Raw genomic sequence first — 102,406 nt, forward strand, 5'->3', positions numbered from 1 at the left:
GGCAGCCGGGCAGCCGGGCAGCCGGGCAGCCGGGCAGCCGGGCAGCCGGGCAGCCGGGCAGCCGGGCAGCCGGGCAGCCGGGCAGCTGGCCGCGCGAGCGGGTGGGAGCGGGGGTGGTGAGGCGCGGGTCAGCCGGCGGTGGCGGTGGCCAGCTTGAGGCTGAAGGCCAGGAACAGGGCTGCCACGGCGGTGGTGCCGCCGGCCGCCAGGCGGCGGCGTTGGCGGAACTGGGCGGCCAGGAAGGTGCCCGCGAAGATCAATGCGGTCAGGTAGAGGACGCTGGTCACCTGCGCGATCAGCCCGAGCAGCAGGAACGACAGCGCCGGCCACGCGTAACCGGGGTCGACGAACTGGATGAAGAACGAGATGAAGAAGAGGATCGCCTTCGGGTTCAGCAGGCTGATCACCAGCGCCTTGCGGAACGGGCTGCGCATCGCCGCCGGCTCCGCGGCGTCGATGAGCCGCGGCGTGCTCGGGTCGTTGCGGTCGCGCCAGCGCCGCACGGCGCCGAGCAGCATGGTCACCCCGACATAACCGAGGTACGCGGCACCTGCGTACTTGATCACCAGGAACAGCGGCGGGTACGCCTTGAGCAGCGACGCCACCCCGGCGGCGGAGAGGAACATCAGCACCCCGTCGCCGACGAACACGCCCGCGGCGGCCCGGTAGCCGACCGCGACGCCTCGTTTGGCGGCGGTGGAGAGCACGAAGAGTGAGTTCGGCCCGGGCAGCAGGATGATGGCCACGGTGCCCAGCACGTACGTCCAGATGTCGGTGATCCCCAGCACGCCCGCCATCATCACGCCACCGGTGCCGTCCGCAGAAGTCTTTCCCGCAGCCTGGCCTGTGCGTTCGGCCACTCGTCGACGGTCATCGCGTACTGCACGGTGTCCCGCCAGGAGCCGTCCAGGCGTTGTCGGTGCATCCGCAGCACCCCTTCCCGGGTCGCCCCGAGCCGTTCGATGGCCGCCTGGGAGCGAACGTTGCGGATGTCGGTGTGCCAGGTGACCCGTACCGCGCCCAGGTCGTCGAAGGCCCGGCCGAGCAGCAGCAGTTTCGCCTCGGTGTTGATCCCGGTACGCCACCAGGGTCGGCCGAGGAAGGTGTACCCGATCGCCACCGCCCGCCGCTCCGGGTCGATCTCGTAGTAGGACGTGCTGCCCACCACCGCCCCGGTCGCCGCGCACCGCTGCACCCAGGCCACCCGCTCGCCCCGGTGCTGGGCGGCCAGGGCGGTGCCGATCACCTCGGCGGTTTCGGCGGGCGCGGAGGGCGGCGCGACGTTGAGGTGTCGCCACACTTCAGGGTCCGTGGTGGCGGCGTGCAACTCGTCGGTGTGGGTCAGGTCCAGCGGCTCCAGCCGAACGTGCTCGCCGTGCAGCGGCACCGGGTCGTGCCAGGGCGTGCGGGGCGTCCGCAGGTACGCCGGCAGCGGCGCGGTGACTCCGGCGTCCGGCTCGGGTGCCCCGGCGGTCAGTCGCAGCGGCAGCACGCCGGCCCAGTGCGGCAGGTCCAGGTCGGCCTCGTCCTCGCGGACCCCGCCGGTGCGGGCCCGGACGGACACCTCGCGCAGTGGCAGCGCCAGTACGGCGGTTTCGGCCAACTCGCGACGGCTGGGCGGACGAGTGGCGGTGCTGCGTCCCGCGCCGACCTTCTCGACCAGCGCGGTGAGCATGGCGAGCTTTTCCCGCTCGTCGGTGACCAGTCGGGCGGTGCCGTGCGCGACGACCGAGCGGTAGTTGGCGCTGTGGTGGAACTGGGAGCGGGCGTAGACCAGCCCGTCGAGAATCGTCACCGCGACGCAGACCGGCAACCCGTCGTCGCCCCGGGCGGCGAGCAGCGGCCGACTGCCGGTGGAGCCGTGCAGGTAGAGCGTGTCGCCGATGCGGACGTGCAGGGTGGGCAGCACCCGTGGCTGGCCGTCGACGGTGAAGCTGAGCGCGCAGTCGTACGCCTCGTCGAGCACGGCGTGGGCGGCGGCCTGGTCGTAGCTCATCTTGTCGCGGGAGCGGTGGGGTGTGGTCCGGGCGGTGGGTGGATGCATGCGCTCGCCCCTTTGTTCTAGTACAATCTCTTATTTGTGTCAGCACAGTATCAGCTCACCGGTACGACAGCCGTCGAGATTTCGGCCAGCATCGAGTCGGGCATCCGTACCGGCGCCCTGTCACCGGGAGCCGCCCTGCCGCCCGTGCGGGCGCTCGCCACCGAGTTGGGGGTCAGCCCCGCCACCGTCGCCCGTGCCTACCAGGAGCTACGCCAGCGCGGCCTGCTCGCCACCGCTGGTCGGCACGGGACCCGGGTGCGCCCCCGCCCGCCGGTGGCCGCCCGTCGCTCCGCACTGCGTCCCCCACCGTTGCCCGGCGCCCGGGACCTGTCCCGCGGTGAACCCGACCCCCGTCTGCTGCCCCCGCTGGGCCCGCACCTGGCGGCGCTCGCCAGCGAGAACGGCCCTTCGGTCGGCTACTCCGATGCCGGAGTCCTGCCCGAACTGGCCGAGACGGCCCGCGCCCGGCTGCGCGCCGACGGCGTACCGGCCGGGGAGTTGACCCTCACTGGCGGTGCGCTGGACGGCATCGAGCGGTTGCTCGGCGCCCACCTGCGCCCCGGCGACGCGGTGGCGGTCGAGGACCCGGGCTGGGCCAACCTGCTCGACCTCGTCGCCGCGCTGGGCCTGCGCCCGATCGGCGTACCAGTGGACGACGAAGGGCCGCTGGTAGCCGGGGTGGCCGCGGCGCTCGCCGCCGGAGCGCGGGCGCTGATCGTCACCAGCCGGGCACAGAATCCGACCGGCGCCGCCGTCTCCGCGGATCGCGCCGAGGCGCTGCGGACGCTACTCGCCGGTCGACGGGACCTGCTGTTGATCGAGGACGACCACGCTGCCGAACTGGCCCTCGTACCCCTGCATCCGCTCGCCGGTGCGACAGCGAGCTGGGCCTTCCTCCGCTCGGTGAGCAAGCCCTTCGGCCCGGACCTGCGGCTGGCGGTGCTGGTCGGCGACGAAACGACAGTGGCCCGGGTGAGCGGCCGTACCCGGGTCGGGGCCGGCTGGGTCTCCACAGTGCTGCAACGTCTGGTGCTCGCCCTCTGGCGGGACCCGGCGGTCACCGAGTTGGTGCAGCGGGCGGCGCAGAGCTACGAGCAGCGCCGCGAGGGGCTACTCGCCGCGCTGGCCGAACGCGGCCTGACCGCACACGGTCGCAGCGGCATCAACGTCTGGCTGCCGGTCGCGGACGAGACCAGCACTGTGACAGCGCTGCGCGACGCCGGCTGGGCGGTGGCCCCCGGCGCGCTCTACCGCATCGCCGCCCCGCCGGCCCTGCGCATCACCGTCAGCTCCCTGGACACCGCCGACCTGGCCCCACTGGCCGCCGCCCTAACCCACGCCGAAAACCCACCCCCCACCAAAGGCTTCCCCACCTGACCCCCGCCCTCGCCCCCGCGCGCCCCGCCCCGCCCCGCCCCCGCGATCTTGCAGTTTCGGTTGGCGAAATGTCGGGGCCTGTGGCGGTTGGTCTGCGCAGGAAGTGCAAGATCGCGGGGATTCGGGACGGCGGGGACGGGTATGCGGGCGCCCGGAGGTGGGGGACATGGCTTCAGGTGGGGCTCGTAAGGGGATCTGGATCGCCATTGCGGTGGCGATCATCATCATCGTCATCGTGCTGATCGCGATCGCGTCCGGCGGCGACGGCGGCGGAAACGGGTACTGACGCGTCGCGGCCGGGGCGTATCCGGCGGTGAGCATCGAACGGGTATATAACAGTCGGCATGGCCGAGCAGACCGGGAGCGCTCCGGGCGCCCAGCGGTTCATCCCGCCTGACGCCGACACCATCGACGACCTGCGCACCGCCGCGGGCGGCTGCCGGGGCTGCGAGCTGTACCGGGACGCCTCGCAGACGGTCTTCGGCCGGGGCGACGAGAGCGCACGCGTGGTGCTCGTCGGCGAGCAGCCCGGCGACATGGAGGACCAGAAGGGGCTGCCCTTCGTCGGCCCGGCCGGCCGCCTGCTGCGCCGAGCGGTCGACGACGCCGGGCTGGACCCGGGCCACCTGTACCTGACAAATGCCGTAAAGCACTTCCGTTTTGAGCTGCGCGGCAAGCGGCGGATCCACCAGACCCCGGACCAGGCGCACATCACCGCCTGCCGCCCCTGGTTGGTCGCCGAGTTCGCCCGGCTGCGTCCGGAGGTCGTGGTGGTGCTCGGCGCGACCGCCGCCAAGGCGCTGCTCGGCCCGTCCTTCCGGGTGACCCGGCAGCGGGGCGAGCTGCTGCCCTGGCCGGAGTCGGCCCAGCATCCCGCGGACTTCGAGCAGGTGCCGGTGGACAACGCCGGAAAGCGGGCCGACGCGCCGCAGGCTCGGCTGTTGGCCACCATCCACCCGTCCGCCGTCCTGCGCGCCGACGACCAGGACAAGGCGTACGAGGGGCTGGTCGCCGACCTCACCGTCGTCACCCGCGCCCTGCCCGCCTAGCCAGCGACCAGGGCCCACCGCGGCCCGAGCCGGCGGAAATTGCCGCCCGGGTCGCGCGCCGAGGCGATACCCGCCGGAAACGGCGATGCGTGAACCGCGTAACAGATCCTCTGCAGACTCATGCGAGTCGATCTTGTAGGGGAGGCCGTTATGAGCGATCAGACGCAGTCGATGGTCAGCCGGCGTGGGTTCCTGCGTACGGTCGGAATCAGCGGTGGTGCCGGGGCGATGCTCGCCACGATGGGTGCCATGGGGCTGGCCCCCAGCGCGGCGGCCTCGGTCACCCCGGCATTCCGGCCGCCGGAACCCTCCGACTTCACTCTCAGCGGGCGGTCGGGCGCCAGCGTGGTCGTGCTCGGCGGCGGCATCGCCGGGCTCACCACGGCGTACGAGTTGGGCAAGGCCGGCTATCACTGCACCGTCCTGGAGGCGCGGCACCGCGTCGGTGGGCGGAACCTGACCATTCGGGGCGGCGACGTCGAGACCGACCTCGACGGACGCACCCAGCGGGCCGGCTTCTCCGACGGGGTCTACTTCAACGCCGGGCCGGGCCGCATCGCACAGTGGATGGTCACGATGGACTACTGCCGGGAACTCGGCGTACCCATCGAGGTCTTCACCAACCAGAACGCCGACGCCTGGATCTACAACGAGTCCGCCGGGATGACCGAGCCGGTCCGGTACCGCACCGCCAAGGCCGACGTGTACGGCTACGTCTCGGAGCTGCTCGCCAAGGCCACCGACCAGGGCGCGCTGGACGCCCGGCTCACCACCGAGGACCGTGACCGGCTGCTGTCGTTCCTGCAGAGCTTCGGTGCGATCGGCGGACGGACCAGCGACTGGGCGTACACCGGGACCAACCGTCGCGGCTTCTCCGCGTATCCCGGTGCGGGTAACGACGTGGGGAGTCCGCTCGGTGCGCCGCCGGCGCTCGCCGACGTGTTCGCCAGCAACATCGGCCGGTACTTCTCCTTTGAGTTCGGCTACGACCAGGCCATGCTGATGTTCCAGCCGGTCGGCGGGATGGACCAGATCCCCCGAGCCCTGGCCCGCGCGGTGGGCCCGCACCGGATCCGACTGAACGCCGAGGTCACCGGGGTGACCGACCGGGGCAGCCGGGTCGAGGTGACCTATCGGCAGGGCGGCCGGCAGTCGCAGGTCACCGCCGACTACTGCGTGGCGGCCCTACCGCCGCACCTGATGGCCCGGGTGCCGCACAATCTCGGCACGGCGGTGACCGCGGCCCTGGCCGATTTTCCGGTCACCGCCTCCGGGAAGATCGGCCTGGAATACCGCAGCCGCTGGTGGGAGACCGATCAGCGGATCTACGGCGGCATCACCGAGACCGACCTGGACCTGTCGCACATCTGGTATCCGTCCTACGGCTTCCACGGGAAGCGCGGCCTGGTGGTCGGGTACTACAACACCGGGGCGAACGCCAGGGCGTACAGCGGGCTCACGCCGGAGCAGCGCAGCGAGCGCGCGATCAGCCAGGGTGTGAAGATCCACGGTGACAAGTACCGCAGTGAGCTGGTCACCTCGTACTCCCACGCCTGGGACCGGACCCGCTACATCGAGGGCGCCTGGACGTCGCCCCGGTACGGCACGGCCGGCTACAACCTGCTGCTCCAGCCGGCCGGGCGGGTCTACTTCGCCGGGGACTGGCTCAGCCACGAGGTGGCCTGGCAGCACGGCGCTTTCGTGGCGGCGCGTTCGGCGGTCTCCGCGCTGCACCAGCGGGTGATGGCCGGCTGACCCTGAGCTGTGCAGATCTTGGACAGTTTCCGTCAGCGGATGACGGAAACTGTCCAAGATTGACGGTGCGTCGCGGATCGAGTGGCTGGGTAACCGGTGTCGATGGACATTGACAACGGGGAGCGTCGGGTGGGTGTGGCCGCCGGGCGGCGCGGGAGATGGAAGCGGTTCTTCGAGCGGGCGCCCGGCTTGCAGCTCATGGCCGTCTACTGGGTGCCGATGACGGTGCTCATCGGGCTGCCGGTGCGCTGGCTCCTCGACCGGCAGGAGCCGCTGGTCGAGGCGGCGCTGAACGGTGCGCTGAACCTCGTCTGGGTCGGCCCCGCCGTGTACTTCAGTCGGTGGAGCGCGGGCGAGCAGGCCGCCCGGCGCGATCCGGAGGGGTACGCGCTGCGCCAGGCAGTGCACACCAGCGCAGTGCCCGCGGACGAGGCCACGCGGGCCGCACTGCCCCGCTATCTGGCCGAGCAGCGGCGAGCCACCTGGGCAGCGCTGCTGGCCATCCTGGGCATCTGCCTCGGGCTGGTCCTGCTCGCTCTGCTCGCCGTCGACAACGAGGGCTTCGCGGTGATCTTCGGTGTGGTCGCCGCCGTCAGTGTGGTCGTCGCCGTACGCACACTGACCCGGATCCGTCGGCTGGCATCCCTGCTGGCCGCGCCCCACCCACCACAACCGCGCGGGTAGGACGATTTCCCGCCCGCCGCCCGCCGCCCGCCGCCCGCCGCCCGCCGCCCGCCGCCCGCCGCCCGCCGCCCGCCGCCCGCCGCCCGCCGGGAACCGGCTGTCGGTTCGGCTGTCGGCAAAACCCACTGCCGCTGGTAGGTGTGGGTGCGCGAGGATGAGCCACCCCTTCCGACAGGAGCGCCGATGGCGACCGACCTGACCGCGCCGCGTACCGTCGCCCGACCCGACGTCGCGTCGATCCAGCGGCGTACCCTGCGGCTGCTCTTCACCACGCAGATCATCGGCGGGATCGGCGTGACCATCGGCATCGCCGTGGGCGCGCTGCTCGCGGCACGGATCGCCGGGACCGCGGTGGCCGGTGTCGCGCAGAGCGCCGGGGTGGTCGGTGCTGCGCTGCTCGCCGTCCCGGTCACCCGGATCATGGCGCGGCACGGCCGCCGGCCGGGCCTGGTGCTGGCGTACGCGATCGGCGCCGTCGGTGGTCTGCTGGTGGTGCTGGCCGCGGCCACCCGCTGGGTGCCGCTGCTCTTCCTCGGCATGCTGCTCTTCGGCGGGGGCACCGCGGCGAACCTCCAGGCCCGCTACACGGCCGTGGACCTCGCCGAGCCGGTCCGCCGAGGGCGGCAGCTCTCCCTGATCGTCTGGGCCACCACCATCGGTGCGGTGGCCGCGCCGAACTTCGCCGCGCTGGCCGACCGCGTCACCACCGGCTGGGGGTTGCCCCCGTTGGCCGGCCCGTTCGCGTTCAGCGCGGCCGCGTTCGTGTTGGCTGCCGTCGTACTCCTCGGGTTGCTCCGGCCCGACCCGCTGCTCACGGCGCGGCGGCTCGCGGCGGCCGACGCACCGGCCGCCGATCTGCCGCCGGCCGCCGACGCGACGGCGACCGCTGTGGCGGCCGAGGCGCCGGCGGCGGGTGGCGGCGCGACGCCGGCCGCCGCGCCGGTCAAGGTGCGCGTGCCGCGCGGCGCCGGGATGCGCGCGGCCTGGTCGGTGGTACGCGGACAGCCCGCCGCCCGACTCGGCATCGCCGCCGTGGCGGTGGGTCACCTGGTGATGGTGGCGGTGATGGCGATGACTCCGGTCCGGCTCGGTGAGTCGCACGCCGACGCCGACGTGTTGCGGCTGGTCGGCATCGTGCTGAGCCTGCACATCGCCGGCATGTACGCGTTCTCCCCGGTGGTGGGTTGGCTCACCGACCGGCTCGGTCGACGGGCGGTGATCCTCGGTGGGGTCGGCCTGCTGCTGGCCGCCTGCGCGGTCGCCGGCACCGCCGGGCACCACACGCCTCGGCTCTCGGTCGGTCTGGTTCTGCTCGGGTTGGGCTGGTCGGGGACGATGGTGGCCGGCTCGACCCTGCTGTCCGAGTCGGTGGCGGCTGCCGTGCGGCCGAGCGTTCAGGGGCTGTCCGACCTGATCATGGGGTTGGCCGGGGCCGGGGCTGCCGTGGTCAGCGGGTTTGTCATGCAGTTCGCCGGTTATCCCGTGCTCACCCTGCTCGCGGCGGTCGCGGCGGCGCCCCTGGTGGCGCTAGCGTTGCGCCCGGTGCCGACCGGGGCACCGGACGAGGAGGGCTGATCACTGTGCGGCTGACCGACTTCTGGACGCGGCTGGACGAGGCGTTCGGGCCCGGCTACGCGGCCAGCATCGCCCGCGATCAGGTGCTGTCCCAGCTCGGCGGGCGGACCATCGAGCAGGCCCTGGCATCGGGGGAGCAGACGCACGTGGTGTGGCGGGCGGTTTGTGCCGCGTACCCCGACCGCGTGCCCGCGCGACTACGCTGAGCAGCCTTTTTGCCGGTTCCGCGTGTCGCTTGTCGAGTCGTACACCTGTTCGGCTATTGTCCACAGCGGGGTGCTCGTCCACAGCTCGCGGCCCGTCGGCTGGTTTTCTGTCGGACCTAGCGCCTAGCGTGTCCGCGTGACGCGAAGCTCAGCAAAGACGCCGGCGAAGGCAGGGGTGGCAACCATGGCAGCAGGGCCTGACCGGGAGAAGGCACTCGACCTTGCTCTCGCTCAGATTGACAAGCAATTTGGCAAGGGCTCGGTGATGCGGTTGGGTGATCGGCCGGTCATCCAGACCGCGATCATTCCGACCGGCTCCATCGCGCTCGACGTGGCCCTCGGCATTGGCGGCCTGCCCCGTGGCCGGGTGGTCGAGATCTACGGTCCCGAGTCCAGCGGTAAGACCACTGTGGCACTGCACGCGGTGGCCAACGCCCAGCGCAACGGCGGCATCGCCGCCTTCATCGACGCCGAGCACGCGCTCGACCCGGAGTACGCGAAGGCCCTCGGCGTCGACACCGACGCGATGCTGGTCTCCCAGCCGGACACCGGCGAGCAGGCGCTGGAGATCGCGGACATGCTGATCCGCTCCGGCGCTCTGGACATCATCGTGATCGACTCGGTGGCGGCCCTGGTGCCACGCGCCGAGATCGAGGGCGAGATGGGCGACAGCCACGTGGGCCTCCAGGCCCGGCTGATGAGCCAGGCGCTCCGGAAGATCACCGGTGTTCTCAGCAACACCGGCACCACGGCGATCTTCATCAACCAGCTGCGGGAAAAGATCGGTGTCATGTTCGGCAGCCCGGAGACCACCACCGGTGGTCGGGCGCTGAAGTTCTACGCCTCGGTCCGGCTCGACGTGCGACGCATCGAGAGCCTCAAGGACGGCACCGACGTGGTCGGTAACCGCACCCGGGTCAAGGTCGTGAAGAACAAGGTCGCCGCGCCGTTCAAGCAGGCCGAGTTCGACATCATGTACGGCAAGGGCATCTCGCGTGAGGGCTCGCTGATCGACGTCGGCGTGGAGCAGGCGATCATCCGCAAGTCCGGAGCGTGGTACACGTACGACGGCGACCAGCTCGGCCAGGGCAAGGAGAAGGCCCGGGAGTTCCTGAAGGAAAACCCGGACGTGGCCGCCGAGATCGAGAAGAAGATCCTGGAGAAGCTCGGCGTCGGGGTCGGCGCGGGTGACGCCGCCGGTGGCCCGGAGCTGCCGCCGGTCGACTTCTGACCGGTCGCTGACCCATGGCAGGACGACGCGCTCGTACGGGGCGGGGCTGGGATGCCAGTCCGCCTCGTACGGGCGACGCCACCGATGCACCCCGCCCTCGCCGAGGCCGCCGGGGTCGGTCCGAGGAGGCCGACTCCGTCGAGTCTCCGGCCCCTCCCCGCGACGAGTCCGAGGTGGCCCGCGAGATCTGTCTGCGCCAGCTTGCCGTCCGGCCCCGCACCCGGGCCGAGCTGGCCGGGGCGTTGGCGAAGCGGGGCATCTCCGAGGAGGTCTCGGCCGAGGTGCTCGACCGGTATGACGAGGTCGGCATCATCGACGACGCCGCGTTCGCCCGGGCCTGGGTGTCCAGCCGGCACAACGGCCGCGGCCTCGCTCGCCGGGCACTCGCCAACGAGCTGCGCCGCAAGGGCGTGGACGGCGAGGTGGCCACCGAGGCGCTGGGTGAGCTGGACGAGGAGACCGAGGCGGACACCGCCCGTGGTCTGGTGGAGCGCAAGCTGCGCACCGCCCGAGGCGAGCCGGACGCGGTCTTCCGCCGGCTGGTGGGCATGCTGGCCCGCAAGGGTTACCCACCCGGTGTGGCCATCCGGGCGGTGAAGGACGCGCTCGCCGCGCAGAGCGCCGAGGCGGCCGAGTTCGCCGAGCAGATCGACGCCGACGCTCTCGCCGACGCCGAGGGTGAGTTGGAGCGCGACAACCGTCTGGTCGAGTGAGCGGTCCGCTGCGACTCACGATGGAGGTGCGGGCCCGATGTTGAAGGCATGTCTGAACGGCGGGCACGGCCGGGAGGCCCATCCGGCCGTGCCGCTGACGGCGGCGGAGCTGGCCGCCGACGCGGCCCGTTGCGCGGCGCTCGGCGTGGCGGCCGTCCATGTCCATCCCCGGGACGAGGCCGGTGCCGAGTCGCTGCGGCCGGCGGTGATCGCCGACGCGCTGACCGCGATCCGTGCCGCTCGGCCGGGGCTGCCGGTCGGGGTGAGCACCGGCGCCTGGATCTCGCCGGATCCGGCTGCCCGCGTGGCCGCCGTCCGGGCCTGGCCGGTGCTGCCCGACTTCGCCTCGGTCAACGCCCACGAGCCCGGTGCCGAGGCGGTCGCGGCCGCCCTGCACGAGCGTGGTGTGCTCGTCGAGGCAGGGCTGTGGACGCTCGACGCGGTCGCGGCGTACCGGCGGTGGCGGGTGCCGGCCGGGCGGGTTCTGGTCGAGTGCATGGCCGAGGACGTGGCTGTCGCGTTGGCCGACGCCTCCCGGATTCTCGCCGCGCTGCCGGCGGGCACGCCGTCGGTGCTGCTGCACGGCGAGGGTCCGGCGACCTGGCCGGTCCTCGCCGAGGCGGTGCGCCGGGGTCTGGACACCCGAATCGGGCTCGAGGACACCCTGTGCCTGCCGGACGGCTCACCCGCCGGGGGCAACGCGGCACTGGTCGTCGCGGCGGTGGCGGTCGGAGCCGGCTGACGTCTGGTGAGACGGTTCCGTCACACCTCGCTTGTCGTCGGCCGCGTCTGACAGTCGGCTGGACGGCGCTGAGCAGGCTCGACACGTCAAAGCCTCGGCAGCCTCGCGGAGTTTGTCCCCTCCTGTCCGCCGAGATATCAGCGCGCGGTGACCGTTCAACTTCTCTCCGTTCGGGGGGTTTGATCATGAGTCCTTGACCAGAACACCCCCGGAGACCTAGCCTCGCCATACAGGCTCACATTGCCCGACCAGCGCAGGCTAAGCGCACAACATAGATCGCGTAACAGAACAGCATCACTTTGGCCGACTCCGCGGCCTTTGGCGGCAGTTCCGGACAGGCCGGTCCGGAACGCTGCGACAACTGCACCCGGCCGCCGACGCTGCCCCATGGGCACCGCCGGCGGAGAAAGCTACCCACGGCCAGCCGCTCCGGTCGGGCGTCCACAGCCGCAGGAGTGTGCCCCCGGCACGGTCGCTGCGGTCTCGACGTTAGGGGAGGCGGCCATGGCGGGGCGGCGGCACAGGTTCAGCGGTAGACCCGACGGGGTCCCGGCATGAACGCGTTCGACGTCGTGCTCCTCGCGGCCGTCCTCGTCCTCGCGGTGGTGGTGATCGGGGCCGTGCTGGTCGGCATCCGGACACTGCGCCGGATGGGCGCCGCGCCGGCACCGGAGGATCCCGCCTTCATCGCCGAGAAGGACCGCCAGGAGCAGTCCCTCGCTGCCCTACGGACCGCGGCCGACGAGGCGAACAGCACGATCGACGTGGCGAAGTCAGCGGCCGCAGCGGCCCGTACCGAGGCGGCGGCGGCGAAGGCCGAGGCGAAGGCGGCCCGCGCCGAGGCACGGCGGGTCCTCGACGACGCCCGGGCCGAGGCGGACACCGTTCTGGAACGCGCCCACAAGCAGGCCGAGGCGGACGCCGAACAGTTGCGGACGGCAGCCCGGCGCAGCGGCGAGCGGGAGGTCGCCGTACTCGCCGCCACCACCCGGGAACAGGCCGCCGAGGTGGAACGTCGGGCAGCTCGGATGGACGAGCGGGAGCGGATGCACACCGAGGAGGTGGAGCGGTTCGCCGAGCGGGAGCGGCAGCTCACCGCCGCGAAGGCCGCCCTCGCCGCCCGGGAGGCCGCGCTCGCCCAGCGCGAGGCCGAGCTGGCCGAGTCGGAGGAGCTGCGACGCCGGGAGCTGGAGCGGGTCGCCGGGCTCACCGCCGACTCCGCCCGTCTGGAGCTGGTCGACGCCATCGAGACGTCTGCCAAGCGGGAAGCGGCGCTGCTCGTGCGGGACATCGAGTCCGACGCGCGCAACACTGCCGAGCAGCGCGCCAGACACATCGTGGTGGACGCGATCCAGCGGGTCGCCAGCGAGCAGACCGCGGAGAGCGTGGTCAGCGTCCTGCACCTCCCCGGTGACGAGATGAAGGGGCGGATCATCGGCCGGGAAGGGCGCAACATCCGCGCCTTCGAGTCGGTGACCGGCGTCAACCTGATCATCGACGACACCCCCGAGGCGGTGCTGCTCTCCTGCTTCGACCCGGTTCGTCGCGAGGTGGGTCGGGTGACTCTGGAGAAGCTGGTCCTGGACGGGCGCATCCACCCGCACCGGATCGAGGAGGTCTACGACCTGGCCCGGCAGGAGGTGGAGCAGCTCTGCCTCCGTGCCGCCGAGGACGCCCTTGTCGAAGTCGGCATCACCGAGATCCACCCGGAGCTGGTGACGCTGCTCGGTCGGCTGCGTTACCGCACCTCGTACGGGCAGAACGTGCTCAAGCACCTGGTCGAGACCGCCCACATCGCCGGCATCATGGCCGCCGAGCTGCGGTTGGACGTGCCGATCATCAAACGGTCCGCGTTCCTGCACGACATCGGCAAGGCGCTCACCCACGAGGTGGAGGGCAGCCACGCCATCATCGGCGCGGACCTGGCCCGCAAGTACGGCGAGCACGAGGACGTGGTGCACGCCATCGAGGCGCACCACAACGAGGTGCCCCCGCAGACCATCGAGGCCGTGCTCACCCAGGCTTCCGACGCCTGCTCGGGTGGTCGGCCGGGCGCGCGCCGGGAAAGCCTGGAGGCGTACGTCAAGCGGCTGGAGCGGATCGAGGAGATCGCGGCCGGCAAGCTCGGCGTGGACAGGGTCTTCGCCATGCAGGCCGGCCGCGAGATCCGGGTGATGGTCAAGCCGGACGACGTGGACGACATCGGGGCGGCGGTGCTGGCCCGCGACGTGGCCAAGCAGATCGAGGAGGAGCTGACCTACCCGGGTCAGATCCGGGTCACAGTGGTCCGCGAGTCCCGGGTCACCGAGATCGCCCGCTGAGTCGGCCCGGCAGCTCGCCGAGCGGATACCGACAGACGACCGAAGGCCGCCCCGAACTGCTCGGGGCGGCCTTCGGGCCTTCTGGTCGGTGTGACGTGGCTCAGACGCCCCCGCCGCCTCCGCCCGCACCCTCGGCCTGGGACATCAGGGCCGCCGGCGGCGGGTTCTGCGCCGGGGTGCCCGCGGTCTTGCGGCCCCGGGCGAGCCGCCTTTGGACGTACTGAGCGAGCTTCGACAGCGAGTAGTTCACCACGATGAAGAGCGCGGCGATCACGACGTAGACCTGGATCGGGTTGCCCAGCACGCCGATGATCTGTTTGCCGATGTTCAGCGTCTCCTCGTAGCTGATGATGAACCCCAGCGAGGTGTCCTTGAGCACCACGACAAGCTGGCTGATCAGTGCCGGCAGCATGATCCGGAAGGCCTGCGGCAGCAGGATCATCCGGGTGGTCTGGGTCGGGGAGAGCCCGATGGCGGCAGCGGCCTCCGCCTGGCCGCCCGGCAGCCCCTCCATGCCGGAGCGGAGGATCTCGCCGATCACCACCGAGTTGTAGATGGTGAGGCCGATGACCAGGTACCAGAGGTTGTCGAAGTACAGGCCGAACTCGGGGAAGCCGCGGGCCACGAAGAAGATGGTGAGCACGACGGGCAGGCCGCGGAACACCTCGACGCAGACGCGGGTGATCGCCGACAGCACCGCGCTCAGCCCGCGCAGCAGGTACGCCAGCGGCGTCGCCGCGCCGACGAACCGCCGTCGGGTCAGGCTCTTGAGCTGGATCCGCAGGACGGCGAGCAGCGTTCCGACCACCAGCGAAGCCACGATGGCCAGCGCCGCCGCGAACAGGGTGTTCTTGAAGCCGAGGCCGATCCGATCCCAGACCTGGGAGAAGTTCTCGTTGGAGGGATCGACCAGCGGCCCCCACAACTCCAGCGAGAACTGGCCCTTGTCCTCCAGTGGCCGGTAGATCAGGAAGTACGCCCCGATCAGCAGGACCACGCTGGCGACCAGGCTGCTGATGAGGGTGATCCGCCGCTGGCGGGGGCCGGGAACGTCGTACAGGACGCTGGTCTGCCGGGTCATCGTGCCACCGCCTGTCGCTTCTCCAGCCGGTCCAGCAGGGCGCCGAGCGGCACTGTCATGATCAGATATCCGATCGAGATGCCGATGGCGACGGGGATGAAGGCGTAGCCCTCGGCCGAGGTGAGTTGATCGGCGCTCTGCGACAAATCACCGACCACCCCGAAGAAGCCGACCAGCGCCGAGTTCTTGATCATCGCAATGATCACGGAGCCGAGCGGCACCACGGAGGCCTTCCAGGACTGCGGCAGAACCACGTGCCGCAGGTTCTGGCCGAAGGTCAACCCGATTGAGCGGGCGGCTTCCGCCTGTCCGGGTGGGACCGCGTTCACCCCCGAGCGCAGCGCCTCGCAGACGAACGCGGCGGTGTACAGCACGAGGGCGATCAGCGCGAACCGAAAGTACGGAAGATCGGTGCCGAGGCGGGTGAACAGCGAGTCGAGCACCGGGACGCGGAGGAAGTCCGCGTTGGAGCCGAGCGCCGGCAGGCCGAACGCGGCGAAGAACATCACCACGGTCAGCGGCATGTTGCGGAAGACGTTCACGTAGCCGGTGCCGAGCGCGCGGAGAGGCGGCACCGGTGAGATGCGCAGCACCGCCACGATGGCGCCCAGGACGAGGGCGCCGATCGCGGCGAGGACGCAGATCTGGAGGGTGAGCCAGAAACCACCCGCAAAGACGTCGAACTTGTCGATGAGCACGTTCACGGGTCGGCGTTCCTCCCCACCCTCCAGATCGAAGGATCAGATCAGTAGCGGTTGATGGTCGGCGGCGTGCCCAGCGTGGCGCCGAACTTGCCGGCGGTCTCGTCCCAGGCGCTCTTCCAGCGACCGTCCGTGAAGATCTTCTCGAGCAGGTCGTTGATGAAGGTACGGAAGGCGGTGTCGTCCTTCTTGACACCGATGCCGTACGGCTCCTTGGTGAAGTTGTCGGTAGCCATCTTGAACGACGCCTCGTCCTTGGCGATGTAGCCGAGCAGGATCACGTTGTCAGTGGTGACCGCGTCTACCTGCTTGCCCTTGAGCGCGTCCCGGCACTTGTCGTACGTGTCGAAGAGCACCAGCTGGCTGCCGACGTCCTTGACGTGCTTCTTGATCTCCTCGGCCGGCGTGGAGCCAGTGACCGAGCAGACCTTCTTGCTGCCGTCCTTGAACGAGTCCGGCCCGGTGATCGCCGCGTCGTCCTTGCGGACCATGATGTTCTGGCCAGCCTCGTAGTACGGACCGGCGAAGGAGATCTTCTCCTTGCGCTCGTCCTTGATCGTGTAAGTGGCGGCGACCAGGTCGACAGTGCCGTTAACGATCACGTCTTCGCGCACCTTGGAGGGCGTCTCCACCCACTCGATCTTGTCCTCGGGGATGCCGAGCTCCTTGACGATGATCTTGGCGATCTCGACGTCGAAGCCCTCCGGCTTGCCCGACAGGCCCTTCTGACCGAAGCCCGGCTGGTCGAACTTGGTGCCGACCTTGATCTTCTGGGCCTTGTTCAGCTTCTCCATGGTGCTGCCGGCGGCGAAGGACTTGCTGCCAGCACCGGTGTCCCCGCCCTCGTCGCCACCACAGGCGGTGAGGCCGAGCGCCAGAGCGGCGACCGCGGCGACTGCCGCAACGCGCTTGATACGCATACTCTTCTCCTTCTTCAACGGAGCCCACCGAGTACGGCGCGCTCCACTACGGACGCCTAGTGCGTGAGGATCTTGGAGAGGAAGTCTCGGGCCCGCTCACTGCGCGGGTTCGCGAAGAACTCCGCCGGTGGGGCGTCCTCGACCAGTTGCCCGTCGGCCATGAAGATGACCCGGTTCGCCGCGTGCCGGGCGAAGCCCATCTCGTGGGTCACCACGACCATCGTCATGCCGTCGCTCGCCAGCGAGGTCATCACGTCGAGCACCTCGCCGACCATCTCCGGGTCCAAGGCGCTGGTCGGCTCGTCGAAGAGCATCGCCTTGGGCTGCATGGCCAGCGCTCGGGCGATTGCCGCCCGCTGCTGCTGGCCGCCGGAGAGTTGGGCCGGGAACTTGTCGGCCTGGTTGGCGATGCCGACCCGGTCGAGCAGAGCCAGGCCGCGCTCGCGGGCGGCGGCCGGCTTCTCCTTGCGGACCTTGATCGGGCCGAGGGTGACGTTCTCCAGGATGGTCTTGTGTGCGAAGAGGTTGAAGGACTGAAAGACCATGCCGACCTCGCTGCGTAGCTTGGCGAGGGGTTTGCCCTCAGCTGGCAGCGGCTGGCCGTCGAAGGTGATGGTGCCCGAGTTGATCGGTTCCAGTCGGTTGATCGTGCGGCACAGCGTCGACTTGCCAGAGCCGGACGGGCCGATCACCACGACCACCTCGCCCCGCCCCACCGACAGTGAGACGTCGTCCAGCACGTGCAGCGGCCCGAACCACTTGTTGACCGCGTCCAGCACGATGAGCGGTTCGCCCGTCGTCACGTCGTCCACCGTCCCCTGTCGTCTCCCGGATCGGGGTCGGTTGACCCCCGGTGCGGCCACTGTAGGCGGCCTGAAGTGGCGAAGTGCAACTCGGTTGGTCACGGAGCGGTAACACCACGCGTGGTCTGAGCGCAAGCTGTCGTGACGCATTTAGTTCGCAATGGCGATACCTATCGTTCGACGACAATGAGATTTCCCGGCTGGAGGTGCTGGCAATGCGGGAACGGCCGTCCCTTTTGCGGGCTTCGCCCCGAACCGGGCCGTGTTGTCTCGACCGGATCACAGGCGGCTTTAGGTGGTGATAGCGTCTTGCGGTAGATCCGGTAGTCAAGTATTTTATATCGACATCCACCTATCTATTGTTTTTGGAGGTTGTCGGGATGATTCGCATTGCGCCCGATGGGGCGCGGCTTGACATCGATCTTCCTCAAGAATTTGGCAAACCGGACTGGGTCTGTGTGACGCGTATTTCCGGTGTGCGCGTCCAGCGGGATTTCCACGTGACGGCAGTCGGCCAGTACCAGGTGATTCAGAAGAAGATGATGCCAGGCGCATCCAAGCGCGTCTTTGCCCGAAAGGGATACGACGTCCACCTGTACGAGGCGGCCGACCGCTCCGACAGCTGCCTGGTCTGGGTTGGCCCCTACCACGAGGCGACCACCTGGTTCGGAGCCGCCGCTCCGCGGTCCGAACTGCTCGCCTCCCTCATCAACTCGATCCATTTCGAGGACTCGGAGAACGGCGCCCAGGTCAGGCCCAGCGTCCCGCAGATGAGTCAGCAGCATGGGACGCTCGTCGCGGCCTGGAGCGAGTGGGCGTTCCTCTGCATCCGTCCCGCCGAGGAGGCCGCCGCGGTCCTGCCGGAGTGGCGAGGGCTGGTGCGCGACGATCAGGAGATCTGGCGCAGCGACCGTGGCCTTGAGGGTGCCGAGGGCGAGCGCTTGGCCGGCACGGCTTATCAGTGGCGGTATGTCGTCGCCGGCCCGCAGACGGTGACCGAGTTGACCTTCCATCCGCCGGGGAGCCCGCTTCGCCCCCAGGTGCTCTCCGACGATCCCGATCGTCGGGCGTCGGCTGTGCTCGACGGACTCCGTGCCACCTGGGCCGGGTAGTGGCTCTCTCGCTGCCAGCCGCGCTGGCCCTGCTCGCGATACTCGTCGCAGTGTTCGCCCTTGTCGCGGTCGCCGGGGTCTACTCCCGGCTCAGGCAGGTCGAACAAGTGATCGCCGATCTGACGGTCGGCGGAGGCCGGCGGGACACCCTGCCCGCATCGCTGCGGCCGCGGCCCGGGGAGTCCGCCACGGTCCTGTTGACCCTCGACGGGGAGTGCCCCATCTGTCACCGACTCGCCAAGGCGGTGGAGGAGGAGATGGCGACTGCCGCTTGGGCCGGGCTGCGTGTGGTGCGGGTCTTCAGCAGCATCGACGCCAGGGACCGGCATCCGGACGTGGTCGCCATGGAGACCGTGGCGGATCCGGACGTCTGGGCGGCGGTCTACGAGGGATACAACCCCACGCTCTCCGTCGTCAATGCCGCTGGCGAAGTGATCTTCAGGCGGTTTGTCTACGCCGACACGAACCTGACCGAACTTCTTGCCGAGGCGAGCGCCGTGGGCCTCGCGCAGGGCAAGGGTGCACCCTCCCGGGAGGCAGTATGAATCTCAGCGTCATTCCGTCCGCCGATGACATGCCTGCCGACGCCGTCTCGAGCGTCCTGGTCGCGCGTCTTCGACAGATCAAGCCGTCGCGACGGACGGTGTTCAAGGGCCTCATGGTCTCCGCGATGGCAAGCACCCTCGTGCCGTTGGACTGGGCCATCAACAAACGAGCCGCCTTCGCAGGCCCCACGAGCGAGCACACGTCCTGTCCCTGGGACTACACGCCCTCGTCGGCGAACTGGTGGAGCGGTACGGGGCAGTGCACGGGTGGCTGGCGTCGGGGTTCGTGGCCTTGCGCCAGTAAGTACCACTTCGAAGGCTTCCGTTCGTACAGCGACGAGGGCTACACCTCCAACCGCGTCACCACCTACTGCAGCAGCAAAAACGCGTGGCGGTGGAACGGTTACCGGTGCTCGGACGCGATGACCACCACCGTGTGGAACAGCGGAGAGCGTCACTACGACCTGACCATTGCGCAGTGCGCGGTGTAACAACGTGACACGTAACAAGTACGGGGATTCGGCGGAGCGTCCAGCGCTCCGCCGACACCTTCTGGACCCTCGGACCTTGGCAGCCTTGATCCTGCTGGCGGCGGCCGCGCCGCTGGCATTGAGTCAGATGCTGCCCGACCCTTCCCGCCTCCCCGCGCTCGCCGCGCTGGCTGTCGCCGGCGCGGCGGCCGGCTACGCCAACTCCGGCTCCACTTGAAGCCACAATTCAGCATTCTTGCTGACCGCGTCGGTCTGGCGCGGAAAGAGTCCGTTGTTGTATTTCGGAATCGGCCTGTTCGCCGGAGCTGTTGTTGTAGCGGTAATCGCCGCAGTCGTCGGTGGTATTGCGCAGTCTGTCATGCCGGGGATCCTTCGATGGACTCTGCTGGGGGCGATCGCAGCGGTGATACTTGCCCGTGAGTTCGGACTGGTGTCCTTCCGGATCCCGGAGAATCGACGCCTGGTGCCCGAGTCGGTGACCAGTCGGGGGCCCGAGGTGGGTGGATTCCAGTTTGGGTTCGAGATGGGCACGGGAATGCGGACCTACTCACCGTCCGCACTGCCGCACCTTTTGCTCATCGCGATCTTGCTCGTGGTTCCGTTCATTGGTGCGCTGTGCCTGGCGTTCGGATTTGCTGTCGGACGCTGGATCATGGCGGCGGGCAGCGTCGGATACGACGAAGACGGTACGTGGAGCCTGCTGTGGGCCCGGTACGCACGTCAGCTGGTTGCCGCGATGGCCGTCGTTGTCGTGATCATGGGCGTGATTGGATTGATGTGAGATTGGCAGCGTTCCCAGCTGGGTGGCGACGCATGGATCCACGGCGCATCTACCTGGTGTACGACAGCCGGTGCGGGGACTGCCGCGGTGTCGCGGGCCAGGCGGAGCACGTCATGGCACGGCCGGTTGCGTTGCGGTCGTGCCATGATCCGAACCCCGACTGGCGGACGCAGCAGGTGGCCGCCGACAGGCCCGACTGCCGCCGTCCACTGCTCGTGCTGGAGATGGAGGACGGTGACCTCGTCGAGGTTGCCGGCCTTCTCCTCTGGTGGCACGCTGCCCGGCTGGTCCATCCCGCACGGTGGTTCCCGGCGCTTCGGCTCGCGTTCCGGGTGGCCCGCCTGATGGCGACACGACAACGGCCGCCTCGCCGCCCAGGGCGCCCGGGTTGGATCAGCGGCACGTAGATTGATCACCGTTGGTGACGTCAGGTGGCGCCGTTCGGCTGCTCCCATCCGACGGGCCACCTGACGTTTCCTGAGGAGCGTGATGGAACCGGTACGGTTGACCAAGTACGCCCGCGGCGGTGGCTGCGCCTGCAAGATCCCGCCAGGCGAGCTGGAGATCATGGTGGCCGGTCTGGGCCCGGCGACCGGCACCGCCGAGTTGCTGGTCGGGTTGGACCACGGCGACGACGCGGCGGTGGTGCGCCTGGATGAGCGGACCGGCCTCGTCAGCACCGCCGACTTCTTCACCCCGGTGGTCGACGACGCGTACGACTGGGGCCGGATCGCCGCGGCCAACGCGCTCTCCGACGTGTACGCGATGGGCGGCACCCCGCTGGTGGCGCTCAACCTGCTCTGCTGGCCGCGCGACGTGCTGCCGCTGGAGTTGGCCCGTGAGGTGCTGCGCGGCGGCCAGGACGTGGCGCGGGAGGCCGGCTGTCACCTGGCCGGCGGGCACAGCGTGGACGACGACGGCCCGAAGTACGGTCTCGCGGTCACCGGCACGGTTCGCCCCGAGGAGCTGATCACTCTCGACGCCGGTCGGGCCGGGGTGCCGTTGTCACTGACCAAGCCGCTCGGGGTGGGTGTGCTGAACACCCGGCACAAGGCGACGGGGGAGAGCTTCCCGGAGGCGGTGGCCACGATGAGCGCGCTCAATCGGGAGGCCGCCCGCGCGGCGGTCGCCGCCGGCATCCGGTGCGGCACCGACGTGACCGGGTTCGGGCTGCTCGGGCACGCCTCGAAGCTGGCCCGGGCCAGCCAGGTCACGGTGGCCATCGACACCGCCCGGGTGCCCTATCTGGCCGGCGCTCGGGAGGCGCTGCGCGACGGGTTCGTCAGCGGCGGCAGCCGGCGCAACCTGGAGTGGGTGACCCAGTGGACCGACTTCGGCGTGGCGGACGAGGCGGAGCGGCTGCTGCTGGCCGACGCGCAGACCTCCGGTGGCCTGCTGGTCGCCGGCGAGGTGCCCGGCGCTCCGGTGGTGGGCGAGCTGCTGCCCCGCGGGGAACACCTGGTCGTCCTGCGCTGACCGGGGGCGGTCGACCCGCTGCGGGACACGCGGTGGCGGTGGTGCGAATGCCGCACGATACCCGATAAACTGTCACCTTCCCGCTACTCCGAGCAATGCCGCTCAGGGAAATTTTGCCCGGAATGGTCACAGACCGGTAACTTGCCCCCGGCTGGGGTCAAATGCCCCCCACCATCGTGTGTAAGGCCCGATCCGGAGGCCGGTGGGGACGAACGCAGCGAGGAGGCGGAATGACCGAGCTGTGGAACTGGAGAATCGACGGGGCTCAACCCGTGGAGGTCTACCCGGCGCTGGCAGAGGCGCTTGGTCGGGTGGTGATGCCGCTGGCGGTGGCCGACCCGGCGCGGCTGCCGGCGTACGCGGTGGTGTGTGACGTCTGGCAGGCGCCGGGCGAATTCGCGACGGTGGTCGACTGCTACGGAGTGCCCGAGCAGCTCTCCGAGCACGCGAGCATCGCCGCACTGGCCCGATTGCTGGGCCGCAACTGCCTGTTGCGCGACGACACGCTCGACGCGGGCCGGCACCTGCTCGTCGCTCCGGACGGCACGGTCCGTCCGGTGCACTTCGACGTGCGGGACACCGAGGACGGTGAGGTGCTCAGCAGGCTGCGGCTCTGCTCGCTGGGTGACCCGGGTTGTCGGGGCTGGTCGCAGTGTCACCGCTCGCGCTGGGCACCCGACACTGTCGCACCGGCGCTCGCCGCGGCCTGACCCTCCCCAGGGTCAGGCCCGGCCGGGTGCCGTGCCGGTCAGCGGCGATCAGCTGGCGGCGGTGGCCGACCGGTCGGTGGTGCCCCGCACCACCAGTTGGTCGAGCAGGACGCGCGTCGCTTCGGCCACGGCGGCCACCGCGGCGTCGAACGCGGCGGCGTTGTGCGCGGCGGGCGCCCGGAAGCCCGAGATCTTCCGGACGTACTGCAACGCTGCCGCCTCGACGTCCGCGTCGGTCACCTGCGGGGTGAACGGTTCACGCAGCGTCTTGATGCTCCGGCACATGTGAGTTCCTCCTCGGTTGGTGCGCTACTTGACCAACGATGACATCGTTGGGGCTGTTGCCTATTCTGGTGGCGCGTCAGGGCCCTCGGGCCGTCCATCACACCTCCCGTGGCGCGTCCGCGGGACCCGGAGAATCCTTGTGGACAACGCACCCACCCGCCCATCCCGTCCGGGCCTGGACGATTTCACCCATAGCCTGGACACTCCGCTGGACCTGCTCGCCGTCAAGCACGCTGATCTGGTCGAGGCGGTCCGGCGGCATGTCGTAGCGGATGAGCCAGTGCCCTCCGGCACGGTGCCCGTCGCCGCCTTCAACTCGGCCATCTGAATGGCGGCCTGTCGGTGTGGCCCCTCCGCAGCGGATGGATCATGCCGACGGATCAGCCAGTTCGTACTGAAGGTGCACAGTCGGTGCGATCTCAGCTGCGACCACTGCTATGTCTACCAGCACGCCGACCAGACCTGGCGTGGTCGACCGGTGCGGATGCCGCTGGCCACGGTTCGGGCCGTCGCGCAGCGGATCGCCGAGCACGCCCGCGAGCACGAGTTGCCGGTCGTACACGTGGTGCTGCACGGCGGTGAGCCGTTGCTGCTGGGGGCCGCGGGGTTGCGGGAGGTGCTGGCCGAACTGCGCGCGGCGATCACCCCCTGGACGCGACTCGACCTGCGCATGCAGACCAACGGCGTGCTGCTCGACGAGGAGCTGTGCCGGCTGTTCGTCGAGTACGACGTGCGGGTCGGGGTGTCCTTCGACGGCGACCGGGCCGCCAACGACCGCCACCGGGTCTTCGCCCACGGCGGCAGCAGCCACGAGCACGTCCGCCGGGCGCTGGCCCTGCTCCGTCGGCCGGAGCACCGCGTCAGCTACGCCGGCATCCTCTGCACGATCGACGTCCGCAACGATCCCGACCGGGTGTACGAGGCGCTGCTGGCTGAGAGCCCGCCCCGGGTCGACCTGTTGCTGCCCCACGCCACCTGGGACCATCCGCCGCAGCGCCCTGGCCCCGAGCCGACCCCGTACGCGGACTGGCTGGGGCGGATCCACCGCCGGTGGGTGGACGACGGACGGCCGGTGTCGATCCGGATGTTCGAGGCGTTGCGCCCGGGTGGCGGCGGCACCGAGGCGTTCGGCCTCGCACCAGCCGACGTGCTGGTCGTCGAGGCGGACGGGACCTGGGAGCAGGTCGACTCACTGAAGACCGCGTACCACGGCGCGGCCGGCACCGGTTTCGACGTGTTCGACCACTCGGTGGACGAGGTCACGCGGCATCCCGGAGTCGCGGTACGGCAGGACGGCGTCGCCGGGCTCTGCGCGACCTGCCGGGCCTGCCCGGTGGTCGACAGGTGTGGCGGTGGTCTGTACGCGCACCGCTGGCGGACCGGCTCCGGCTTCGACAACCCCTCCGTGTACTGCGCCGACCTGCTGCGCCTGATCGACACTGTGGACGCCTACCCGCCGCCCACCCCGCCCATCCCGGCCGACGGGTCGACCACCTCGCCCGTCGACGAGTTGCTGGACGACCTGGCGACCGGGCACGGGTCGGCGTCGACGCTCGCCCTGCTCGCCGCCACCCAGCTCTCCATCACCCGGGCGCTGCTGGCGGCCTCCCGGGACGGATCCGGCACCACGCCCGCCTGGGAACTGCTCGTCCACCTCGACCAGTCGGCGCCGGCGGCGGTCCGCGCTGTCCTGGCGCACCCCTTCGTCCGGCCGGGGCTGGTGCGTCGCCTTCACTCGTCGGCCCCGCCCGACCTCGGCGCGGCAGTCGACCCACTGCCGGCGCTGGCCATCGCCGCGGCGATGCGGGCCGGCGTCCCAGCCGCGTTGCACGTGCCGGTACGGGCCGACACGATCACGTTTCCCGCGCTCGGCAGCCTGGTGCTGCCCGGCCTGGGGGAGAGCGCCGAGGTAACCGTCCGACCCGGGGAGTTCCGGGTCAGGGGTGGGTCGGTCGAGCAGACGGTGCTCCTCGATCCGCTGGCGCCGCCGTCGACCGGATGGTTCCCGACCCGGGACGTGGCGGTGCCCGGTGGCCGGCTGCTCATCGAGGACGGCGATCCGTACCGCGACTGCTACGGCCAGCCGGTCCAGTCCCGCCTGGACGGTCCGGCGGCGCGGGCGTTGGGCCGTACCCTGGCCGAAGCCTGGCGGGTCGTGCACCGGGACGTGCCGGCGCACGCGGCGGCGCTCGACGGCGGCCTGCGTGCCGTCGTGCCGTTGGCGCCCGACCCGGCGCGACCCCTGCGAAGCGCCACCGCCCGGCACGCGTTCGGCGCGGTCGCCGTCACACCCCACCCCGACCCGGAGACGATGGCGGTGCTGCTCGTGCACGAGTGGCAGCACGCGAAGCTGGGCGCGGTGCTCGACCTGTACGACCTTGTCGAACCTGGCCAGAGCGCCCAGATCCGGGTGCCGTGGCGCCCCGACCCGCGGCCACCGGAGGGCGTCCTCCAGGGCGTCTACGCCCACCTCGCCATCACCCAGGTCTGGCAGTCCCGGGCGGTCACCGACGGCGGCGACGCGTCCGCGCACGCTGCCCACTTCCTGGCGTGGACCCGGGACGGTGCGGACGCACTGCTGGCCAGCCGGTCGCTCACCGCGGCGGGTGAGCGGTTCGTCGGCCGGCTGCGCCACGCCTTGGAGGAAACCCGTGCCGGGGCCGGCTGAGCGTCTGCCGTCCACACTGGGCCGTCTCCGCCTCGCCGACGACCTGCGGGCGCTGGGCGTCAACCCAGGTACCTGCCTGCTGGTGCACTGCGGCCTCCGTCGGGTGGGTCCGCTGGAACACGGCCCGGCGACCCTCGCCAGCGCGCTGCGCGAGGTCCTCGGCCCGGCCGGCACGCTCCTGGTGCCCACCCACACCGACGGCAACTCGACCACCTCCCGGGCCCACCTGGCGGCCGTCGCCGGGATGAACCGCGCGCAACGCGACCGGTACGAGGCGGCGCTACCGGGCTGGGACCGCCGGACCACCCCGTCGCAGCGGATGGGGGTGCTCGCCGAGTACGTCCGGCGTGCCCCCGGTGCCGTGCGCAGCGACCATCCGCAGACCTCATTCGCCGCGCTCGGCCCGCAGGCCCGGCAGCTCACCGACGGCCACGACCTCACCTGCCACCTCGGGGAGCGCTCACCAATGGGCGAGCTCTACGCGGCCGACGGGCAGATCCTGCTGCTCGGCCTCGGCTACGAGGCGTGCACCGCACTGCACCTGGCCGAGTACCGGCTGCCGGTGCCGCCACCCGAGCGCGACTACCACTGCTTCCGGCTTGTCGACGGGCGGCGGGTCCGCCTCGACTTCCGGGCTCTCGACCTGGACGACCGGGACTTCCCGGCGGTTGGTGCCGCGCTCGACGAGACGCCGTTGGTGCGGCATGGTCGGATCGGGCAGGCAAGCGCACGCCTGCTGTCAGTGCGTGCCGCCGTGGACTTCGCGATCGACTGGTTCAACGTGCACCGTCTGGCGGCGCGCCGGTGAACCGGGAGGGCGGCACCGCTGACCGCCGCGGAGCCTGACCTGAGCTCGTACCTGGGCGAGCAGCCGCCAATTGGTCGGATGTACGACACCGGCGGTCTCGTCTGATTTCTCGGGCTCGGCAAAGACCCGTGCGGCGCGCTGCCGATACCCGCCACAGTGGCCTTCGTCGTAGAGTGACGAGGCGGCAACCGGGTCTGTCCTCGGCATTGACGAACGCCTTAGGCTGAAACTCCGGTCGCTTTCCGGACGGCGGAGGAACGACGGTGAGCGAAGCGGTAGCAGTCGCTGATACGCGAACCCCGCTGTTCTTCGTGAGCTATTCACGTCCGCAGATCCGGCGCGCCGGTAACACGCCCCAGGAATACCTCTCGCGGTTCTTCGACGACCTCTCCACCCACGTCAGCGAGCTGGTCGGCCTGCCGACCGGGGTCGACCCCGGATTCATGGACAGCTCACTGGGCGGCGGTGAGCGTTGGACCCCCGAGTTGTTGCGCGCCGCCGGGACCTGCCAGGTGTTCATTCCGCTGGTGTCCAGCTCGTTCATCAGCAGCACGTGGTGCGCCATGGAATGGCACGCCTTCGCGCGGCGTCAGATCGAACCACGCGTCCCGGGCAGCTCAGCGCACGAGACGGCGATCGTGCCCGTCAACTGGTCGCCGACCACCGAGTCGTCGCTGCCGCCGAGCATTCGTGCCATCCAACGGTTCTCGCCGACCGCGTTACCTGATGACAACACCGTCGCGCGCCAGTACGAGCAGGAAGGGGTCTACGGCTTGCTGACCATGCAACGGGAGCAGGCGTACCGCGCGGTGGTGTGGCGTCTCGCCCAGCGGGTGGTGGCGATCCATCGGGCCTATCACGTCCATCCGCTGGTGCCCGCGGGCATCGATGAGCTGCGCACGCTCTTCACCGAGGAGGCAGCCGCATGACGCCGCTCACCGCCGAGGGGCGGGCGCCGACTCGCCAGACCTACTTCTTCCTGAGTTACGCGCATTCCGCGCCGCTGCTGGGTGCCCGCACCGACACCGACGTCTGGGTCGACCGGTTCTTCGCGGATCTGTCGGGTGAGGTGGGTCGGCTGGTGTCCCCGCGACCGGGCGTGGAGATCGGTTTCATCGACCAGTCCATCCCGCCGGGCGCCGACGTGAAGGCGGCCCTGGCGGACGCTCTCGGCGCGGCCCAGGTGTTCGTGCCGCTCTACTCGCCGGGCTACTTCAGCCGATCATGGGCGCTGGGCGAGCAGGAGTCCTTCCTCACCCGGCTGCTCCGCGCGGCCGGCGAGCCGGCGTCCCAGGTCGTGCCGGCCGACCACGTGGCGCCGGTCCTCTGGATCCCGGTGCCCAGCTGGGAGGAGCATCCCCAACTCGACGCGGCACTGGACCTGGGTCGGGACGTGCCCGAGTACGCCGAGAACGGCATGCGTGCGCTCTGCATGCTCGGCGCGTACCAGCAGCCGTACCAGATCCTGCTCGGGCGGCTGGCCCGGCGGATCGTGGAGCCCACCCAACGCATCTGGTTACGTCCGTCCCGGGCGCCCACTCTCGATGTGTCGCGGCGGATCGCGGCCAACCCGGACTTCGTGGTGACGGTGCTGGCACCCACCCGAGACCGGCCGCCCGAGGGGCGGGAGGCGTCCTGGTACGCGGAGAGCAGCCGGCTCTGGCGTCCCTTCGGGGCGCGGCAGGAGCTTCCGGTGGCCGAGTACGCCGCGAGCATCGCCGAGCGGCTCGGACTGTCGGTGCACACGAGTGACTTCGCCGACGCCGGGGACCTGCTCGAGATCCGCCCCGGCGCGCTTCTGATCGACCCGTGGTTCACCGAGCTTCCCGGCGGCGTACCCGCTCTGCGGGCCGCCGCGCGGGCGCTGCCGCCGTGGGTGGTCCCGCTCGTGGTGACCGACGCCGACGACCCGCGCGACGCGCACCGCGGCGCCGACCTGGCGCGGCTGGTCCTGGGCGTGCTGCAGGACGCGGGCGCGACGCGAGCGCGGTGGGTCGGTCGGACGGACGAGTTCGCCGGGCTGATGCCGACAGTGGTGACCGAGGCCCGGCGGCTCTACCTGAAGCACGGCGCGGTGTTCCCGGCACCGGGGCCTGTTACCCGGCCGCCCAGCCTTCGCAACCCGGCCCCGTCATCGTTCGAAGCCCCGGAGATGCCCGATGAGCACTGAGCGCGACGGTCAGATAGTCACCTTCTACTCGTTCAAGGGCGGAACGGGCCGGACGATGGCGCTGGCCAACGTCGCGTGGATCCTCGCTGCCAACGGCAAACGGGTGCTGGTCACCGACTGGGACCTGGAATCGCCCGGACTGCACCGCTTCTTCCACCCCTTCCTGGACGTGTCGACGATCGGCGGCACGGCCGGGGTCGTCGACCTGATCCGGGACTACGAGTCGGAGACCATCCGCGAGGCGGTACGGCCGGAGGGCTGGGTGGAGCAGTTCGCCCGGGTCAACCGGTACGCCTTCTCGCTGGCCTGGGAGTTTCCCGGCGGCGGTGGGTTGAACTTCCTCTCCGCCGGCCGGCAGAACAGCGATTACGCCGTTTCGGTGAACGGACTGGACTGGGACACCTTCTACCACCGGTTGGGCGGTGCGCAGTTCTTCGAGGCCCTCCGGGAGGACATGAAGCGCGAGTACGACTACACCTTGATCGACAGCCGGACGGGGCTCAGCGACGTCGCCGACATCTGCACCCTGCATCTGCCGGATACCCTTGTCGACTGCTTCACCCTCAGCGACCAGGGCATCGAGGGTGCCGCTCAGGTCGCCAGAACCGTCGCCGTGCACCCCTCGCGCCGGGGCATCCGGATCCTGCCCGTGCCGATGCGGGTCGACCAGGCGGAGAAGGAGAAAGCCGACGCCGGGCGTGCGCTCGCGATGCACCGCTTCGCCGGTCTGCCCACCGGGATGACGGAGGAGGATCGGCGCCGCTACTGGGCGGCGGTGGAGGTGCCGTACCGGCCCTTCTACGCGTACGAGGAGACGTTGGCGACCTTCGGCGACACGCCGGGCTCGCCCACGTCGCTGCTGGCGGCGTTCGAGACGCTGACCGCGCAGTTGACCAACGGCGAGGTGCACGCGATGCCGCCGATGGACGAGTCGGTGCGCGAGCGGGAGAAGGCCCGCTTCCGGCGTCGCCACAAGCTTCCCGGCGACGACCTCATGCTCCGCTACGCACCGGAGGACGCGGTCTGGGCGGAGTGGATCGAGCGGGTGCTCAGCTCGGCGCAGATTCGCGTCGTCGACGGAACCCAGCCGATCGAGAGCGGCGCCCGCCTGCCGGCCCGTACCCTGACCATTCTCTCCCCGGCCTACGTGGCCCTGCCCCCCGCCGCGTTGCCTCCGCGGGACCCGACCGTCGACACCACTCCGCTCGCGGTCTACGTGAGCGATTTGCGGCCACTCGCGGAGTTCGCGGTGGCCTCCTCCACCCAACTGGCCAACATCACCGCGGCGACCGCCGCCGAGCGGCTACTTCGGCTGGTGGGGGGCCCGTTGCCGCTCCGCCTCGATGGCCGGGCGGACGGCGGCCTGCGTTTCCCGGCCGCCGAGCCGGCCGTCTTCGAGGCCCCGAACCGCAACGCGCGGTTCACCGGACGGGAGAATGAGCTGGCCCTCCTGCGCCGACACCTGACCGGACCGGTTGCCGTGCCGGTCGCGTTGCAGGGGATGGGTGGGGTCGGCAAGACCGAACTCGCCCTGGAATACGCGCATCGGTTCAAGTCCGCCTACGACGCGGTGCTCTGGATTTCCGCCGGCGCGACGGAGTCGATCGGCGCCGACGTGGAGAAGTCGCTGGCGGCCTTCGCCGACCGACTCGGCGTCGGTGGCAACCCGGACCAGGCGGACAACGCACGCGCGGTGCTGGAGGCGCTGGGGCGGGGTGAGCCCGGGCGGTGGCTGTTGGTGATCGACAATGCCGAGGAGGTCGACCCGTTCAAGCGATTCCTGCCGCGCGGCGGGCACGTGTTGCTCACCTCGCGCAACCAGGGTTGGGGGGAGCGGGCCACGCTGATCCAGGTCGACGTCTTCGCCCGTAAGGAAAGCGTCGCCCACCTGCAACGTCGGGTGCCCACCCTCACCGAGCAGGAGGCGGACCGGATCGCCGACGCGCTCGGGGACCTGGCGGTCGCGGTGGCCACGGCCGGCGCCTACCTGGCCGACACCGGTACCTCGGTCGACGCGTACCTGGAGCAGATCGAGCGGCAAGGTCCCAGCGCCCTCTCCGTGGAAGCCACCTGGGATCTTTCGTTGGCGCGGCTGCGCGCCCAGTTCCCGGCGGCCTACCGGCTGTTGCAGCTCTGCTCGGTGCTGGCCCCCGAGATAGACCTGGGCCTGCTCTACAACGACGAGATGGTGAAGACGTTGGCGCCGTTCGATCCCGCGGTGTCGGAGCCCATGATGATCGGGCGGCTGGTCCAGCGGATCAACCGGTCGGCGCTCCTCACGATGAACATGTCCGAGCAACGGATCCTGGTGCACCGGTTGCTCCAGGCGGTGGTCCGGGGCGGAATGACCCCGGACGAGATCGCCGACACCCGACACCGGGCGCACCTGGTGCTGGGCAAGGCGTGGCCCGGCGGTGACGCCGACGATCCGCGTACCTGGGACAGGTTCCGCAGGCTCTGGCCGCACATCGAGGCCTCCGGCGCGATGGGCAGCAAGGACGAGTCGGTCCGGGAGCTGATGATCGACCGGGTGCGGTATCTCTGGCGTCAGGGAGAACTCGACGCGGCGAACGCGTTCGCCAAGGAGGTCGACGCGGTCTGGTCAAAGCGGCGGGACCGCCTCTACGGCACCGAGGAACTCGCCACGTTGCGTCGGCAGTTGCTGCACCTGCGCTTCAACCGTGCGAACGTGCTGCGGGCGCTTGCCCACTACGTCGAGGCCCACGACCTGGACCAGGAGACTCACGAAGCGCAACGGGCGCTGCTGGGTGACAGGCATTCGCACACCCTGATGACCGCCGGCAGCCTGGGTGCGGATCTGCGGGCACTCGGCCGCTACACCGACGCGATCGAGCGTGATCAGGAGACCTACGACGCGTGGAGTGAGGAGTTCGGCGAATACCATCCGCGCACGCTCTTCGCGGCCAACAACCTCGCACACTCCTATCGCCTGGTGGGCGACTTCCGCTCGGCGCGCAGTCGGGACGAGGCGGTGTTCCAGCTCCGCCGGCAGGTGCTCGGCCCGGAACATCCGTACACAGTGCACTCGGCCGCACAGCTGGCACGCGACCTGCGGGAGGCCGGTGAATACGCCAACTCGGCCAAGATGCTGCGCACTGTGCACGAACAACTCGCCAGCCTGAAGGAGATCGGCAGCGAGGCGGGGGACACGCTGAACGCTCAGGTCAGTCTCGCGGTGTCGCTGCGGAGCGCGGGCCAGTTGACGGAGGCAGCCGGACTGCTCGACGCGGCGTACCCGGTGCTCGAGGAGAAGTTCGGGCGGGACAATCCCGAAACGCTGATCTGCCAGGCGGCGCTGGTCGCGAATCTGCTGGCACTCGGCGAGACCGAACGCGCGGTGGCCGAGGCGACGCAGGTGGCGAGGATCTACGAGCAGCGGCTCGGGGCCACCCACCCGCACACCCTTGGCGCGCTCAGCAACCTCGCCGTGGCGCAGCGGGCCGTGGGCCGGGTTGCCGAGGCCCGCGCGACGGCCGGACGGGCGGCCGGTGCGCTGCGCGAGGCGCTCGGTCCGGACCACCCGCACACCCTCGCCGCTGAGGAGAACCTCGGCATCTGCCTCGCCGAGGAGGGGGACCGGGACGCCGCACTCGACCACCTCCGCGCAACCGCCGAGCGTTGGCTGGCCGCGTCCGGGTCGCGCCATCCGGACGCCCTGCGTTGCCAGGCGAACCTGGCACTCGTCGTGCGCGAGAACGTGGGCGACCGGCCGCCGACGGCCGCCCCGGTCGTCTCGTTGGGCGAGGTCGTCGGGGCCGACCACCCGGGCGTGCGGGCGCTGCGGGACGGGCGCCTGGTCGCACGGATCATCGACCCTCACCCGTTCTGAGTTCCAACGACACCAGACCGGGCCCACCGCGTCCCCACGGAGCATGCCGATGAACAACGATCGCGAAGGCCAGGTCGTCACCTTCTACTCGTTCAAGGGGGGAACGGGTCGGACGATGGCGTTGGCCAACGTGGCCTGGATCCTGGCCGCCAGCGGCCGGCGGGTGCTCGTCGCCGACTGGGACCTCGAGTCACCCGGTCTGCACCGCTTCTTCCACCCGTTCCTCGACGCCGAGGCGATCCAGGGCACCAGCGGTGTGATCGACATGATCCGTGACTACGAGTGGGAGACCACCCGGGTCGACAACCGACCGGACCGCTGGATGGAGCAGTACGCCCGGGTCGGGCGGCACGCGTTCTCACTGCGCTGGAACTTCCCCGGCGACGGTGGTCTCGACTTTCTCTCCGCCGGCCGGCAGAACAGCGACTACGCCGTCTCGGTGAGCGGGCTGGACTGGGAAAACTTCTACAACCGGCTGGGTGGGGCGCAGTTCTTCGAGGCACTGCGGGCGGACATGAAGCGCCACTACGACTTCACCCTGATTGACAGCCGGACGGGGCTCAGCGACGTCGCCGACATCTGCACCCTGCATCTGCCGGACACCCTTGTCGACTGCTTCACCCTCAGCGACCAGGGCATCGACGGCGCGGCCCGGGTGGCGCACTCGGTGCGGGACCGGTACCGGCGGCGCGAAATCCGGGTCCTGCCGGTGCCGATGCGGGTCGACCAGGCCGAGAAGGAGCGGGCCGAGGCGGGTCGCCTGCTGGCCATGCGCCGGTTCGCCGGCTTGCCGGCGGGGATGACCGAAGCGGAGCGGCGGCGTTACTGGGCCGCGGTGGAGGTGCCGTACCGGCCGTTCTACGCGTACGAGGAGAAGCTAGCGACTTTTTGTGATCCGCCCGGCTCGCCGACGTCACTGCTGGCCGCGTACGAGACGTTGACCGGGATCCTCACCGACGGCGCGGTGACCGCGCTGCCGGTGATGGACGAGTCGGTGCGGGAGCGGGGCACGGCCCGTTTCCGCCGCCGCACCGAGGCGATCGACGACCAGATCGTGCTCCGGTACGCACCGGAGGACGCCATCTGGGCCGAGTGGCTGGAGCGGGTGCTCAGCTCCGCCGGGCTGCGGGTGGTGGACCCGACAGCCGCCGTCGGATCCGCCGGCACGCTGGCCCCGCGCACGCTGACAGTGGTCTCAGCGGCCTACGTCGCGACGCCGTCCGGCAGTCTGCCCGACCGGGACCTGAGCACCGGCTCCACGGCCCTGGCCGTGTACGTCGCCGACCTGCGCCCGCTTGCGGAGTTCCAGTCGCAGAGCTCGACCAACCTCGTGAACGTGAGTGCCGCGACCGCTGTGGAACGGGTGTTGCGGCTGGTCGGCCGGCCGATGCCGTCGTCGGCGGACGGCCCGGCGGGCGGGACTGCCCGCTACCCCGGCACCGAGCCGTTGGTCTTCAACGCTCCCAACCGGAACGCCCGGTTCACCGGCCGGGAGGACGACCTTGCGCGGCTACGCACGCAGTTGCAGAGCGGGGGCAGCGCGGTGGTGCTGCCGGTCGCCCTGCAGGGCATGGGTGGCGTCGGCAAGACGCAGGTGGCTTTGGAGTACGTGCACCGGTTCAAGGCCGCGTACGACGTGGTCTGGTGGGTCGTGGCGGACCCGCCGCAGTTCGTCGACACCGCCCTCGCCGACCTCGCCGGCCGTCTCGGCATCCTCGGGCCCACCCTTCCCGACACGGTCCGGTCGGTGCTGCAGGTGCTCGGCCGTGGCGAGCCGTACGGGCGGTGGCTCGTCGTGTTCGACAACGCCGAAGAGCTCGACCAGATCGAGCCCTTCCTGCCGCAGGGCCCCGGGCACGTCCTGCTGACCTCCCGCAACCGCGCCTGGGGTGACCGGGCGAACCCGATCCAGGCGGACGTCTTCCACCGCACCGAGAGCGTGGCGCACCTCGCCCAGCGGGTGCCCACTATCAGCGCCGACGAGGCCGACCGGGTGGCCGAGGCGCTCGGCGACCTGCCGATCGCGGTGGCCGCTGCGGGCGCCTGGCTCGCCGACACCGGCACGTCGGTCGCCGACTACCTGCGGCAGATCGAGCGGCACGGCCCCAGCGCGCTCTCCGTGGAGGCGACCTGGGACCTGTCGCTGAACCGGCTGCTCGACCAGGCGCCGGCCGCGTACCGGCTGTTGCAGCTCTGCTCGGTGTTGGCCCCGGAGATCGCCCTCGAACTCATCTACAGCGACGAGATGGCCGCGGCCCTCGTGCCGTTCGACCCGTCGGTGTCGGAGCGGCTCATGCGCGGTGCCCTGGTCCAGCAGATCAACCGCCTGGCACTGCTGAAACTGGACGTTCAGGGCGGCCGGGTCCAGGTGCACCGGCTGTTGCAGGCGGTGGTCCGCGACCGGATGACCGACGACGAGATCGACGCCGCCCGACACCAGGTGCACCTGGTGCTGGCCGCGTCTCGACCCCGTGGCGACGTGGCCGACCCGACCACCTGGGCCCGGCTACGCATGCTCTGGCCGCACCTGGAGGTCTCCGAGGCGCTGACCTGCCCCGATGAGTCGGTGTGCCAGCTGCTGATCGACCGCGTCCGCTATCTGTGGCAGCGCGGTGGTCTGGACCAGGCCGACGGGTTGAGCCAGGAGCTGGACGACACCTGGAGTGCCAGGCTCGGGGACACGCACGACGAGGTCGAGGCGTCGGCGCTGGGCCGCCAACTGTTGCACCTGCGGTTCAACCGGGCGAACATTCTGCGCAGCCGGGGCCGGTTCAGCGAGGCCAGAGACCTGAACGAGGCGGTGCTGGCCGAGCAACGCCGACTCCTGGGCCCGCTGCACCCGCACAGCCTGATGACCGCTGGCAGCCTCGGCGGTGACCTGCGGGCGCTCGGCCGCTACGCCGAGGCCCTGGAACGGAACCGATCCACCTACGCTTCCTGGCTCCAGGTCTTCGGCGAGGACCACCCCGGGACGTTGAGCGCGGCAAGCGACCTCGCCGTCTCGTACCGGCTGGTCGGCGACTACCGGTCCGCCCGTCGCTGGGACGACGAGGTGCACCAGCGGCGGCGGATGGTGCTCGGCCCCACGCATCCCTACACCCTCGTCTCCGCCGTGCGGCTGGGCAGCGACCTGCGGGAAGCTGGGGAGTACGACAGGTCGGCGGCCCTGCTGCGCACCGTGTACGAGACGTACTGCGAGGTGCTCGGGCCGGATGACGGCCAGAGTCTCGCCGCTCAGGTCAACCTGGCGGTGTCCCTGCGCAGCTCCGGTCGGGGGACCGAGGCCGCTCCCATGTTCGAGACGGCCTACCGCGAGCTCGACGAACGCTTCGGCCCGGACAGTCCAGATACGGTGGCGTGTCGGTCGAGTCGCGCGGCTAACCTGTTGGCCGTCGGTGACGCGGCTCGGGCGCTGACCGAGATGACCGCGGTGCGGCAGGCGTACGAGGAACTGCTCCGGCTCGGCCCGGTGCACCCGCACACCCTGGCGACGCTGAGCAACATCTCGGCCGCGGAGCGCGCGCTCGGCCGGAGGTCGGACGCGCTCGCGTCGGCGGTCCGGGCGGTCGGCGAGTTGCGCAAGGTGCTCGGTCCGGACCACCCGCACACCCTCGCGGCGGAGGTCAACCAGGCGGTGTGCCTCGCCGAGGAGGGTGACTGGGAGTTGGCGCGGGACCGGCTGCGGGAGACCGCCGGCCGGATGGCCACGGTGATCGGCGCGGAGCACCCCGACACGCTGCGCTGCCTCGGCGATCTCGCCCTGGTGGCCAAGCGGCCCGGCGACGCCAGCGCCGAGGACGTCGGCGTCGTGGCGGACCGACTGGCCGAGGTGATCGGTCCGGAACATCCCACCGTGCAGACCCTGCGCGAACGGAGGTTCGTGGTTCGGGTGATCGACCCACACACCATCTGAGCGGGGCGTTCGGCGGGCGGCCGGCCGTCCGGGGTGACCCGCCGGTCCCGGTCGGATGCTCAGAGCCGTGGGCTGCTCGCGAGGTCCGGCGCGGCCAGCCAGTTCAGGGTCTGCGGGAGGATCTCCACCGCCCCGAAGTGCGCCGTGCCGGGCTGCACCTGCACCTCGGCGCGCGCGATCCGCGAGGCGAGCCAGTGCGAGTGCTCCACCGGGGAGAAGCGGTCCTGTTCGCCGTGCCAGAGCCGCACCTCCGCGCGGATGGCGCCGAGGTCGAACCCCCAGCTATGCCGGATCGCCAGCACGTCGTCGATCCAACCCTCGGGGCCGTGGCGCAGCGCCTCGGAGTACATGTCGGTGAGCAGCCGGCGGATCGCGAGGTCGTCGACCACCCGGATGTCCTCGTCGGGCAACTGGGGGCGGAGGAAGTCCAGCAGCGTCATCGGATCCCGCCGGGCCTCGTCCGCGCGAACCTTCAGGTTGAGGGTGAGCGCGGCCAGGTCGTCGTCGGCCTGCCCGTAGTCCTTTACGTTCGTCTCGGCCATCCCGGCGTACCAGTCCAGGTCAGGCGCGCCGGCCGGGGCGAGCCCCACCAGTACGGCGGCCCGGGTGACCCGGTCCGGAAGGAGCGCGGCGCAGGCCAGGGCGTGTGGCCCACCACCGGCGCGGCCCACCACCGAGAACCGCTCGATGCCGAGGTCGTCGGCGATCGCCGCCACGTCGGCCGCGGCGTCGGCCACCAGCCGCCCCTCGTGCCGGTCGGAGTCGCCGTACCCGGGTCGGTCGTAGCAGACGAGATGCACGCCGAGGCGGTAGACGACGATGCCGCGGGGACGGGGGCCACTGCGGCTGCCCGGGGTGCCGTGCAGCAGGAAGACCGGGAGACCGTCCGCTGTACCGGAGGTCTCCACGGCGAGGTGCCGCCCGTCCGGCGTCGTGACGAGGCGTTGTGTCGCATCTGGTCGCGTCACGTGTGGCCTCCCGCGGGTCGTTCTGCGCTGCCCGGCTGAGCGGAGCCACGCAGTGGACCTGAGTGCGAAGACCCCGAATCGCCCGGAGTCACGTTCTGTGCCGCAGCGTACTGTCCGCCGTAAACCCTCACCATGGGCCGCCGGGTCAACGCCGCAGGACCGGACAAAGCCGGTCGGAGGTCCCCCCGGAGCGGGCCGCTACCCTGGTAGCCCGAGGGGAAGGGGCACCAACAGGGTGGCTAGGACCTACAACGTCGTCACGTACGGCTGCCAGATGAACGTGCACGACTCCGAACGCATCTCCGGCCTGCTCGAGCAGGCGGGATACGAGCGTGCACCCGCTGGCGACGACACCCCGGACATCGTGGTCTTCAATACCTGCGCGGTGCGGGAGAACGCGGACAACCGGCTCTACGGCAACCTCGGTCGCCTGCGCCCGGTGAAGGACAAGCACCCCGGGATGCAGATCGCTGTCGGTGGCTGCCTCGCCCAGAAGGACCGGGGCGACATCGTCCGCAAGGCCCCCTGGGTGGACGTCGTCTTCGGCACCCACAACATCGGCGCGCTGCCGGTGCTGTTGGAGCGGGCCCGGCACAACGCCGCCGCCGAGGTGGAGATCCTGGAGTCCCTCGACGTCTTCCCATCGACGCTGCCCACCCGCCGCGAGTCCACGTACGCCGGCTGGGTGTCGATCTCGGTGGGGTGCAACAACACCTGCACGTTCTGCATCGTGCCGGCGCTGCGCGGCAAGGAGAAGGACCGGCGCCCCGGCGACATCCTCTCCGAGGTGCGCGCCCTTGTCGACGAGGGCGTGCTGGAGGTGACCCTGCTCGGGCAGAACGTCAACTCGTACGGCGTGGAGTTCGGCGACCGGTACGCGTTCGGCAAGCTGCTGCGGGCCTGCGGCGACATCGACGGGTTGGAGCGGGTGCGGTTCACCAGCCCGCACCCGAAGGATTTCACCGACGACGTGATCGCCGCGATGGCCGAGACGCCGAACGTCTGCCACTCACTGCACATGCCGTTGCAGTCCGGCTCCGACGACGTGCTCCGGGCGATGCGCCGGTCCTACCGCTCCGAGCGCTATCTGGGGATCATCGAGAAGGTCCGCGCGGCGATGCCGGACGCGGCGATCACCACCGACATCATCGTCGGCTTCCCCGGTGAGACCGAGGCCGACTTCCAGCGCACCCTGGACGTGGTCCGGGAGGCCCGGTTCTCCTCGGCCTTCACCTTCCAGTACTCGAAGCGGCCCGGCACGCCCGCCGCGACAATGGACGACCAGCTACCCAAGCAGGTGGTGCAGGAGCGTTACGAGCGGTTGATCGCATGCGTCGAGGAGATCACCTGGGCGGAGAACAAGCGCCTCGTCGGTGAGACCGTCGAGGTGCTGGTCGCGGTCGGCGAGGGCCGCAAGGACGAGCGGACCGGCCGCATGTCCGGTCGGGCCCGCGACGGTCGGCTTGTGCACTTCGCGACCGAGACCGCCGACGGGGAGTCCCTGGCCGGTCAGATCCGGCCGGGCGACATCGTGCACACCACTGTCACGTACGCCGCGCCGCACCACCTGAACGCCGACGGCGCGCCGGTGGCGCACCGTCGCACCCGGGCCGGTGACGCGGCCGAGGCGGGGCGCTCCCCGCGTACCCCTGGGGTGTTGCTCGGTCTGCCGACGATCGGCGCACCGCCGGTCGTGGTTGCCCCCGCCGCTGGCTGCGCCACCCACTGACCGCACGGAAGGGGCCCCTGGACGAGGGGCCCCTTCGTGGTCAGACGGTGATCTTGCCGGCGCCGGCACCCGCCGTCACGATGGACTTGACGTTGCTCGCGGTGTCCAGCTGGTACGAGTACGGGATGCCAGCCACGCTGCCGCCGGTCTGGCCGGTGGGCGAGTTGACGAAGTGGTTGTTGCGGGCGACCAGGCTGCCGGGCCCCGAGTCCCCCTCGCCGAGGTGGTACGGGTCGTCGACGTTCTCGAAGTAGTTGCCCTCGACGAGCACGCCGGCGTTCTCGGTGGACGCCACGCCGTAGCCGCCGTTGGCCCGGTAGTAGTTGTTGTAGACGTGCACCGGGTTGCCGAAGCGCACCCGGGGGTTGCGCTGGTTGCTGCCGTCGAACCAGTTGTGGTGGTAGCTCACCCGCAGGTGACCGACGTCCTGGCTGGCGTTGTCGTCGCTGTGACCGAGCAGCATGGTCTTGTCGTGGCTGAAGACCCGGTTCCACGAGACGGTGACGAAGTCCGAGCCGCGCTTGATGTCGACGGCGCCGTCGTACCCGTTGCTGAAGCTGTTGTGGTCGATCCAGATGTTGGTGGCCGACTCCTGCACGTTTATCGCGTCGTCGTTCCAGTTGCGGAAGGTCAGGTTGCGAATGATCACGTTGCGGTCACCGTTGATGTTGAGCCCGCAACCGACGATCGTCGCCCCGTAGTTGCCGATGATGGTCTTGTTGGACCGGACCCGCAGCATCCCCGAGCAGGTGATCGTCCCGGTTACCCGGATGACAGCGGCGCCTGTGGCGTTCAGCGCGCTGGTCAGGCCCGAGGCGTTGCTGACGGTGGTCGTGGCGGCGTTGCCGCCACCCGTGGTGCCGCCGTTCTGGGTGGCCCAGCCGACCAGCGCCGACGGCTGCTGGCCGGGCGGGGGAGTGCTCGACGGTGGCGGGGTGGTCGGTGGCGGTGTGGTCGGCGGCGGTGTGGTCGGTGTGGTGCTGCCGGTGCAGGCGACGTTGTTCAGGCTGAAGCTGCTCGGAGCCGGGTTGCTGGAGTTGTTCCAACTCGCGTTGAAGCCGAACGAGGCGCTGGCGTTCGTCGCCAGGTTGCCGTTGTAGTCGACGTTCGTCGCGGAGACCTGGCTGCCGCTCTGCGTGACTGTGGCGCCCCACGCCTGGCTGGTCTGCTGACCGGCCCCGTACGACCAGCGCAGCGTCCACCCGGAGACCGGGTCGCCGAGGTTGGTGACTGTGACGTTGCCGGTGAATCCGCCCGGCCACTGGCTGGCGACCGAGTAGGCCACCTGGCAGCCGGCGGCCGCCTGGGCCGACACGGAGGTCAAGAGCCCGGCGGTGACCAGGGTGGCGGTGGCTGCGGCAGTGGTGGCGATCAGCGTCATTCGACGCCGTCCTGTGCGCATGCTGCTTCCTTTCGGTGAGGCGGACGGAGGTGTCGCGACGCCCATGCCCGTGGGCGGCGAATCTCGGCCGGGACCAGTGGTCCTCGGGCCCGCCGGTGCAGGTTCGTGAAGGAGAGCGGCTCCCGCGCTCGCACCCACCAACGAAGAGGCAAGCGCTTTCCCGATAAGAACATAGAAGAATCTGAATGTAAATGGCCGGGACGGCCGATGCGCTGCGCACCGGCCGTCCCGGCAGCAATGCACCGGCCGCCCCGGCAGCAATGCACCGGCCGTCCCGGCAGTGGCGCACCGGCCGTCCTGGTGGATCAGCAGGCGGTGCCGTTGAGTTTCACAGTGCCCGGCGCGCTCGCCGTGCCGTTGGCGGTGAAGCCCACCGTGACCGACCCGCCCGCCGGCAGGGACGGAGCGTGGCTCGGAGCCGCCGCGGTCACCGTCGTACCGGACTGCGTGACGGTGGCGTTCCAACCACTGCCCAACGTCACCCCGGACGGCCAACTCCAGGTGACCGACCACGGGTTCACCGCGCCCGAGCCGGTGTTCTTCACCGTCAACTCGCCCTGGAAGCCGCCCTGCCAGGCGTTGACCTGCCGGTAGGTGGCCGTGCAGGCGCCGGTCGGCGGGTCCGTCGGCCCGCCGGTCGGCGGCCCGCTGGTGCCGCCACCGGACGGCGCGATCAGGTACGGCTGGAGGATCGCCTGCTTGGCGGTGTTGACATTGGTCCAGTCGTCCAACGCGATACCGCCGGTGTCACCCGAGTTGGGGTTCCACGACCAGTAGGTGAAGGACATCCCGGTCACCCCGGTCCCGGTGTACGCCATCAACTTCTCCAGCCACACCTTGTCCTTCGGGTCGACCAGGGTGCTGCCGAACTCGCCCATCATGATCGGCGCGATGTTCTGCTTGTAGAGGTAACCGAAGTACTTGTCCCAGATGGCCGGCATGTTCGCCGGGTAGTCCGGGGCGTCGAACCAGGTCTGCCGGTACACCGAGGTGGCGTACTCGTGCGGCGAGTAGACCAACCGGTTCGCCACACTCAGCCGGACCGGGAACTGACCCGCCTTCGACAGGTTGCCACCCCACCAACCGCAGTCCTCGTCGTTGCTGGTGTCGCCGTCCCAGACGTTGGAGAGGCCACCACTCGGGCAGCTCACACCCTCCACGAAGATCAACCAGTTGGGCTGGACACCGAGGACGGCGTTCCCGGCCCGCTCGGCGGCGAGCCGCCAGTCCCGGGTCGTGTCGCCACAGCCCCAGCACGCGCCGGTGGCCGCCGGGTTGGTGCCCTCCGCGTGCGGCTCGTTGTGCAGGTCGGCGCCGATCACCGTCGGGTTGCCCGCGTACCGCTGAGCGAGCATCTTCCAGTCGTTGATCCAGGTCGCCTCGGAAACAGTCGACGTGTACCAGAGCGGCGACTGCCCGGCCGCCGTCGGCCGGTGCCGGTCCAGGATGATGCGCATGCCCTTGCTGCCGGCGTAGTCGATCACCTTGTCCAGGATCTGCAACGGCGACAGCCCGATCAGGTCCGGGTTGACGAAGTCGTTGATCCCACTGGCGGTCGCACCCGGCTTCAGCGCGTCGTTCGAGTACGGCACCCGCAACGTGTTGTAACCCAACCGGGCCATCGTGTCGAGCTGCCCCCGCCACGGGTTGTTCGACCACAGCCCGTGGAAGGTCTTGTTGTCGGTCTCCATGCCGAACCAGTTGATGCCGGTCAACCGGACCGTCGCACCTGTGCTGTCCACGATCTGGTTGCCACTGGTATGCAGATAACCCGTACCGGTGCCGGCGGCGACGGCCGGGCTGGTGCTGACAGCGGTGGCGAGGAACACGCCAGCCGCGACGGTGACGAGCGCGGTGAGCGCGCCGCCGAGAGCCTTCGGACGGAACAATTCAAGCTCCACTTCGGAGATCCGGCGCCGTCCAGAAACGACGCCGGCGGGCGGCCGTCCGCACGTCACGGTCCCTCAGGGGTACGCGGACAGCACGCGACGGACCATGTCACGCGGACGTGGTCACTCGCGGAAGCTCACCGGCGACCCTCGACGGCGGATGCTCCGCCTTCGTCGCCCTCGTGCCGGTGGCCCTACCTGGCTCCGTCGCTCATTCTGATCAGCCCGCGTCAATGCGTCAACCTGCCATCGGCACCGCCCTGCCCTGCCCCGTCCCGCCCCGCCCGTCCCGTCCCGCCGCGCCGCGCCGCGCCGCGCCGCCCCGCCCGCGCCCCGGAGGCGTGGCGTGGCACTGCCCGCGTCGAGCGTCCGTCACGACGCACTCCCCAGCGCATGATCGTGCTCCAACATGGATGTGGTGGTCTCCCGGCGCTGGGTGGCCACTACATCCTGGATCGAGCATGACCTTGACGGGCGCGGATGCCCCAAACCCCGCTCCAGGTCTCCCAGGACCCTGTTGGTCGTCAAGATCCGCGCAACATCAGGGATGCTGCTGTCTCCGGCCTGTCCGAGGCAGCAACATCCGGGAAACTGCGCGGATCTTGAGCGGTAGCGGCGACGCGGGCCCGGGTGAGCGGGTGTTCGGAGCGCGGGGCGCGGGGGATGCGGGCCCGTGTGGGCGCGGATGCCGGAGGCCGGACACGCGGGAGCCCCCGGTCCCGTTAAGGGCCGGGGGCTCCGGACGTCGTCAGCTCAGCCGGCCTGCTCGGCGAGTTGGAGGAACTGCCGCTTGGAGGCGAGGGCCTGCTCGGCCTCCTTGATCCGGCGTGCGTCCCCGGCGCTCTGCGCCCGGGCCAGCCGATCCTCGGCCTCCGCAACCTGCGCCCGCATCTGGGCGAGCAGCGGGTTGTCTTCCTTGGTGGTGCGGCGCCACGCCGAGTCCATCACGTCACGGACCTTGTCGTCGATGACGCGCAGTCGACGCTCCAGCCCGGCGGCCGCCTCGCGGGGCACCCGGCCGGCCTCGTGCCACTGGGCCTGGATCTCCCGCAGCTTGGCCTGGGCACCCTTCGGGTCGGCGTCGATGTCCAACGCCTCGGCCTCGGCGAGCAGGGCCTGCTTGCGCTCCAGGTTGCCGCGCTGCTCGTTGTCCCGGGCGGAGAAGACCTCGCTACGCCGGCTGAAGAAGGCGTCCTGCGCACCCCGGAACCGTTCCCAGAGCTTCTGCTCGGCCTCCTTGGAGGCGCGCGGGGCGGCCTTCCACTGGGTCATCAGATCCTTGAGCTGGTTGGCGGTGGCGGCCCAGTCGGTGGAGTCCGCGAGCTTCTCCGCTTCGGCGACCAACTCTTCCTTGGCGGTCTGGGCCTGCTTGCGCTGCGAGTCGAGGGAGGCGAAGTGGGCGCCCCGGCGGCGGGTGAAGCCGTCCCGAGCGGCGGCGAACCGCTTCCACAGCTCACCGTCGGCCTTCTTGTCGACCCCGCGGATGGTCTTCCACTCGTCGAGGATCTCCTTGAGCCGGTCGCCGGCGGTCTTCCACCCGGTGGATTCGGCGGCCAGCTTTTCGGCTTCCTCGACCAGCGCGGTCTTGCGGGCCAGGGCTTCACCTCGAGCGGCGTCCCGGGCGGCGCGCGCTTCGCCGGCCTTCTCCTCGGCGAGGGTCGCCAGCTTGTCCAGGCGGGTGGCCAGCGCGTCGATGTCGCCGACCACGTTTGCCTCGGGCAGCGTGGTCCGGATCCGCCGGATCGTGCTCAACGAGTGCCCGGCGTCCGCCGCACCCGACTTGAGTCGCGCCTCGGTCAGGTCCACCTCGGTCACCAGGTCGGCGAAGCGTCGTGCGAAGTGTGCCAGGCCCTCCTCCGGTGCTCCCGCCTGCCAGGATCCGACCACCCGCTCTCCCTCGGTGGTCTTGACGTACACGGTGCCGTCCGCGTCCACCCGTCCGAAGGCAGTCCAGTCGCTCATGTGCCCATCCTCGTTCTCCCGGCGTCGAGGGATCGATCCCCCGTCGCCGCCACGGCGCAGCCAAGTTGCTTCCGGCATTGTCACAGGTCCGACCCGGTCCGCGTCGAGCGCCTATCGCCGACCGTGACCATACGGTGTCCTAGGGGCCGAATGACCGGATCGGCGCGGAGACGCACCGGGGATTCCCGCTACGGTGGACGGGTGCCACTGGTCGCCGCCGCCGTCTGCCCGCATCCGCCCCTGCTCGTGCCCGAGGTGGCCGGCTCCGCAGCCAGGGAGTTGGACGATCTGCGGGCGGCCTGTGACACCGCCGTACGCCGGCTGTTGACCACCGATCCGGACATTGTGGTCCTGGTAGGCACCGGTCCGGTGACCGGCCCGATCCGCACCCCGGCGACCGGTTCCCTTCAGCCGTGGGGTGTCGACCTGGACGTGCCGTTGGTGCCGGGCCAACCGGACCGGGGCGCGGTGCTGCCGTTGAGCCTGACCATCGGCGCGTGGTTGCTGGCCCGGCACGAAACCCGACCGCCGGTGACGGCCGTGCAGGTGGCCGCCGACGCCGGCCCGGCCGAGCTGGCCGTGCTCGCCGACGAGGTCGGTGCCGCCGGTGACCGGGTGGCGTCGCTGGTGCTCGGGGACGGGTCGGCCTGCCGCGGGGAGAAAGCACCCGGGTACGACGACGCGCGTGCCCTCCCGTACGACCAGAGGGTTGCCGAAGCGCTGGCCGACGCGGACCTGGACGCCCTGCTCGACCTCGACCCGGTGGTGTCGACGGAGCTGAAGGCCGCCGGTCGCGCCCCCTGGCAGGTGCTCGCGGGCGCGGCCCGCGCTGCCGGTGATGGGTGGCGCGGCGAGTTGCTGCACGACTCCGCTCCCTACGGGGTGGCGTACTTCGTGGCGTCCTGGGAGCGGGCGTGACAGGCCTGGTGGTCGCTGTGGTCGGCCCGACCGCGGCCGGCAAGTCCGCGCTGAGCATCGCGTTGGCGCATGCCCTGGACGGGGAGGTGGTCAACGCCGACTCGATGCAGCTCTACCGGGGCATGGACATCGGCACGGCGAAGCTGACCCTCGCCGAGCGGGACGGGGTGCCGCATCACCTGCTGGATGTCTGGGAGGTCACCGAGCCGGCGAGCGTCGCGGAGTACCAGCGGCTGGCCCGCGCGGCGGTGGACGACATCCTGTCGCGGGGGCGGGTGCCGCTGCTGGTCGGTGGCTCGGGGCTGTACGTGCGGGCGGTGCTGGAGCGCTTCGAGTTCCCCGGCACGGACGCGGCGCTGCGGGAGCGGCTGGAACGGGAGTTGGCCGAGGTCGGCCCGGCCCCTCTGTACGCGCGGCTGCGCGCCGCCGACCCGGTCGCCGCCGAGAGCATCCTGCCGGCCAACGGCCGGCGGATCGTCCGGGCCCTGGAGGTGATCGAGCTGACCGGCGCGCCGTTCGCCGCCTCGTTGCCACAGCCCACGCCGTACTACCCGTCGGTGCAGCTCGGCGTCGACCTGGACACCGGTCTGCTGGACGAGCGGATCGCGCTGCGGGTGGACCGGATGTGGGCCGACGGCCTGGTGCCGGAGACCCGTGAGCTGGTCGGGCGCGGGCTGCCCGAGGGGCGGACGGCGAGTCGGGCGCTCGGCTACCAGCAGGTGCTGCGCCTGCTCGCCGGTGAGCTGACCGAGGCGCAGGCGCACGACGAGACGGTCCGGGCGACCCGGCGGTTCGTCCGTCGGCAGCGGTCCTGGTTCCGCCGCGACCCGCGGATCAACTGGCTGGACTCGGCGACCCCGGACCTGATCGGGGCCGCCCTGCGTCTGGTGCCGGCGGCTGCGCGATGATGGGGGCGTGGAGTTCACCAAGGGCCACGGCACCGGCAACGACTTCGTCCTCCTTCCCGACCCGGACGGTCAGCTCGACCTGACCCCGGAGCTGGTCGCGGCGCTCTGCGACAGGCGTCGGGGCATCGGCGCGGACGGCGTCCTGCGGGTGGTCCGCGCGGCCAAGCATCCGGACGGCGCGGGTCTGGCCGGCGAGGCCGAGTGGTTCATGGACTACTGGAACGCCGACGGCTCGTTCGCCGAGATGTGCGGCAACGGCGCTCGGGTCTTCGTGCGCTACCTGCTCGACAGCGGGTTGGCCACGCCCGCCGGCGCGGCGTTGCCGGTGGCAACCCGGGCCGGCGTCGTGCGCGCGCTGGTCGAGGGCGACGCCGTGTCCGTCGAGATGCGCCGACCCCAGGTGTACGACAGTTCTGCCGCCACCCTCGGCGGGCTGACCCTGACCGGTGCGGTGGTGGACGTCGGCAACCCGCACCTGGTCTGCGTCCTGCCGGCCGGCGTGGAGCTGTCGGCGCTGGACCTGACCGTCGCGCCCGGGTTCGACCCGGCGGTCTTCCCGAGCGGGGTGAACGTCGAGTTCATCGTGGCGGGCGACCCGGTCGACGGCACCGACGAGCACAGCCTGATGCGGGTGTACGAGCGCGGCAGCGCCGAGACCTTGTCCTGCGGGACCGGCGCCTGCGCGGTGGGCGCGGTGGCACTGCGCGACGCCGGCCTGGACACCGGCGTGGTCGCCGTCGACGTGCCCGGCGGTCGCCTGACGGTGACCGTCACCGAGACCTCCTGCTGGCTCTCCGGCCCGGCCGTCCTGGTGGCCAACGGCGAGGTAACCCTCCCCGCCTAACCACCCCCGCCCGCCCCACCCAGCGCCGGCCCCCCAGGTCGCCCCGCCCCCGGGTCGCCCCGTCGATCATGAAGTTATTGCCACCCTGCTCGGCGTGTCGGGGCAATAACTTCATGATCAACGGACGGTTCGGGGCCGGGCGCGGGCAGGGCCGGGCGGGGTTGGGGTTACGGGGTGGCGCTGGCGGTGGCGGCGATCTCGGGGAGGTCGGCGGGGCCGGGGTCGGCGGCCGGGAGCGGGCTGGGGTTGTGCGCGGCGGCGCGGACGGCGGCGGCGACCGCCGGGGCGACCCGGGAGTCGAACACGCTCGGCACGATCACCGTCGGGTTGATCTTGTCTTCGCCGACCACGTCCGCGATGGCCCGGGCAGCCGCGATGGCCATCTCCTCGGTGAACTCCTCGGCGTGCGCGTCCAGCATGCCGCGGAACACCCCGGGGAATGCGAGCACGTTGTTGATCTGGTTCGGCTGGTCCGAACGGCCGGTGGCGACCACCGCGGCGTGCTTGCGCGCCTCCCGCGGGTCGACCTCCGGGTCGGGGTTGGCCAGCGCGAAAACGATCGAGTTCTTCGCCATCTGCGCGATGTCGTCGCCGGTGAGCAGGTTCGGCGCGCTGACCCCGATGAACACGTCGGCGCCCCGGATCGCTCCGGGCAGGTCGCCGGAGTAGTTCTCCTTGTTGGTGTTCTCCGCCAGCCACTGCCACGCCGAGTTGAGCCCGGTCAGCCCGCGGTGCAGGGCGCCCTCCCGGTCGTACGCGATGATGTCGCCGACGCCCTGGCGCAGCAGCAGCTTCATGATCGCGGTGCCGGCCGCGCCGGCTCCGGAGACGACCACCCGGACGTCCGCGAGCTGCTTGCCCACCACCCGCAGCGCGTTGGTGAGCGCGGCCAGCACGCAGATCGCGGTGCCGTGCTGATCGTCGTGGAAGACCGGAATGTCCAGTGCCTCGCGCAGCCGGGCCTCGATCTCGAAGCAGCGCGGCGCGGCGATGTCCTCCAGGTTGATGCCGCCGTAGGCCGGAGCGATCGCCTTGACGATCTGCACGATCTCGTCAGTGTCCTGGGTGTCCAGCACCACCGGCCAGGCGTCCACCCCGCCGAAGCGCTTGAACAGCGCGGCCTTGCCCTCCATCACCGGCAGCGACGCGGCCGGGCCGAGGTTGCCCAGCCCGAGCACCGCCGAGCCGTCGCTGACCACAGCGACGGTGTTGCGCTTGATGGTCAGTCGCCGGGCGTCGGCCGGGTTCTCGGCGATCGCCATGCAGACCCGGGCAACCCCGGGGGTGTACGCGCGGGACAGCTCGTCGCGGTTGCGCAGCGCGACCTTCGAGGTCACCTCGATCTTGCCGCCCAGGTGCAGCAGGAACGTCCGGTCCGACACCTTGCGCACGTCCACGCCGTCCAGCGCGGTCAGCGCGTCGACCACCTGGTCGGCGTGACCGGCGTCGGCGGTGTCGCAGGTCAGGTCGACGATCACGTTGGTCGGGTCCGAGTCCACCACGTCCAGCGCCGTGACGATCGCCCCCGCCTCGCCGACGGAGGTGGTGAGCCGGCCGATCGAGGAGGCGTCCGCGGTCACGGCGATCCGGATGGTGATCGAAAATCCGGCGCTGGGCAGTCGGGTGATGGCCACGGGATCCCTCCGTAACGGCTGTGCGGCCGTTCGGCCGCCGCCCGCATTTCTACCGGGTTGTCGCGGCCGACCAGCATTCGCCCCCACTTTTGGCGACCTTCACCATGGGCATATAGCAGGTGCGTTCGGCGTTGTGTCATGTCAGGATTACGTTCTACTTATCAAAACGGACAGGAGAACCGCTTGCGAGACCAGGAGAGCTTTGTCCCCGTCGAGGACGAGCTCGACGACGTCACCACCGGCGAGATGGATCTGTCGGAGCGGCAGTCCCTCCGACGCGTCCCGGGCCTGTCAACCGAGCTCACCGACGTCACCGAGGTGGAATACCGCCAGCTGCGGCTGGAGCGGGTCGTCCTGGTGGGCGTCTGGACCGAAGGCACTGTCACCGACGCGGAAAACTCGCTGACCGAGCTCGCCGCGCTGGCCGAAACCGCCGGTTCGCAGGTGCTCGAAGGGCTCATCCAACGTCGTACCCGACCTGACCCGGCCACGTACATCGGCCGTGGCAAGGTCGACGATCTTGGCGCGGTGGTGCTCTCCACCGGCGCCGACACGGTCATCTGTGACGGTGAGCTGTCCCCGTCGCAGCTGCGCAACCTGGAGCAGCGCACCAAGGTCAAGGTCGTCGACCGCACCGCGCTGATCCTCGACATCTTCGCCCAGCACGCCAAGAGCAAGGAAGGTAAGGCGCAGGTCGAGCTGGCCCAGCTCGAATACCTGCTGCCCCGACTGCGCGGTTGGGGCGAGACGCTCTCCCGGCAGACCGGTGGTTCCGGCCGGGGTGGCGGCGCCGGCGGCGGTGTGGGTGTCCGTGGTCCCGGTGAGACCAAGCTGGAGACCGACCGGCGGCGCATCCGCCACCGCATCTCCCGGCTGCGTCGCGAGATCAAGAGCATGAAGACGGTACGCGTGACGAAGCGTTCCCGCCGTTCCCGCAACTCCGTCCCCGCGGTGGCCATCGCCGGCTACACCAACGCCGGCAAGTCCAGCCTGCTCAACCGCCTGACCGGCGCGGGCGTGCTGGTGGAGAACGCGCTGTTCGCCACGCTGGACCCGACGACCCGCAAGGCCACCACCTCGGACGGGCGGCTCTACACCCTCTCCGACACCGTCGGCTTCGTCCGACACCTTCCGCACCAAATCGTCGAGGCGTTCCGCTCGACGCTGGAGGAGGTCGCGCAGGCGGATCTGGTGGTGCACGTCGTGGACGGCACCCACCCGGATCCGGAGGAGCAGGTCCGGGCGGTCCACACGGTGCTTGCCGAGGTCAGCGCGGACCGGCTCCCCGAGCTGTTGGTGGTCAACAAGACCGACGCCGCTGACGAGGACACTCTGCTGCGGCTCAAGCGGCTCTGGCCGGACGCGATCTTCGTGTCCGCGCACTCCGGGCGGGGCATGGACGAGCTGCGCGCGGCGATCGAGGAGCGGCTGCCGAGTCCGGCCGTCGAGGTCCGGGCCGTGCTGCCGTACGACCGGGGCGACCTGGTGGCTCGGGCGCACCGTACGGGTGAGGTGCTCAGCACGTCGCACCTGCCGGAGGGCACTCTGCTGCACGTCCGGGTCGGCGCGGAGCTGGCGGCGGAGCTGACGGCCTTCGACGTGGAACGGCAGGGGCAGGCGGCCGGCAGCCGATCCTGAGCGGCCACGGCGTCATCCCCCGGAAACGCGCGGCATGCGACACTGGCCGAATGCGCCGCGTTGTTTCCTCGGTCACGGTTGCCCTCGGCCTGCTCGGGGCAACCGTGGCGCTCGCCGGATCCGCCGCGGCGGCTCCCGCCCCTGGGGCGTCCGGGCCGCCCGCCGCGAACCCTGGCCAGAAGCGATGCACGATCACCGACGAGCGCCTACGGGAGCTGTCCGGGCTGGTCGCCACCAAGAGTGGCTACATCGTCATCAACGACGGCACCGACGTCGCCGAGCGCAAGCGGGTCTTCTTCCTCGACAGCAAGTGCAAGATCTCGAAGGAGCCGGTCCGCTACTCGGGGCAGGGTCCGTTCGACACCGAGGATCTCGCCCTGTCCAAGGACGGCCGCACCCTCTGGATCGCCGACACCGGTGACAACCCCGACTCGAAGGAGCGCCGCAGCCGCGTCGCGCTCTGGTCGATGCCGGTCACCGGCGCCAAGCAGCCGACGCTGCACCGGCTCTCCTACCCGGAGGCCAAACCGCACGACGCTGAGGCGCTGCTCATCGGCGACGACGGAAAACCGCTGATCATCACCAAGGTGACCAGCGGCAAGGCCGAGATCTACACGCCGTCGGCGGCCCTCAAGAGCGGCGACACCGAGCCGGTGCCGATGCGTAAGGCCGGCGAGCTCACGCTGCCGAAGACCCAGACGGAGAACACCCTCAACACGTTCGGCCGGATCGCCATCACCGGCGCGTCCCGGGCACCGGACGGCTCCCGGGTGGTTCTGCGCACGTACGCGGACGCCTTCGAGTTCGACGTGACCGGTGGCGACATCGTGGGTGCGCTCACCACCGGCAAGCCGCGGGTCACGCCGCTGGCCGACCCGTTCGGCGAGGCCATCAGCTACACCCCGGACGGAAAGTCGTTCCTCACCGTCTCCGACGCGGGCCGGTTCAGCGAGGACGAGCCGATCGACATCCTCGGCTACACCCCGTCCACGTCGACGGCCGCGCCATTGGCCGCCGAGGACGGTGCCAAACCGGCCGCCTCGAAGTCCTGGACCGACGGGCTGAGCCTCGACGACATCACGTACCTGGTGGGGGCCGTCGGGCTGATCGGCCTGCTGTTGGTCGCCGCCGGAATCTTCGGCATCGTTCGCGCCCGCCGTCGGCCGCCGACAGCTGACGCGTCCGACCCGTCGGAGCCGGACGATGAGCCGTTCGGCCCGCGTGCCGGCCGTGCCGTTGACGGGTTCCCTGCCGACGATGACCGCAGGGGTGGTGTGTACGGGGGCGGCGCACCGGCCGGCGGCGCTGTCTACGGCGGTGGTGCGGGTCGCGGTGGCCCGGCCCCGGCGGGTGGCGCGGGTCGCGGTGGCCCGGCCCCGGCGGGTGGCGCGGGTCGCGGTGGCCCGGCCCCGGCGGGCGGTGGGGTGTACGGCGGTGGCGGCCGGCCGGCCTCGGCTGACGGCGGCTACGGTGCGCCGCGACCGGACGGCGGCGGTGCCGGCGTTTACGGCGGCGGTGGTCGTCCCCCCGCTGGTGGCGGTGGTCGTCCCCCCGCTGGTGGCGGTGGTCGTCCCCCGGCCGGCGGTGGTGGTCGTCCCCCGGCCGGTGGCGGTGGTCGTCCCCAGGGTGGCGGCGGTGGCCGTCCGCAGGGCGGCGGTGGTCGTCCTGGCGGTGGCGTGTACGGCGGCGGTGACGGCGGTCAGCCCGGTCGCGCGGAGCCGCCCCGGCGCGGTGGGCAGGAGCCCGACCACCGGGGCCAGCGGCCCGGCCGGCGACGTGACGAGGACGCGCCCGTCGACCCGTACGGGCAGTATCCCGGGGGCGGTCGCGGCCCACGGGGCGACCGTTACTGATCGGACGCTGTAGCGCTCAACCGGTCTGACGAGCGGTGCGGGTGAGCGCTGGTGGCACTCACCCGCCGATCGGTCAGATCCGGCGTAGCACCGCCACGACCCGGCCCATGATGGTGGCGTCGTCGCCGGGGATCGGGTCGAAGGCCGGGTTCTGCGGCATCAGCCAGACGTGCCCGTCGCGCCGCCGGTAGGTCTTCACCGTCGCCTCGCCGTCGAGCATGGCGGCCACGATCTCGCCGGAGTCGGCGGTCGGCTGCTGCCGGACGACCACCCAGTCGCCGTCGCAGATCGCCGCGTCGAGCATCGAGTCGCCCTTGACCTGGAGCATGAAGACCTCGCCCTCACCCACCAGCTCGCGGGGGAGCGGGAAGATGTCCTCCACGGCCTGCTCGGCGAGGATCGGCCCACCGGCGGCGATCCGACCGAGCATCGGCACGTACGCCGGGGTGGGCCGCTGTGCCCTCGACAACTCGTCGTCGATCGCCTCGCTGGGGGCGCGTACGTCCACCGCGCGCGGCCGGTTCGGGTCGCGGCGCAGGAAGCCCTTCTTCTCCAGCTCCTTGAGCTGGTAGGCGACGCTGGACGGCGACACCAGGCCGACCGCCTCGCCGATCTCGCGGACGCTCGGCGGGTAGCCGTGGCGTTCCACCCAGGTGCGGATGAACTCCAGGATGCGCCGTTGGCGGGCGGTCAGGTCGACCGTCGCCGGGTCGGGGAAGGCGCTGACCACCGGGGTGACCGGACGCACGGCGGGCTGACCCGTCCGGCTGCGCGCGGCGCTGCGGCGTCGGGTGGCCGGCGGGCCCGCCTCGGTGATCTGCTGCGGGCTCTTCGGCCGGCTGGCCCGGTCCTCGGTCACGTCCGTCCTCCCTGGTCGGCGCTGGGTGCCTCGTCGGCTCGTGGTGCGTGCGGTGGTGCCACGTTGTTCATGACCGTATAGGTGAGATCAGTCATTTTCAAACATCTGTACGACCTCTCACCGGCGTGTCGGGGTGAAAAAGCGCTCCGCTCGTACGGATGTTCTGATAAATGGTACGTCAGGTAGCACTGGTGTTCGATCCTGCATCATTTTCCGGCTGGGTCCGGCCCGCTGGCCGGTAACCCGGGCGGCATCGTGACGTTGGGTCTTCGGGCGTTGTGCGGTGCGTTGATGACCGGATGGTCCGTGACGCGCCGGACACGCCGACCAACTTGACCCGGCTTCCGCAGCGACATACCGTCGACCCCTAGATGTAGTAGTGACACGGGCGTAAGTTGCCTACAGGTTGGGTCTGACTACCGACCGCACTCCCGTAAGGTTCACCACGGCGGGCGCTGTGAGCGCATCACATCGCCGTGGTGAGTCGTGCCCGGGTGTGCCCGGTACGGCGCGGTTGATCACGATTAGGAGGTAGGCGATGCGGTGTCCGTACTGCCGGCACGCTGACTCCCGGGTGGTCGACTCGCGGGAGGCCGACGACGGCCAGCTCATCCGACGGCGGCGATCCTGCCCGGAGTGCGGCAAGCGGTTCACCACCGTCGAGGAGGCGGTCCTCGCTGTCGTCAAGCGCAGCGGGGTGACCGAGCCGTTCAGTCGCACGAAGATCATCGGCGGGGTGCGTAAGGCGTGCCAGGGCCGGCCCGTGGACGACGACTCCCTCGCGCTGCTCGCGCAGCGGGTGGAGGAGTCGGTCCGGGCCAAGGGGGCCGCCGAGATCCCCAGCCACGACGTGGGCCTGGCGATCCTGGGTCCGCTACGCGACCTGGACGAGATCGCCTACCTGCGGTTCGCCAGCGTCTACCGCTCGTTCGACTCGCTCGCCGACTTCGAGCGCGAGATCGAGACGTTGCGGGCCGCGGCGCGAGCCCGGGAGCAGGGCCGGGCCGATGCGGTGGAAACCGCCGGCCGTACCAGCTGAGTCTTCACGGTTTTTCAAAGAGATTGGGACGCGCGGTGGGGCACCGCGCAGACGAGGGGGGCGACGGCGTGACAACTAGCCGTTCACGAAACAAGGCAGGCGCGGGGCTGAAGATCGAGCGGGTGTGGACGACGGAGGGGGTCCACCCGTACGACGAGCTCTCCTGGGAGCGCCGTGACGTCGTGATGACGAACTGGCGGGACGGCTCGATCAACTTCGAGCAGCGTGGGGTGGAGTTCCCGGAGTCGTGGAGCGTCAACGCCGCGAACATCGTCACCACCAAGTACTTCCGGGGAGCGGTGGGGACCCCGGAGCGCGAGTGGTCGCTCCGGCAGCTGATCGACCGGGTGGTCACCACCTACCGCACCGCTGGTGAGGAGTACGGCTACTTCGCGAGCCCGGCCGACGCCGAGGTCTTCGCGCACGAGCTGACCTGGATGCTGCTGAACCAGGTGTTCAGCTTCAACTCGCCGGTCTGGTTCAACGTCGGCACGCCGTCGCCGCAGCAGGTCAGCGCCTGCTTCATCCTGGCCGTCGACGACTCGATGGACTCGATCCTCGACTGGTACAAGGAGGAGGGGCTGATCTTCAAGGGCGGCTCCGGCTCCGGGGTCAACCTGTCGCGCATCCGTTCGTCCCGTGAGCTGCTCTCCTCCGGCGGCAACGCCTCCGGCCCGGTCAGCTTCATGCGCGGCGCGGACGCCTCCGCCGGCACCATCAAGTCCGGCGGCGCGACCCGCCGGGCGGCCAAGATGGTCATCATCGACGTGGACCACCCGGACATCCAGGAGTTCGTGGTCACGAAGGCGCGCGAGGAGGACAAGATCCGCGCCCTGCGTGACGCCGGGTTCGACATGGACCTCGGTGGCTCCGACATCGTCAGCGTGCAGTACCAGAACGCCAACAACTCGGTCCGGGTCTCCGACGAGTTCATGTCGGCGGTCGAGAACGGCAAGGGCTTCGACCTGCGCGGCCGGCTGGACGGCTCGGTGATCGAGACCGTCGACGCCAAGAACCTGTTCCGCTCCATCTCCCAGGCAGCCTGGGAGTGCGCCGACCCCGGTCTGCAGTACGACGACACGATCAACGACTGGCACACCTGCCCGGAGACCGGGCGGATCACCGCGTCGAACCCGTGCTCGGAGTACCTGCACCTGGACAACTCCTCGTGCAACCTGGCGTCGCTCAACCTGATGAAGTTCCTCCGCGCCGACGGTGGCTTCGAGGTGGAGAAGTTCGTCAAGTCCGTCGAGTTCGTCATCACCGCGATGGACATCTCGATCTGCTTCGCGGACTTCCCGACCGAGAAGATCGGCGAGACGTCCCGCGCCTACCGGCAGCTCGGCATCGGCTACGCCAACCTGGGTGCCCTGCTGATGGCCACCGGCCTGCCGTACGACTCGGAGCAGGGTCGCTCGGTCGCCGCGTCGATCACGTCGCTGATGACCGGCACCGCCTACCGCCGTTCCGCCGAGCTGGCCGGCGTCGTCGGCCCGTACGACGGCTACGCGCGCAACGCGGAGCCGCACAAGCGGGTCATGCGCAAGCACGCCGCGGCCAACGACGAGATCAAGCCGACCAGCCCGGTGGCCACCGCGATCGTCCGAGAGGCGACCAAGCAGTGGACCCAGGGCAACAAGATCGGCGATAAGAACGGTTGGCGTAACGCGCAGGCCAGCGTGCTCGCCCCGACCGGCACCATCGGCTTCATGATGGACTGCGACACGACCGGCGTGGAGCCGGACCTGGCGCTCGTCAAGTTCAAGAAGCTGGTCGGCGGCGGCTCGATGCAGATCGTCAACCAGACGGTGCCGCGCGCCCTGCGCAGCCTCGGCTACCCCGAGGAGCAGGTCGAGGCGATCGTCGAGCACATCGCCGACCACGGCCACGTGGTGGACGCCCCCGGCCTCAAGCCGGAGCACTACCCGGTCTTCGACTGCGCCATGGGGGAGCGGACGATCGCCCCGATGGGTCACGTGCGGATGATGGCGGCCATCCAGCCGTTCGTCTCCGGCGCGATCTCCAAGACGGTCAACATGCCGGAGGCGGCCACCGTCGAGGACGTCGAGAAGATCTACTTCGAGGGCTGGAAGCTCGGCCTCAAGGCGCTGGCGATCTACCGGGACAACTGCAAGGTCGGCCAGCCGCTGTCGGTGGCCAAGTCCAACAAGACCACCGAGCCGGCCGCCGTCGAGACCGCAACGGCCGCGCCGGCCGCGGTCGAGAAGGTCATCGAGTACCGGCCGGTGCGTAAGCGCCTGCCGAAGAAGCGCCCGTCCGAGACGGTCAGCTTCTCCGTCGGTGGCGCCGAGGGCTACCTGACCGCGTCGTCCTACCCGGACGACGGCCTCGGTGAGGTCTTCCTGAAGATGTCCAAGCAGGGCTCGACCCTGGCCGGGGTGATGGACGCCTTCTCGGTGGCCATCAGCATCGGCCTCCAGTACGGCGTGCCGCTGGAGACGTTCGTCAGCAAGTTCACCAACATGCGCTTCGAGCCGGCCGGCATGACCGACGACCCGGACGTGCGGATGGCAGCCTCGGTGATGGACTACATCTTCCGTCGCCTGGCACTGGACTTCCTGCCCTACGAGCGTCGCGCCGAGCTGGGCATCTTCACGGCGTCGGAGCGGGCCGCGCAGCTGCGGGCCGAGGCCGACGCGGAGGCCGCCGCCGTCACCGGTGCCGACCTCACCGCGATGGCGTCGTCCGCGCCGGTGGAGACCCCGGCCAAGCCGGAGGCTGTCGCCCAGCCGGCCCAGGAGATGGCCGACGTGGCCGCCGCCAAGCCGGCTCCGAGCGTGGGTTCCAGCACCGAACTGCTGGAGGCCGTGATCGGCAAGGCCGCCGACGCGCCGCTCTGCTTCACCTGCGGTACGAAGATGCGCCCCGCCGGTAGCTGCTACGTCTGCGAGGGCTGCGGCTCCACCAGCGGCTGCAGCTGACGCCGCATTTGCATTTGATGCGACGTCGAATTGCTCGATGGTGACGTGGGCTTGGGCTGGCGTTCTGCGATGTTTGGTCGTGGGACGCCGGCCGGGCCTGAAAGACAGCGACCGCCCGAGCCGGTAGGGGATCGGGCGGTCGCTGCGGCAGGGACGTGGTGTCCGCTGCGCCTAGGAACCAGCATGACACCACATCTCGGGCTGCAGAACAACTGCGGAGGAGGTGGAGGATATGGCTCGAAACACCCGGCAGACGGGTGCCAAGGCGGCTTCGGCTGCTGCCAAGGTGCTCGCAAACCCGAAGTCGTCGAAGGCGGATAAGACGGCTGCGGCCAGCGCCCTGTCGCAGACGCCCTCGAAGTCCAGCAAGCGCAAGTAGCTTGAGGTCTGCCCAGGCCCTACCGCCTGGGCAGTACAGCCCAGCCGTAACAAGCATCACCTGGAGAGGGAGCATGAAGTTCCAGCACTTCGACCTCGGTCAGCTCAAGCGCGGCGCCACCGTCGTCGTCCAGCTCCGCGGGAACGCTGCGAACGTGCGCTTGATGGACTCGAGCAACTTCTCCAGCTACAAGAACGGTCGTGCGCATCGCTACGCCGGAGGCCTCGTGACCAAGTCGCCCGTCCGGCTTTCTATCCCACGCAACGGCCGCTGGCACGTGACGATCGACATGGCGGGCCTGAGCGGATCAGTGCGGGCCACCGTGTCCGTCGAGCCGCCGCCGCTTCCGAGACTGCGCGGCAACAGCACGACCGCCCCCCTGAGTCAGATCCGCCACGAAGCACCACCCTCCCTCGAGACCGACGACGCCCGGGTCTGGGATGTCTTCATCTCGCACGCCAGCGAGGACAAACCAGCCGTCGTCACCCCACTCGCCGAGCACCTGCGAGAGCTGGGCGTGACCGTCTGGCTCGACGCGTTCGAACTGCGCATCGGCGACAGCCTCCGCCGCAAGATCGATGCCGGCTTGGCCCGCAGCCGATTCGGCGTCGTGGTGCTGTCTCGGTCCTTCTTCCGAAAAGGCTGGCCCCAGTACGAACTGGACGGTCTCATCACTATGCAGGTCTCCGGCAAACAGAGCCTGCTTCCCATCTGGCACGAGATCACCAAGGACGAAGTGATGAGCCAGAGCCCATCCCTCGCAGACAAGATCGCCCGCAGCACTGCTCAGTACACCATTGAGGAGATCGCCACCGAGATCGCCGACGTCGTCCGGCCTGACCTCGACGCGGGTGCGGCCTGAGATTACCGCACGTCACGAATAGGTGTTCTCCGCCAGTACGTACGTGTACCACCGCAGCACCCGCGAGCGCGGCAGGGGCGACCTGCCGCGCTCGCGGCGTTCCCGCTCGTGGCAGGGCCGATGGACCTACCCGCCCACCGCATGATCGACTCGACTTCCGTAAAACCAGCGCATGAATCTCCCAGGGGTACCCCAGCTTCATGCAACCCCAAGTCGATCGTGCAGAGAAAATCCGGGATGATCTCCGCTGGTACCGACGGGTCTCTGATGCGTCGCCTTCGATGTCCAGGTACTGACAGAACCAGTCCGGCGCGGCGTTCCGGACGGTGTTGCCGGATCGGCACCACCCCAAGTGCACGGCATGCCGCTGCCCCTGGGCATTGCGACCGGGGAGCTACCGGATGCTACGTACGAACCCTGTCCATGCGCCTCTCGTGAAGCGAAGGGTCGACCCGCTGGGGTCCTTGCTGTCGCGCACCGCGATGCTCGTATCCAGTTCGGCGACCTCGACGCAGGCACCGCCGTTGTTGTCGCTGTAGCTCGACTTGCGCCAGACCAGGCGATCCGAAGTCTCCATGATCACTCTCTCAGGTCTGTTGCCGCTCCACGTCGTCCGCCATCCTCAGGATGAGCTTGCGCGACTCTACCGGCCCGAGAGCGGCTGCCCGGAGTCGGTCCCACAGCCGAGTGTAGGCCCGTACGGCGTCCGGCCGGTCAAGGTAATCCGCGTCGGTGAAGGTCTCGACGTAGATCACGTCCGATGCAGCGTCGTCCCCGAAGCGCAGGATGATGAAGCTGAACGATGCTGTCTCATAGGTCTGCGCGTTGAACGGGAACACTTGAAGGGTGACGTTGGGCCGCTCGCTGACCTCTGCCAGGTGCAGGAGCTGATTGCGCATCGTCGTCGCGTCACCGATCCTTCGGCGCAGCGCCGACTCGCTGAGGATGAAGCTCAGGTCGGGCCCGTCGTTCTGCCGCAGAATCGACTGCCGTTCCAAGCGCACGGCAACCTGCCGGTCGACCTCATCGGTGGGCGGGCGTGGGTGGGCGATCGCGTTCATGGCGCGGATGTAGGGCTCGACCTGAAGGACTCCGGGGATGACCTCTGGCTGGTACCAGCGGATCTCCGACGCGTCACCTTCGAGGTCTAGGTACTGGCGGAACCATTCCGAAGCGGCGTTTCGATGTGTGCTGCCGAGTCAGCGGTCGTCGTCGCCCTCGGTCGGACGTGGTGGGCGGTTGTGTTTAGCCCACTCGTCTACCTCGTCCGCGTCCCAGATGGTTGTCCCGATGAGGCGAGCCATCGGCTCAGGAAAGCCGGGGCGGCGGGTGATCTGCAGTACCCGCTGCCGCGACACGTTGAACAGGGCGGCCAACTCGCCAGGCCCGTACAAGCGCGGTCGCTTCACGACCTGAAAGTAGGCGCGACTTTAGCTTGACTATCGTCACTTGCAGATTGACAAGACAGCACCGTGTGGTGTGTGGTGGAGTGGTCACGCCAGGCGACGGCGGGATAACTCGCCGGGAGGTTGGGTGCCAAAGCACGTGCCGTACGACGACTACCTGCTGGCGGTGGCGCTGACCTTGGCTCGGCGGCATCGGCCGGTCTGGTCGTGGCGGCGGTGGCGGCGGATCTGCCGGTGTGGAGCTGATCTGCCGTGTCGGGCCAGGCACCGCATCCCGATCCGTCGGGGCCACTGGCCAGGGGAGGAGCAGGAGTGACCGAGGATGAGGTCGGACGAGTCTTGTTCATGCACCTTCCCGGCGTTGAGGGGCTCTGCGCCGGCTGTCGCTGGTGGTGGGCATGGCTGTCCCCGTACCCCTGCTATCAAGCGGAGTGGGCCACTCGCTGGCACGCCCGGCTCGCGACCCGGCGCTTCCTGGATGGCCTGCGGTGACCACCCACGGCCCGGTCCTTCCGGTGTGGACCTGCGGCGGCTGCGCCGCGCCCTGGCCCTGCCGGACTCGGCGAACGGAGCTGCATGCCGAGTTCGAGGGTGCACCCGTGTCATTGGCCCTCTACATGGGCTCTTACCTGGTCTGGGCGGCCGAGGACCTGACCTGGGTGCCCGCCGGGCTGCTGCACCGGCGTTTCCTGGGCTGGGTCCGGTGAGTCTGATCCGGCGGGGCGATGAGCGGTTCCACTACAGCGACAACTCGCACAAGTGGATCCCGCCGAACCCGGACTACGACCAGGAGGTCTGGGACGAGATGGTCCGCCAGCACCAGCTCCAGCACCTGGAGGAGATCTCCAACCGCAGGAGGCCGCCTCGATCAAGTGATGAAAAGTAGGTCTGAAGATGGCCCTGGGACCTACTTTTCATCACTTGATCTTGGAGTCGGGCGGACCGGGCTACTGGTTTGCTCGTTCGGCGGCGCGGACGGCGTTGCGGAACAGCATCGCGACGGTGGTCGGGCCGACCCCGCCGACCCGGGGGGTGATCGCGCCGGCTACCTCGGCGCACGCTTCGTCCACGTCCGGTAGGAGGCGCCGCCCGTCGTAGCGGACGCCGGCGCCGATGACGACCGCGCCGGGCTTGACGTGCTCAGGCTTCACGATCCCGGGTACGCCGGCGGCGGCCACGAGGATGTCGGCGCGGCGGGTGTAGCGGTCCCAGTCGGGCACGCCGGTGTGGACGACGGTGACGGCGGCGTTGGCGGTCGGGCGCTTCTGGGCGAGCAGCATGGCCAGGGGGCGGCCCAGGGTGGCGCCGCGGCCGAGGATGACGACCTCACGGCCGGCGACGGGGATCTCGTAGTACGCCAGGAGGGCCTCGATGCCCGCGGGGGTGCACGGCAGCGGGCCGGGCAGGCCGACGGCGAGACGCCCCATGTTCAGTGGGTGCATGCCGTCGACGTCCTTGTCCGGGTCGATGGTCTGCAACGCCGCGTCGTAGTCCAGATGCCCCGGCACGGGGTACTGCACGAGCAGCCCGTGTACGTCCGGGTCGGTGTTGAACCGGGCAATGGCCTGGTGCAGCTCGGCCTGGGTGGCGGTGGCCGGCAGATGCACGTGCGGGGAGGCGAACCCGAGCGCGGCGGCCTGACGCTGCTTGATGGCGATGTAACCGGCGCTGGCGTCGTCGTCGCCGACGAGGATGGTGGCGAGGCTCGGTGTGATCCCGCGGCTGCGCAGCCGGGCGGCCGCGGCGGCGGTCTCGGCCAGGACGGCTTCGGCGACTGGTGCACCCGGCAGGAGCCGGGCCGCGCCCGATGAGGTGTGGTGCTCGGCGGATGGGCTGGTCGTAGTCATGGTGGTTCCTCGACGCAGGCGCCCAGGCGGTCGACGCCCGCGAGAGGCTCCCCGATGGTTTTGACCATCCCCGTGCCGCCAGTCGCCGGTGCCTCGATCATGCCCCATCGCCAGGGCAACTGCCCAGTTGGACCAGCAGCGCCGCCGATGGAGCCGCGCGGGCTGTTCGGTAACACTCGTGCTCCGCCTGACGAAGAAGGGGTGTGAAGGCTACGAGGGAGGACGGCCTGTGAATGAGCCGAGCCGAGCCGATGATGACATTTTCGGCATCGGAGCCGATCCGGTGGCTTTCGAGGTCTTCTACCGCCGGCACCTGGAGGCGGTGGGCCGGTTCGTGGCGCGGCGGGTCGACGACCCGCATCTCGCCGCCGACCTCACCGCCGACGTGTTCCTGGCGGTGATCGAGTCGGCGGCCGGCTACCGGCCGGAGCGGGGCAGCCAGATCGGCTGGCTGTACGGGGTGGCCCGCAACGTCATAGGCGACGAGCGGCGTCGGGCTGCCCAACGGCTGCGGGTGACCGGCCGACTGGCCGGACGACGGGACCTCGGCCCCGATGACATCGCCCGCATCGAGGAGCGGATCGACGCCGAGTCGGCGGCCCGCCGCACCCACAGGGCGCTGAGCGAGCTGCCCGAGGGCACCCGGACGCTTGTCGAACTCGTCGCCGTGGACGGCCTCAGCGTCGCGGAGGCGGCGACAGTGCTGGGGATGTCACCGGTGGCCGCTCGGGTCCGCCTGCATCGTGCCCGCCGCATCGTCCGCGCCGTGCTCGCCCGCCCGGTCACCACCCTCGCCTGAGAGACGGAGATGACGATGAACGAGACCGAACGGTCGCCGCAGGGGTTCGAGGAGCAGCTTCTCAGGGATCTGACCGCACACGTCGCCCAACGGGCCGAGGAGGCGTCGGCGGTCCGTCCCGCCGGACGCCGTACCCAGTTCCTGCGCGGTTGGCGTCTCGTCGGAGCGCTCGGACTGGTGGTGACGTTGACCGCCGGTGCGCTGGCGGTCCAGACCGTGAGGCTGGGCGATCAGCCGCCGCCGACTGCCAGCGCGTCGGAGATCTTCCACCTGGCGGCCGACGCGGCTCGACAACAGCCGGAACTCACCGCCCGACCCGACCAGTACGTCTTCACCGAATCCCTGGCGACGATCCGGGACCTGCCGGACAGCGGGCCCTACCAGACCATCCGGAACCAGCTGTGGCAGTCGGCTGGCGGAGTGGCGTACACGAAGGGGCGCTACCGACCGGAGGCTGATCCGAACGGATGGGGCGAGCTGAGGGAGCTCCGCATCGACGATGCCGCCGATCCCACGAAGGAGCTTGACGCGTTCCAGCCGCCGGCGTACCACGGCGACCTGCCCACCGACCCGGACGAGCTGCTCCGCTACCTTCGGGAACACCCGGTCGACCTGCATCTCCCCGAAGGGGCCGACGAGGAGGCCCTCTACGCGGACGAGAGCATGGCGTACACCACCGCGCGGTCGATGCTCGACGGCTACGTGCCGCCCCGCGCGCTCGCGGCGCTGTATGAAGTGCTGGCCCGGGAGCCCGGCGCGACAGTCATCTCCGCCGACGTGGTGGACGCCGCAGGCCGGCACGGGGTGGCGATCCGGATGCCCGGTGTGATCGGTGGCAACGTGGACCTGCTCTTCGACCGCGACACCCACGTCTTCCTCGGGCGCCGCCACTCGGTGATACGCAACGGCAAGGAGTCACTGGAGTCGGCTGCCGCGCTCCTGCGGGTCGCCATCGTCGACCGGCCGGGCCAGGTGCCGTGAGCGAGCCGGTCACGGCCGGTCGTCACGGCCGGTCGGTCAGGGCTGGGCGAACAGGGGGCCGTAGTTCGAGCGGAACATCTGCTCGCCGAGGCGGCGCATCACCAGGTCGCGCAGCGCGGGCGGGAGCCCGGTGGCCTTGTCGCGGCGATGGGTCTGGCTGAGCACCCAGTCGGTACGCGGGCGGCGCCGCGCCTCGTACCCGCGCAGGGCCTCGGCAACGGACCCGGCGGTGGCCAACGAGGACGCGAGCACGAAAGCGTCCTCCAGGGCCATCGCCGCGCCCTGGGCCATGTTCGGTGAGGTGGCGTGGGCGGCGTCGCCGATCAGCAGCACCGGCCCCCGGGACCAGGAGTCGAGCACGACCTCCTGGTTCGGCCCGGAGTGCAGGGTGCTGTCGTCGTAGTCGAGGGCCTTGAGCATGGTGGCCACCGGCTCGGTGAACGTCTCGGCCAGCTCGTCGCGCCAGCCGGGCCGGTCGGCCACCGGACCGTCGTTGTAGTAGCAGTACGTCTGCTCGGCGCTGATCGGGATGGTCAGGAACTGCCTGCCGCGCCCCAACTGCACCGACCAGACCGGCTCGTCGTCGACGCGGGGAGCGACCCACCGGTACGCGTACTGGCTGAGGTCGCGGGCCGCCTGCCCGTCGAAGGCGAGCCGGCGGACCGTCGAGTTCACCCCGTCCGCGCCGAGCACCAGGTCGTACCGTTCGGTGGCGCCGTCGTCGAACTCGACGGCGACCTGGTCGCCCTCCGCGAGGAGCGCGACCGGTTGGCGACCCCAGCGGACCGGGGTGTCGCCGACGCCGGCGAGCAGCGCCCGGTGCAGTTGTGCCCGGGGCAGCGACACGCACGGCCCGACGCCCCGCCACAGCGCGGCCACGTCGATGTCGAAGAGGCGATGCCCGCGCTGGTTGGCGCTGCGCTGCCGGGTGATCTCCACGGAGACGTCGGCGACCGGCTCCCGCAGACTGAGTACGTCGAGCATCCTGGTGGCGTTGCCGGTCAGGTAGATCCCGGTGCCGGAGTCGGTCGGCCCGGATGCCCGCTCGACCACGTCGACAGTGGCACCCCACTCGCGCAGCGCGGCAACCGCCGCAAGCCCGGCGACACCTCCGCCGACGATCAGTACCCGGACGCCGTCACCCCGCACGACACATTCCTCCCCGTTGCCCCTGCGCGACCCCGCTGAGCTGCTGCTCAATGGTCCAGCCGCGGCAGCACTCTACGAGGCGGGTGAGCCGGCGCACGGGAACGGGGGCTGAAATACCGAGGAATGGGCTGCGACGATGAGGCCATGACGACCGCTGAGACGTACGCCGAGTTCGGCAGCCGCGAGGCGCGCGGTGTGTCGCCCACGTACGAGCGCCTGTCGCAGGCGGTCGCCCGCGACGATGACCTGCTCACCCTGCTCGACGGGCTGCCGCCGGCCAAGCGGCAGCCGAATCTGCTGTTCGGCGTCGTCCGTTGGCTCGGTGGCCCGGTCGACGACCCGGCCGCGTTCCACGACTACGTGGTGACGCACTGGCCGGCCATCGAGACGCAGATGCTCACCCGGGCGACCCAGACGAACGAGGCGGGCCGATGCGCGGTCCTGCTGCCAGTGCTCGCCGCGCTACCGCAGCCCCTCGCCCTGCTGGAGGTCGGTGCGTCGGCCGGGCTCTGCCTCTACCCCGACCGGTACGCGTACCGCTACGGCGACCATCAGGTCGGCTCCGGTGAGCCGCTTCTCGACTGCGCGGCCAGCGGGTTGGTGCCGCCGGCAGGCGTACCCCGGGTGGTGTGGCGGGCCGGGCTCGACCTCAACCCGCTCGACGTGACCGACAGCGACGACGTGTCCTGGTTGGACGCGCTGATCTGGCCGGAACAGGCCCATCGGCGGGCCCGGCTGCGCGCCGCGGCGGCGGTGGCCGCGGCCGACCCGCCGTTGTTGGTCCGCGGTGACCTGGTGGACGACCTGCCGGCGCTGGCCGCGCGGGCGCCGACCGATGCGACGCTGGTGGTCTTCCACACCTCCGTGCTCTATCAGGTGCCGTCCCCGCGCCGGGACGCGTTCGTCCGGTTGGTCGGCGAGCTGCCGGGGCACTGGGTGGCGAACGAGGCGCCGACGGTGCTCCGGTACGACGGGCTGCCCGCCCCGCCGAGCGACGCGCTGCACAACGTCCTCGCGCTCGACGGAAAGCCGCTGGCCTGGACCAGAGGCCACGGTCAGTCGCTCACCTGGTTCGGCTGACGTCACCGGGCCGACCGGCGGCCAGGCCGTTGGTTCGACCCGGTCAGCTCAGCGGGCCGGCTCGGGCATCCGGTGGCGCAGGGCCCGGATGAACCAGTCCACCGCAGGCGTCGTCGCATCGCCTGTCGACCAGCCGTTGAGCACCGCCAACAGGTCGAGGTAGCGGTCCCGGCGGGGGTCGTTGGCAGGCACCAGCCGGTCGAGCAACCGCTGACGCAGGTCGGCCTCGTCGGAGTGACCGTGCAGGTTCGCGTACCGGTTGGTGACGGCCGCGACCACCGGACCGGCGTCCGGGCTGGTCGGGTCGAGACCGGCCGCGAGGGCCGGTGCCACCGCGTCCCGGACCAGCGCGACGGCGTCCGGGCGGGGCAGCCCCGGCATGTCGTGGTCGGCGGCGTGCTGCCGCGCGAGCCGTCGCATCCGGGCCCGGAACTCCCGGTCCCGGCACAACTCGGCCAGCTCCAGCCACGCCTCGACCTGCTCAGTGCTCGGGTCGTCGGGAAGCTCCGGTGTCATGGAGACGATCACACCCTGGTACGCGGTCTGGTCGCCGAGGCCGGCGAATACGCCGTCCAGGAACTCCGCCACCAACTGCCCGCGTTCGCGGGTGCTGAGCTGGGCCAGCCGGTGCAGCTCATCCACCTCGGTCGGGCCCGACCCGCGTTTCGCCGCGACGGTGAGCACCGCCTGGCGCAGCCGCAGCACCCGGATCTGCACGGCCAACGCCTCGGCGTGCGCGGCGGCCACCTCGTGCAGGGGCACCTCGTCGTTGACCACCCGCCGGATGGTGGCCAGGTCCAGGCCCAGGTCACGCAACGTCCGGACCAGCTCCAACCGGGCCACGGCCGCCGGGCCGTACCGCCGGTAGCCGGCCGGGCTCCGATCGGTCGGCGGCACGATCCCGCTGTCGGCGTAGTACCGGATGGTCTTGACACTCAGGCCGGTCCGTCGGGCCAGCTCGCCGATCGTGTGACGCGTCTCCCCGCTCATGCCCCCACCCTCGCGCCTCCCCCCGGTGGAGACTCAAGCAGCTGCGCTCATCGGTCAGCGGACCCGCTGGTGGCGGAGCAGGACCACGCCGTTGCCGAAGACGCGGCTCTCCACCAGCCGTAGACCGGTCGGGGTCTCGGCGTCGGGGAAGAGTCGGCGGCCCCGACCGACAAGCACCGGGTGAACGTAGATCCGGTACTCGTCGATCAGGTCGTGTCGGGCGAATGTCGCGGCCAGGTCGGCCCCACCGAGCGCCAGGTCGCCGCCCGGTTCGGCGGTGAGTTTGCGGACCTGCTCGACGTCGACCTCGCGCACGACTGTGGAGTTCCAGTCGGCGTGGTCGAGGGTGCGCGAATAGACGATCTTTGGCATGTCCCGCCAGATCCGGGCGAACTCGCGCTCCGGGCCGCTGGCGGTCGGGTCCTGATCGGCGGTCGGCCAGTAGGCGGCCATCAGCTCGTAGCTGACCCGGCCGTTGAGGAACCCGCCCATCGGGGCGATCACGTCGTTGAAGTGCTGGTGCAACTCCTCGTCGACCTGGTGCCAACTGATGTCGCCACCCGGGCCTTCGAAGAACCCGTCCAACGACAGGCTCATCTGCACAACGATCTTCCGCATCGCGTCTCCTCCGTAGGATTCGATGGTTGTCGACCTCGATCGTCGTCGGACCGTACGACGAAACGCGACCACGCCGGGGCATGTCGCCGGATTCCAGGCAGCGGGAGGCCGACACCGCACCGTCCCTAGACTGCTGCGGTGAGCGAAGAGCGGAAACCCCTGGCCGGCCGGCCGCTCACCGAGCCGCACCCCTCCCGGCTGTCCCCGGAGCACCCCGACCGGGCCCGGATCCTCGCCGCGCACACCGCCGCGTTGGCCGCCGGTGAGGCTGGTTACCTTGACCCGGCGAGCGGGCTGTTCGTGCTCAGCGCCGGCTTCCTGGCCCGTCGTGGCACGTGCTGCGGGCGCGGCTGCCGGCACTGTCCGTACGTGGACGATCCACCGTCGGAATAGGCGTCAGCGGGGGCTTTCGCCCGACACCGACACCCCGTACGGTGTCCGACGGACACCTGGCGGGCGCCTTCCGCCGTCGGTCGGCGAGAGGGTGGAACGTGCGCGGGCGGATCATGGTCGCCGGGCTGGCCGGGCTGCTGGTGAGCGGGTGCGCCGACGAGGCGGAACCGGTGGCGGTGCCGCCGCCGGTGCCGATCGCGGTGGACGTGGCGGCGGCCTCCTCGGGCGGCGCCTGCCGTCTGCTGGACTTCGCGGTGATCGAGCAGGTGGTGAAGGTCCGCTTCGACGTGGCGGCGGCCAGCGAGCAGGGCGACACCCACACCTGTGTGGTGCGGGCCGCGGGTGCCACTCTGCCGGAGTTGGCGCTCAGCGTGACCGAGACCACGATCGACAAGACCACCTTCGGCGCGGACGTGGTGCCGGACAAGGCGGCGAAGGTCACCGGGCTGGGTCAACAGGCGTACAAGCGGACCACCGCGGCGGCGAGCGGGCACGGGCCGGTCGCCGAAGTCGGCTGGCTGGCCGGCGACGGAAGGCTGGCCACGGTGAGTTGGACCACTGCCCGTGGCAGTGAGCGCTCGGCGGCGGAGAAGCTGACCGGTGGCCTGACCGCGTTGGCGAAAAAGGTGGACACCCGGGCGTTGTGACGCCCGGATGCCCGGTTGATCAGTTGGCGGCGACGAAGACCCGGGAGGCGACCTCGCGGGGCAGCCGCACCCGGTCACCGGAGCGGTCGATCGACACCCCGTCGCGCTCCTGGGCCACTGTCACGGTGGCGCCCGGGTCGACACCGGCGGCGTGCAGCTGACGCAGCACGTCGCCGTCGGTCTGCACGCTCTCGCAGATCCGGCGGACGACCACCGGCCCGGAGAGGCCGGGGAAGGCCAGGTTGCGCTCACCCTCGGCGGCCTCGGTTGCTTCCGCCTCGGGGGAGCCCAGCTCCTCCAGACCCGGGATCGGGTTGCCGTACGGGGAGCGGGTCGGCCGGTTGAGCAGGTCGTAGACCCGCTTCTCCACCGCGTCGCTCATCACGTGCTCCCAGCGGCAGGCCTCCTCGTGGGCCTCCTCGTAGGGCATCCCGATGACGTTGACCAGCAGCAGCTCGGCGAGGCGGTGCTTGCGCATCACGGAAACGGCCGAGCCGCGACCCAGCGCGGTGAGCGTGAGGTGTCGGTCACCCTCGACGGTGAGCAGGCCGTCGCGCTCCATCCGGGCGACGGTCTGGCTCACTGTGGGGCCGCTCTGTCGTAGCCGCTCGGCGATCCTGGCACGCAGCGGTGGCACCCCCTCCTCTTCGAGTTCGAGGATGGTGCGCAGGTACATTTCGGTCGTGTCGACCAGGTCGTGAGACTTCATAACGTCAGCGGCCCTCCGGTGCACGATGGTACCTCGGGTGAACGGCCGACGACCGTCGCCGAACCGCATGCCGTCCCGCCGAATGGTGTTGGATGTCGCCATGTCCGGTACCCAGGAGCCGTTGGTCGAGGTCGACCGGCTCGCCGCCGAGCTCGACCAGGTCGACCCGCCCACCCTGCTCGACGTCCGCTGGCGGCTCATCGGCCCGCCCGGGCACGACGACTACCTCGCCGGCCACCTGCCGGGGGCCGTCTTCGTGGACCTGGACACCGCGCTCTGTGGGGTGCCGGGCGTCGGCGGCCGGCACCCGTTGCCCGACCCGGCAGCGTTGCAGGCGGCTCTGCGGGCCGCCGGCGTCCGCGCCGGTCACCCCGTGGTGGTGTACGACGGCGGCGACGGCATGGCCGCCTCGCGGGCCTGGTGGACGCTGCGCTGGGCCGGCCACCGGCCGGTGCGCCTGCTGCACGGTGGCTATCCGGCCTGGGTCGCCGCCGGCCGCCCCGTCTCCACCGACGCGCCCGCCCCACCGCCCGGTGACATCGTGGTGCGCCCCGGGGATCTCCCGGTGCTCGACGCCGGGCAGGCCGCCGCGTTGGCCGCCGCGGACGATGCCGTGCTGCTCGACGTACGGGCGGCGCCCCGCTACCGGGGCGAGGTCGAGCCGATCGACCCGGTGGCCGGGCACGTGCCGGGAGCGGCGAACCTGCCCGCCGGGGAGTACGTCGGGCCGGACGGCCGTTTCCTGGCCGCCGACGTGCTGAGTGAGCGGTTCGCCGCCGCCGGGGTGACCGAGGGGCGGGCCGTCGGGGCGTACTGCGGCTCGGGGGTGACCGCCGCCCAGGCGGTGCTGGCGCTGCACCTGGCCGGCCGGACGGACGCCGCGCTCTACGTTGGATCGTGGAGCAACTGGGTGGCGGACCCGGCCCGACCGGTCGCCTCGGGGTCGACACCCGGCCGCTGACCAGCGCGTGCGGTGGGCCCGCGCCGATCCTCGTGCGACGATGGGCTCATGTCCGACGACACTGTGGTGGTGTGGGACGAGTCGCTGCTCGCCTACGACATGGGTGACCATCCACTCGACCCGGTCCGGGTGGAGCTGACCATCGCGCTCGCCCGCGAGCTGGGCATCCTGAATCGGCCAGGGGTGCGGATGGTCAAGCCGGAGCCCGCCGACGACGCCCTGCTCACCCGGGTGCACGCGCCGGCCTACCTCGCCGCGGTGCGCAACGCGCCGCGCGACCCGCTCTTCGCCGGGTACGGGCTGGGCACCTCCGACAACCCGGTCTTCGAGGGTATGCACGAGTCCAGCGCGCTCATCGTCGGCGCGACGGTTGCCGCCGCCGAGGCGGTCTGGCGCGGCGACGCCCGGCGGGCGGTGAACGTGGCCGGTGGGCTGCACCACGCGATGGCCGCCCGAGCCTCCGGCTTCTGTGTCTACAACGACCCCGCGGTGGCCATCGCCCGCCTGCTCGACCTGGGCGCCGAGCGGGTCGCGTACGTGGATGTCGACGTGCACCACGGCGACGGCGTGCAGGACATCTTCTGGAACGACCCGCGGGTGCTGACGGTCAGCCTGCACGAGACCCCGCTGGCGCTCTTCCCGGGCACGGGTTTCCCGGACGAGACGGGTGGGCCGGGTGCGCAGGGCACCGCCGTCAACATGCCGTTGCCGCCGGGTGTCGACGACAGCGGCTGGCAGCGCGCGTTCCACGCGACAGTGCCGTCGGTGCTGCGCGCGTTCAAGCCGCAGGTGCTGGTCAGCCAGTGTGGCGCCGACGGCCACCGGCTGGATCCGCTCGCCGATCTCAACCTGACGGTGGACGGGCAGCGGGCCACCTACCTGGCGCTGCGGGCGCTCGCCGACGAGCTGTGCGACGGCCGGTGGGTGGCCACCGGCGGCGGCGGGTACGCGCTCGTCGAGGTGGTGCCCCGGGCCTGGAGTCACCTGCTGGCAGTGGCCACCGGTGACCCGATCGACCCGGCCACGCTCATCCCACCCGCGTGGCGGGACCTGGTCACCTCCCGAGGTCTGGGCCGGGAGGTGCCGCTGCGGATGACCGACGACGCCGACCCGTCGTACGAGCCGTGGCAGCCGACCGGCGAGCCGAACGCGGTGGACCGGGCGATCGCAGCCACCCGCAAGACGGTCTTCCCGCTGCTCGGGCTCGACCCGCACGATCCGCGGGACTGAGCCGGGCCGTTCGGTGACGAGTCTGGACCAGCCGGTCGACGTGCTGCTCAGCGATGGCAGCACTGTCCAGTTGCGACCGATCGACCCGGCCGACGCGCCGGGCATCGTGGCGATGCACAGCCGGTTCTCCGAGCGCACCCGCTACCTGCGGTACTTCTCGCCGTACCCACGCATCCCGGAACGGGATCTGATCCGTTTCGTCACAGTGGACCACCACGACCGGGAGGCGTTCGTGGTGCTGGCCGCCGACCAGATCGTCGCGGTCGGTCGGTACGAGCGGCTCGGCCCGCAGGCCCCCGAGGCGGAGGTGGCCTTCGTGGTGGAGGACGCCTACCAGGGGCGGGGGATCGGCTCGGTGCTGATGGAGCACCTGGCCGACGCGGCCCGCCGCAACGACATCATGAGCTTCGTCGCGGAGGTGCTGCCGGCCAACGGGACGATGCTGCGGGTCTTCGCCGACTTCGGCTACCAGGTCCAGCGCGAGTACGCCGACGGCGTGGTCCACCTGAGCTTCCCCATCGCGCCCACCGAGGCCAGCCTGGAGGTGCAGCGCGGCCGGGAGCACCGCACCGAGGCACGATCGATCGCCCGGCTGCTCGCCCCGCGCGGCATCGTCGTCTACGGTGCCAGCGCCACCGGCCAGGGCGTCGGCGCGGCGGTGCTCGGGCACCTGCGCGACGGCGGGTTCACCGGTGCGGTGGTGCCGGTGCATCCGAGCGCGTCGACAGTGGCGGGCCTCCCCGCGTACCCGTCGGCTGTTGCTGCCGGCGCGCCGGTGGACCTGGCGGTGGTGGCGGTCCCACCGGAGGCGGCGACCGCTGTGGTCGCCGACGCCGCCGCCGCGGGGGTGCACGGCCTGGTGGTCATCTCGGCCGGCTTCGCCGAGGCCGGCGGCGAGGGCGCGGCCACCCAGCGGGCGCTGGTCCGCGCGGCGCACGCGGCCGGCATGCGGGTCGTCGGCCCGAACTGCCTGGGCGTGGCCAACACCGACCCGACGGTACGCCTCAACGCCACTCTCGCCCCGGCGTTGCCGCCGGCCGGGCGGGTCGGCATCTTCAGTCAGTCCGGTGCGTTCGGGGTGGCGTTGCTTGCCGAGGCGGACCGGCGGGGCCTCGGGCTGTCCAGCTTCGTGTCGGCCGGCAACCGGGCCGACGTCTCCGGCAACGACCTCCTGCAGTACTGGCAGGACGACAGTGGCACCGACGTGATCATGCTCTACCTGGAGACGTTCGGGAACCCGCGCAAGTTCGCCCGGCTGGCCCGGCGGATCGGCCGCGCCAAACCGGTGGTCGCGCTCGCCTCGCCGGCCCGGCCGCCCGGGGTCGGTGACGCCGTCGGGCCGGACGAGGTGGCGGTGGCGGCGCTCTTCGCCCAGTCCGGGGTGATTCGGGTGGACACCGTGCCGGAGCTGCTCGACGTGGGTGTGCTGCTGGCCAACCAGCCGTTGCCGGCCGGCGGCCGGGTCGGTGTGGTCGGCAACTCCTCGGCCCTCACCGGGCTCGCCGCGACCGCCTGCGTCGGGCACGGGCTGAGCGTGGCCGACGGATACCCCCGCGACGTCGGGCCGAGCGCCGGTGCCGCCGAGTTCGCCGCCGCGCTCGCCGAGACGGCCGCCGACGAACGGGTGGACGCCCTGGTGGTGGTCTTCGCCCCGCCGCTTCCCGGCCAGCTGACCGAGGTGGACGCCGACGTGACCGCCGCGCTGCCGGCCGCCCTCGCGTTGGGCAAGCCGACAGTGGCGACGTTCCTGGTCGGGCGGCTGCCACCGGGGGTGCCGGCGTACGGCGGCGTGGAGGAGGCGGTCCACGCGCTCGCCCGCGCCCACCGGTACGCCGAATGGCTCCGCCGCCCACCCGGGGTGGCACCGGAGCTGCCCGACGTTGATCGGGCCGCCGCGCAGGCCGCGCTGCGAGCCGACGGCACCGACCCGGGTGCGCTGCTGGCCGCGTACGGCATCGACGTGGTGGCCTCGGTGTCTGTCGACTCGGTCGACGCTGCTGTCGACGCGGCGGCGCGGCTGGGCTTCCCGGTTGCGCTCAAGGCTGCCGCTCCCGGGTTGCGGCACCGACTCGACCTCGGCGCGGTCCGGCTGGACCTGCCCGACGAGCCGACCCTCCGCCGGGCGTACACCGACCTGGCGGCGACCTTCGGCGCGGACGCGCTGGTGCAGCCGATGGTCCCGCCCGGCGTGGCCTGCGTGGTGGAGGTGGTGGAAGACCCCGCGTTCGGGCCGGTGGTCGGCTTCGGCCTGGGCGGGGTCGCCACCGAGCTGCTCGGCGATCGGGCGTGGCGGGCGGTGCCGCTGACCGACACCGACGCGGCCGAACTGGTCGACGAGCCTCGGGCGGCGCCGCTGCTGCGCGGGCACCGGGGAGCCGCACCGGTCGACCGGGCGGCCCTGGCCGATCTGCTGCTACGGGTGGGTCAGCTCGCCGACGAACAACCCCGGGTGCGCTCGCTGACCCTCAACCCGGTGCTCGCCCGCCCGGACGGCATCTCGGTCCTGCACGCGCAGGTGGGGGTGGGTGGCGTGGTCGCCCGCCCGGACACCGGCCCCCGCCGCCTGTGAGCGCGCCCGGTCAGGCGCGGCTGGAGATCTGCTGGACGCCCCAGGTGTTGCCGTCCGGGTCGGCGAAGAAGACGAAGCCCACGTTGTCCAGTGGATCCGGCACCGGCCGGGGGTTCTGACCGACCACCTGGATCTCGCTGACCTCCACACCCCGTTCGACCAGCTCCTCGTAGGCCCGCTTCAGGTCGGGCACCACCAGTTGCAGGCCCTTGAGTGAGCCGGGAGGCATCTCCGGGACGACGCCCTTGCCGATCACGACCGAGCAGCCCGAGCCGGGCGGCGTCAGCTGGACGATGCGCGCGTCGTCACTGATCACGGTGTCGTGGTCCACAGTGAAGCCGAGCTGCTCGGCGTAGAACTTCTTCGCCCGGTCCACGTCCGAGACCGGCACGATCACCACTTCGAGTGTCCAGTTCATGGGTGCTCTCTCCCTGACGTCGTTGTTGAGTGCAGCAGGTCGGCCAGTCGGGTGAAGCTCTGCCCGACGCCTCGCGCCATCGGGTAGCGCAGCACGGTGTCCCGCCCCTTCGCGGTGGCGTAGAGCAGCGTGGTGGTGACCGTCGTCTGACTGGCCAGTTCGGTGATCTCGTGGCTGACCAGCGTCTCGCCCGGGTAGGACTGGTCGTCGAACAGCTCGGTGTAGACCAGACGGTGCGGTGGCTCGATCTGCCGGTAGACCCCAGCCTGGACCATCTGCGCGCCCTCCGGACCCTGCGACACGAACCGCCACCGCCCGCCCACCCGCAGGTCGACATCGCACTCCGTCAGCCGCCAGCCGCGCGCGCCGTACCACCGAACCAGCAGTTCGGGTTGGGTGAAGGCCGCGAACACCAGGTGCGCCGGTGCCTCGAACAGCCGACTCAACACGATCTCCCGGTCGCCCGAGGTATGGACGACGAGCGGGTCATCGACGCCGCTCACCCGTGCGACTCGTTTGGTCGGGAGCGTCGACGGGCGGAGTCGGGTTGGTCTGCTGCCTGGAGTTCGCCGAGTAGCGCGTCGAGGCGCTGATAGCTCTCCGCCCAGTAGCCGCGGTAGTCGGCGAGCCAGGCTGTCGCCTCCCGCAGCGGTCGGGCCTCCAGGCGGCAGGGTCGGCGCTGGGCGTCCCGTCCCCGGCTGACGAGCCCCGCGCGTTCCAGCACCTTGAGGTGCTTGGAGATGGCCGGCTGGCTCATCGCGAAGGGTGCTGCCAGCTCCGTCACGGTCGCCTCCCCAGCCGCGAGTCGGGCGAGGATTGCCCGCCGAGTCGGGTCGGCCAGCGCCGCGAAGGTCGCGTCCAGCAATTCGGTGCCCACCACGTATAACCTCCTGGTTCTATAACCAAACGGTTTCTACCGTGGATGGTGACGCCGGTCAAGCACCGTGACAGCACGGAAGGCCCCGGCGAACCGCCGGGGCCTTCCGTGGGAACCGGGTGCGTCAGCAGGCGTACGCCTCCAGGCGCTGAGCCCGCTCCGGGGCGCGCAGCTTCAGCAGCGTCACCTTCTCGATCTGCCGGATCCGCTCCCGGGACAGGCCGAACTCCCGACCGACCTCGTCCAGGGTGCGCTGACGGCCGTCGTCCAGGCCGAACCGGAGGCGGATGACCGCCTGTTCCCGCTGGGACAGGGTGGAGAGCACGATGCTGACCTCGTTGCGCAGCTCGCCCTGGGCGGCGGCGTCGCCCGGCTCGGTGCGCGGGTCCACCGAGGCCACGAAGTCACCGAGCGCGCTCTCACCGTCGTCGCCGACGGCCTGGTCCAGGCTGACCGGCTCCCGGTCGTAGGAGATCAGCTCGATGACCTGGAGCTCGGGGACCTCCAGCGCGCGGGCCACCTCGGCGACAGTCGGTTCGCGGCCCAGCGTCACCGCCAGTTCGCGGCGGGCCCGGACCATCCGGTTGACCTGCTCGACCATGTGCACGGGGATGCGGATGGTGCGGGCCTGGTCGGCCATCGCGCGGGTGATGGCCTGCCGGATCCACCAGGTGGCGTACGTGGAGAACTTGTAGCCCTTGGCGTAGTCGAACTTCTCCACGGCCCGGATCAGACCGAGGTTGCCCTCCTGGATCAGGTCGAGAAACGCCATGCCACGGCCCGTGTAGCGCTTGGCGATGCTGACCACCAGCCGCAGGTTCGCCTCCAACAGGTGGTCCTTGGCCGCCCGACCCTCGGCGACGATCAGCTCCAGATCGGCTCGCAGCTCCGCGGAGACCGGGGTGCAGGTGGCCAGCTTCTCGTCGGCGAACAGGCCGGCCTCGATGCGCCGGGCCAGGTCGACCTCCTGCGCGGCGGTCAGCAGCTTCGTCCGGCCGATGCCGTTGAGGTAGGCCCGGACCAGGTCGGTGGAGATGCCGCGCTCGTCGGTGGCGTCCAGGTCGACGAGGGCCTCGGGGGCCCCGTCAGTTTCGGTCGTGGTGGCCGGGCGCGTCCGGTATTCCGTCATCTGCAGGACCATCTCTGTCTCTCCCCGTTTCCACGTCGGTGCCGTGTTCCCGGCCCAGTGGTGCCGGTGTGACAACAGCTTGGCGGGCGGGGCGTAAAACGGGAGTGAGGCGATCGGGCACCCGACAGGAATCGCGTCAGATCGCTGGTGCGGTGTGTCGTCGAAGTGTGTGGTTGCCCGCCCCGGTTACGTTGCGGACGGCCGGCCACCTCTGGCCAGCCGGAAACGACAGTTGGAGGACGGTGTGGTCTTCAAGCGGCTCATGAAGGCGATGGGCGTCGGTGGTCCGTCGGTGGAGACGGTGCTGGCCAACCCGAACTGCCGCCCGGGCGGCCAGTTGGAGGGCCGGATCCAGGTGCTGGGCGGCGACCACCAGGTCGACATCGACCACGTCACCCTCGGCCTGGTCACCCGGGTCGAGGTGGAGAGCGGTGACAACGACTACGACACCACTCAGGAGTTCCACCGCCAGCAGGTCACCGGCGCGTTCCGGCTGGAGCCGGGGCAGCGCTACGACCTCCCGTTCCGCTTCGACGTGCCGTGGGAGACACCGGTCACCGAGCTGTGCGGGCAGCACCTGCACGGGATGACGATGGGCCTGCGTACCGAGCTGGAGGTCGCCCGCGCGGTCGACAAGGGGGACCTGGACGCCGTGTCGGTGCACCCACTGCCGGCGCAGGAGCGACTGCTGGACGCGCTGCTGCGGCTGGGATTCCGGTTCGCACGCGCCGATGTGGAGCGCGGTCACATCTACGGCGTACGCCAGACGTTGCCGTTCTACCAGGAGATCGAGTTCAGCCCGGCGCCGCAGTACGCCCGCTCGATCAACCAGTTGGAGGTCACCTTCATCGCCGACGCCCAGCAGATGCAGGTGGTGCTGGAGGTCGACAAGCGCGGCGGCGTCTTCACGGAGGGCCGGGACGCCTTCGGTCGGTTCACTGTCGACCACGCCACCGCCGACCGCACCGACTGGACCGTCGAACTCGACAACTGGCTCCGCCAGTCCCTGACCCGCCGAGGCCTCTTCTCCTAACCTCACCCCCTTTTTTTGCGCGTTGATCATGAAGTTATTGCCCCGACACGCCGAGGCGAAGGGCAACAACTTCATGATCAACGGAGGCGGGGCGGGGCGGGGCAGGGCGGGGCGGGGTGGGGTGGGCCGGGGTGGGGTTAGAGGTCTAGGAGGAGGGTTTGGGGGCCTATGTTGGTGCTTTCCACCACCATGTGGGCGCGGAAGCGACCGGTCTCCACCTTCGCTCCTCGTTCGCGGAGGGCGTCGACCACCGCTGTCACCAGTGGCTCGGCGACCTCGGCGGGGGCGGCGGCGGACCAGCTCGGTCGGCGGCCCTTGCGGGCGTCGCCGTAGAGGGTGAACTGGCTGACCACCAGGATCGGCGCGCCGATGTCGGCGGCGGACCGCTCCCCGTCCAGGATGCGTACCTCGTGCACCTTGCGGGCCATCGTCTGAGCCGTCTCCGCGGTGTCGGTGTGGGTCACGCCGAGCAGCACCAGCAGGCCGTTCTCGATCGCACCGACCACCTCACCGTCCACCGTCACGCTGGCCCGCCCGACGGTCTGCACCACCGCCCGCATCAGGCGTTCACCGGCTCGATGAAGCCGCGCTCCACCAGGTGCGCCACGATCGGGCCGGCAGCCTCGGCCATCTCGTCGGGCTCGACGTCGTGCGCGGCGGCGAGCAGGGCGAGCTGGTCACGCAGTGGCAGCCGACCGTCCGCGCCACCGACCAGGGCCAGTACCAGCGGGTCGATCTCCTCGGTCCAACGCAGGCCGTGCGGCATCGCGAGGACCTGACGGTCCACCCCCCAGCCCTCGTCGCCCATGGTGGCCTCCTGTCGCAGTTGGAGGCCCTCGGCGGCCCGGTAGCGCTCGGCGAGCAACGCTTCGGTGTCCCGTACCCGGAGGAAGTCCTGGCGGTCGAACCAGGCGGCGACCTGATCGCCCAGCGGCGGCTGCACCTGCTGGCGCAGATCCTCCACCCGGACCACCGGGTCGGCATGCCCGCCACGACGCAGCGACACGATGCCGAAGCCGATGCCCTCCACCTTGTGCGCGTCGAACCAGTCCAGCCAGGCGGCCATCCGCTGCGGGTCGGCGGTCTCGGCGGCGTCGGTGAGCCACAGGTCGACGTACGCCATCGGGTCGGCCACCTCGCGTTGGATCACCCAGGCGTCCAGGCCGGTCCCGGCGAACCAGCCGGCCACCCGCTCGTCCCACTCCTCGCCGGCGACGTGCACCCAGTTGGCCAGGTACTGCATGGTGCCGCCGTCGGTGAGCAGGCCCGGGGCGGCGGCGGCCAGTTCCGCGCCGATCGCGTCACCGACCCGGCCGGAGTCGCGGTACACGTGCGTGGTGGTGCCCGGGCCGACCACGAACGGTGGGTTGCTCACCACCAGGTCGAACCGCCGACCGGCCACCGGGGCGACCAGGTCGCCGCGGAGCAGCTCCCAGTTCTGACCGTTGAGGGCGGCGGTGGTCGCGGCGAAGCGCAGCGCCCGCTCGGAGAGGTCGGTGGCGGTCACCGAGTCGGCGTGCGTGCCCAGGTGCAGGGCCTGGACGCCGGAGCCGGTGCCCAGGTCCAGCGCGGTGCCGACCGGTCGGCGCACGGTCGCGCCGATCAGCGTGTGGGTGGCTCCCCCGATCCCGAGGACGTGCTCGGCGTGCAACGGGCGACCCGGGCGGGCGCTGGCCGGCACGTCGGCGAGCACCCACCAGTCCTCGCCGTACGGCTCCAGGTCGACGCCGGCGCGCAGGCCGTCGCCGTACCGCTCGACCAGCCCGCCAGCGAGGGCCTCCGCCAGGCTCAGCGGTGTCAGCGCGGCGGCCACCGCTTCCTCCGGCTCGGTCTGGTCGCAGATGAACACCCGGATCAGGGTGCCGAGCGGGTCGCCGTCCTCGGTGGCGCGCAGCGCGGCCCGGTAGTCGTTGCGGGCGACCGCCGCGGTCGCCTGCGCGCCCAGCCGTTCGGCGATGCCGTGGCTGGTGAAACCGGTCCGGGTCAGCGCGGTGCGCAGCGCGTCGACACCGGCGGGGGAGAGCAGCATGTCGTGTTCGTCCACCCCGACATCCTGCCTTCCGTCGCGTCGCGGGTCAGCGTCACCCGCCGGAAGGTGTCGGAGCGTCGGTGTCCGCCCGGGTCGGTGCGCCGGGCAGGATGGTCGGCATGACGCTCGTGCTGCCCATCGACCCCGAAGCGAACCGGCTGCTGGAGCGCAGCCCACTGGCCCTGCTCCTCGGCATGGTCCTGGACCAACAGGTGCCGATGGAGAAGGCGTTCTCCTCGCCGTACGTGCTGGCGCAGCGGCTCGGCCACGAGCTGGACGCGGCGGAGATGGCCGGGTACGACCCGGAGGCCCTGGTCGCGCTCTTCGCCCAGCCGCCCGCGCTGCACCGGTTTCCCAAGGCCATGGCGGCCCGGGTGCAGGAGGTCTGCCAGGTGCTGGTGGAGCGGTACGACGGTGACGCTGCGCTGCTCTGGGCCGAGGTCGCCGACGGGCCGGAGTTGCTGCGCCGGGTCTCCGCGCTGCCCGGCTTCGGCAAGCAGAAGGCGCAGATCTTCGTGGCCCTGCTCGGCAAGCGGTTCGGGGTGACCCCGCAGGACTGGCGGAAGGCGGCCGGGGACTACGGCGATCCGGGCGCCTACCGGTCGGTGGCCGACGTCACCGACGCCGATTCGCTGCGTCGGGTGCGGGAGTTCAAGCAGCAGATGAAGGCGGCGGCCAAGGCGAAGACCGCCGGCGGCTGACCAACCGGCCTGGTGAGGGGTGGTCTGCTCAGGCGGCGGTGGGGTGCGCCAGCGAGGCCAGCGCGCGCCGGACGTCGGCCAGCGACACGGTCGCCGAATCGTCCAGGTCGGCCAGGCCGGCCTCGATCCACTGGCGCATCAGCGTGGTGACCCCGATGCCCCGGGCGTCGGCGGCAGCGCGGACCCGCTCGTAGGTGTCCAGTGGCAGCCGCACCGAGCGGCTCACCATCGGCACGTCGCTGTCGGGGGTGGGCAGCTCCGCCGCCGGGCTCTCGTCGATCAGCTCGGCGATTCGTTCGCCGCCGCCGTGGAACTGCTTGGTCGCGTCGTTACGGTGCATCGTCACGGCCTCCTCATCTACCGAGATCTCCGCACGGCCTCGTCGTAGCGCTTGGACTCGACGTCGCTCAACTCGCGGGCGGAGAGAATGTCCCAGTCGTTGTCGGTGCCATCGGCCTCGGCGAGCAGCACCGCCAGCCTGCGGCCCCGACGGGCGGCGGCGTAGACCACCATCACGTCGTCACCCAGATGACGGATGACCCGTCGGGCGCTGTGCAGCGCCTCCCAGACTTCCCCGGGTGTGACGTCGTAGACCCTCAGGTTGGCCAACGCCTCGTCGGTGAAGCTGAACCTGCTGCCCACATCGCGGAGCGTACCACGCGCGTAACACCTGGCGGGATGAGACGAAGTTCGCTGATCACGGACCTGCGGTGACAGGATGAGGCGTAACCCCCTCGAGGAGGTCCATGGTGAAGCGTCAGGCGTACCAGCCGATTCTGATCACCGACGCCTCGCGCAGCCAGGGTGATCAGCTCAACAGCCGTCAGCGCCGCTATGTCCTGATGATGGGCATCCGGGTGGCCTGCATCATCGTCGGCGCGATCCTGGTCGGTGCGAACGCCCCACTGCTCTGGCTCTGGCTGCCGTTGTGCGCCCTGGGCATGGTGCTCATCCCCTGGCTGGCCGTGCTGCTGGCCAACGACCGGCCGCCGAAGGAAGAGCACCGGCTGGCCAACCGGTTCCACCGCCGTCAGCAGGACGACACCCCGCCGATGAGCCTCACCGCCGAGGAGCGCCCACACAAGGTCATCGACGCCGAACCCTGACCCGCGAACGGGCCAGGGTTCGAGCAGCCGGGCGGTGGCCGCGCGCCGGCCGCGCTACGCCTGTGGCCGAGCCCCGGCGGTGGAGACGGCCAGCGCGCCCAGGTCGGTGGCGCGACCCAGTGCCGCGGTCGGAGTGGCACCGGCGAGCCACGCGGTGAGCAGACCGGCCGCGAAGGCGTCGCCCGCGCCCGTGACGTCCACCACCGCCACCCGGTTGGCCGGAGCCACGCAGACCGGCGTGGTGCGATCCACCCAGACCGCGCCGGCCGCACCGCGCTTCACCACCACCCGTCGAGCCGTCGCCGACAGCACCCGCCCCTGCGCCGCCGGGTCCAGGCCGCCGGCCAGCACCGTGGCCTCGTCCGCGTTGACCAGGAGCAGGTCGATGTCGCGTACCCAACTCAGGAACACCGCCGCGCCGACCCGCCGCAACGGCGCCGCGGAGGCTGCGTCGACGCTGATGGTGAGCCCGCGCTCGCGGGCGGAGGCCAACGCCCGCAGCCCCGCGCCGCGCGACTCAGCGTCCAACAGGGTGTACGCGGACAGGTGCAGATGCCCGGCGTCGGGCACCGCCGCGAGGGCCTGCTCGACGTGCGCGGCGCTCAACCGCAGGTTCGCGCCCCGCTGGCTGACCATGGTGCGCTCGTCGTCGGCGGCCAACACGATGACGGTGCCGGTCGGGGCGCCGTCGATCCGCTCGATGGCGCAGTCGACGCCGGCCCGTTCCAGCTCGGCCACCCGGTCCCGCCCGGCGTCGTCGTCACCGACGGCCCCCACGAGCGTGACGTCCACCCGCTGCGCGGCGATCCAGGCGGCGGTGTTGGCCGCCTGACCGCCGCCACCGAGGCTGATGGCGGCCCCGGTGTCCGAGCCGGCAGCCAGCGGTCCGGACAACACGGCGACCACGTCGGTGATCACGTCCCCGACGACGACCACCCGGGCCGGTCGGGTCATGCCGGGACGGCGGTGCCGCGGGCCACCGAGGCGACCGCGATCCGCGCGGCCAGGTCGGCGTTGCGCAGGATGATCCGTACGTTCACCGCCAGGCTCGCGCCCTCGGTTGCCGAGTGGAAGTGCGCGAGCAGGTACGGGGTGACGGCCTTTCCGGTGATCCCGTCCCGCTCCAGCAGGGCCAGGCCCTCGGTGAGAGTCCGGTCGTGCAACTCCGGGTCGAGCTGTTCGTCGACCGGCAGCGGGTTGGCGATGAGCAGCCCGCCGGTGTGCACGGCGTGTTCGTCCCGGGCGGCGAGCACGGCGGCGACCTGCTCCGGCGAGTCCACCGACCAGTCCAGGTCGAAGCCGGCGTCGGTCAGGTAGAAGCCGGGGAACCGGCGGGTGCGGTAACCGACGACAGCGACCCCGAGGGTCTCCAGTCGCTCCAGCGTCGCGCCCACGTCGAGGATCGACTTGACCCCGGCGCAGACCACAGCGATCGGGGTCTGCGCCAGGGTGACCAGGTCCGCCGACTCGTCGAAGGTGTGCTCGGCCTCCCGGTGCACCCCACCCAGTCCGCCGGTGGCGAACACGCCGATGCCGGCGGCGGCGGCCACCGCACTGGTGGCGGCCACGGTGGTCGCGCCGTCCGCGCCGGTCGCGGCGGCGACCGCGAGGTCGCGGACGGAGAGCTTGGTCACGCCGTCGACCGTGGCCAGCCGGGTCAGCTGTGCGTCGTCCAGGCCGACCACCAGCTCACCGGCGATCATGCCGATCGTCGCCGGAACGGCCCCGGCCTCCCGAACCGTCCGCTCGATCTCCCTGGCCACGCGCAGGTTCTCCGGTCGGGGAAGCCCGTGCGAGACGATGGTGCTCTCCAGGGCGACGACGGGTCGGCCGTCGCGCTGGGCTTCGGCCACCTCGGTGCCGTAGCTGATGCGAAAGTCAGTCACACGGGCACCGTACGGGGTGGGGCCCCCGCCGGGCTCAAGTGGACCCGGCCGTGATGACCTGCCAAACTTGTCCGTCGGAGGTGTAGACGTGAGCACAGAGGTTCTCGAGCGTCCGGAGCTGAAGGACGCCGACACCGGTCCCGAGATGTTCCATTACGTCCGCAAGGAGAAGATCGCCGAAAGCGCCGTCATGGGCACTTTCGTCGTCGCTCTCTGCGGCGAGACCTTCCCGGTCACCAAGGCGGCCAAGCCGGGTTCGCCGGTCTGCCCCAAGTGCAAGGAGATCTACGACTCGTACCGTGAGTGAACCCCGGCCGGTGCTCTGGCCGGCGACGTAGCCTGCGGCGGTGACCACCTCCACCGCCCTGCTCTTCGCCGACCTGACCGGGGTGGCGGTGTTCGCCGCGTCCGGGGCCTCGGCGGCGGTGGCCAAGCGACTGGACCTGTTCGGTGTCGCGTTCGTCGGCTTCGTCGCCGCCCTCGGCGGTGGGATCCTGCGGGACCTGGTCATCGACGAGGTGCCGCCGCTGGCTTTCGCCGACTGGCGGTACGCGGCCACTGCCGCGATCACCGCGCTCGCCGTCTTCTGGCTGCACCCGCAGCTGGCCCGACTGCGCACCACAGTGCTGGTGCTGGACGCGGCCGGCCTGGCGCTGTTCACCGTCACCGGCACGCTCAAGGCGCTCGACGCCCGGGTGCCGGCGGTCGGGGCCTGCCTGATCGGCATGCTCACCGCCATCGGCGGCGGGCTTGGCCGCGACCTGCTCACCGCCGAGATCCCGGTCGTGCTGCGCCGGGAGATCTACGCGCTGGCCGCGCTGGCCGGTTCGATCCTGGTGGTGCTGCTGTACGTCACCGGGCAGACCGGGCCCGTCCCGCTCACCGCCGCCGCCGTCCTGGTCTTCGGGCTGCGCCTGATCGCGCTGCGTCGACGCTGGTCCGCGCCGGTGGCGACGCTGCGCCCGCCGCGCGCCGACGGGGCGGATCCACGCACCGACCGGGAATGGTGAGACGGTCGGGCCGCTGTTCGCTCGGGTGCGGGATTGTGACCAGCGTGGCGTCGCCTGGGCCCGACGGCCCGTGCTGGTTATGCTGAGTCGGCCTTCGCGGCAGCTTCTGCGCGGAGGCGTTTTCATGGGCGGCGGATCCTCGTGGCCCTCGCCCGGGGTCCGCCATCGTGCGGTCGGAGAGGAGCTTCGCGTGGCAGCCCGGACGCCGGTGCTCGAGACGTTCCCCGCGCTACGCGCCTGGCAGCGCAAGGCGATGGTGGAATACCTGCGTCGCCGTACCGAGGACTTCACCGCGGTCGCCACTCCCGGCGCCGGCAAGACCACCTTCGCCCTGCGGATCGCGGCCGAGTTGCTCGGTGACGGCACCGTGGAGGCGGTCACTGTGGTCGCCCCGACCGAGCACCTGAAGAGCCAGTGGGCAGACGCGGCGGCCCGGGTGGGCATCCAACTCGACGCCGCCTTCCGCAACGCCGACCTGCACTCCTCGGCCGACTTCCACGGCGCGGTGATCACCTACGCGCAGGTGGGGATGGCCCCGCAGGTGCACCGACGGCGCACCATGACCCGACGCACCCTGGTCATCCTCGACGAGATCCACCACGCCGGCGACTCCCGCTCCTGGGGCGACGGGGTGAAGAACGCCTTCGAACCCGCCGTACGCCGGCTGATGCTCACCGGGACACCGTTCCGCTCCGACGACAACCCGATCCCGTTCGTCAGCTACGAGCGGGGCGGGGACGGGCTGCTGCGCTCCCGCGCCGACTCGGTGTACGGCTACTCCGACGCGCTGCGCGACGGGGTGGTCCGGCCGGTGCTCTTCCTGGCGTACTCCGGGGAGACCCGCTGGCGTACCAACGCGGGGGAGGAGCTGGCTGCCCGGCTGGGCGAGCCGATGACCCAGGACCTGGTGGCCCAGGCGTGGCGTACCGCCCTGGACCCGGCCGGCGACTGGATGCCGCAGGTGCTGCGGGCCGCCGACGCCCGACTCACGGTGCTGCGCAACGCGGGCATGGCCGACGCCGGTGGTCTGATCATCGCCACCGATCAGCAGACCGCCCGCTCCTACGCCAAGCTCATCGAGCAGGTGACCGGTGAGAAGGCCGCCGTGGTGCTCTCCGACGACCAGGGCGCGTCCGCGCGGATCGCGACGTTCGCGGCGTCCGACCAGCGATGGATGGTCGCGGTGCGGATGGTGTCCGAGGGGGTCGACATCCCACGACTGGCAGTCGGGGTCTACGCCACCAGCGCCAGCACGCCGCTGTACTTCGCCCAGGCGATCGGCCGGTTCGTGCGGGCCCGCCGGCCCGGGGAGACCGCGTCGGTGTTCCTGCCCAGCGTGCCGCACCTGCTCGGGCTGGCCAGCGAGATGGAGACCGAGCGCGACCACGTACTCGGTAAACCCAAGGAAGCCGACGGTCTCGACGACGACCTGCTGGAACGCGCGCAGCGCGACGACCAGGCCAGCGGGGAACTGGAGAAGCGGTTCGCGGCGCTCTCGGCCACCGCCGAGCTGGACCAGGTGATCTTCGACGGCGCGTCGTTCGGCACCGCGGCCCAGGCCGGCACCCCCGAGGAGGAGGAATACCTCGGCCTGCCCGGTCTGCTCACCGCCGACCAGGTTTCGCTGCTGCTCACCAAGCGGCAAGCCGCACAGCTCGCCGCCCAGCGCCGTCGTACGGTCGACGGGGCCGCTCAGCCGGCCGCTGCGGCCACGGCAGCGCCGCCCGCACCCATGAGCGCCGCCCAGCGTCGCGTGGCGCTCCGGCGCCAACTGAACGCTCTGGTGGCCGCCCGACACCACCGCACCGGCCAGCCGCACGGCAAGATCCATGCCGAGCTGCGCCGGCTCTGCGGCGGGCCGCCGAGCGCCCAGGCCACCATCGAGCAGCTTGAGGAACGCATCGCCACCGTGCAGACCCTCTAGACCTGCCGGCCGGCCGTGGCGGGCCGGTGGCCGGTCGACTGCGCCCGTACCCCCGCAGGTCCCGGCCCGGCGCGGGCCCGGCCCGGCGCAGATCCCGGCCCGGTGCGGGCCCGGTGGCCGGTCGGCTGCGCCCGTACCCCCGCAGGTCCCGGCCCGGCGCAGATCCAGGCCCGGCGCGGCTCGGCCCGGCGGCCCGACGGCTGCTGGGCGTGCTGCTCGACGGCAAGGGCGTGAAGAAGCGTGGGGCCGTTGTCCGTGCTTGCGCCGTGATCCACTCGGCTTCCTTGAAGACGCGGGGTTCGACCGAGGTGGAAAGCGCGACTTCAAGGAACCCGAGTGGATCAACGGAGGCCTGGCTGGTGCTGCCGTAGGCCTGGCTGGTGCTGCGGCTTGCCTGCCCGGAACGGCTATGGATGCCCCTGTGCGGGCGTCTCGATCTCAAGATCGCGCAACATCCTGGTTCTAGTGGCTTCCCGGCGTTCCGTGGCCACTACATCCTGGTTCGAGTGCGATCTTGGTGGCCGGGGGTGCCAAAACCGGGGTTTCGGTCTCCCCAGGGGCGGCGTTCGTCGTCGAGATCTGCGCAGGATCAGGGATGTTGCTGTCTCCGGCGTGTCGGAGGCAGCAGCATCGGGGTAGTTGCTCGGATCTTGGGCGCGGGGCGCGGGGCGCGGGGCGCGGGGCGCGGGGCGCGGGGCGCGGGGCGCGGGGCGCGGGGCGCGGGGCGCGGGGGTGTCCAGACAGAAAGAGCTGACCGGAGACACCCTCGGGGTGCCTCCGGTCAGCTATGTCGGTTTGCGGATTTAGTTCGCCATCAGATCGGCGCCACGCCAGCTGAAATCGGGCTCCGTTGCGAACCGCTCGGTGATCTTCACGAGATCCTCCGCGTACTTGTTCGCGTGGTGCCCGCAGAACACCAACTCGCTCCCACCCGCCAGAGTGATCCGGAGCTTCCCGGCAGCATTGCAGCGGTCGCACCGTTCATCGGCGGCTGGGGGAGCCGCCGTGACGGGCGGCGGCGTGAGGGTCGGGGTCATCGCCTTCCTCCTCTGGTCGTCACCGATGAACAATCTCTTCGGTCGTTGCTCACCTATCGTGCAACACCCTTACTAGGCACTGCCTTCCCTGTGTGCCCGCGGGGGACCGAGGTCACACCTGGAAGGGACAGTGTGCCGTGCACCCAGGGTGCCACGTCAACGATCACATTCGTGCATCCGGACGATCACCATCTGGTGTTGCACACCAGGTGGTCAAAACGACACGTTCGGTTGACGAAACCCGCTCAGTCCAGGTAATCCCGGAGGACCTGCGACCGGGACGGGTGACGCAGCTTGGACATCGTCTTGGACTCGATCTGCCGGATCCGCTCCCGGGTCACCCCGTAGACCTGGCCGATCTCGTCGAGCGTCCGCGGCTGGCCGTCGGTCAGGCCGAAGCGCAGACGTACCACACCCGCCTCACGCTCGGAAAGCGTCTGCAGCACCTGCTGGAGCTGGTCCTGCAGGAGCGAGAACGAGACGGCGTCGACGGCGACGACGGCCTCGGAATCCTCGATGAAGTCGCCGAGCTGGCTGTCGCCCTCGTCACCGATGGTCTGGTCCAGTGAGATGGGCTCCCGAGCGTACTGCTGGATCTCCAGCACCTTCTCGGGTGTGATGTCCATCTCCTTGGCCAGCTCCTCCGGAGTGGGCTCGCGGCCCAGGTCCTGGAGCAGCTCACGCTGTATGCGGCCGAGCTTGTTGATGACCTCGACCATGTGCACGGGGATGCGGATGGTGCGGGCCTGGTCGGCCATCGCGCGGGTGATGGCCTGCCGGATCCACCAGGTGGCGTACGTGGAGAACTTGTAGCCCTTGGTGTAGTCGAACTTCTCCACGGCCCGGATCAGACCGAGGTTGCCCTCCTGGATCAGGTCGAGGAAGGCCATGCCACGGCCCGTGTAGCGCTTGGCCAGCGACACCACCAGTCGGAGGTTCGCCTCCAGGAGGTGGTTCTTGGCCCGCTCGCCGTCGCGGGAGATCCAGCCCAGGTCACGGACCATCTCCCGGACGAGCTTCTCTTCGCCCTCGTCGGCGGCCCGCAGTCGCTCGGCGGCGTAGAGCCCGGCCTCGATCCGCTTGGCCAGCTCCACCTCCTGCTCGGCGTTGAGCAGCGGAACCTTGCCGATCTGCTTCAGGTACGCCCGGACGGAGTCGGCGGAGGCGGTCAGCTCGGCGTCGCGTCGCGCCTGCTTGAGGGCCTCGGACTCCTCGTCGTCCCACTCAAAGTCGTTGTCGGTCGCCGAGGCGGCGGCGTCGGTCTCGGCTGCCTGGGCCAGCTCGGCCGGCTCCTCGACCACCACGTCCTCGATCGCGGCGGCCAGCTCCTCCGGGTCGATCTCGCCCTCGGCGCCCTCGCCCTTGGCCTTGCCGCCAGCCTTGGTCGGCTTGGCCCCGGCAGCCGCTGCCACCGTCGCCTTGGTGGCTCGGGTCGACTTGGTCGCCTTCGTCGGCGTCGCCATTGCGGCCTCGGCGCCGGTCGCCTTGCGAGCGGCCACCTTGCGCGGGGCCGACGTCGCCGGGGCGTCGTCGCCGGCGGGTGCCTGCTTCGGAGCCGGCGCGGCGGCCTTCTTGGTGGTCTTGGCGGTGGTGGCCCGGGACGCGGGCGTGGTCGAGCGGGCCGCGGCGACGCGGCGGCGGGTGCTCGCCGAGCCGTCCACCACGACGGTCACTCCCGCCTCGGAGAGCGCCCGCAGGATCTTCTTGGCCTGGGCCGGAGTCACCTCGGCGGACTCGACGGTGCGCGCGAGCTGAGCCGACGTGAGCTGACCACCGGCGCTCTGGGCGTGGGCGATCAGGGTGTCGGTGAGCGAGCGAACGTCGGCGCCGGGCTGGCGGGGTTCTGTCACGAATGACCTTCCGGAGGCGAAGAGCGGGCACGGCGGGTTCGTCCAGCGCAGCGAGGGTTACCGTGCCGGGCGATGTGGTTGAGGGACCCTCGTGTCACGGTCCGGCCGGTGGTCGGCGGTCCGTGCCGCGTGGGCAGGGGTGAATTGTAACGCCGTCTGCGGCGATCATCCTGCTCCGCACCGCGTACCGCCGGTGGGGACCGTCGGTGGGGTGGAGATATGGGCTTCGCGGTAATGATAGCCGCGCGGCCGGCGAAGGGCTTCCGTCGTCGCGCCGGGTGGCGCGCAGAACGTGTCCGAACTGCCGTTTGAGCAGGCAGTACGTGGTCGACGTGGCGGTTGCGAGGGCGCGCGTGTGGATCACCGGGGTCGTTGTCGGCCTGGCCGGTGGCGTCCTCACCAGGTCGCGGTTGGGCATCGGTTGTGAGCCGAGCGTGGACGGGGTGGTAAGCACTTAAGCGACATTACCAACCGAAAGGGGCATATTGCCGGAGGTCGGCCGGTCAAGCTGCGAGGACGGTGCGGTGCGCCCACTTCGCAGCGGATTCCGGCGCCGAAGATCCTGCTCTGGTGCCGTCGTACGGCGTCGGGAACGATGATCTTCCGAGGCTGGGTCGGTAGTTCACCCACCCACATGCACTCGGAGTGCGGAAAGAGGCGAATCATGACCAACTCGGCTACGACACCGTCGGAGCTGCTGACCGTCGCGGTGAAGGTGGCTCGGGACGCGGCGGACACCGCGTACCGGATGCGTGCCGAGGGGGTCGTCGTCGCCGCCACCAAGAGCACCGTCACCGACGTGGTCACCGCCGCCGACCGCGCGGTGGAGCGGCAGATCCTCGCCGCGTTGGCCGCGCTACGCCCCGACGACTCGGTGCTGGGCGAGGAGTACGGGGAGGAAGCTGCCGGCGCGGCGCATAGCGGAGTGCGCTGGATCGTCGACCCGATCGACGGCACTGTGAACTACCTCTACGGGCTGCCGTACTCCGCTGTCTCGTTGGCCGCCGAGGTGAACGGGGTGGTGGTTGCCGGCGTCGTGCGTAACGTCAGCACCGGCGAGGAATGGACCGCCACGGCCGGCGGCGGGGCCTGGCGCGACGGTGCGCGCCTGCGCTGCTCCGGCGAGGCGGACCTGGGGCAGGCGCTGGTCGGCACCGGCTTCGGGTACGACGCCGGCCGTCGGGCGCACCAGGCGCAGGTGGTGGCCGGGCTGATCGCACACGTACGGGACATTCGGCGACTCGGCGCCGCGGCGCTGGACCTCTGCCTGGTCGCCGAGGGGCGGCTCGACGCGTACTTCGAGAAGGGTCTTGCGGCTTGGGACCTGGCGGCTGGCGGGCTGGTGGCCGCCGAGGCGGGGGTCCGGGTCGCTGGCCTGGCCGGTCGGCCGCCGGGGCCGGACCTGGTGGTCGCGGCCCCGCCCGCGCTCTTCGCGCCGCTGCACGACCGCTTGGCCGCGCTGGACGCCTCCGGCGGTCCCTGACCGGCGGACCAGGTCGGCCGGCTCCGAGCGGCCGGCTCCGGCCCTCCGACACCCGGTTGCGGCCGGTGGGCCTGGCTTTGACCGGCGGGCCCGGCTTTGACCGGTGGGCCGGGTCGCTACGGGTCGCCGGCCGGGCGCTGCGGGGGAGCGGTTACGCCGTCACTTGGCGGGTGGGGACGGGCAGGCGCCCTTGGGTGCCTCCGGGGGGCCTGAGTCGCCGAGTGACTGGTTGACCTCGGTCGTGGTGGCGAGCTGCTGGAAGCGGTTGCCCAGCACCACGTCCACGGTGTCGTCGGCGCGCTTCGGGTCGTAGCCCGGCACCGCGTTGTTGAGGAAGTACGCCTGGAGCAGGTGCGCGGAACCGACGCCCTTCGGGCCGTACCGCAGCACCGCGACGCTGTCGACCTTCTTCTCGTTCCCGGTCTTCTTGACCTGGAACTGTCGATTGCTGAACTCGTCGGCGACGGTGTGGGCGAGGCCGGGCTGATCCGTGGCGTTGAAAACGTTGATCTTGACGTCCTTGCGCTCGCGCAGGGTCAGATCCGCCAGCGGCCAGCCCTCGGGGCAACCCGCCGCGGTGCCGACGTTGCCCTGGCTGTCGCGGACCACGGCCACGACGACGAAGACCAGGGCGATGATCGCCAGCAGGCCGACGACGACGAGTGCTCGCACGCGCGCAAAACTCATCAGGGCTCTCCCCGGAACCTCAGTGGGTGGTGGCGGCCGGGAACGATCGCTCAGGCCGCCGGCCGTCGAATACGCCGCTGAGGTTAACGGTTGTCCGGCCGTCGCGTGGAAACAGCCCGACATGCCGGCGCGCCGACCGCGAACCGGGTACTACTACCCCTATCTTCGTGTCGCCTGAATCACATTGGGAACAATCTCGCGTGCGGGGGCGTACATCTCAGCCGCAAGGGCGGTATACATGCCTCGCCCAAGGGGGGGTAAGGTTCCGCGCTCGCAGGGCAGTCGCCCCAGCGAGCTCGACCCGTTCGGTCCTCGGGTCGGGTGCCCGACACAAGTGATGGCCGGCCAGCGGAACCGAAACAGCGTCGTCCGGCGTTACAACCGGAAGCGACAACATCGATATGGGAGAGTGAAACCGATGGCCACCGACTACGACGCCCCGCGTCGCGACGAGGTCGACCTCGGCGAGGACAGCCTGGAAGAGCTCAAGGCACGGCGCGTCGACTCACAGTCGGGCGCGGTGGACGTCGACGAGGCCGAGGTCGCCGAGAGCTTTGAGCTGCCCGGTGCCGATCTGGCCGACGAGGAGCTCACGGTCAAGGTGCTTCCGATGCAGCAGGACGAGTTCCGGTGCGCCCGCTGCTTCCTGGTCCACCACCGTAGCCAGCTGGCGGTCGAGCGTAACGGCGAGCTGATCTGCCGCGAGTGCGTCTGAGAACCACGACAACACCGGCGGCGGCCTCCTGAACGGGGTCGCCGCTGCCGGTGTAGGCATGCGGCTGCGGTGGGTACCTGCTTGACTCGTAGCGGGTAGCCACAGCACCGGGAGGTCCGATGAGCGATCGAGGCGGCACCACCGAAGGCGGCACGGACGGCCTGGGTGCCACCCGTGGCACGGACGGCCTTGGTGCCACCCGTGGCACGGACGACCTCGGTGGCGACGGTGGCTCGGACGACCTCGGCGCCACCGTCGCGGCGTTGACCGCGGACGACATCGCGCCGGCCCGACGCCGCCAACTACTGACCCGGATGGTCGGGCAGGCCCGTGCACGGGGCATCTCCGACCTTTTCAAGCCCCGCGCCGCCGTGCGGTGGATGGTCGACGCCGTCGCCGAGATCGCCCCGCACGTGCCGGTACGGGACCTGGACACGTTGCGCCAGCACTTCCCCGGCCTGGACGACACCGCCCTGGCCGACCGGCTCATCCGTAACGCGTCGAGGACCACCGCCGCCATCGGCGCGGCTGGTGGGGGCGTCGCGGCCGTCGAGTGGACGGTGGCCCCGACCTTGCTCTCGGCGCCGGTGCTGCTCGCCGCCGAGACCGTGGCCGTGGTGGCGGTGGAGCTGAAACTGGTCGGCGAGCTGCACGAGATCCACGGCGTGGCGCTACCGGCCGCCGGGAGTCAACGGGCGGTCGCGCTGGTGCACTCCTGGGCCACTCAACGCGGCGTCAACCCGATGGTGCCCGGCGTGGGAGTGGGAGCGGTGCTCGGCACCGCCGCCCGTAAAGAGTTGCGGGACATGCTGCTGCGGCGCTTCGGTCGCAACCTCACCACGCTCGGGCCGTTCCTGACCGGGGCGGCGGTGGCCAGCTTCCTCAACCGTCGGGCCACCCAGCAGATGGCCGAGCAACTCCAGGTGGACCTGCGCCGGCGGGGTATCGCCCGGCCCGCGCCACCGGCGGCCCTCCCAGGCCCGCCGACCGGCACCTGAGCGGGCCCTTCGGCGTCAGACGGGCAATTGAGCGCCCTTCGGCGTCGGACCGCCAATTGAGCGCCCTTCGGCGTCGGGTCAGCCCGGCTCGCCCGCCGTCGGGTGGGAGGCCGACAGGGCGTCCCGTGCGGTCAGCACCGCCTCGGCCAGTTCGACCGGGTGGCGGGTGCTCACCACCCAGAACGGGGTCGGGTCCGCGGGATCGTCGAGGATCACCTGCACGGCGCCGCCGATCCACGGTCGCTGCACCACGAAGGCGAGCGGGTCCGCGCCGACGCCGAGCACCTCACGTCGGCCGGCCACGTCCAGCGGCACCACGTCGGCCACGAAACGGACCGGCAGGCGGGCGTCGTCCACCCGCAGCTCGGCGTCGGCAACCGCGACCCGGATCCGGCCCAGCCACCACAGCCCCACCGCGGTGAGCGGCACCAGCACGGCGAACGGCAGCCAGGCGCGGACGCCGGAGGCGCCCATCCAGATCTCGACGGCCAGCAACGCGGCGGCCACCAGCCCGGCCAGCCACAGCCACCAGGGCAGATCCAACCGCTCGGTGTACGCCGAGCGGGCGGCGACCGGCGGCTGATCGGCGGACGGGGAGGGCGACATGCTCACTCCTGCGAGGGTACGGCGCACGGCGGCTCGACGAACCGGCAGGATGGCAGGGTCACCCCGCGAACCGGACGGAAGAGGGGACCCGTGACCGACGTCGTACCCGTGCCTGTGCAGTTGCTCGACCCGGAGCTGCCGTTGCCCACGTACGCGCATCCCGGCGATGCCGGGGCCGACCTGGTGGCGGCCGCGGACGTGGAGCTGCCACCTGGCGGCCGTGCCCTGGTGCCCACCGGCGTGGCCATCGCGCTGCCGGAGGGGTACGTGGGCCTGGTCCATCCCCGCTCCGGTTTGGCGGCCAGGCTCGGCGTGACGGTGCTCAACGCGCCCGGTACGGTCGACGCCGGCTACCGGGGTGAGATCCTGGTCAACCTGATCAATCATGATCGGGATGTGCCGGCGAAGATCTCCCGCGGCGACCGGATCGCTCAGCTCGTGGTCCAGCAGGTCGCGCGGGCGCGGTTCGAGCCGGTGGTCGAGCTGCCCGCGTCCCGGCGCGGGGCTGGTGGGCACGGGTCCACCGGTGGGCACGCCGGGCTGGTGCCGTCGCCGACGGGCCAGGACCGGGTCGAGCGGCGGCCGAGTGAGCCGGGCCGCGGGCAGACGGAAGAGGTGGCAGGGTGAGTGTGAACAGCGGAGGGCAGGCGCAGTGATCTTCTCCCGAAAGCGGGCCGACGCGGAGCGGCAGACCCGTGACGAGCGGGCCACCCAGGTCCCGGACCAGGGCGATGCGACGCCGACGTTGGAGCGCGGCCCGTACGACATCTCCGAGAGCTACGACGACGTGCAGCGACTCGACCTGGGCAGCCTGCACATCCCGGCGATCGCCGACGTCGAGGTGCGGGTGCAGGCCGACCCACAGGGTGTGGTCCAGCAGGTGGTGCTGGTGCACGGTGACAACGCGCTCCAGTTGGGCGTCTTCGCCGCCCCCCGGTCCGAGGGCATCTGGGACGAGGTGCGCGAGGAGATCCGGCAGTCGCTGCTCCGCGACGGCGCGAGCGCGCAGGAGGTCGCCGGCGAGTACGGCCCCGAGCTGCACGCACAGGTGAACACGCCGGACGGCGCGACGAACCTGCGGTTCGTCGGGATCGACGGGCCGCGTTGGATGGTCCGGGGCGTCTTCCAGGGCCCGGTGGCCACCGACCCGGCCATGGCCGGTCCGCTCGTCGAGTGCCTGGACGGCCTTGTGGTCGACCGTGGGCAGGAGGCGAAGCCGGTCCGCGAGCCCCTGCCGCTGCGGCTGCCTCGGGAGATCGCCGACCAGGCCGAGGCCGAGGCGGGCGACGCCGCCGCCGCGCCGCGTCAGGTCTGACCGGCGCGCACCGGCCCGCCGGAACCAGCCCCGTCGGCGTACGCTGGCGGCACGGTTCCGGCGCCGCCGGGGCCGGCCGGGGACGGCGAGCGTGGAGAGGGTGACGCGGAGGTCATGACGACCGACGAGGGCCGGGTGTCGCTGCGGCGCATCCTGCAGAGGTTCACCGCCAGCGAGGCCGAGATCGACGCGCAGGAGCTGCGTCGGGAGAGCGCCCAGTGCGGCGGGATCCCCGCCCAGCAGTGTTCCCGGGGTCAGCTGGTCTCGGTCGCCGGTCGGCTGCGCACCGTGGTCTACACGCCGCGCACCAATCTGCCGACCCTTGAGGCCGACCTGTACGACGGCAGTGACGTGGTCACCCTGGTCTGGCTGGGGCGACGGCACATCGCCGGGATCGAGCCGGGCCGGCATCTGACCGCCCGTGGCCGGGTGGCCGTGCGGGACGACCGCAAGGTCATCTACAACCCCTACTACGAGCTGGACACGCCCAAGTGACGGCACTGCGGACGGAAGGCCGGCGATGACGACGGGACAGGACCGGGCGGCACAGCCGGATACCGACCCTCAGGACGAGGAGCCGCTGCCGACGATCGCCGAGCAGATGGCCGACCAGCTCGGCGGCTGGCGCGGGCTGGTCGAGTCCAGCATCCCGGTCGTGGTGTTCGTCGTCGCCAACATCATCGGCGAGCTGCGCCCGGCGGTGATCGCGTCGATCGCTGTCGCCGTGCTGATCGCGGGGCTGCGGCTGGCCCAGCGTCGACCGATCCGACACGCCGTCAACGGGCTCTTCGGCGTCGGTGTCGGCGCGGCCATCGCGTGGCGCACCGGCGACGAGCGTGACTTCTACCTTCCCGGCATCCTCTACGGCATCGGCTACGGCATCGCCCTGCTGGTCTCGGCCGCGATCCGGCAGCCGTTGGTGGGCTGGATCTGGTCGGTGTTGGTGGCCAAGGGCCGTTCGGAGTGGCGGTCCGACCCGAAGCTGGTGCGCACGTTCACCCAGCTGACGGTGCTCTGGGGCGTGGTCTGGCTGGCCAAGGTGGGCGTGCAGGCCGGGCTTTACCTGGCCCACCAGGACACCGCGCTGGGCGTGGCCCGACTGGCGTTGGGCTACCCGCCGTACGCGCTGCTGTTGCTGATCACGGTCTGGACGGTGCGCCGGGTCACCCGGGAGACACCGCCGGCCCCGCTGCCCAGCGCCTGAGCGACGTCGGGCGGCCGGACCGCTCGGCCCCGTGGGGTCAGCGTGAGCCGCGGGTCCGCTCGACGCTGTCCGGTCCGAGGATCACCGCGCGGACGGCGTCCTCCACCTCGGCGGTGCAGACGAAGATCAGCTCGTCCCCGGCCTCGATCGGGTCGTCCGGGCTGGGCACCAGGACCCGCTTGCCGCGCAGGATCGCCACCAGGGCGGCGTCTCGGGGCAGTGGCACGGCGTGGATCGGCTCACCGACGTACGGGGCGGTCGGCGGCAGGGTGATCTCGACGAGGTTCGCCTCGCCCTGTCGGAAGGTCATCAGCCGGACCAGGTCGCCGACGGTGACCGCCTCCTCGACGAGCGCGGCCATCACCCGCGGCTTGCTCACCGCGACGTCCACGCCCCACTGCTCGGTGAACAGCCACTCGTTCTCGGCCCGGTTGACCCGGGCGACCACCCGGGGCACCGCGAACTCGGTCTTGGCCAACAGCGACAGCACCAGGTTGGTCTTGTCGTCGCCGGTCGCCGCGACCACCACGTCGCAGCCGGCGACGTCGGCCTCCTCCAGGCTGCTCACCTCGCACGCGTCGGCCAGCACCCACTCGGCGGCCGGCACCCGGTCCGGGCGAAGCATCTTGGGTTGACGCTCGATCAGCATCACCTGGTGGCCGTTGTCGATCAACTCCTGGGCGATCGAGCGGCCCACGTTGCCCGCGCCCGCGATGGCGACCCGCATGGCTCAGTGCCCTCCTTCCGGCGGCGTCGCCGCCACCGACGTGACAGTCGCCACGATGTCATCGCTGACCAGCATGAACGCCTGGTCGCCCTCCTGAATGACTGTGGAGCCGGTGGGCAGCGTGCCGATGCCGAAGCGGATCAGGTAGGCCACCCGCGCCCCGGTCGCGTCCTCCAGCGTCCGCACCGGTCGGCCGATCCAGTCCTTGTGTACGGGCACCTCGACGATCGACACCGTGCTCGTGGGGTCGCGGAAGATCTCCACGTTGCCCTCCGGGACCAGGTGTCGCAGCATCCGGTCCGCCGTCCACCGCACGGTCGCCACGGTGGGGATGCCCAGCCGCTCGTAGACCTGCGCCCGGCGCTGGTCGTAGATGCGGGCGGCGACCCGGGACACGCCGAACGTCTCGCGGGCCAGCCGGGCCGAGATGATGTTGGAGTTGTCGCCGCTCGACACCGCCGCGAAGGCGTCCGCGCGTTCGATGCCGGCCTGCCGGAGCACCTCGCCGTCGAAACCGGCCCCCGTCACGGTGATCCCGGCGAAGTCGGGGCCGAGCCGGCGGAAGGCGTCGGCGTCCTGGTCGATCACCGCCACCGAGTGCCCTCGGGACTCCAGGCTGTGGGCGAGCGTCGACCCGACCCGACCACATCCCATGATCACGACGTGCACGCTGTCCCTCCCAAGGTGCGTACCACTCCCGCTGCCGGTGGCCTTCGAGTGCGAGCCTGCCACGTCCCGGTCACGAGCGGGGACCGACCGTACCCCGCCGTCGCGAGCAGCGGTGATCGCCCACCCCCGCGCGCCCGCCGTGGTGGTCGTACTCTTGGCGTTCGTGGCCAGTCCCACCTCGCTGCTGAAGCGGCTTCTTCTCGGTCGACCGTTCCGGTCCGACCGGCTCCAGCACACCCTCCTGCCGAAGCGCATCGCGCTGCCCGTGTTCGCGTCCGACGCGCTGTCCAGCGTCGCGTACGCGCCCGACGAGATCCTGCTGACCCTCTCCATCGCCGGTGCCTCCGCGTACGTCTTCTCGCCGTGGATCGCGCTGGCCGTGGTCGTGGTCATGCTCACCGTGGTGGCGAGCTACCGGCAGAACGTGCACGCCTACCCGTCCGGTGGCGGCGACTACGAGGTGGCCACTGTCAACCTGGGGCCGAAGTTCGGCGTCGGGGTGGCCAGCGCGCTGCTGGTCGACTACGTGCTCACGGTGGCGGTGTCGGTCTCCTCCGGGGTGGCCAACCTGGGCTCGGTGGTGCCGTTCGTGGCCACCCACAAGGTCCTGATCGCGGTGAGCGCTGTCGTCCTGCTGAGCGCGGTCAACCTGCGTGGTCTGCGCGAGTCGGGCACGGCGTTCGCCATCCCCACCTACGGCTTCGTGATCGTGATGGGCGGGATGCTGCTCACCGGTCTGTTCCGGGTCTTCGTGCTGGGTGACGAGCTGCGCGCGCCGAGCGCCGACCTGGTGATCCAGGCCGAGCACAGTGTGACCGGTTTCGCGCTCATCTTCCTGCTGCTGCGGACGTTCAGCTCGGGCGCCGCCGCGCTCACCGGTGTCGAGGCGATCTCCAACGGGGTGCCCGCGTTCAAGGCGCCGAAGAGCCGCAACGCCGCCACCACCCTGCTGCTGCTCGGCAGCATCTCGGTGAGCATGCTGGTCGGGATCATCTGGTTGTCCCGGCTGACCCACCTCCAGTTCGTGGAGGACCCGGGCCTCCAGATCGTCTCCGGCCCCGAGGGGTACGTGCAGAAGACGGTCACCACCCAGCTCGGCGAGACGGTCTTCGGCTCCGGGTCGATCCTGCTCTACGTGGTGGCCGGGATGACCGCCCTGATCCTCTTCCTGGCCGCGAACACCGCGTTCAACGGCTTCCCGGTGCTCGGCTCGATCCTCGCCCAGGACCGCTACCTGCCCCGCCAGTTCCACACCCGGGGCGACCGGCTGGCCTTCTCCAACGGCATCGTCTTCCTGGCTCTCTTCGCGATCGTGCTGATCGTCGGTTTCCAGGCCGAGGTGACCCGACTCATCCAGCTCTACATCGTCGGGGTCTTCGTCTCGTTCACCGTCTCCCAGGCCGGCATGATCCGGCACTGGAACCGGCACCTGCGCACCGAGCGGGACCCGGAGGCGCGCCGCCGGATGTACCGCTCGCGTGCCATCAACACCTTCGGCGCGGGCCTGACCGGCGCGGTGCTGGTGATCGTCCTGATCACGAAGTTCCTGCTCGGCGCATGGATCGCCATCGCCGCGATGGCGGTGATCTACGTGCTGATGCTGGCGATCCGCCGGCACTACGACCGGATCGCCGTCGAGCTGACCCCGCCGGACGAGGGCCGGGCCGTGCTGCCCGCCCGCAACCACGCCATCGTGCTGGTCAGCAAGCTGCACCAGCCGACGCTGCGGGCCATCGCCTACGCCCGCGCCACCCGGCCGGACACGCTCACCGCGGTGACGGTCAACGTGGACGAGAAGGACACCCGGGACCTGCAGGCCGACTGGGAGCGACGGGAGATGGCGATCCCGCTCACCGTGATCGACTCGCCGTACCGGGAGATCACCCGCCCGATCCTCGACTTCGTCGCCTCCACCCGTCGCAAGTCGCCCCGGGACGTGGTCACCGTGTTCATCCCCGAGTACGTGGTCGGCCGTTGGTGGGAGAACCTGCTGCACAACCAGAGCGCCCTGCGCCTCAAGGGCCGGCTGCTCTTCGAACCGGGGGTCATGGTGGTCAGCGTGCCGTGGCAGCTCGCGTCGACAGCGAGCAAGAACCTGGACCGGCTGGACGCCACACTGTCCCGGACACCGGCGCGTGGGCCACGGAGCGCCGTGCCACCGCCGGTCGCCGCACCGCCGGTGGCCGCCGCGCCGCCCGGCGAGGGCGGTCCTGAGAACAGCGCAACGATGGGGAACACTCGTGACTGAGCCAGGCGGTCAGCGGACCGCGACACCCGGGACGCCGTCGGCGTCGGCCTCACCGGCGTTCGAGCGGGGCCTCGCCGAGACGGACCGGGTCGAGCTGACCGTCGACGCGGTCGCGCCCGGCGGGCACTGTGTCGCCCGGGTGGACGGGCAGGTGGTCTTCGTCCGGCACGCGCTGCCGGGTGAGCGGGTCGTCGCCGAGGTCACCGAGGTGCACCGGGGGTTCGTCCGGGCCGACGCGGTGACAGTGCTCGAGCCCTCACCGGACCGGGTCGAGCCGCCCTGCCCGTACGCGAAGCCGGGTGCCTGCGGGGGCTGCGACCTCCAGCACGTCGCACCGGCCGCCCAGCTGGCCTGGAAGACCGCAGTGGTCCGCGAGCAGTTGGTCCGCCTCGGTGGGCTGACCGACGTCGAGCTGGACCGGCTCGGCGTGCGCGTCGAGGCGTTGCCCGGTGGGCTGCTCGGCTGGCGCTCCCGGGTCCGTTACGCGGTCGACGCCGCCGACCGTGCCGGCCTGCTCAAGCACCGCTCGCACGAGGTGGTGCCGATCGACCGCTGCCGGATCGCCCACCCGGCCATCCAGCAGCTTCCGGTGCTCACCCCCACCGGTGCGCGCTGGCCGGCCGCCGAGGCGGTGGAGACCGTCGCCAGCACCGGCGGAGACGTCACCGTCACGGAGATCCGCGACGGGGTGCCCGCCCCGGTCATTGGCCCGACCGAGGTCCGCGAGGTCGCCGCCGGACGGGACTGGACGCTGCCCGCTTCCGCGTTCTGGCAGGTGCACCCGGCCGCCGCGGACGCCCTCTCCGCAGCCGTGCTGGAGTTGCTGGACCCGCAGCCGGGCGAGGTCGCCTGGGACCTCTACGGCGGCGCTGGGCTGTTCGCCGCCGGGCTGGCCGCACGGGTCGGCGCCACCGGCCGGGTGACAGTTGTCGAAGCGGCGGCGCAGGGTGTCGCCGCCGCCCGAAAGAACCTCGCCGACCAGCCCAGCGTCGAGGTGGTGTCGGCACGGGTGGAGACCGCGCTGGCCCGCCGACGGATCACCGGCCCGGTCGACGTGGTGGTGCTCGATCCGCCGCGCTCCGGGGCCGGCGCCCCGGTGGTCCGCGCGCTGGTCGCCGCGGGCCCGCGGGCGGTCGCGTACGTGGCCTGTGACCCGGCCGCCTTCGCCCGGGACGTGCGTACCTTCGCCGACCTCGGTTGGCGGCTGGCGGCGCTCCGGGGCTTCGACCTCTTCCCGATGACGCAGCACGTCGAGCAGGTCGGGCTGCTGCTTCCCCCGGACGTGCGGTAGAACACCCGCGTCGGCGCCTGACCGGGTGCTCAGCTGCCCACTCCCGGCCCGGCCCGGGTGCGTGCGGCTCGGGCCGGGCTGCGGAGTACCGGGGGGCCGATAGACTCTCCGTTCATGAGTGTTGAAGAGGACACGGCCAACCACGGCCGGCTGCTGGGGACGGTTCGGGGTCCGCAGGACGTCAAGCGGATGTCCGGCGAGGAACTGGACGTCCTCGCCGCCGAGATCCGGGACTTCCTGATCACCAAGGTCTCCCGCACCGGCGGGCACGTCGGGCCCAACCTCGGTGTGGTCGAGCTGACGCTCGCCATGCATCGCGTCTTCGACTCACCCCGGGACCGGCTCCTGTTCGACACCGGCCACCAGGCGTACGTACACAAGATCCTTACCGGGCGTCAGGCCGGCTTCGACAAGCTCCGCCAGCGCGGTGGCCTCTCCGGCTACCCCAGCCAGGCGGAGAGCGAGCACGACCTCATCGAGAACTCGCACGCTTCCACCGCGCTGTCCTACGCCGACGGCCTCGCCAAGGCGTACGCCCTCCGGGGTGAGGCGCGCAGCGTCGTGGCCGTGGTCGGCGACGGCGCGCTGACCGGCGGCATGTGCTGGGAGGCGCTGAACAACATCGCCACCGCCGGCAACTCCCTCGTGATCGTGGTCAACGACAACGGCCGGTCCTACTCGCCGACAATCGGCGGGTTGGCCGACCACCTCTCCTCGCTGCGGCTCAACCCCGGCTACGAGAAGGTCCTCGACACCGTCAAGGACGCCCTCGGCTCCACGCCGCTCGTCGGCAAGCCGATGTACGAGGTGCTGCACGCGGTCAAGAAGGGCATCAAGGACGCCGTCGCCCCGCAGGCCATGTTCGAGGACCTGGGCATCAAGTACGTGGGCCCGGTGGACGGGCACGACGTGACGGCGGTCGAGGCGGCGCTGCGCGCGGCCAAGAACTTCGGCGGCCCGGTCATCGTGCACGCCGTCACCCGCAAGGGCTACGGCTACCGTCCCGCCGAGGAGGACGAGGCCGACTGCCTGCACGGCCCCGGCAGCGCCTTCGACGTGGAGACCGGCGCGCTGCTGGCCGCCCCGTCGGTGAAGTGGACGCACGTCTTCGCCGACGAGCTGCTGGCCATCGCTGACGAGCGCCCGGACGTGGTGGGCATCACCGCCGCCATGGCCGAGCCGACCGGCATCGCCAAGCTGGCCCGCAAGTACCCCGAGCGGGTGTACGACGTGGGCATCGCCGAGCAGCACGCGGCCACCTCGGCGGCCGGTCTGGCGCTCGGTGGCCTGCACCCGGTGGTGGCGGTCTACGCCACCTTCCTCAACCGTGCCTTCGACCAGGTCCTGCTGGACGTGGCGATGCACAAGCTGCCGGTGACCTTCGTACTGGACCGGGCGGGCATCACCGGCCCGGACGGGCCCAGCCACTACGGCATCTGGGACATGTCGGTCTTCGGAGTGGTGCCGGGGCTGCGGATCGCCGCTCCCCGCGACGCCGCCACCCTGCGCGAGGAACTGCGCGAGGCGATGGCCGTCGACAACGGCCCGACAGTGGTGCGGTTCCCGACCGGGGCGGTCGCCGCGGACCTGCCGGCGCTGCGCCGGGTCGGCACTGTCGACGTGCTGGCCGAGTCCGCCCGTACCGACGTGCTGCTCGTCGCCGTCGGCTCCTTCGGTCAGTTGGGCATGGAGGTGGCCGCCCGGGTCGCCGAGCAGGGCTACGGCGTCACCGTCGTCGACCCCCGCTGGGTGCGCCCGGTCCCGGCGGAACTGGTCGACCTGGCCGCCCGCCACCGGCTCGTGGTCAGCGTCGAGGACGGCGTCCGGGTCGGCGGGGTGGGCGACGCGCTCGCCCAGGCGATGCGCGACGCCGACGTCCGGGTGCCGCTCAAGGACCTGGGTGTACCGGCCGACTGGCACCCGCACGGCACCCGCGCGCAGATCCTCGCCGACCTGGGCCTGACCGCTCAGGACGTGGCCCGCAACGTCACCGGTTGGATCTCCGGCCTGGACGCCACCCCGGACCGCCTCACCCCCAGCGACGCAGCCGCACAGAACTGACGAGAACAAACAACGGCGGGCGTCCCTCGGGACGCCCGCCGTCGCATATCCACCCCCAGTCCGCAGTCCGCAGTCCGCACCCTCAGCCCCAGTCCGCGCCCTCAGGCCGCAGCGCCCAAGCCCTCCGACTGCCCAGCCCCGCCCCAGCCCCGCCCCAGCCCCGCCCCAGCTCCGCCTTGGCTGCGT

At 71.1% G+C, this 102,406-nt stretch carries 96 protein-coding genes, 1 pseudogene and 1 riboswitch; of the genes and pseudogenes, 60 read left to right on the forward strand and 37 right to left on the reverse strand.

Annotated features, from left to right (window positions below):
- Positions 1–128 precede the first annotated feature (128 nt).
- Positions 129–800, reverse strand: a complete 672-nt coding sequence (gene leuE / locus ACLQ3F_RS01580; protein WP_355009595.1) for a leucine efflux protein LeuE — start codon at positions 798–800, stop codon at positions 129–131.
- Positions 800–2,044, reverse strand: coding sequence for a bifunctional pyridoxamine 5'-phosphate oxidase family protein/GNAT family N-acetyltransferase (locus ACLQ3F_RS01585; RefSeq protein ID WP_425845321.1), 1,245 nt, complete (start codon positions 2,042–2,044; stop codon positions 800–802). The genes leuE and ACLQ3F_RS01585 overlap by 1 nt, the downstream gene beginning before the upstream one ends.
- A 36-nt stretch (positions 2,045–2,080) precedes the next feature.
- Between ACLQ3F_RS01585 and ACLQ3F_RS01590 the strand changes: the two genes are divergently transcribed.
- The 10 genes from ACLQ3F_RS01590 (at position 2,081) to rny (ending at position 13,697) form a co-directional block, all read left to right on the forward strand.
- Entirely contained in the window at positions 2,081–3,421 is a 1,341-nt protein-coding gene (locus tag ACLQ3F_RS01590; protein WP_425845324.1) for an aminotransferase class I/II-fold pyridoxal phosphate-dependent enzyme, read from the forward strand.
- A 344-nt stretch (positions 3,422–3,765) separates the two neighbouring features.
- On the forward strand, positions 3,766–4,470 hold the full coding sequence (locus ACLQ3F_RS01595; protein WP_357195159.1) for a UdgX family uracil-DNA binding protein: 705 nt from the start codon (positions 3,766–3,768) through the stop codon (positions 4,468–4,470).
- Positions 4,471–4,620: 150 nt separating this feature from the next.
- Positions 4,621–6,225, forward strand: a complete 1,605-nt coding sequence (locus tag ACLQ3F_RS01600; RefSeq protein ID WP_355009516.1) for a flavin monoamine oxidase family protein — start codon at positions 4,621–4,623, stop codon at positions 6,223–6,225.
- A 102-nt stretch (positions 6,226–6,327) separates the two neighbouring features.
- Complete coding sequence (locus ACLQ3F_RS01605; RefSeq protein ID WP_425845328.1) at positions 6,328–6,909, forward strand: hypothetical protein; 582 nt, start codon at positions 6,328–6,330, stop codon at positions 6,907–6,909.
- Between the two features lie 183 nt (positions 6,910–7,092).
- Positions 7,093–8,484, forward strand: a complete 1,392-nt coding sequence (locus tag ACLQ3F_RS01610) for an MFS transporter (protein ID WP_357223674.1) — start codon at positions 7,093–7,095, stop codon at positions 8,482–8,484.
- Positions 8,485–8,489: 5 nt separating this feature from the next.
- On the forward strand, positions 8,490–8,690 hold the full coding sequence (locus tag ACLQ3F_RS01615) for a DUF3046 domain-containing protein (protein ID WP_030489422.1): 201 nt from the start codon (positions 8,490–8,492) through the stop codon (positions 8,688–8,690).
- Positions 8,691–8,874: 184 nt separating this feature from the next.
- Positions 8,875–9,921, forward strand: a complete 1,047-nt coding sequence (gene recA, locus ACLQ3F_RS01620; protein ID WP_124778261.1) for a recombinase RecA — start codon at positions 8,875–8,877, stop codon at positions 9,919–9,921.
- Positions 9,922–9,935: 14 nt separating this feature from the next.
- On the forward strand, positions 9,936–10,634 hold the full coding sequence (locus tag ACLQ3F_RS01625; protein ID WP_357263399.1) for a regulatory protein RecX: 699 nt from the start codon (positions 9,936–9,938) through the stop codon (positions 10,632–10,634).
- Between the two features lie 37 nt (positions 10,635–10,671).
- Complete coding sequence (locus ACLQ3F_RS01630) at positions 10,672–11,376, forward strand: 3-keto-5-aminohexanoate cleavage protein (RefSeq protein ID WP_425845332.1); 705 nt, start codon at positions 10,672–10,674, stop codon at positions 11,374–11,376.
- Positions 11,377–11,930: 554 nt separating this feature from the next.
- Positions 11,931–13,697 (forward strand): ribonuclease Y, encoded by a 1,767-nt coding sequence (gene rny, locus ACLQ3F_RS01635; RefSeq protein ID WP_357195141.1) that lies wholly within the window; start codon positions 11,931–11,933, stop codon positions 13,695–13,697.
- A 100-nt stretch (positions 13,698–13,797) separates the two neighbouring features.
- Here rny and ACLQ3F_RS01640 read toward each other — a convergent pair whose 3' ends face one another.
- From ACLQ3F_RS01640 to ACLQ3F_RS01655, 4 genes are read right to left on the reverse strand one after another with little or no spacing between them, the layout of a single operon-like run.
- Complete coding sequence (locus ACLQ3F_RS01640; RefSeq protein WP_357208133.1) at positions 13,798–14,778, reverse strand: amino acid ABC transporter permease; 981 nt, start codon at positions 14,776–14,778, stop codon at positions 13,798–13,800.
- Positions 14,775–15,482: an amino acid ABC transporter permease gene (locus tag ACLQ3F_RS01645; RefSeq protein WP_357208135.1), complete on the reverse strand. Its 708-nt coding sequence runs from the start codon at positions 15,480–15,482 to the stop codon at positions 14,775–14,777. Before ACLQ3F_RS01645 ends, ACLQ3F_RS01640 begins: the two co-directional genes overlap by 4 nt.
- A 41-nt stretch (positions 15,483–15,523) precedes the next feature.
- The gene (locus ACLQ3F_RS01650; protein WP_357208137.1) at positions 15,524–16,399 is read right to left on the reverse strand and encodes a glutamate ABC transporter substrate-binding protein; all 876 of its coding nucleotides are present in this window, start codon (positions 16,397–16,399) and stop codon (positions 15,524–15,526) included.
- A 56-nt stretch (positions 16,400–16,455) separates the two neighbouring features.
- On the reverse strand, positions 16,456–17,211 hold the full coding sequence (locus ACLQ3F_RS01655; RefSeq protein WP_238660654.1) for an amino acid ABC transporter ATP-binding protein: 756 nt from the start codon (positions 17,209–17,211) through the stop codon (positions 16,456–16,458).
- A 371-nt stretch (positions 17,212–17,582) separates the two neighbouring features.
- On the opposite strand from ACLQ3F_RS01655, the gene ACLQ3F_RS01660 reads away from it, so the two are divergent.
- From ACLQ3F_RS01660 to ACLQ3F_RS01695, 8 genes are all read left to right on the forward strand, one after another.
- Positions 17,583–18,314 carry a hypothetical protein gene (locus ACLQ3F_RS01660; protein WP_425845338.1) on the forward strand — a complete coding sequence of 244 codons (732 nt, stop codon included), beginning with the start codon at positions 17,583–17,585 and terminating at the stop codon, positions 18,312–18,314.
- Positions 18,314–18,859 (forward strand): hypothetical protein, encoded by a 546-nt coding sequence (locus ACLQ3F_RS01665; protein ID WP_425845341.1) that lies wholly within the window; start codon positions 18,314–18,316, stop codon positions 18,857–18,859. The genes ACLQ3F_RS01660 and ACLQ3F_RS01665 overlap by 1 nt, the downstream gene beginning before the upstream one ends.
- Complete coding sequence (locus tag ACLQ3F_RS01670) at positions 18,856–19,350, forward strand: hypothetical protein (protein ID WP_357263409.1); 495 nt, start codon at positions 18,856–18,858, stop codon at positions 19,348–19,350. The genes ACLQ3F_RS01665 and ACLQ3F_RS01670 overlap by 4 nt, the downstream gene beginning before the upstream one ends.
- Before the next feature lie 76 nt (positions 19,351–19,426).
- Complete coding sequence (locus ACLQ3F_RS01675; protein ID WP_357207917.1) at positions 19,427–19,567, forward strand: hypothetical protein; 141 nt, start codon at positions 19,427–19,429, stop codon at positions 19,565–19,567.
- An 18-nt stretch (positions 19,568–19,585) separates the two neighbouring features.
- A complete protein-coding gene (locus ACLQ3F_RS01680; RefSeq protein WP_425845344.1) occupies positions 19,586–20,131 on the forward strand; it encodes a hypothetical protein in 546 nt (181 codons plus the stop codon).
- A 113-nt stretch (positions 20,132–20,244) separates the two neighbouring features.
- Positions 20,245–20,538: a hypothetical protein gene (locus ACLQ3F_RS01685; RefSeq protein ID WP_425845345.1), complete on the forward strand. Its 294-nt coding sequence runs from the start codon at positions 20,245–20,247 to the stop codon at positions 20,536–20,538.
- Positions 20,539–20,620: 82 nt separating this feature from the next.
- Positions 20,621–21,607 carry a selenide, water dikinase SelD gene (gene selD / locus ACLQ3F_RS01690; protein WP_425845347.1) on the forward strand — a complete coding sequence of 329 codons (987 nt, stop codon included), beginning with the start codon at positions 20,621–20,623 and terminating at the stop codon, positions 21,605–21,607.
- 230 nt (positions 21,608–21,837) lie between these two features.
- On the forward strand, positions 21,838–22,317 hold the full coding sequence (locus tag ACLQ3F_RS01695) for a hypothetical protein (protein ID WP_091400520.1): 480 nt from the start codon (positions 21,838–21,840) through the stop codon (positions 22,315–22,317).
- Positions 22,318–22,365: 48 nt separating this feature from the next.
- Here ACLQ3F_RS01695 and ACLQ3F_RS01700 read toward each other — a convergent pair whose 3' ends face one another.
- On the reverse strand, positions 22,366–22,602 hold the full coding sequence (locus ACLQ3F_RS01700) for a DUF2277 family protein (protein ID WP_355009924.1): 237 nt from the start codon (positions 22,600–22,602) through the stop codon (positions 22,366–22,368).
- Positions 22,603–22,741: 139 nt separating this feature from the next.
- On the opposite strand from ACLQ3F_RS01700, the gene ACLQ3F_RS01705 reads away from it, so the two are divergent.
- The 7 genes from ACLQ3F_RS01705 (at position 22,742) to fxsT (ACLQ3F_RS01735) (ending at position 36,011) form a co-directional block, all read left to right on the forward strand.
- On the forward strand, positions 22,742–22,930 hold the full coding sequence (locus tag ACLQ3F_RS01705; protein ID WP_425845349.1) for a hypothetical protein: 189 nt from the start codon (positions 22,742–22,744) through the stop codon (positions 22,928–22,930).
- Positions 22,931–25,270, forward strand: a complete 2,340-nt coding sequence (locus tag ACLQ3F_RS01710; protein ID WP_425845352.1) for an FxsB family cyclophane-forming radical SAM/SPASM peptide maturase — start codon at positions 22,931–22,933, stop codon at positions 25,268–25,270. It abuts the gene before it with no gap.
- A complete protein-coding gene (locus ACLQ3F_RS01715; RefSeq protein ID WP_425845355.1) occupies positions 25,254–26,078 on the forward strand; it encodes an aminoglycoside N(3)-acetyltransferase in 825 nt (274 codons plus the stop codon). Before ACLQ3F_RS01710 ends, ACLQ3F_RS01715 begins: the two co-directional genes overlap by 17 nt.
- Positions 26,079–26,389: 311 nt before the next feature.
- Positions 26,390–27,007 carry a TIR-like protein FxsC gene (locus ACLQ3F_RS01720; RefSeq protein WP_425845358.1) on the forward strand — a complete coding sequence of 206 codons (618 nt, stop codon included), beginning with the start codon at positions 26,390–26,392 and terminating at the stop codon, positions 27,005–27,007.
- Positions 27,004–28,248: a TIR-like protein FxsC gene (locus ACLQ3F_RS01725; protein ID WP_425845360.1), complete on the forward strand. Its 1,245-nt coding sequence runs from the start codon at positions 27,004–27,006 to the stop codon at positions 28,246–28,248. The genes ACLQ3F_RS01720 and ACLQ3F_RS01725 overlap by 4 nt, the downstream gene beginning before the upstream one ends.
- Positions 28,238–32,098, forward strand: a complete 3,861-nt coding sequence (gene fxsT, locus ACLQ3F_RS01730; RefSeq protein ID WP_425845363.1) for an FxSxx-COOH system tetratricopeptide repeat protein — start codon at positions 28,238–28,240, stop codon at positions 32,096–32,098. Before ACLQ3F_RS01725 ends, fxsT (ACLQ3F_RS01730) begins: the two co-directional genes overlap by 11 nt.
- Positions 32,099–32,147: 49 nt before the next feature.
- Positions 32,148–36,011: an FxSxx-COOH system tetratricopeptide repeat protein gene (gene fxsT, locus ACLQ3F_RS01735; protein ID WP_425845366.1), complete on the forward strand. Its 3,864-nt coding sequence runs from the start codon at positions 32,148–32,150 to the stop codon at positions 36,009–36,011.
- Positions 36,012–36,070: 59 nt separating this feature from the next.
- On the opposite strand, the gene ACLQ3F_RS01740 is transcribed toward fxsT (ACLQ3F_RS01735), so the two are convergent.
- The gene (locus ACLQ3F_RS01740; protein ID WP_425845369.1) at positions 36,071–36,979 is read right to left on the reverse strand and encodes an alpha/beta fold hydrolase; all 909 of its coding nucleotides are present in this window, start codon (positions 36,977–36,979) and stop codon (positions 36,071–36,073) included.
- Between the two features lie 235 nt (positions 36,980–37,214).
- Here ACLQ3F_RS01740 and miaB point away from each other — a divergent pair, with 235 nt between their 5' ends.
- Positions 37,215–38,708 carry a tRNA (N6-isopentenyl adenosine(37)-C2)-methylthiotransferase MiaB gene (miaB, locus tag ACLQ3F_RS01745; protein WP_425845372.1) on the forward strand — a complete coding sequence of 498 codons (1,494 nt, stop codon included), beginning with the start codon at positions 37,215–37,217 and terminating at the stop codon, positions 38,706–38,708.
- A gap of 40 nt (positions 38,709–38,748) precedes the next feature.
- Here the strand turns inward: miaB and ACLQ3F_RS01750 are convergent, their stop codons facing one another.
- The 3 genes from ACLQ3F_RS01750 to ACLQ3F_RS01760 form a co-directional block, all read right to left on the reverse strand.
- On the reverse strand, positions 38,749–40,110 hold the full coding sequence (locus ACLQ3F_RS01750; RefSeq protein WP_425845375.1) for a cellulose binding domain-containing protein: 1,362 nt from the start codon (positions 40,108–40,110) through the stop codon (positions 38,749–38,751).
- A 305-nt stretch (positions 40,111–40,415) separates the two neighbouring features.
- On the reverse strand, positions 40,416–41,999 hold the full coding sequence (locus tag ACLQ3F_RS01755; protein WP_425846151.1) for a cellulase family glycosylhydrolase: 1,584 nt from the start codon (positions 41,997–41,999) through the stop codon (positions 40,416–40,418).
- Positions 42,000–42,752: 753 nt separating this feature from the next.
- Complete coding sequence (locus ACLQ3F_RS01760) at positions 42,753–43,961, reverse strand: DUF349 domain-containing protein (protein WP_355009914.1); 1,209 nt, start codon at positions 43,959–43,961, stop codon at positions 42,753–42,755.
- A gap of 150 nt (positions 43,962–44,111) precedes the next feature.
- On the opposite strand from ACLQ3F_RS01760, the gene ACLQ3F_RS01765 reads away from it, so the two are divergent.
- Genes ACLQ3F_RS01765 through dapF form a run of 3 tightly spaced genes read left to right on the forward strand, consistent with a single transcriptional unit; the run spans position 44,112 to position 46,631 of the window.
- The gene (locus ACLQ3F_RS01765) at positions 44,112–44,879 is read left to right on the forward strand and encodes a hypothetical protein (RefSeq protein WP_425845377.1); all 768 of its coding nucleotides are present in this window, start codon (positions 44,112–44,114) and stop codon (positions 44,877–44,879) included.
- Positions 44,864–45,787: a tRNA (adenosine(37)-N6)-dimethylallyltransferase MiaA gene (gene miaA / locus ACLQ3F_RS01770; protein WP_425846153.1), complete on the forward strand. Its 924-nt coding sequence runs from the start codon at positions 44,864–44,866 to the stop codon at positions 45,785–45,787. Before ACLQ3F_RS01765 ends, miaA begins: the two co-directional genes overlap by 16 nt.
- A gap of 7 nt (positions 45,788–45,794) precedes the next feature.
- The gene (dapF, locus tag ACLQ3F_RS01775; RefSeq protein ID WP_425845380.1) at positions 45,795–46,631 is read left to right on the forward strand and encodes a diaminopimelate epimerase; all 837 of its coding nucleotides are present in this window, start codon (positions 45,795–45,797) and stop codon (positions 46,629–46,631) included.
- 167 nt (positions 46,632–46,798) lie between these two features.
- Here the strand turns inward: dapF and ACLQ3F_RS01780 are convergent, their stop codons facing one another.
- Positions 46,799–48,265: an NAD-dependent malic enzyme gene (locus ACLQ3F_RS01780; RefSeq protein WP_357197065.1), complete on the reverse strand. Its 1,467-nt coding sequence runs from the start codon at positions 48,263–48,265 to the stop codon at positions 46,799–46,801.
- 183 nt (positions 48,266–48,448) lie between these two features.
- On the opposite strand from ACLQ3F_RS01780, the gene hflX reads away from it, so the two are divergent.
- Entirely contained in the window at positions 48,449–49,903 is a 1,455-nt protein-coding gene (gene hflX, locus ACLQ3F_RS01785; protein WP_357197068.1) for a GTPase HflX, read from the forward strand.
- Between the two features lie 50 nt (positions 49,904–49,953).
- Positions 49,954–51,756, forward strand: a complete 1,803-nt coding sequence (locus ACLQ3F_RS01790) for a hypothetical protein (protein ID WP_425845384.1) — start codon at positions 49,954–49,956, stop codon at positions 51,754–51,756.
- A 73-nt stretch (positions 51,757–51,829) separates the two neighbouring features.
- On the opposite strand, the gene lexA is transcribed toward ACLQ3F_RS01790, so the two are convergent.
- Positions 51,830–52,615: a transcriptional repressor LexA gene (lexA, locus tag ACLQ3F_RS01795; protein WP_091400540.1), complete on the reverse strand. Its 786-nt coding sequence runs from the start codon at positions 52,613–52,615 to the stop codon at positions 51,830–51,832.
- 538 nt (positions 52,616–53,153) lie between these two features.
- Here lexA and nrdR point away from each other — a divergent pair.
- The 3 genes from nrdR to ACLQ3F_RS01810 all read left to right on the forward strand — a co-directional run bounded on the left by nrdR (position 53,154) and on the right by ACLQ3F_RS01810 (position 57,837).
- Complete coding sequence (gene nrdR / locus ACLQ3F_RS01800; protein WP_124854399.1) at positions 53,154–53,654, forward strand: transcriptional regulator NrdR; 501 nt, start codon at positions 53,154–53,156, stop codon at positions 53,652–53,654.
- Positions 53,655–53,689: 35 nt separating this feature from the next.
- On the forward strand, positions 53,690–56,596 hold the full coding sequence (locus tag ACLQ3F_RS01805; RefSeq protein WP_425845387.1) for a vitamin B12-dependent ribonucleotide reductase: 2,907 nt from the start codon (positions 53,690–53,692) through the stop codon (positions 56,594–56,596).
- Between the two features lie 452 nt (positions 56,597–57,048).
- Complete coding sequence (locus ACLQ3F_RS01810; protein ID WP_425845389.1) at positions 57,049–57,837, forward strand: DUF1883 domain-containing protein; 789 nt, start codon at positions 57,049–57,051, stop codon at positions 57,835–57,837.
- A 394-nt stretch (positions 57,838–58,231) separates the two neighbouring features.
- Here the strand turns inward: ACLQ3F_RS01810 and ACLQ3F_RS01815 are convergent, their stop codons facing one another.
- From ACLQ3F_RS01815 to ACLQ3F_RS01825, 3 genes and pseudogenes are all read right to left on the reverse strand, one after another.
- Positions 58,232–58,414: a DUF397 domain-containing protein gene (locus tag ACLQ3F_RS01815; RefSeq protein WP_425845391.1), complete on the reverse strand. Its 183-nt coding sequence runs from the start codon at positions 58,412–58,414 to the stop codon at positions 58,232–58,234.
- A 10-nt stretch (positions 58,415–58,424) separates the two neighbouring features.
- Positions 58,425–58,988 (reverse strand): annotated as a pseudogene (locus ACLQ3F_RS01820) (DUF5753 domain-containing protein); the annotation flags it as partial.
- A gap of 48 nt (positions 58,989–59,036) precedes the next feature.
- Complete coding sequence (locus ACLQ3F_RS01825; RefSeq protein ID WP_355160481.1) at positions 59,037–59,246, reverse strand: DNA-binding protein; 210 nt, start codon at positions 59,244–59,246, stop codon at positions 59,037–59,039.
- Between the two features lie 124 nt (positions 59,247–59,370).
- On the opposite strand from ACLQ3F_RS01825, the gene ACLQ3F_RS01830 reads away from it, so the two are divergent.
- Together ACLQ3F_RS01830 and ACLQ3F_RS01835 are read left to right on the forward strand one after the other, a co-directional pair.
- The gene (locus tag ACLQ3F_RS01830; protein ID WP_425845394.1) at positions 59,371–59,559 is read left to right on the forward strand and encodes a hypothetical protein; all 189 of its coding nucleotides are present in this window, start codon (positions 59,371–59,373) and stop codon (positions 59,557–59,559) included.
- A 387-nt stretch (positions 59,560–59,946) separates the two neighbouring features.
- A complete protein-coding gene (locus ACLQ3F_RS01835; protein WP_357197090.1) occupies positions 59,947–60,129 on the forward strand; it encodes a hypothetical protein in 183 nt (60 codons plus the stop codon).
- A 61-nt stretch (positions 60,130–60,190) separates the two neighbouring features.
- On the opposite strand, the gene ACLQ3F_RS01840 is transcribed toward ACLQ3F_RS01835, so the two are convergent.
- Positions 60,191–61,090, reverse strand: coding sequence for a bifunctional 5,10-methylenetetrahydrofolate dehydrogenase/5,10-methenyltetrahydrofolate cyclohydrolase (locus ACLQ3F_RS01840; RefSeq protein ID WP_357263448.1), 900 nt, complete (start codon positions 61,088–61,090; stop codon positions 60,191–60,193).
- A 13-nt stretch (positions 61,091–61,103) separates the two neighbouring features.
- Positions 61,104–61,186, reverse strand: a riboswitch (ZMP/ZTP riboswitch).
- A gap of 187 nt (positions 61,187–61,373) precedes the next feature.
- On the opposite strand from ACLQ3F_RS01840, the gene ACLQ3F_RS01845 reads away from it, so the two are divergent.
- The gene (locus ACLQ3F_RS01845; RefSeq protein WP_357197095.1) at positions 61,374–61,889 is read left to right on the forward strand and encodes an RNA polymerase sigma factor; all 516 of its coding nucleotides are present in this window, start codon (positions 61,374–61,376) and stop codon (positions 61,887–61,889) included.
- A gap of 15 nt (positions 61,890–61,904) precedes the next feature.
- On the forward strand, positions 61,905–62,870 hold the full coding sequence (locus ACLQ3F_RS01850; RefSeq protein WP_425845397.1) for a CU044_5270 family protein: 966 nt from the start codon (positions 61,905–61,907) through the stop codon (positions 62,868–62,870).
- A gap of 36 nt (positions 62,871–62,906) precedes the next feature.
- Here the strand turns inward: ACLQ3F_RS01850 and ACLQ3F_RS01855 are convergent, their stop codons facing one another.
- Positions 62,907–64,019 (reverse strand): FAD-dependent monooxygenase, encoded by a 1,113-nt coding sequence (locus tag ACLQ3F_RS01855; RefSeq protein WP_425845400.1) that lies wholly within the window; start codon positions 64,017–64,019, stop codon positions 62,907–62,909.
- Positions 64,020–64,163: 144 nt separating this feature from the next.
- Between ACLQ3F_RS01855 and ACLQ3F_RS01860 the strand changes: the two genes are divergently transcribed.
- Entirely contained in the window at positions 64,164–65,099 is a 936-nt protein-coding gene (locus ACLQ3F_RS01860; protein ID WP_357263460.1) for a DUF2332 domain-containing protein, read from the forward strand.
- A 48-nt stretch (positions 65,100–65,147) separates the two neighbouring features.
- Here ACLQ3F_RS01860 and ACLQ3F_RS01865 read toward each other — a convergent pair whose 3' ends face one another.
- Both ACLQ3F_RS01865 and ACLQ3F_RS01870 read right to left on the reverse strand, forming a co-directional pair.
- Entirely contained in the window at positions 65,148–66,089 is a 942-nt protein-coding gene (locus ACLQ3F_RS01865) for a MerR family transcriptional regulator (protein WP_425845403.1), read from the reverse strand.
- 54 nt (positions 66,090–66,143) lie between these two features.
- Positions 66,144–66,707: a dihydrofolate reductase family protein gene (locus ACLQ3F_RS01870; RefSeq protein ID WP_357197113.1), complete on the reverse strand. Its 564-nt coding sequence runs from the start codon at positions 66,705–66,707 to the stop codon at positions 66,144–66,146.
- A gap of 138 nt (positions 66,708–66,845) precedes the next feature.
- Between ACLQ3F_RS01870 and ACLQ3F_RS01875 the strand changes: the two genes are divergently transcribed.
- Both ACLQ3F_RS01875 and ACLQ3F_RS01880 read left to right on the forward strand, forming a co-directional pair.
- On the forward strand, positions 66,846–67,100 hold the full coding sequence (locus ACLQ3F_RS01875) for a DUF5522 domain-containing protein (RefSeq protein WP_355009894.1): 255 nt from the start codon (positions 66,846–66,848) through the stop codon (positions 67,098–67,100).
- 98 nt (positions 67,101–67,198) lie between these two features.
- Positions 67,199–67,747, forward strand: a complete 549-nt coding sequence (locus ACLQ3F_RS01880; protein ID WP_425845408.1) for a hypothetical protein — start codon at positions 67,199–67,201, stop codon at positions 67,745–67,747.
- 19 nt (positions 67,748–67,766) lie between these two features.
- Here ACLQ3F_RS01880 and ACLQ3F_RS01885 read toward each other — a convergent pair whose 3' ends face one another.
- Complete coding sequence (locus tag ACLQ3F_RS01885) at positions 67,767–68,456, reverse strand: metal-dependent transcriptional regulator (RefSeq protein WP_355009892.1); 690 nt, start codon at positions 68,454–68,456, stop codon at positions 67,767–67,769.
- A gap of 100 nt (positions 68,457–68,556) precedes the next feature.
- Here ACLQ3F_RS01885 and ACLQ3F_RS01890 point away from each other — a divergent pair, with 100 nt between their 5' ends.
- The 3 genes from ACLQ3F_RS01890 to ACLQ3F_RS01900 are packed head-to-tail and all read left to right on the forward strand — an operon-like array spanning position 68,557 to position 73,216.
- Positions 68,557–69,417, forward strand: a complete 861-nt coding sequence (locus ACLQ3F_RS01890; protein WP_425845411.1) for a sulfurtransferase — start codon at positions 68,557–68,559, stop codon at positions 69,415–69,417.
- Between the two features lie 48 nt (positions 69,418–69,465).
- Positions 69,466–70,647: an acetoin utilization protein AcuC gene (locus ACLQ3F_RS01895; protein WP_425845413.1), complete on the forward strand. Its 1,182-nt coding sequence runs from the start codon at positions 69,466–69,468 to the stop codon at positions 70,645–70,647.
- 13 nt (positions 70,648–70,660) lie between these two features.
- A complete protein-coding gene (locus ACLQ3F_RS01900) occupies positions 70,661–73,216 on the forward strand; it encodes a GNAT family N-acetyltransferase (RefSeq protein WP_425845416.1) in 2,556 nt (851 codons plus the stop codon).
- A 10-nt stretch (positions 73,217–73,226) separates the two neighbouring features.
- Here ACLQ3F_RS01900 and ACLQ3F_RS01905 read toward each other — a convergent pair whose 3' ends face one another.
- The 4 genes from ACLQ3F_RS01905 to sigB all read right to left on the reverse strand — a co-directional run bounded on the left by ACLQ3F_RS01905 (position 73,227) and on the right by sigB (position 75,652).
- Entirely contained in the window at positions 73,227–73,634 is a 408-nt protein-coding gene (locus ACLQ3F_RS01905) for a VOC family protein (protein ID WP_425845418.1), read from the reverse strand.
- A complete protein-coding gene (locus ACLQ3F_RS01910; protein WP_425845420.1) occupies positions 73,631–74,137 on the reverse strand; it encodes an SRPBCC domain-containing protein in 507 nt (168 codons plus the stop codon). The genes ACLQ3F_RS01905 and ACLQ3F_RS01910 overlap by 4 nt, the downstream gene beginning before the upstream one ends.
- Positions 74,134–74,511, reverse strand: coding sequence for an ArsR/SmtB family transcription factor (locus ACLQ3F_RS01915; protein WP_425845422.1), 378 nt, complete (start codon positions 74,509–74,511; stop codon positions 74,134–74,136). Before ACLQ3F_RS01915 ends, ACLQ3F_RS01910 begins: the two co-directional genes overlap by 4 nt.
- Positions 74,512–74,635: 124 nt before the next feature.
- The gene (sigB, locus tag ACLQ3F_RS01920; RefSeq protein WP_425845426.1) at positions 74,636–75,652 is read right to left on the reverse strand and encodes an RNA polymerase sigma factor SigB; all 1,017 of its coding nucleotides are present in this window, start codon (positions 75,650–75,652) and stop codon (positions 74,636–74,638) included.
- Positions 75,653–75,884: 232 nt separating this feature from the next.
- Between sigB and ACLQ3F_RS01925 the strand changes: the two genes are divergently transcribed.
- On the forward strand, positions 75,885–76,673 hold the full coding sequence (locus ACLQ3F_RS01925; protein WP_357263508.1) for a sporulation protein: 789 nt from the start codon (positions 75,885–75,887) through the stop codon (positions 76,671–76,673).
- Between the two features lie 137 nt (positions 76,674–76,810).
- On the opposite strand, the gene dtd is transcribed toward ACLQ3F_RS01925, so the two are convergent.
- Both dtd and ACLQ3F_RS01935 read right to left on the reverse strand, forming a co-directional pair.
- On the reverse strand, positions 76,811–77,233 hold the full coding sequence (dtd, locus tag ACLQ3F_RS01930; RefSeq protein ID WP_425845429.1) for a D-aminoacyl-tRNA deacylase: 423 nt from the start codon (positions 77,231–77,233) through the stop codon (positions 76,811–76,813).
- Positions 77,233–78,717: a DUF7059 domain-containing protein gene (locus ACLQ3F_RS01935; RefSeq protein ID WP_357204621.1), complete on the reverse strand. Its 1,485-nt coding sequence runs from the start codon at positions 78,715–78,717 to the stop codon at positions 77,233–77,235. Before ACLQ3F_RS01935 ends, dtd begins: the two co-directional genes overlap by 1 nt.
- Positions 78,718–78,812: 95 nt before the next feature.
- Between ACLQ3F_RS01935 and ACLQ3F_RS01940 the strand changes: the two genes are divergently transcribed.
- The gene (locus ACLQ3F_RS01940) at positions 78,813–79,403 is read left to right on the forward strand and encodes an HhH-GPD-type base excision DNA repair protein (protein WP_425846156.1); all 591 of its coding nucleotides are present in this window, start codon (positions 78,813–78,815) and stop codon (positions 79,401–79,403) included.
- A 28-nt stretch (positions 79,404–79,431) separates the two neighbouring features.
- On the opposite strand, the gene ACLQ3F_RS01945 is transcribed toward ACLQ3F_RS01940, so the two are convergent.
- Both ACLQ3F_RS01945 and ACLQ3F_RS01950 read right to left on the reverse strand, forming a co-directional pair.
- The gene (locus ACLQ3F_RS01945) at positions 79,432–79,743 is read right to left on the reverse strand and encodes a hypothetical protein (RefSeq protein ID WP_124858894.1); all 312 of its coding nucleotides are present in this window, start codon (positions 79,741–79,743) and stop codon (positions 79,432–79,434) included.
- A gap of 17 nt (positions 79,744–79,760) precedes the next feature.
- Positions 79,761–80,045 (reverse strand): hypothetical protein, encoded by a 285-nt coding sequence (locus ACLQ3F_RS01950; RefSeq protein ID WP_030489374.1) that lies wholly within the window; start codon positions 80,043–80,045, stop codon positions 79,761–79,763.
- Positions 80,046–80,149: 104 nt separating this feature from the next.
- Here ACLQ3F_RS01950 and ACLQ3F_RS01955 point away from each other — a divergent pair, with 104 nt between their 5' ends.
- Positions 80,150–80,509 carry a DUF3099 domain-containing protein gene (locus tag ACLQ3F_RS01955; RefSeq protein WP_357204619.1) on the forward strand — a complete coding sequence of 120 codons (360 nt, stop codon included), beginning with the start codon at positions 80,150–80,152 and terminating at the stop codon, positions 80,507–80,509.
- Positions 80,510–80,563: 54 nt separating this feature from the next.
- Here ACLQ3F_RS01955 and ACLQ3F_RS01960 read toward each other — a convergent pair whose 3' ends face one another.
- Positions 80,564–81,463: a carbohydrate kinase family protein gene (locus ACLQ3F_RS01960; protein WP_425845431.1), complete on the reverse strand. Its 900-nt coding sequence runs from the start codon at positions 81,461–81,463 to the stop codon at positions 80,564–80,566.
- A complete protein-coding gene (locus tag ACLQ3F_RS01965; RefSeq protein WP_357263499.1) occupies positions 81,460–82,395 on the reverse strand; it encodes a pseudouridine-5'-phosphate glycosidase in 936 nt (311 codons plus the stop codon). Before ACLQ3F_RS01965 ends, ACLQ3F_RS01960 begins: the two co-directional genes overlap by 4 nt.
- A gap of 88 nt (positions 82,396–82,483) precedes the next feature.
- Between ACLQ3F_RS01965 and ACLQ3F_RS01970 the strand changes: the two genes are divergently transcribed.
- From ACLQ3F_RS01970 to ACLQ3F_RS01980, 3 genes are all read left to right on the forward strand, one after another.
- On the forward strand, positions 82,484–82,702 hold the full coding sequence (locus ACLQ3F_RS01970; RefSeq protein ID WP_007456912.1) for a DUF3039 domain-containing protein: 219 nt from the start codon (positions 82,484–82,486) through the stop codon (positions 82,700–82,702).
- Between the two features lie 40 nt (positions 82,703–82,742).
- On the forward strand, positions 82,743–83,405 hold the full coding sequence (locus tag ACLQ3F_RS01975; RefSeq protein ID WP_355009879.1) for a trimeric intracellular cation channel family protein: 663 nt from the start codon (positions 82,743–82,745) through the stop codon (positions 83,403–83,405).
- A gap of 190 nt (positions 83,406–83,595) precedes the next feature.
- Entirely contained in the window at positions 83,596–85,329 is a 1,734-nt protein-coding gene (locus ACLQ3F_RS01980) for a DEAD/DEAH box helicase (RefSeq protein ID WP_425845435.1), read from the forward strand.
- Between the two features lie 803 nt (positions 85,330–86,132).
- Here the strand turns inward: ACLQ3F_RS01980 and ACLQ3F_RS01985 are convergent.
- Both ACLQ3F_RS01985 and ACLQ3F_RS01990 read right to left on the reverse strand, forming a co-directional pair.
- Positions 86,133–86,366, reverse strand: coding sequence for a DUF7455 domain-containing protein (locus ACLQ3F_RS01985; RefSeq protein WP_091402071.1), 234 nt, complete (start codon positions 86,364–86,366; stop codon positions 86,133–86,135).
- A 245-nt stretch (positions 86,367–86,611) separates the two neighbouring features.
- Positions 86,612–88,216, reverse strand: coding sequence for an RNA polymerase sigma factor (locus tag ACLQ3F_RS01990; protein ID WP_355009337.1), 1,605 nt, complete (start codon positions 88,214–88,216; stop codon positions 86,612–86,614).
- 664 nt (positions 88,217–88,880) lie between these two features.
- Here ACLQ3F_RS01990 and ACLQ3F_RS01995 point away from each other — a divergent pair.
- Positions 88,881–89,699 carry an inositol monophosphatase family protein gene (locus tag ACLQ3F_RS01995; protein WP_425845438.1) on the forward strand — a complete coding sequence of 273 codons (819 nt, stop codon included), beginning with the start codon at positions 88,881–88,883 and terminating at the stop codon, positions 89,697–89,699.
- A 159-nt stretch (positions 89,700–89,858) separates the two neighbouring features.
- Here the strand turns inward: ACLQ3F_RS01995 and ACLQ3F_RS02000 are convergent, their stop codons facing one another.
- Complete coding sequence (locus tag ACLQ3F_RS02000; RefSeq protein ID WP_355009418.1) at positions 89,859–90,371, reverse strand: LytR C-terminal domain-containing protein; 513 nt, start codon at positions 90,369–90,371, stop codon at positions 89,859–89,861.
- A 433-nt stretch (positions 90,372–90,804) separates the two neighbouring features.
- On the opposite strand from ACLQ3F_RS02000, the gene ACLQ3F_RS02005 reads away from it, so the two are divergent.
- The gene (locus ACLQ3F_RS02005) at positions 90,805–91,101 is read left to right on the forward strand and encodes a DUF4193 domain-containing protein (RefSeq protein ID WP_007075406.1); all 297 of its coding nucleotides are present in this window, start codon (positions 90,805–90,807) and stop codon (positions 91,099–91,101) included.
- Between the two features lie 119 nt (positions 91,102–91,220).
- A complete protein-coding gene (locus tag ACLQ3F_RS02010) occupies positions 91,221–92,099 on the forward strand; it encodes a hypothetical protein (RefSeq protein ID WP_357198516.1) in 879 nt (292 codons plus the stop codon).
- Positions 92,100–92,177: 78 nt separating this feature from the next.
- On the opposite strand, the gene ACLQ3F_RS02015 is transcribed toward ACLQ3F_RS02010, so the two are convergent.
- Entirely contained in the window at positions 92,178–92,711 is a 534-nt protein-coding gene (locus ACLQ3F_RS02015; protein ID WP_425845440.1) for a DUF3093 domain-containing protein, read from the reverse strand.
- Positions 92,712–92,795: 84 nt separating this feature from the next.
- On the opposite strand from ACLQ3F_RS02015, the gene dut reads away from it, so the two are divergent.
- The 4 genes from dut (at position 92,796) to ACLQ3F_RS02035 (ending at position 95,224) form a co-directional block, all read left to right on the forward strand.
- A complete protein-coding gene (dut, locus tag ACLQ3F_RS02020) occupies positions 92,796–93,332 on the forward strand; it encodes a dUTP diphosphatase (RefSeq protein ID WP_355009340.1) in 537 nt (178 codons plus the stop codon).
- 25 nt (positions 93,333–93,357) lie between these two features.
- Entirely contained in the window at positions 93,358–94,020 is a 663-nt protein-coding gene (locus tag ACLQ3F_RS02025; RefSeq protein ID WP_238683354.1) for a DUF3710 domain-containing protein, read from the forward strand.
- Positions 94,021–94,134: 114 nt separating this feature from the next.
- Complete coding sequence (locus tag ACLQ3F_RS02030; RefSeq protein WP_357198509.1) at positions 94,135–94,515, forward strand: OB-fold nucleic acid binding domain-containing protein; 381 nt, start codon at positions 94,135–94,137, stop codon at positions 94,513–94,515.
- Positions 94,516–94,540: 25 nt separating this feature from the next.
- The gene (locus ACLQ3F_RS02035) at positions 94,541–95,224 is read left to right on the forward strand and encodes a DUF3159 domain-containing protein (RefSeq protein WP_357198506.1); all 684 of its coding nucleotides are present in this window, start codon (positions 94,541–94,543) and stop codon (positions 95,222–95,224) included.
- A 37-nt stretch (positions 95,225–95,261) separates the two neighbouring features.
- Here ACLQ3F_RS02035 and ACLQ3F_RS02040 read toward each other — a convergent pair whose 3' ends face one another.
- Together ACLQ3F_RS02040 and ACLQ3F_RS02045 are read right to left on the reverse strand one after the other, a co-directional pair.
- Positions 95,262–95,951 (reverse strand): potassium channel family protein, encoded by a 690-nt coding sequence (locus ACLQ3F_RS02040; protein ID WP_357198503.1) that lies wholly within the window; start codon positions 95,949–95,951, stop codon positions 95,262–95,264.
- A 3-nt stretch (positions 95,952–95,954) separates the two neighbouring features.
- Positions 95,955–96,620 carry a potassium channel family protein gene (locus ACLQ3F_RS02045; protein WP_355009344.1) on the reverse strand — a complete coding sequence of 222 codons (666 nt, stop codon included), beginning with the start codon at positions 96,618–96,620 and terminating at the stop codon, positions 95,955–95,957.
- A 163-nt stretch (positions 96,621–96,783) separates the two neighbouring features.
- On the opposite strand from ACLQ3F_RS02045, the gene ACLQ3F_RS02050 reads away from it, so the two are divergent.
- The 3 genes from ACLQ3F_RS02050 (at position 96,784) to dxs (ending at position 102,220) form a co-directional block, all read left to right on the forward strand.
- Positions 96,784–98,868 carry an APC family permease gene (locus tag ACLQ3F_RS02050; RefSeq protein WP_425845446.1) on the forward strand — a complete coding sequence of 695 codons (2,085 nt, stop codon included), beginning with the start codon at positions 96,784–96,786 and terminating at the stop codon, positions 98,866–98,868.
- 94 nt (positions 98,869–98,962) lie between these two features.
- Positions 98,963–100,159: a class I SAM-dependent RNA methyltransferase gene (locus ACLQ3F_RS02055; protein ID WP_425846160.1), complete on the forward strand. Its 1,197-nt coding sequence runs from the start codon at positions 98,963–98,965 to the stop codon at positions 100,157–100,159.
- 114 nt (positions 100,160–100,273) lie between these two features.
- Positions 100,274–102,220 carry a 1-deoxy-D-xylulose-5-phosphate synthase gene (dxs, locus tag ACLQ3F_RS02060; RefSeq protein ID WP_355009346.1) on the forward strand — a complete coding sequence of 649 codons (1,947 nt, stop codon included), beginning with the start codon at positions 100,274–100,276 and terminating at the stop codon, positions 102,218–102,220.
- Positions 102,221–102,406 lie beyond the last annotated feature (186 nt).

The organism is Micromonospora sp. DT15 (genome assembly GCF_049841475.1).
GTDB lineage: Bacteria > Actinomycetota > Actinomycetes > Mycobacteriales > Micromonosporaceae > Micromonospora.

Coding starts and splice junctions, on each gene's coding strand:
- ACLQ3F_RS01995 (WP_425845438.1), top strand. CDS start 88,881: ATGACCAACTCGGCTACGACACCGTCGGAGCTGCTGACCGTCGCGGTG.
- ACLQ3F_RS01890 (WP_425845411.1), top strand. CDS start 68,557: ATGTCCGGTACCCAGGAGCCGTTGGTCGAGGTCGACCGGCTCGCCGCC.
- fxsT (WP_425845366.1), top strand. CDS start 32,148: ATGAACAACGATCGCGAAGGCCAGGTCGTCACCTTCTACTCGTTCAAG.
- ACLQ3F_RS01885 (WP_355009892.1), bottom strand. CDS start 68,456: ATGAAGTCTCACGACCTGGTCGACACGACCGAAATGTACCTGCGCACC.
- ACLQ3F_RS02035 (WP_357198506.1), top strand. CDS start 94,541: ATGACGACGGGACAGGACCGGGCGGCACAGCCGGATACCGACCCTCAG.
- leuE (WP_355009595.1), bottom strand. CDS start 800: ATGATGGCGGGCGTGCTGGGGATCACCGACATCTGGACGTACGTGCTG.
- ACLQ3F_RS02005 (WP_007075406.1), top strand. CDS start 90,805: ATGGCCACCGACTACGACGCCCCGCGTCGCGACGAGGTCGACCTCGGC.
- ACLQ3F_RS01760 (WP_355009914.1), bottom strand. CDS start 43,961: ATGAGCGACTGGACTGCCTTCGGACGGGTGGACGCGGACGGCACCGTG.
- ACLQ3F_RS01595 (WP_357195159.1), top strand. CDS start 3,766: ATGGCCGAGCAGACCGGGAGCGCTCCGGGCGCCCAGCGGTTCATCCCG.
- ACLQ3F_RS01610 (WP_357223674.1), top strand. CDS start 7,093: ATGGCGACCGACCTGACCGCGCCGCGTACCGTCGCCCGACCCGACGTC.
- ACLQ3F_RS02030 (WP_357198509.1), top strand. CDS start 94,135: ATGACGACCGACGAGGGCCGGGTGTCGCTGCGGCGCATCCTGCAGAGG.
- ACLQ3F_RS02010 (WP_357198516.1), top strand. CDS start 91,221: ATGAGCGATCGAGGCGGCACCACCGAAGGCGGCACGGACGGCCTGGGT.
- dxs (WP_355009346.1), top strand. CDS start 100,274: ATGAGTGTTGAAGAGGACACGGCCAACCACGGCCGGCTGCTGGGGACG.
- dtd (WP_425845429.1), bottom strand. CDS start 77,233: ATGCGGGCGGTGGTGCAGACCGTCGGGCGGGCCAGCGTGACGGTGGAC.
- ACLQ3F_RS01670 (WP_357263409.1), top strand. CDS start 18,856: ATGAATCTCAGCGTCATTCCGTCCGCCGATGACATGCCTGCCGACGCC.
- ACLQ3F_RS01940 (WP_425846156.1), top strand. CDS start 78,813: ATGGTCGGCATGACGCTCGTGCTGCCCATCGACCCCGAAGCGAACCGG.
- ACLQ3F_RS01870 (WP_357197113.1), bottom strand. CDS start 66,707: ATGCGGAAGATCGTTGTGCAGATGAGCCTGTCGTTGGACGGGTTCTTC.
- rny (WP_357195141.1), top strand. CDS start 11,931: ATGAACGCGTTCGACGTCGTGCTCCTCGCGGCCGTCCTCGTCCTCGCG.
- ACLQ3F_RS01585 (WP_425845321.1), bottom strand. CDS start 2,044: ATGCATCCACCCACCGCCCGGACCACACCCCACCGCTCCCGCGACAAG.
- selD (WP_425845347.1), top strand. CDS start 20,621: ATGGAACCGGTACGGTTGACCAAGTACGCCCGCGGCGGTGGCTGCGCC.
- ACLQ3F_RS01640 (WP_357208133.1), bottom strand. CDS start 14,778: ATGACCCGGCAGACCAGCGTCCTGTACGACGTTCCCGGCCCCCGCCAG.
- ACLQ3F_RS01600 (WP_355009516.1), top strand. CDS start 4,621: ATGAGCGATCAGACGCAGTCGATGGTCAGCCGGCGTGGGTTCCTGCGT.
- ACLQ3F_RS01810 (WP_425845389.1), top strand. CDS start 57,049: ATGAAGTTCCAGCACTTCGACCTCGGTCAGCTCAAGCGCGGCGCCACC.
- ACLQ3F_RS01905 (WP_425845418.1), bottom strand. CDS start 73,634: ATGAACTGGACACTCGAAGTGGTGATCGTGCCGGTCTCGGACGTGGAC.
- ACLQ3F_RS01660 (WP_425845338.1), top strand. CDS start 17,583: ATGATTCGCATTGCGCCCGATGGGGCGCGGCTTGACATCGATCTTCCT.
- ACLQ3F_RS01695 (WP_091400520.1), top strand. CDS start 21,838: ATGACCGAGCTGTGGAACTGGAGAATCGACGGGGCTCAACCCGTGGAG.
- ACLQ3F_RS01765 (WP_425845377.1), top strand. CDS start 44,112: ATGACCGGATCGGCGCGGAGACGCACCGGGGATTCCCGCTACGGTGGA.
- ACLQ3F_RS01945 (WP_124858894.1), bottom strand. CDS start 79,743: ATGCACCGTAACGACGCGACCAAGCAGTTCCACGGCGGCGGCGAACGA.
- sigB (WP_425845426.1), bottom strand. CDS start 75,652: ATGGTCCTGCAGATGACGGAATACCGGACGCGCCCGGCCACCACGACC.
- ACLQ3F_RS01750 (WP_425845375.1), bottom strand. CDS start 40,110: ATGCGCACAGGACGGCGTCGAATGACGCTGATCGCCACCACTGCCGCA.
- ACLQ3F_RS01815 (WP_425845391.1), bottom strand. CDS start 58,414: ATGGAGACTTCGGATCGCCTGGTCTGGCGCAAGTCGAGCTACAGCGAC.
- ACLQ3F_RS01710 (WP_425845352.1), top strand. CDS start 22,931: ATGGCGGCCTGTCGGTGTGGCCCCTCCGCAGCGGATGGATCATGCCGA.
- ACLQ3F_RS01860 (WP_357263460.1), top strand. CDS start 64,164: ATGACGACCGCTGAGACGTACGCCGAGTTCGGCAGCCGCGAGGCGCGC.
- recA (WP_124778261.1), top strand. CDS start 8,875: ATGGCAGCAGGGCCTGACCGGGAGAAGGCACTCGACCTTGCTCTCGCT.
- ACLQ3F_RS01850 (WP_425845397.1), top strand. CDS start 61,905: ATGAACGAGACCGAACGGTCGCCGCAGGGGTTCGAGGAGCAGCTTCTC.
- ACLQ3F_RS01630 (WP_425845332.1), top strand. CDS start 10,672: ATGTTGAAGGCATGTCTGAACGGCGGGCACGGCCGGGAGGCCCATCCG.
- ACLQ3F_RS01790 (WP_425845384.1), top strand. CDS start 49,954: ATGCGCCGCGTTGTTTCCTCGGTCACGGTTGCCCTCGGCCTGCTCGGG.
- ACLQ3F_RS01865 (WP_425845403.1), bottom strand. CDS start 66,089: ATGAGCGGGGAGACGCGTCACACGATCGGCGAGCTGGCCCGACGGACC.
- fxsT (WP_425845363.1), top strand. CDS start 28,238: ATGAGCACTGAGCGCGACGGTCAGATAGTCACCTTCTACTCGTTCAAG.
- ACLQ3F_RS01960 (WP_425845431.1), bottom strand. CDS start 81,463: ATGACCCGACCGGCCCGGGTGGTCGTCGTCGGGGACGTGATCACCGAC.
- ACLQ3F_RS01625 (WP_357263399.1), top strand. CDS start 9,936: ATGGCAGGACGACGCGCTCGTACGGGGCGGGGCTGGGATGCCAGTCCG.
- ACLQ3F_RS01700 (WP_355009924.1), bottom strand. CDS start 22,602: ATGTGCCGGAGCATCAAGACGCTGCGTGAACCGTTCACCCCGCAGGTG.
- ACLQ3F_RS01895 (WP_425845413.1), top strand. CDS start 69,466: ATGTCCGACGACACTGTGGTGGTGTGGGACGAGTCGCTGCTCGCCTAC.
- ACLQ3F_RS01605 (WP_425845328.1), top strand. CDS start 6,328: ATGGACATTGACAACGGGGAGCGTCGGGTGGGTGTGGCCGCCGGGCGG.
- ACLQ3F_RS02040 (WP_357198503.1), bottom strand. CDS start 95,951: ATGCGGGTCGCCATCGCGGGCGCGGGCAACGTGGGCCGCTCGATCGCC.
- ACLQ3F_RS01955 (WP_357204619.1), top strand. CDS start 80,150: ATGGTGAAGCGTCAGGCGTACCAGCCGATTCTGATCACCGACGCCTCG.
- nrdR (WP_124854399.1), top strand. CDS start 53,154: ATGCGGTGTCCGTACTGCCGGCACGCTGACTCCCGGGTGGTCGACTCG.
- ACLQ3F_RS01840 (WP_357263448.1), bottom strand. CDS start 61,090: ATGACTACGACCAGCCCATCCGCCGAGCACCACACCTCATCGGGCGCG.
- ACLQ3F_RS01985 (WP_091402071.1), bottom strand. CDS start 86,366: ATGACCCCGACCCTCACGCCGCCGCCCGTCACGGCGGCTCCCCCAGCC.
- ACLQ3F_RS01650 (WP_357208137.1), bottom strand. CDS start 16,399: ATGCGTATCAAGCGCGTTGCGGCAGTCGCCGCGGTCGCCGCTCTGGCG.
- ACLQ3F_RS01685 (WP_425845345.1), top strand. CDS start 20,245: ATGGCACGGCCGGTTGCGTTGCGGTCGTGCCATGATCCGAACCCCGAC.
- ACLQ3F_RS01725 (WP_425845360.1), top strand. CDS start 27,004: ATGACGCCGCTCACCGCCGAGGGGCGGGCGCCGACTCGCCAGACCTAC.